The sequence below is a fragment of the Pseudomonas sp. BN606 genome, assembly GCF_029873115.1.
GTDB lineage: Bacteria > Pseudomonadota > Gammaproteobacteria > Pseudomonadales > Pseudomonadaceae > Metapseudomonas.
Genome location: NZ_SSOF01000052.1, coordinates 1 through 112,186, shown reverse-complemented (window position 1 = coordinate 112,186; position 112,186 = coordinate 1). Strand labels below are relative to the sequence as shown.

Annotated in this window: 110 protein-coding genes (1 of these 110 cut by a window edge); 82 read left to right on the top strand and 28 right to left on the bottom strand. The window is 62.8% G+C overall.

Annotated features, from left to right (window positions below; all coding sequences use genetic code 11):
* The 5 genes from fadA to E8E75_RS08170 all read left to right on the top strand — a co-directional run.
* Window positions 1-425, top strand: the 3' portion of a protein-coding gene (gene fadA / locus E8E75_RS08190) for an acetyl-CoA C-acyltransferase FadA (RefSeq protein ID WP_120651659.1). 751 nt of this gene lie to the left of the window's left edge; 425 of the gene's 1,176 nt are visible here — the last part of the coding sequence; its start codon lies beyond the left edge, outside the window; its stop codon occupies window positions 423-425.
* Between the two features lie 162 nt (window positions 426-587).
* Window positions 588-824, top strand: a complete 237-nt coding sequence (locus E8E75_RS08185; protein ID WP_153921091.1) for a DUF1653 domain-containing protein — start codon at window positions 588-590, stop codon at window positions 822-824.
* Window positions 825-941: 117 nt separating this feature from the next.
* Window positions 942-3,548 (top strand): type I DNA topoisomerase, encoded by a 2,607-nt coding sequence (topA, locus tag E8E75_RS08180; protein WP_153921093.1) that lies wholly within the window; start codon window positions 942-944, stop codon window positions 3,546-3,548.
* 66 nt (window positions 3,549-3,614) lie between these two features.
* The gene (locus E8E75_RS08175) at window positions 3,615-4,133 is read left to right on the top strand and encodes a DUF6586 family protein (RefSeq protein WP_153921095.1); all 519 of its coding nucleotides are present in this window, start codon (window positions 3,615-3,617) and stop codon (window positions 4,131-4,133) included.
* Window positions 4,134-4,204: 71 nt separating this feature from the next.
* The gene (locus tag E8E75_RS08170) at window positions 4,205-4,438 is read left to right on the top strand and encodes a hypothetical protein (protein WP_077525348.1); all 234 of its coding nucleotides are present in this window, start codon (window positions 4,205-4,207) and stop codon (window positions 4,436-4,438) included.
* Window positions 4,439-4,520: 82 nt separating this feature from the next.
* On the opposite strand, the gene sulA is transcribed toward E8E75_RS08170, so the two are convergent.
* Both sulA and lexA read right to left on the bottom strand, forming a co-directional pair.
* The gene (gene sulA / locus E8E75_RS08165) at window positions 4,521-4,994 is read right to left on the bottom strand and encodes an SOS-induced cell division inhibitor SulA (protein ID WP_120651655.1); all 474 of its coding nucleotides are present in this window, start codon (window positions 4,992-4,994) and stop codon (window positions 4,521-4,523) included.
* A gap of 10 nt (window positions 4,995-5,004) precedes the next feature.
* Entirely contained in the window at window positions 5,005-5,616 is a 612-nt protein-coding gene (gene lexA, locus E8E75_RS08160) for a transcriptional repressor LexA (protein ID WP_120651654.1), read from the bottom strand.
* A 226-nt stretch (window positions 5,617-5,842) separates the two neighbouring features.
* Here lexA and E8E75_RS08155 point away from each other — a divergent pair, with 226 nt between their 5' ends.
* From E8E75_RS08155 to E8E75_RS08140, 4 genes are read left to right on the top strand one after another with little or no spacing between them, the layout of a single operon-like run.
* Entirely contained in the window at window positions 5,843-6,550 is a 708-nt protein-coding gene (locus E8E75_RS08155) for a TetR/AcrR family transcriptional regulator (protein ID WP_120651653.1), read from the top strand.
* Window positions 6,551-6,594: 44 nt separating this feature from the next.
* Window positions 6,595-7,119 (top strand): L,D-transpeptidase, encoded by a 525-nt coding sequence (locus tag E8E75_RS08150; protein WP_120651652.1) that lies wholly within the window; start codon window positions 6,595-6,597, stop codon window positions 7,117-7,119.
* Between the two features lie 9 nt (window positions 7,120-7,128).
* Window positions 7,129-8,127 (top strand): beta-N-acetylhexosaminidase, encoded by a 999-nt coding sequence (gene nagZ, locus E8E75_RS08145; protein ID WP_153921097.1) that lies wholly within the window; start codon window positions 7,129-7,131, stop codon window positions 8,125-8,127.
* Window positions 8,128-8,136: 9 nt separating this feature from the next.
* Entirely contained in the window at window positions 8,137-8,874 is a 738-nt protein-coding gene (locus E8E75_RS08140) for an S-methyl-5'-thioinosine phosphorylase (RefSeq protein WP_120651650.1), read from the top strand.
* Between the two features lie 55 nt (window positions 8,875-8,929).
* Here the strand turns inward: E8E75_RS08140 and E8E75_RS08135 are convergent, their stop codons facing one another.
* The 3 genes from E8E75_RS08135 to mfd are packed head-to-tail and all read right to left on the bottom strand — an operon-like array spanning window position 8,930 to window position 15,564.
* A complete protein-coding gene (locus tag E8E75_RS08135; protein ID WP_178123552.1) occupies window positions 8,930-11,560 on the bottom strand; it encodes a DEAD/DEAH box helicase in 2,631 nt (876 codons plus the stop codon).
* A 6-nt stretch (window positions 11,561-11,566) separates the two neighbouring features.
* The gene (locus tag E8E75_RS08130; RefSeq protein WP_120651649.1) at window positions 11,567-12,088 is read right to left on the bottom strand and encodes a CsiV family protein; all 522 of its coding nucleotides are present in this window, start codon (window positions 12,086-12,088) and stop codon (window positions 11,567-11,569) included.
* Between the two features lie 35 nt (window positions 12,089-12,123).
* The gene (gene mfd / locus E8E75_RS08125; RefSeq protein ID WP_280358489.1) at window positions 12,124-15,564 is read right to left on the bottom strand and encodes a transcription-repair coupling factor; all 3,441 of its coding nucleotides are present in this window, start codon (window positions 15,562-15,564) and stop codon (window positions 12,124-12,126) included.
* 135 nt (window positions 15,565-15,699) lie between these two features.
* Between mfd and E8E75_RS08120 the strand changes: the two genes are divergently transcribed.
* From E8E75_RS08120 to sthA, 11 genes are all read left to right on the top strand, one after another.
* Window positions 15,700-17,166, top strand: coding sequence for a glyceraldehyde-3-phosphate dehydrogenase (locus E8E75_RS08120; protein ID WP_153921204.1), 1,467 nt, complete (start codon window positions 15,700-15,702; stop codon window positions 17,164-17,166).
* A gap of 93 nt (window positions 17,167-17,259) precedes the next feature.
* The gene (locus E8E75_RS08115; RefSeq protein WP_120651647.1) at window positions 17,260-18,657 is read left to right on the top strand and encodes an amino acid permease; all 1,398 of its coding nucleotides are present in this window, start codon (window positions 17,260-17,262) and stop codon (window positions 18,655-18,657) included.
* A 323-nt stretch (window positions 18,658-18,980) separates the two neighbouring features.
* On the top strand, window positions 18,981-20,318 hold the full coding sequence (locus tag E8E75_RS08110; RefSeq protein ID WP_153921101.1) for a Na(+)-translocating NADH-quinone reductase subunit A: 1,338 nt from the start codon (window positions 18,981-18,983) through the stop codon (window positions 20,316-20,318).
* A 1-nt stretch (window position 20,319) separates the two neighbouring features.
* Window positions 20,320-21,531, top strand: a complete 1,212-nt coding sequence (locus E8E75_RS08105; RefSeq protein WP_120651645.1) for an NADH:ubiquinone reductase (Na(+)-transporting) subunit B — start codon at window positions 20,320-20,322, stop codon at window positions 21,529-21,531.
* Window positions 21,524-22,312 (top strand): Na(+)-translocating NADH-quinone reductase subunit C, encoded by a 789-nt coding sequence (locus E8E75_RS08100; protein ID WP_120651644.1) that lies wholly within the window; start codon window positions 21,524-21,526, stop codon window positions 22,310-22,312. Before E8E75_RS08105 ends, E8E75_RS08100 begins: the two co-directional genes overlap by 8 nt.
* Window positions 22,309-22,983: an NADH:ubiquinone reductase (Na(+)-transporting) subunit D gene (locus E8E75_RS08095; RefSeq protein ID WP_174235579.1), complete on the top strand. Its 675-nt coding sequence runs from the start codon at window positions 22,309-22,311 to the stop codon at window positions 22,981-22,983. The genes E8E75_RS08100 and E8E75_RS08095 overlap by 4 nt, the downstream gene beginning before the upstream one ends.
* On the top strand, window positions 22,983-23,591 hold the full coding sequence (gene nqrE / locus E8E75_RS08090) for an NADH:ubiquinone reductase (Na(+)-transporting) subunit E (protein WP_069083249.1): 609 nt from the start codon (window positions 22,983-22,985) through the stop codon (window positions 23,589-23,591). Before E8E75_RS08095 ends, nqrE begins: the two co-directional genes overlap by 1 nt.
* A gap of 9 nt (window positions 23,592-23,600) precedes the next feature.
* Window positions 23,601-24,827, top strand: a complete 1,227-nt coding sequence (gene nqrF, locus E8E75_RS08085; RefSeq protein ID WP_153921106.1) for an NADH:ubiquinone reductase (Na(+)-transporting) subunit F — start codon at window positions 23,601-23,603, stop codon at window positions 24,825-24,827.
* Window positions 24,811-25,827, top strand: a complete 1,017-nt coding sequence (locus E8E75_RS08080; RefSeq protein ID WP_256673203.1) for an FAD:protein FMN transferase — start codon at window positions 24,811-24,813, stop codon at window positions 25,825-25,827. The genes nqrF and E8E75_RS08080 overlap by 17 nt, the downstream gene beginning before the upstream one ends.
* Before the next feature lie 2 nt (window positions 25,828-25,829).
* Window positions 25,830-26,057, top strand: coding sequence for a (Na+)-NQR maturation NqrM (nqrM, locus tag E8E75_RS08075; protein WP_120651641.1), 228 nt, complete (start codon window positions 25,830-25,832; stop codon window positions 26,055-26,057).
* A gap of 150 nt (window positions 26,058-26,207) precedes the next feature.
* A complete protein-coding gene (sthA, locus tag E8E75_RS08070) occupies window positions 26,208-27,602 on the top strand; it encodes a Si-specific NAD(P)(+) transhydrogenase (protein WP_120651640.1) in 1,395 nt (464 codons plus the stop codon).
* A 328-nt stretch (window positions 27,603-27,930) separates the two neighbouring features.
* On the opposite strand, the gene E8E75_RS08065 is transcribed toward sthA, so the two are convergent.
* From E8E75_RS08065 to E8E75_RS08055, 3 genes are read right to left on the bottom strand one after another with little or no spacing between them, the layout of a single operon-like run.
* A complete protein-coding gene (locus tag E8E75_RS08065; RefSeq protein ID WP_120651639.1) occupies window positions 27,931-28,653 on the bottom strand; it encodes a glycerophosphodiester phosphodiesterase in 723 nt (240 codons plus the stop codon).
* A gap of 2 nt (window positions 28,654-28,655) precedes the next feature.
* On the bottom strand, window positions 28,656-28,946 hold the full coding sequence (locus E8E75_RS08060) for a phosphodiesterase (RefSeq protein ID WP_153921108.1): 291 nt from the start codon (window positions 28,944-28,946) through the stop codon (window positions 28,656-28,658).
* Between the two features lie 9 nt (window positions 28,947-28,955).
* On the bottom strand, window positions 28,956-29,540 hold the full coding sequence (locus tag E8E75_RS08055; RefSeq protein ID WP_153921110.1) for a PilZ domain-containing protein: 585 nt from the start codon (window positions 29,538-29,540) through the stop codon (window positions 28,956-28,958).
* Between the two features lie 166 nt (window positions 29,541-29,706).
* Here E8E75_RS08055 and E8E75_RS08050 point away from each other — a divergent pair, with 166 nt between their 5' ends.
* Genes E8E75_RS08050 through E8E75_RS08040 form a run of 3 tightly spaced genes read left to right on the top strand, consistent with a single transcriptional unit; the run spans window position 29,707 to window position 32,879 of the window.
* Window positions 29,707-30,957 carry a lipoprotein-releasing ABC transporter permease subunit gene (locus E8E75_RS08050; RefSeq protein WP_120651636.1) on the top strand — a complete coding sequence of 417 codons (1,251 nt, stop codon included), beginning with the start codon at window positions 29,707-29,709 and terminating at the stop codon, window positions 30,955-30,957.
* Complete coding sequence (gene lolD / locus E8E75_RS08045; protein ID WP_120651635.1) at window positions 30,950-31,633, top strand: lipoprotein-releasing ABC transporter ATP-binding protein LolD; 684 nt, start codon at window positions 30,950-30,952, stop codon at window positions 31,631-31,633. Before E8E75_RS08050 ends, lolD begins: the two co-directional genes overlap by 8 nt.
* Before the next feature lies 1 nt (window position 31,634).
* Window positions 31,635-32,879 (top strand): lipoprotein-releasing ABC transporter permease subunit, encoded by a 1,245-nt coding sequence (locus E8E75_RS08040; RefSeq protein ID WP_120651634.1) that lies wholly within the window; start codon window positions 31,635-31,637, stop codon window positions 32,877-32,879.
* Between the two features lie 50 nt (window positions 32,880-32,929).
* On the opposite strand, the gene E8E75_RS08035 is transcribed toward E8E75_RS08040, so the two are convergent.
* Window positions 32,930-33,457 (bottom strand): DUF2062 domain-containing protein, encoded by a 528-nt coding sequence (locus tag E8E75_RS08035; protein ID WP_120651633.1) that lies wholly within the window; start codon window positions 33,455-33,457, stop codon window positions 32,930-32,932.
* 173 nt (window positions 33,458-33,630) lie between these two features.
* Between E8E75_RS08035 and E8E75_RS08030 the strand changes: the two genes are divergently transcribed.
* The 8 genes from E8E75_RS08030 to murB all read left to right on the top strand — a co-directional run bounded on the left by E8E75_RS08030 (window position 33,631) and on the right by murB (window position 40,478).
* A complete protein-coding gene (locus E8E75_RS08030; RefSeq protein ID WP_178123563.1) occupies window positions 33,631-35,856 on the top strand; it encodes a DNA internalization-related competence protein ComEC/Rec2 in 2,226 nt (741 codons plus the stop codon).
* A 72-nt stretch (window positions 35,857-35,928) separates the two neighbouring features.
* On the top strand, window positions 35,929-36,564 hold the full coding sequence (locus tag E8E75_RS08025; protein WP_120651631.1) for a MotA/TolQ/ExbB proton channel family protein: 636 nt from the start codon (window positions 35,929-35,931) through the stop codon (window positions 36,562-36,564).
* On the top strand, window positions 36,561-37,007 hold the full coding sequence (locus E8E75_RS08020) for a biopolymer transporter ExbD (protein ID WP_120651630.1): 447 nt from the start codon (window positions 36,561-36,563) through the stop codon (window positions 37,005-37,007). The genes E8E75_RS08025 and E8E75_RS08020 overlap by 4 nt, the downstream gene beginning before the upstream one ends.
* Window positions 37,007-38,011 carry a tetraacyldisaccharide 4'-kinase gene (gene lpxK, locus E8E75_RS08015; RefSeq protein WP_153921114.1) on the top strand — a complete coding sequence of 335 codons (1,005 nt, stop codon included), beginning with the start codon at window positions 37,007-37,009 and terminating at the stop codon, window positions 38,009-38,011. Before E8E75_RS08020 ends, lpxK begins: the two co-directional genes overlap by 1 nt.
* A gap of 40 nt (window positions 38,012-38,051) precedes the next feature.
* Window positions 38,052-38,237: a Trm112 family protein gene (locus tag E8E75_RS08010; protein WP_077525327.1), complete on the top strand. Its 186-nt coding sequence runs from the start codon at window positions 38,052-38,054 to the stop codon at window positions 38,235-38,237.
* Window positions 38,234-38,998, top strand: a complete 765-nt coding sequence (kdsB, locus tag E8E75_RS08005) for a 3-deoxy-manno-octulosonate cytidylyltransferase (protein WP_153921117.1) — start codon at window positions 38,234-38,236, stop codon at window positions 38,996-38,998. Before E8E75_RS08010 ends, kdsB begins: the two co-directional genes overlap by 4 nt.
* Entirely contained in the window at window positions 38,998-39,462 is a 465-nt protein-coding gene (locus E8E75_RS08000) for a low molecular weight protein-tyrosine-phosphatase (protein ID WP_153921119.1), read from the top strand. The genes kdsB and E8E75_RS08000 overlap by 1 nt, the downstream gene beginning before the upstream one ends.
* Complete coding sequence (gene murB / locus E8E75_RS07995) at window positions 39,459-40,478, top strand: UDP-N-acetylmuramate dehydrogenase (RefSeq protein WP_120651626.1); 1,020 nt, start codon at window positions 39,459-39,461, stop codon at window positions 40,476-40,478. The genes E8E75_RS08000 and murB overlap by 4 nt, the downstream gene beginning before the upstream one ends.
* A gap of 78 nt (window positions 40,479-40,556) precedes the next feature.
* Here murB and E8E75_RS07990 read toward each other — a convergent pair whose 3' ends face one another.
* Window positions 40,557-40,838, bottom strand: coding sequence for a pyrimidine/purine nucleoside phosphorylase (locus E8E75_RS07990; protein WP_153921121.1), 282 nt, complete (start codon window positions 40,836-40,838; stop codon window positions 40,557-40,559).
* Between the two features lie 78 nt (window positions 40,839-40,916).
* A complete protein-coding gene (locus E8E75_RS07985) occupies window positions 40,917-41,459 on the bottom strand; it encodes an exonuclease domain-containing protein (RefSeq protein ID WP_120651624.1) in 543 nt (180 codons plus the stop codon).
* A gap of 116 nt (window positions 41,460-41,575) precedes the next feature.
* Here E8E75_RS07985 and E8E75_RS07980 point away from each other — a divergent pair, with 116 nt between their 5' ends.
* Window positions 41,576-42,448 (top strand): NAD(P)-dependent oxidoreductase, encoded by an 873-nt coding sequence (locus tag E8E75_RS07980; protein WP_120651623.1) that lies wholly within the window; start codon window positions 41,576-41,578, stop codon window positions 42,446-42,448.
* 127 nt (window positions 42,449-42,575) lie between these two features.
* On the opposite strand, the gene E8E75_RS07975 is transcribed toward E8E75_RS07980, so the two are convergent.
* Complete coding sequence (locus E8E75_RS07975; RefSeq protein ID WP_077525320.1) at window positions 42,576-42,917, bottom strand: DMT family protein; 342 nt, start codon at window positions 42,915-42,917, stop codon at window positions 42,576-42,578.
* Window positions 42,918-42,955: 38 nt separating this feature from the next.
* On the opposite strand from E8E75_RS07975, the gene E8E75_RS07970 reads away from it, so the two are divergent.
* The 3 genes from E8E75_RS07970 to E8E75_RS07960 are packed head-to-tail and all read left to right on the top strand — an operon-like array spanning window position 42,956 to window position 44,775.
* On the top strand, window positions 42,956-43,822 hold the full coding sequence (locus E8E75_RS07970; RefSeq protein ID WP_256673205.1) for a hypothetical protein: 867 nt from the start codon (window positions 42,956-42,958) through the stop codon (window positions 43,820-43,822).
* Window positions 43,823-43,867: 45 nt separating this feature from the next.
* Window positions 43,868-44,125, top strand: coding sequence for a YkgJ family cysteine cluster protein (locus tag E8E75_RS07965; RefSeq protein ID WP_280358477.1), 258 nt, complete (start codon window positions 43,868-43,870; stop codon window positions 44,123-44,125).
* Window positions 44,126-44,172: 47 nt separating this feature from the next.
* Entirely contained in the window at window positions 44,173-44,775 is a 603-nt protein-coding gene (locus E8E75_RS07960; protein WP_153921122.1) for an START domain-containing protein, read from the top strand.
* A 66-nt stretch (window positions 44,776-44,841) separates the two neighbouring features.
* On the opposite strand, the gene gltA is transcribed toward E8E75_RS07960, so the two are convergent.
* Window positions 44,842-46,128 carry a citrate synthase gene (gltA, locus tag E8E75_RS07955; protein WP_120651619.1) on the bottom strand — a complete coding sequence of 429 codons (1,287 nt, stop codon included), beginning with the start codon at window positions 46,126-46,128 and terminating at the stop codon, window positions 44,842-44,844.
* Window positions 46,129-46,490: 362 nt separating this feature from the next.
* Between gltA and sdhC the strand changes: the two genes are divergently transcribed.
* The 12 genes from sdhC to E8E75_RS07895 all read left to right on the top strand — a co-directional run bounded on the left by sdhC (window position 46,491) and on the right by E8E75_RS07895 (window position 60,714).
* Window positions 46,491-46,865, top strand: coding sequence for a succinate dehydrogenase, cytochrome b556 subunit (gene sdhC / locus E8E75_RS07950; protein ID WP_120651618.1), 375 nt, complete (start codon window positions 46,491-46,493; stop codon window positions 46,863-46,865).
* Window positions 46,859-47,227: a succinate dehydrogenase, hydrophobic membrane anchor protein gene (gene sdhD / locus E8E75_RS07945; RefSeq protein ID WP_153921124.1), complete on the top strand. Its 369-nt coding sequence runs from the start codon at window positions 46,859-46,861 to the stop codon at window positions 47,225-47,227. The genes sdhC and sdhD overlap by 7 nt, the downstream gene beginning before the upstream one ends.
* 3 nt (window positions 47,228-47,230) lie before the next feature.
* Window positions 47,231-49,003 (top strand): succinate dehydrogenase flavoprotein subunit, encoded by a 1,773-nt coding sequence (gene sdhA, locus E8E75_RS07940; RefSeq protein WP_120651617.1) that lies wholly within the window; start codon window positions 47,231-47,233, stop codon window positions 49,001-49,003.
* Window positions 49,004-49,014: 11 nt separating this feature from the next.
* Window positions 49,015-49,731 carry a succinate dehydrogenase iron-sulfur subunit gene (locus E8E75_RS07935; RefSeq protein WP_120651616.1) on the top strand — a complete coding sequence of 239 codons (717 nt, stop codon included), beginning with the start codon at window positions 49,015-49,017 and terminating at the stop codon, window positions 49,729-49,731.
* Window positions 49,732-49,976: 245 nt separating this feature from the next.
* A complete protein-coding gene (locus E8E75_RS07930) occupies window positions 49,977-52,808 on the top strand; it encodes a 2-oxoglutarate dehydrogenase E1 component (protein WP_153921126.1) in 2,832 nt (943 codons plus the stop codon).
* A gap of 44 nt (window positions 52,809-52,852) precedes the next feature.
* A complete protein-coding gene (gene odhB / locus E8E75_RS07925; protein ID WP_120651614.1) occupies window positions 52,853-54,082 on the top strand; it encodes a 2-oxoglutarate dehydrogenase complex dihydrolipoyllysine-residue succinyltransferase in 1,230 nt (409 codons plus the stop codon).
* 69 nt (window positions 54,083-54,151) lie between these two features.
* Window positions 54,152-55,588: a dihydrolipoyl dehydrogenase gene (gene lpdA / locus E8E75_RS07920; RefSeq protein ID WP_120651613.1), complete on the top strand. Its 1,437-nt coding sequence runs from the start codon at window positions 54,152-54,154 to the stop codon at window positions 55,586-55,588.
* A gap of 203 nt (window positions 55,589-55,791) precedes the next feature.
* Complete coding sequence (gene sucC, locus E8E75_RS07915) at window positions 55,792-56,961, top strand: ADP-forming succinate--CoA ligase subunit beta (RefSeq protein WP_153921128.1); 1,170 nt, start codon at window positions 55,792-55,794, stop codon at window positions 56,959-56,961.
* Window positions 56,961-57,848, top strand: a complete 888-nt coding sequence (gene sucD / locus E8E75_RS07910) for a succinate--CoA ligase subunit alpha (RefSeq protein WP_028629428.1) — start codon at window positions 56,961-56,963, stop codon at window positions 57,846-57,848. The genes sucC and sucD overlap by 1 nt, the downstream gene beginning before the upstream one ends.
* Before the next feature lie 309 nt (window positions 57,849-58,157).
* Window positions 58,158-59,471, top strand: coding sequence for a branched-chain amino acid transport system II carrier protein (brnQ, locus tag E8E75_RS07905; protein WP_153921130.1), 1,314 nt, complete (start codon window positions 58,158-58,160; stop codon window positions 59,469-59,471).
* Window positions 59,472-59,593: 122 nt separating this feature from the next.
* Window positions 59,594-60,328: a DUF599 domain-containing protein gene (locus E8E75_RS07900; RefSeq protein ID WP_153921132.1), complete on the top strand. Its 735-nt coding sequence runs from the start codon at window positions 59,594-59,596 to the stop codon at window positions 60,326-60,328.
* Complete coding sequence (locus E8E75_RS07895; protein WP_120651609.1) at window positions 60,325-60,714, top strand: MAPEG family protein; 390 nt, start codon at window positions 60,325-60,327, stop codon at window positions 60,712-60,714. Before E8E75_RS07900 ends, E8E75_RS07895 begins: the two co-directional genes overlap by 4 nt.
* 61 nt (window positions 60,715-60,775) lie before the next feature.
* Here the strand turns inward: E8E75_RS07895 and E8E75_RS07890 are convergent, their stop codons facing one another.
* On the bottom strand, window positions 60,776-61,003 hold the full coding sequence (locus E8E75_RS07890) for a hypothetical protein (protein ID WP_120655224.1): 228 nt from the start codon (window positions 61,001-61,003) through the stop codon (window positions 60,776-60,778).
* Between the two features lie 171 nt (window positions 61,004-61,174).
* On the opposite strand from E8E75_RS07890, the gene E8E75_RS07885 reads away from it, so the two are divergent.
* The 6 genes from E8E75_RS07885 to E8E75_RS07860 all read left to right on the top strand — a co-directional run bounded on the left by E8E75_RS07885 (window position 61,175) and on the right by E8E75_RS07860 (window position 67,242).
* Window positions 61,175-61,630 carry a PaaI family thioesterase gene (locus E8E75_RS07885; protein ID WP_120651608.1) on the top strand — a complete coding sequence of 152 codons (456 nt, stop codon included), beginning with the start codon at window positions 61,175-61,177 and terminating at the stop codon, window positions 61,628-61,630.
* Window positions 61,627-62,070, top strand: a complete 444-nt coding sequence (locus tag E8E75_RS07880; RefSeq protein ID WP_120651607.1) for a PaaI family thioesterase — start codon at window positions 61,627-61,629, stop codon at window positions 62,068-62,070. The genes E8E75_RS07885 and E8E75_RS07880 overlap by 4 nt, the downstream gene beginning before the upstream one ends.
* A gap of 40 nt (window positions 62,071-62,110) precedes the next feature.
* Complete coding sequence (locus E8E75_RS07875) at window positions 62,111-63,358, top strand: MFS transporter (protein ID WP_153921134.1); 1,248 nt, start codon at window positions 62,111-62,113, stop codon at window positions 63,356-63,358.
* A gap of 207 nt (window positions 63,359-63,565) precedes the next feature.
* The gene (htpG, locus tag E8E75_RS07870) at window positions 63,566-65,464 is read left to right on the top strand and encodes a molecular chaperone HtpG (RefSeq protein WP_120651605.1); all 1,899 of its coding nucleotides are present in this window, start codon (window positions 63,566-63,568) and stop codon (window positions 65,462-65,464) included.
* 260 nt (window positions 65,465-65,724) lie between these two features.
* Window positions 65,725-66,513: a dienelactone hydrolase family protein gene (locus E8E75_RS07865; RefSeq protein WP_153921138.1), complete on the top strand. Its 789-nt coding sequence runs from the start codon at window positions 65,725-65,727 to the stop codon at window positions 66,511-66,513.
* Window positions 66,514-66,516: 3 nt separating this feature from the next.
* On the top strand, window positions 66,517-67,242 hold the full coding sequence (locus E8E75_RS07860; protein ID WP_280358470.1) for a dienelactone hydrolase family protein: 726 nt from the start codon (window positions 66,517-66,519) through the stop codon (window positions 67,240-67,242).
* A 33-nt stretch (window positions 67,243-67,275) separates the two neighbouring features.
* On the opposite strand, the gene E8E75_RS07855 is transcribed toward E8E75_RS07860, so the two are convergent.
* Together E8E75_RS07855 and E8E75_RS07850 are read right to left on the bottom strand one after the other, a co-directional pair.
* A complete protein-coding gene (locus E8E75_RS07855; RefSeq protein ID WP_178123554.1) occupies window positions 67,276-68,136 on the bottom strand; it encodes a pirin family protein in 861 nt (286 codons plus the stop codon).
* 20 nt (window positions 68,137-68,156) lie between these two features.
* On the bottom strand, window positions 68,157-68,576 hold the full coding sequence (locus E8E75_RS07850; protein WP_120651602.1) for an OsmC family protein: 420 nt from the start codon (window positions 68,574-68,576) through the stop codon (window positions 68,157-68,159).
* A gap of 188 nt (window positions 68,577-68,764) precedes the next feature.
* Here E8E75_RS07850 and E8E75_RS07845 point away from each other — a divergent pair, with 188 nt between their 5' ends.
* The 5 genes from E8E75_RS07845 (at window position 68,765) to mddA (ending at window position 74,865) form a co-directional block, all read left to right on the top strand.
* Window positions 68,765-69,739, top strand: a complete 975-nt coding sequence (locus tag E8E75_RS07845; RefSeq protein WP_256673221.1) for an amidohydrolase family protein — start codon at window positions 68,765-68,767, stop codon at window positions 69,737-69,739.
* Between the two features lie 63 nt (window positions 69,740-69,802).
* Window positions 69,803-70,267, top strand: coding sequence for a DUF3859 domain-containing protein (locus E8E75_RS07840; protein ID WP_120651600.1), 465 nt, complete (start codon window positions 69,803-69,805; stop codon window positions 70,265-70,267).
* Between the two features lie 65 nt (window positions 70,268-70,332).
* Window positions 70,333-71,052, top strand: a complete 720-nt coding sequence (locus E8E75_RS07835) for a response regulator (RefSeq protein WP_120651599.1) — start codon at window positions 70,333-70,335, stop codon at window positions 71,050-71,052.
* 122 nt (window positions 71,053-71,174) lie between these two features.
* Window positions 71,175-73,997, top strand: a complete 2,823-nt coding sequence (locus E8E75_RS07830; RefSeq protein ID WP_120651598.1) for a PAS domain S-box protein — start codon at window positions 71,175-71,177, stop codon at window positions 73,995-73,997.
* Between the two features lie 94 nt (window positions 73,998-74,091).
* Window positions 74,092-74,865, top strand: a complete 774-nt coding sequence (mddA, locus tag E8E75_RS07825) for a methanethiol S-methyltransferase (protein ID WP_120651597.1) — start codon at window positions 74,092-74,094, stop codon at window positions 74,863-74,865.
* Between the two features lie 49 nt (window positions 74,866-74,914).
* Here mddA and E8E75_RS07820 read toward each other — a convergent pair whose 3' ends face one another.
* From E8E75_RS07820 to E8E75_RS07805, 4 genes are all read right to left on the bottom strand, one after another.
* The gene (locus E8E75_RS07820) at window positions 74,915-75,088 is read right to left on the bottom strand and encodes a hypothetical protein (protein ID WP_153921144.1); all 174 of its coding nucleotides are present in this window, start codon (window positions 75,086-75,088) and stop codon (window positions 74,915-74,917) included.
* Window positions 75,089-75,209: 121 nt separating this feature from the next.
* Window positions 75,210-76,427, bottom strand: a complete 1,218-nt coding sequence (gene fabB / locus E8E75_RS07815) for a beta-ketoacyl-ACP synthase I (protein ID WP_120651596.1) — start codon at window positions 76,425-76,427, stop codon at window positions 75,210-75,212.
* Between the two features lie 11 nt (window positions 76,428-76,438).
* Window positions 76,439-76,954: a 3-hydroxyacyl-[acyl-carrier-protein] dehydratase FabA gene (gene fabA, locus E8E75_RS07810; protein WP_003456128.1), complete on the bottom strand. Its 516-nt coding sequence runs from the start codon at window positions 76,952-76,954 to the stop codon at window positions 76,439-76,441.
* 259 nt (window positions 76,955-77,213) lie between these two features.
* Window positions 77,214-79,121, bottom strand: a complete 1,908-nt coding sequence (locus tag E8E75_RS07805) for an ATP-binding protein (RefSeq protein ID WP_120651595.1) — start codon at window positions 79,119-79,121, stop codon at window positions 77,214-77,216.
* A gap of 325 nt (window positions 79,122-79,446) precedes the next feature.
* On the opposite strand from E8E75_RS07805, the gene E8E75_RS07800 reads away from it, so the two are divergent.
* The 11 genes from E8E75_RS07800 (at window position 79,447) to E8E75_RS07750 (ending at window position 89,248) form a co-directional block, all read left to right on the top strand.
* Window positions 79,447-80,469, top strand: coding sequence for an NAD(P)H-dependent glycerol-3-phosphate dehydrogenase (locus tag E8E75_RS07800; protein WP_120651594.1), 1,023 nt, complete (start codon window positions 79,447-79,449; stop codon window positions 80,467-80,469).
* A 38-nt stretch (window positions 80,470-80,507) separates the two neighbouring features.
* On the top strand, window positions 80,508-80,855 hold the full coding sequence (locus E8E75_RS07795) for a DUF4389 domain-containing protein (RefSeq protein ID WP_120651593.1): 348 nt from the start codon (window positions 80,508-80,510) through the stop codon (window positions 80,853-80,855).
* Window positions 80,852-81,316: a phosphohistidine phosphatase SixA gene (gene sixA / locus E8E75_RS07790; protein WP_120651592.1), complete on the top strand. Its 465-nt coding sequence runs from the start codon at window positions 80,852-80,854 to the stop codon at window positions 81,314-81,316. Before E8E75_RS07795 ends, sixA begins: the two co-directional genes overlap by 4 nt.
* Window positions 81,317-81,420: 104 nt before the next feature.
* On the top strand, window positions 81,421-83,088 hold the full coding sequence (locus tag E8E75_RS07785) for an AMP-binding protein (protein ID WP_280358464.1): 1,668 nt from the start codon (window positions 81,421-81,423) through the stop codon (window positions 83,086-83,088).
* A gap of 49 nt (window positions 83,089-83,137) precedes the next feature.
* Complete coding sequence (locus tag E8E75_RS07780; RefSeq protein WP_153921147.1) at window positions 83,138-83,584, top strand: hotdog fold thioesterase; 447 nt, start codon at window positions 83,138-83,140, stop codon at window positions 83,582-83,584.
* A 272-nt stretch (window positions 83,585-83,856) separates the two neighbouring features.
* Window positions 83,857-84,660 (top strand): AraC family transcriptional regulator, encoded by an 804-nt coding sequence (locus tag E8E75_RS07775; RefSeq protein ID WP_120651589.1) that lies wholly within the window; start codon window positions 83,857-83,859, stop codon window positions 84,658-84,660.
* 45 nt (window positions 84,661-84,705) lie between these two features.
* Window positions 84,706-85,353: a LysE family transporter gene (locus E8E75_RS07770; protein WP_153921149.1), complete on the top strand. Its 648-nt coding sequence runs from the start codon at window positions 84,706-84,708 to the stop codon at window positions 85,351-85,353.
* An 84-nt stretch (window positions 85,354-85,437) separates the two neighbouring features.
* A complete protein-coding gene (locus tag E8E75_RS07765; protein WP_153921151.1) occupies window positions 85,438-86,241 on the top strand; it encodes an alpha/beta hydrolase in 804 nt (267 codons plus the stop codon).
* On the top strand, window positions 86,238-87,101 hold the full coding sequence (locus E8E75_RS07760; RefSeq protein WP_120651586.1) for an alpha/beta fold hydrolase: 864 nt from the start codon (window positions 86,238-86,240) through the stop codon (window positions 87,099-87,101). Before E8E75_RS07765 ends, E8E75_RS07760 begins: the two co-directional genes overlap by 4 nt.
* Before the next feature lie 162 nt (window positions 87,102-87,263).
* Window positions 87,264-88,073 carry a DUF4892 domain-containing protein gene (locus tag E8E75_RS07755; RefSeq protein WP_120651585.1) on the top strand — a complete coding sequence of 270 codons (810 nt, stop codon included), beginning with the start codon at window positions 87,264-87,266 and terminating at the stop codon, window positions 88,071-88,073.
* Window positions 88,074-88,162: 89 nt separating this feature from the next.
* Window positions 88,163-89,248: an AI-2E family transporter gene (locus E8E75_RS07750; protein WP_120651584.1), complete on the top strand. Its 1,086-nt coding sequence runs from the start codon at window positions 88,163-88,165 to the stop codon at window positions 89,246-89,248.
* A 42-nt stretch (window positions 89,249-89,290) separates the two neighbouring features.
* Here E8E75_RS07750 and E8E75_RS07745 read toward each other — a convergent pair whose 3' ends face one another.
* From E8E75_RS07745 to E8E75_RS07735, 3 genes are all read right to left on the bottom strand, one after another.
* Complete coding sequence (locus E8E75_RS07745) at window positions 89,291-90,469, bottom strand: GGDEF domain-containing protein (RefSeq protein ID WP_153921153.1); 1,179 nt, start codon at window positions 90,467-90,469, stop codon at window positions 89,291-89,293.
* 305 nt (window positions 90,470-90,774) lie between these two features.
* Complete coding sequence (locus E8E75_RS07740) at window positions 90,775-91,014, bottom strand: hypothetical protein (RefSeq protein ID WP_120651582.1); 240 nt, start codon at window positions 91,012-91,014, stop codon at window positions 90,775-90,777.
* Between the two features lie 157 nt (window positions 91,015-91,171).
* Window positions 91,172-91,921: an ATP-binding protein gene (locus tag E8E75_RS07735; protein ID WP_153921155.1), complete on the bottom strand. Its 750-nt coding sequence runs from the start codon at window positions 91,919-91,921 to the stop codon at window positions 91,172-91,174.
* 440 nt (window positions 91,922-92,361) lie between these two features.
* On the opposite strand from E8E75_RS07735, the gene kdpF reads away from it, so the two are divergent.
* The 7 genes from kdpF (at window position 92,362) to glsB (ending at window position 101,359) form a co-directional block, all read left to right on the top strand.
* Window positions 92,362-92,451: a K(+)-transporting ATPase subunit F gene (kdpF, locus tag E8E75_RS07730; RefSeq protein WP_036996920.1), complete on the top strand. Its 90-nt coding sequence runs from the start codon at window positions 92,362-92,364 to the stop codon at window positions 92,449-92,451.
* Between the two features lie 8 nt (window positions 92,452-92,459).
* On the top strand, window positions 92,460-94,160 hold the full coding sequence (kdpA, locus tag E8E75_RS07725; protein WP_153921158.1) for a potassium-transporting ATPase subunit KdpA: 1,701 nt from the start codon (window positions 92,460-92,462) through the stop codon (window positions 94,158-94,160).
* An 11-nt stretch (window positions 94,161-94,171) separates the two neighbouring features.
* Window positions 94,172-96,223 carry a potassium-transporting ATPase subunit KdpB gene (kdpB, locus tag E8E75_RS07720; RefSeq protein ID WP_153921160.1) on the top strand — a complete coding sequence of 684 codons (2,052 nt, stop codon included), beginning with the start codon at window positions 94,172-94,174 and terminating at the stop codon, window positions 96,221-96,223.
* Between the two features lie 87 nt (window positions 96,224-96,310).
* Window positions 96,311-96,862 (top strand): potassium-transporting ATPase subunit KdpC, encoded by a 552-nt coding sequence (gene kdpC / locus E8E75_RS07715; protein WP_120651578.1) that lies wholly within the window; start codon window positions 96,311-96,313, stop codon window positions 96,860-96,862.
* Window positions 96,859-99,507, top strand: a complete 2,649-nt coding sequence (locus E8E75_RS07710; protein ID WP_153921162.1) for a sensor histidine kinase KdpD — start codon at window positions 96,859-96,861, stop codon at window positions 99,505-99,507. The genes kdpC and E8E75_RS07710 overlap by 4 nt, the downstream gene beginning before the upstream one ends.
* Before the next feature lie 163 nt (window positions 99,508-99,670).
* The gene (locus tag E8E75_RS07705; protein WP_153921164.1) at window positions 99,671-100,363 is read left to right on the top strand and encodes a response regulator; all 693 of its coding nucleotides are present in this window, start codon (window positions 99,671-99,673) and stop codon (window positions 100,361-100,363) included.
* Window positions 100,364-100,450: 87 nt separating this feature from the next.
* The gene (glsB, locus tag E8E75_RS07700) at window positions 100,451-101,359 is read left to right on the top strand and encodes a glutaminase B (RefSeq protein ID WP_120651575.1); all 909 of its coding nucleotides are present in this window, start codon (window positions 100,451-100,453) and stop codon (window positions 101,357-101,359) included.
* Window positions 101,360-101,436: 77 nt separating this feature from the next.
* Here glsB and E8E75_RS07695 read toward each other — a convergent pair whose 3' ends face one another.
* On the bottom strand, window positions 101,437-102,462 hold the full coding sequence (locus tag E8E75_RS07695) for a patatin-like phospholipase family protein (RefSeq protein WP_120651574.1): 1,026 nt from the start codon (window positions 102,460-102,462) through the stop codon (window positions 101,437-101,439).
* Between the two features lie 151 nt (window positions 102,463-102,613).
* On the opposite strand from E8E75_RS07695, the gene E8E75_RS07690 reads away from it, so the two are divergent.
* The 6 genes from E8E75_RS07690 (at window position 102,614) to E8E75_RS07665 (ending at window position 107,914) form a co-directional block, all read left to right on the top strand.
* A complete protein-coding gene (locus tag E8E75_RS07690; protein WP_120651573.1) occupies window positions 102,614-102,892 on the top strand; it encodes a hypothetical protein in 279 nt (92 codons plus the stop codon).
* 160 nt (window positions 102,893-103,052) lie between these two features.
* Window positions 103,053-104,522, top strand: a complete 1,470-nt coding sequence (locus E8E75_RS07685) for an NAD(P)/FAD-dependent oxidoreductase (RefSeq protein ID WP_153921166.1) — start codon at window positions 103,053-103,055, stop codon at window positions 104,520-104,522.
* Complete coding sequence (locus tag E8E75_RS07680) at window positions 104,506-105,444, top strand: alpha/beta hydrolase (protein ID WP_153921168.1); 939 nt, start codon at window positions 104,506-104,508, stop codon at window positions 105,442-105,444. Before E8E75_RS07685 ends, E8E75_RS07680 begins: the two co-directional genes overlap by 17 nt.
* 1 nt (window position 105,445) lies before the next feature.
* Entirely contained in the window at window positions 105,446-106,207 is a 762-nt protein-coding gene (locus tag E8E75_RS07675) for an SDR family oxidoreductase (RefSeq protein WP_153921170.1), read from the top strand.
* 486 nt (window positions 106,208-106,693) lie between these two features.
* Window positions 106,694-107,035 (top strand): ribonuclease E inhibitor RraB, encoded by a 342-nt coding sequence (locus E8E75_RS07670; protein WP_120651569.1) that lies wholly within the window; start codon window positions 106,694-106,696, stop codon window positions 107,033-107,035.
* A gap of 171 nt (window positions 107,036-107,206) precedes the next feature.
* Window positions 107,207-107,914, top strand: coding sequence for a type 1 glutamine amidotransferase (locus E8E75_RS07665; RefSeq protein WP_153921171.1), 708 nt, complete (start codon window positions 107,207-107,209; stop codon window positions 107,912-107,914).
* Window positions 107,915-108,040: 126 nt separating this feature from the next.
* Here E8E75_RS07665 and E8E75_RS07660 read toward each other — a convergent pair whose 3' ends face one another.
* The 4 genes from E8E75_RS07660 to E8E75_RS07645 form a co-directional block, all read right to left on the bottom strand.
* Complete coding sequence (locus E8E75_RS07660) at window positions 108,041-109,465, bottom strand: gamma-aminobutyraldehyde dehydrogenase (RefSeq protein WP_153921173.1); 1,425 nt, start codon at window positions 109,463-109,465, stop codon at window positions 108,041-108,043.
* A gap of 71 nt (window positions 109,466-109,536) precedes the next feature.
* Entirely contained in the window at window positions 109,537-110,343 is an 807-nt protein-coding gene (locus E8E75_RS07655) for an ABC transporter permease (protein ID WP_120651566.1), read from the bottom strand.
* Window positions 110,333-111,271 (bottom strand): ABC transporter permease, encoded by a 939-nt coding sequence (locus E8E75_RS07650; RefSeq protein WP_120651565.1) that lies wholly within the window; start codon window positions 111,269-111,271, stop codon window positions 110,333-110,335. The genes E8E75_RS07655 and E8E75_RS07650 overlap by 11 nt, the downstream gene beginning before the upstream one ends.
* A gap of 3 nt (window positions 111,272-111,274) precedes the next feature.
* A partial coding sequence (locus tag E8E75_RS07645) for an ABC transporter ATP-binding protein (RefSeq protein ID WP_280358453.1) occupies window positions 111,275-112,186 on the bottom strand: 912 nt, incomplete at its 5' end.

Genomic DNA, 112,186 nt, shown 5'->3' with positions numbered 1-112,186 from the left:
GCATGATCGTGATGAGCGCCCAGCGTGCCCAGGACCTGGGTATTCAGCCGATGGCCGTAGTACGTGCCATGGCGGTTGCCGGCGTAGATCCGGCGATCATGGGTTACGGCCCCGTGCCGTCCACCCAGAAGGCGCTGAAACGCGCTGGCCTGACCATGGACGACATCGACTTCGTCGAACTCAACGAAGCCTTCGCTGCCCAGGCCCTGCCGGTGCTGAAAGACCTCAAGCTCCTCGACAAGATGGAACAGAAGGTCAACCTGCACGGCGGTGCAATTGCCCTGGGTCACCCGTTCGGCTGCTCTGGTGCCCGTATCTCCGGTACCCTGCTGAACGTGATGAAGCAGAACGGCGGTACTCTGGGCGTGTCCACCATGTGCGTGGGTCTCGGCCAGGGCATCACCACCATCTTCGAGCGCGTATAAGCGCACGCAGGATGAGAAAACCGGGGCCCAGTGCCCCGGTTTTTGCTTTCATGTGGAGATACTTCGCAGGAATTTTCGTGTAAGGGCTGGCTTCGAGTCGCATCACGCGGCACCATGCGCAACCTTTGCGGGCTAGCCTGCATTCATCACTGTGAGGCAATCATGAGCCTGCAACCGGGTCTCTATCGTCACTACAAGGGTCAGCAGTACCGTGTCATCGGTATTGCACGACATTCCGAGACGGAGGAAGAACTGGTGGTCTACCAGGCCCTCTATGGCGAATTCGGCCTTTGGGTGCGACCGCTCAGCATGTTCACCGAAACGGTTCAGGTGGACGGCGAGCAGATTGCGCGCTTCGCCTTGATGAGTGCGGAGCCGGACCTATTTCCTCAGCCCTGAGGGGCGGCGAGGACAGCCGGGGCGCGCTTGACCGCTTCGCACTGGCCACTATATATAGCGGTGCCGCGACGGGCGGCACCCGCCTTTTACATTCTTCAATCAGGAACACACCGATCCATGGGCAAATCGCTGGTCATCGTGGAATCCCCGGCCAAGGCCAAGACCATCAACAAGTACCTGGGCAACCAGTACGTGGTGAAGTCGAGCATCGGCCATATCCGTGACCTCCCTACCAGCGGTTCAGCCAGTACCGCCAAGGAGCCGGCCAAGCGCGGCAAGACTGCTGGCGAAGCGCCGGTCCTGTCCGCCAAGGAGAAAGCCAAGCGCCAGTTGGTTGCTCGCATGGGCGTCGACCCAGAGCACGGTTGGAAAGCCAAGTACGAGATCCTGCCCGGCAAGGAGAAGGTGATCGACGAGTTGCGCCGCCTGGCCAAGGATGCCGACACCATCTATCTCGCAACCGACTTGGACCGCGAAGGGGAGGCCATTGCCTGGCACCTGCGGGAATCCATCGGTGGTGATGACAGCCGCTACAAGCGCGTTGTGTTCAACGAGATCACCAAGAAGGCCATTCAGGAAGCCTTCTCCCAGCCCGGCGACCTCGATATCAACCGCGTGAACGCCCAGCAGGCCCGTCGCTTCCTCGACCGCGTCGTGGGCTACATGGTCTCGCCGTTGCTCTGGCAGAAGATTGCTCGTGGCCTGTCTGCCGGTCGCGTGCAATCAGTAGCGGTGAAGCTGGTGGTGGAGCGCGAACGCGAGATCCGCGCATTCGTTCCGGAAGAGTACTGGGAAGTGCACGCTGACCTTGGCACCGCCAAGGGCGCGAAGGTGCGTTTCGAAGTGGCGCGTGAGAACGGCGAGGCCTTCAAGCCGCTGAACGAATCCCAGGCCATGGCGGCGCTGGAGAAGCTCAAGGCTTCCAGTTACTCCGTTGCCAAGCGCGAAGACAAGCCAACCTCCAGTCGCCCCTCCGCGCCGTTTATTACATCCACCTTGCAACAGGCCGCGAGCAATCGCCTGGGCTTCGGGGTGAAGAAAACCATGATGATGGCCCAGCGCCTCTACGAGGCCGGCTACATCACCTATATGCGTACCGACTCGACCAACCTCTCGGCCGATGCCATCACCATGGTGCGTGGCTTCATCGAGGGGGAATTCGGCCAGAAGTACCTACCGTCCAAGCCAAACGTCTATTCCAGCAAGGAAGGCGCTCAGGAAGCGCACGAGGCCATTCGCCCGTCCGACGTCAATCTGCGTCCCACTCAGTTGTCTGGTATGGAGCGTGATGCCGAGCGCCTGTATGACCTGATCTGGCGCCAGTTCGTGGCCTGCCAGATGCCGCCGGCGGAATACCTGTCCACCAGCGTCAGCGTCACTGCCAGCAAGTTTGAGCTGCGTGCAAAGGGGCGCATTCTCAAGTTCGATGGTTACACTCGCGTCCTGCCACAGCAGAGCAAGCCTGGCGAGGATGACGTACTCCCGGAAATGAGCGAGGGCGAACTGCTCAAGCTACTCAACCTCGAGCCCAGCCAGCACTTCACCAAGCCGCCGGCGCGGTACTCCGAGGCCAGCCTGGTGAAGGAACTGGAAAAGCGGGGCATTGGTCGTCCGTCCACCTACGCGGCAATCATCTCCACCATTCAGGAGCGCGGCTACGTAACGGTGCACAACCGTCGTTTCTACGCGGAAAAGATGGGCGACATCGTCACCGAGCGGCTGAACGAAAGCTTCGCCAACCTGATGGACTATGGCTTTACCGCCGGCATGGAAGAGCATCTGGATGACGTAGCCCAGGGCGAGCGTGACTGGAAGCATCTGCTGGACGAGTTCTATGGCGACTTCAGGAAGAAGCTCGAGCTGGCGGAAGGCGCTGACAAGGGCATGCGTGCCAACCAGCCAACCCCGACCGATATTTCCTGCCGTGACTGCGGTCGCCCAATGATGATCCGTACCGCTTCTACCGGCGTGTTCCTTGGTTGCTCGGGCTATAGCCTGCCGCCGAAAGAGCGTTGCAAGGCCACCATCAACCTAGTGCCGGGCGATGAGATTGCCGCGGACGACGAAGGTGAGTCGGAGTCCCGCGTATTACGCGGCAAGCATCGTTGCCCGATCTGCGCCACTGCGATGGACGCCTATCTGCTGGATGAAACCCGCAAGCTGCATATCTGTGGCAACAACCCGGATTGCTCAGGCTATGAGATCGAGCAGGGCCAGTACCGCATCAAGGGGTATGAAGGTCCGAGCCTGGAGTGTGACAAGTGCGGTAGCGAGATGCAGCTCAAGACGGGTCGGTTTGGCAAGTTCTTCGGTTGCACCAACGCGAGCTGCAAGAACACCCGCAAGTTGCTGAAGAGCGGTGAAGCAGCGCCGCCGAAGATCGATCCGATCCGTATGCCGGAATTGAAATGCGAGAAGGTCGATGACATCTACGTGCTGCGTGATGGTGCTTCCGGCCTGTTCCTGGCAGCCAGCCAGTTCCCGAAGAATCGCGAAACGCGCGCCCCCTTGGTTCAGGAGCTGATTCCGCACAAGGACGAGCTGGATGCCAAGTATCACTACCTGCTGGATGCGCCGAAGAAAGACCCGGAGGGGCGCCCGGCGGTGATCCGCTTCAGCCGCAAGACCAAGGAGCAATATGTGCAGACCGAGGTCGAAGGCAAACCAACCGGTTGGCGCGCCTTCTTCGATGGCGGCAAGTGGAAGGTCGAAGACAAGCGCTGACCGCCTCTAGCGCGTCCGTTTACGGGCGCGCATATACTGCCGGGGTCACCTGTGGAGGGCGCCGTCATGGCCCATGAGCTTTATACCCGCACCAACCAGAAAATCTTCTTCGCTGGCCTGTCGCTGGAGTCCTGGAGCAAGGCGGAAGAGGGCAAGGCCATGAATGCCCAGGCGTTGGTGCAATCCGAGCGCGAGGCGGTACTGTTCCACCTCTACGGTGCGCTTCTTGGCCTGTGCCACGAAATTGCCGGTTACTATCGCCTTCCAGAAGCAGGTGCGCCGCGAGTCGAGTTGCTACTGACGCCGGAAGTCCTGGCTGCTGCGCCTAGTCCTGAGCTGGCTGAGTTGGTGGAGTTGGCCCAGCAGCGTGAAACATGGCTGGCTGAGCTGCTCTTTGCTTATCGCGCATTATTCCAGCCACCTCAGGCGCCGAAGCAGGCAAAGATCGACCCGACTCTACCGTTGATCACCGCAGTCAGCATAGATGAGGAAGAAAAGCCGTTGTCGCGTGAAGTCCTGGAATCATGGCGGCAAAATCTGAAATCGCTTGCGTTGCGCTTCCGGGAAACACTCAGCGAGTGCTGATTTGATCGACGGGCTAGGGCGTGCTGGCGGCTGGCTGCTACAATGGCCGCCTTTCGTGGAGATATGAACTTATGCCTACGTCCTTTCTGGAAATAGTCGAACTGCCTGACGGGCGCATCATTCTGCGCCGGGCTGAGGACGAGGAGGCGTTGGTTACGCTGGACTTCTCCGCCGATGCCAAGGCTTTCCTTCAGGGGCATCACCTAGAAGTCGCCAAAGCCATGCTGAATGTCGGTGTTCAGATGGCTGGCCGACTGGCTGAAGGAGAGATGGACCACCAGGATGGTCCGCGCGTCCTGCATTGATCTCTGGGGCCAGATCTTCCGCTGATCCGGTTACCGTCTCGTGTCAGAGGGGCGCTGCGATCATCAGGGGCCCAGAAACCTTTCATCCCAGTAGAACGTTCAGGCTTTGCGCGTCGCCTTGGCGTGCAGCTTGGGCCAGTTGGCGTTTGGCCCGTTGTCCCAACTGAAGCCAGCTCACAACCGTATGGCTGCGGCCTAGGCGCAGGGCTTCGCAAGCCAGCTCAAGAGCACTTTGCTCTCCGCGTGGTTGCAGGATCAGGATGCGTTCGCGGTTGAGGCCGGACTCGCGCAGCCAATCCCGGGAGAGGCCAGCGGGGGCGCCGATCAGTGTCAGCCAGCGTGCGTCTTTCTCTTCACTTAGTTCCCGCAATATCGAGGCGAGCAGGCTGCGGCAATGCCCGGCAGCGCCGCGCAGCGACAGTTCACTGAACGCGTCTGGTTCTTCCTTGCTGGTTTCTTCGACCACATCGGTCAGCAGCGGCGCCACGGGATTGGCCAGGATGGCCTCGTGGAACAGAGGGAGCTGTGACCGACCAAGCGACTGCGGGAACTGCATAGGGCCTCCTTTAACGGCGGATCACGCCGACACTCAAACCTTCGATCACCAGATCCTGTTCATCCAGGTTGACTTCGATTGGGGCGAACTCCGGGTTCTCGGCAATCAGCCAGACCTTTTCGCCTTCACGCTTGAAGCGCTTGACCGTGACTTCTTCGCCCAGGCGAGCTACGACAACCTGGCCATTTCGGGCTTCGCGGGTACTATGGACGGCGAGCAGGTCTCCGTCGTAGATGCCGATATCTTTCATCGACATGCCGCGAACGCGCAGCAGGTAGTCGGCTCGGGGATGGAAGAAGTCGGGATTGATGCGGCAAGATTCCTCGATGTTCTGCTGCGCGAGGATTGGCGCGCCTGCAGCGACGCGGCCAATCACCGGCAGTCCATCATCTTCGCTGTTGCCGGGCTCGAAGCCGGGGATGCGAATGCCGCGGGAAGCACCCGGGGTCATCTCAATCGCACCTTTTCGTGCCAGCGCCTTGAGATGCTCTTCGGCGGCGTTGGGTGACTTGAAGCCAAGTTCCTGAGCTATCTCCGCTCGAGTCGGAGGGAAGCCATTGTCTTCAAGGCAGCGCTTGATGAATGCGAGAATCTCAGCTTGGCGGGGCGTCAGTTTCAGCATGGAGGCGCTCTGTTTTTTTATACAGTTGCTGGGATTATATACAGTGATTTGGGCTTGGCAATGCTTCTTTTTGTGGCGAAGGAAGAAGAGGGAGGAATAATCGAGACACCCCTTTGGCGCACTGCCCGGGAGAATGACCGTTGCGTCAGATAGTGGTGAGGTCGACTTGACAATCTGACCGGATGAAACGTATGTTTCAAACAAGTGTTTGTCAGGCGGAGGAGCCATGGCCCAGTCGGAAACCGTAGAACGCATTCTGGATGCTGCGGAACAGCTGTTCGCGGAGAAGGGCTTCGCCGAGACTTCGTTGCGCCTGATCACCAGCAAAGCTGGGGTCAATCTGGCGGCGGTGAACTATCACTTCGGTTCGAAGAAGGCGTTGATTCAGGCGGTCTTCTCGCGTTTCCTTGGCCCCTTCTGTCAGAGCCTGGAGCGAGAGCTGGATCGTCGCCAGGCCAAGGCCGAAAACAAGGCCAGCCTCGAGGAGTTGCTGGAAATGCTCGTCGAGCAGGCCCTTGCGGTAAAGCCTCGTAGCGGAAATGACCTTTCTATCTTCATGCGCTTGCTCGGTCTCGCATTCAGTCAGAGCCAGGGGCACTTGCGCAAGTATCTGGAAGAGGTTTACGGCAAGGTCTTCCGTCGTTACATGCTGCTGGTAAATGAGTCTGCACCAAGGGTTCCCCCGTTGGAGCTGTTCTGGCGGGTGCACTTCATGCTTGGCGCCGCGGCATTCAGCATGTCTGGGATCAAGGCGTTGCGTGCCATGGCGGAAAACGACTTTGGCGTGAATACCTCGATCGAACAAGTCATGCGACTGATGGTGCCCTTCCTGGCGGCCGGCATGCGTGCCGAGACCGGCGTTACCGACGAGGTGCTGGCGAGCGCAATGCTGAAACCACGGAGCAAGGCCCCGGCAGCCCCCGCCAAGGCTTAAAACCATATGGGCGCGAGCGGGCTGATCGGCTAAGCTTGCGGCCCATGCAATACCTTGATCTCCTGCATATCTCCATCGCTGACCAGCAGCTCTACGGCTTTGCCGACGGGCAGTTGGTGCTGCGCATGTCTGTCTCTACCGCGCTCAACGGTGCGGGTGAGACCAATGGCTCCAATTGCACGCCCCGTGGACTTCACCAGGTTCGCGCGAAGATTGGCGGCGGTCTGCCCTTGGGGGCGGTGCTGCGTGGTCGGCGCTGGACTGGTGAGGTCTGGAATGTCGAGCTGCACGGGCGTTTTCCGGGAAGGGATTGGATACTGAGTCGCATTATGTGGCTCAGCGGTCGAGAGCCAGGTCGCAACCGCCTTGGTAGTGTCGACAGCTTCCGCCGCTATATCTACCTGCATGGCACGCCAGATACCGAGCCAATGGGCGTGCCTCGTTCCCATGGGTGCATTCGTCTGCGCAATACGGATGTGCTGGAACTCTTCGATCGAGTGCCCGTCCACTGTGCGGTACGCATTGACGAAGCGCCCTGCCCGGACTGGGCGGCGGCGCAACTCTCTTAAGGATTATTAATGCAAGGTTCCCTGATGCTGGATATCGGCGGCACTTGGTTGACCGCTGAGGATCGGCAGATCCTCCGACAGCCAGAAGTTGCCGGTCTGATCATCTTCGCCCGCAATATCGAAAGCCCGCGTCAGGTACGCGAGCTTTGTGCGTCCATCCGTGCCGTTCGTCCGGACCTGATTCTTTCCGTCGATCAGGAAGGCGGCCGCGTACAGCGCCTGCGACAGGGTTTCCTGCGCCTTCCCGCGATGCGGGCCCTGGCCGACAACGACAACGCGGAGCAACTGGCTGAACAGTGCGGCTGGTTGATGGCGACCGAAGTACTGGCGGTAGGCTTGGACATCAGCTTTGCCCCGGTGCTGGATCTCGACCACCAGCGCAGCGCTGTGGTGGGGAGTCGTGCGTTCGAAGGCGACCCCGAACGCGCTGCGCGTCTGGCTGGTTCGTTCATCCGTGGGCTGCGTGAGGCCGGCATGGCTGCTACCGGCAAGCACTTCCCTGGACACGGCTGGGCGGAGGCCGATTCTCATGTGGCGATTCCCACGGACGAGCGCAGCCTTGAGCAGATTCGAGCGAGCGACCTGATCCCCTTCGCCCGCCTTGCGTCCGAGCTGGACGGCATGATGCCCGCCCACGTCATCTACCCGAAGGTGGATAACCAGCCGGCTGGTTTCTCCCGGCGTTGGCTGCAGGAAATCCTGCGTGGGGAACTGAAGTTCTCCGGCGTCATCTTCAGCGATGACCTGTCCATGGCCGGTGCCCATGTGGTGGGCGACGCCGCCGAGCGCATCGAGGCAGCCCTGACCGCGGGTTGCGACATGGGGTTGGTGTGCAACGATCGCGCAGCCGCCGAGTTGGCCCTGGAGCGCCTGCAGCGCTTGGGAGCGACGCCGCCGGCCAGCCTCGCGCGCATGCGCCGCCGCGCTTTCCCCGGTACCGAATACCGCCAGGACCCCCGCTGGCTGCAGGCGACTGCAGCATTGCGTGAAGCCCAGTTGATCGATTGAGGAACCGACATGACCGTCTACGCCATCATTGGTGGTACAGGCCTGACCCAGCTCGAAGGCCTGAGCATGAAAGCGCTGCTGCATCCTGACACGCCTTACGGTGCACCCTCGGCCGGTATCGTTCGTGGTGAGTACGCCGGGCACGATGTGTTGTTCCTCGCTCGCCATGGCCACCCGCATCGCATTCCGCCGCACCAGGTGAACTACCGGGCGAACCTCTGGGCCCTCAAGCATGCGGGCGCCCAGGCGGTGATCGCGGTGAACGCGGTGGGCGGCATTCATCCGGCCATGGGCAGCGGCCACCTTGTGGTGCCGCATCAGGTGATCGACTACACCCACGGTCGCGTCGGTACTTTTTTCGAGGGTGACCTGGACCACGTCACCCATATCGATTTCAGCCACCCGTATGACGAAGTGCTACGCGGCCAGTTGCTTTCCGCACTGAATGCCTGCGATTTCCCGCATAGCGATTTCGGCGTCTACGGCTGCACCCAGGGGCCACGCTTGGAGACCGTTGCCGAAATCACCCGCCTTGAGCGCGATGGCTGCGACATTGTCGGCATGACCGGCATGCCCGAAGCTGCGCTGGCTCGTGAGTTGAACCTGCCCTATGCGTGCCTGTCTCTGGTGGTCAATCCGGCTGCCGGAAAGTCCGAAGGCATTATCACCATGGCCGAGATCGAAGCCGCTCTGGCCGCGGGTATCGGCAAGGTTCGCAGCGTCCTGGCCCACGTGCTGAAAGCCTGACGTGTCCTGTCCCGCAGCAGGCATCTCGGTGTGATGCCTGCTGCGGTGCTCCGGTTCAGACAATTCGGGGCAGGGGGGCGAAGAGGGCGTCGATGTCCTCTTCCGCCAATCGCCAGCCTTCCTTCTCGCGGCCGTCGAGAATCTCTCTTGCGAGCGCTGCCTTCTGCGCTTGCAGTTGCTGGATCTTCTCCTCCACGGTCCCGCGCGAAATCATCCGATAGACAAACACCGGCTTGTCCTGGCCAATGCGATAGGCGCGGTCTGTCGCCTGGCGCTCCACCGCCGGGTTCCACCACGGATCGTAGTGGATAACCGTGTCGGCGGCAGTGAGGTTAAGGCCAGTTCCGCCAGCTTTCAGACTGATCAGGAACAGCGGCACTTCACCGTTCTGGAAGCGTTGTACGGGCGTCCGGCGATCACGGGTGTCGCCGGTGATCTGCACATACTCGATCGCGCGTTTGCGCAACTCATCCTCGATCAGCGACAGCATGCTGGTGAACTGCGAGAACAGCAGCACCTTGCGGCCTTCGGCGATCAGTTCTTCGAGCATTTCCATCAGGCTATCCAGCTTGCCCGAGCTGCTGCCTCGCGAGCGAGTGCCACTTTCCTCAATCAGTCGCGCGTCGCAGCACACCTGGCGCAGCTTCAGCAGGGCCTCGAGGATAACGATCTGGCTGCGGGCCAGGCCCTTGCGGTCGATCTCGTCGCGGACCTTGTGATCCATGGCCAGGCGCACTGTTTCATAGAGGTCGCGTTGGCGGTCGCTGAGTTCGACCCACTGGGTGATCTCGCTCTTGGCCGGCAGTTCGGTGGCCACGGCTTCCTTGCTGCGGCGCAACAGGAAAGGCTTGAGGCGGGCATTGAGGTGTGCCAGACGGGTGGCGTCGCCGTGTTTCTCGATGGGCGTCCGGTAGTTGCGTAGGAAGCCCTGGCTGTCGCCCAGCCAGCCGGGCATCAGGAAGTTGAACAGCGACCAGAGTTCGCCCAGGTGATTTTCCAGTGGCGTGCCGGTAAGGCACAGGCGCTGGTGGGCTTGCAGTTGGCGTGCCGCTTGGGCTGCTTTGCTGGCGTGGTTCTTGATGTACTGCGCTTCGTCGAGGATCAGGGCGTGCAACTGCAGTTCAGCGAACTGTTCCAGATCCCGCGGGAGAAGGGCGTAAGTGGTCAGCAACAAGTCATGCTCGGCCATCCGCGCGAAGGCTTTCTTTCGACTGGGGCCATGCAAGGCGAGGACGCGCAGGTCCGGCGCAAAGCGTGCAGCCTCGTCCAGCCAGTTGGGGATCAGGCTGGTGGGCATTACCACCAGGGCCGGGCGGTCGAGGCGGCCGGCTTCCTTTTCCAACAGAAGATGGGCGAGGGTCTGCAGAGTCTTGCCCAGACCCATGTCGTCACCGAGGATGCCGCCGGCTCCGACTTCTCGCAGGGTTTGCAGCCAGGCCAGACCTTCGAGTTGGTAGTGGCGCAGTTCGGCATTCAGGCCCTTTGGCGGGCTGCAGGCGGCCTTGCTGCTGTCGCGTAGTTTGCGCGCCAGATCTCGAAGTTCTTCACCGCCCTGCCAGTGCAGGTCCAGCCCTTCGAGCTGGCTCAGGCGCGCAGCGTCGGGGCGTGCCAGGCGCAGGGTCTGGGACGGGTCCTGGTCGCGTTGGTAGAGCTCGCCCAGCGTTGTCAGAACGGGCTTTAGTCGAGAGAAAGGCAGCATAACCTGCAAGGGGCGCCCGTCCGCCGCGCGGGTGGCATCCAGTTGCAGGCGCAGTTGTTCGTCGTCCTTTCGGCGCTGCAGGTTCTGCGGGTCGAGCAGCTCGGGATTGCGCTGGATCAGGCGCAACAGTACCGGAAGCAGGCTGATTCTGCGGCCTTCGACGACAATGCCCAGTTCCAGGTCGAACCATTCACGGCCGGGCGCTTCTTCCACTTCGGCGTACCAGCCCTCGACCTGGGACAGGTCGAACTGGAAGCCGGGACGAATATCGATATGCCAGCCCTGCTCGCGAAGAGCCGGCAATTGCTCGCGCATGAAATGCAGCCATTGCTCATCGCTGGGTAGCTCGAACATCTCGGCGCTGTTGGCGGGCAGCGCCAGGCTCTGCCGCAGGGCTTCCTTGAAACCGTGCTGGCGTAGAACATCCCGCAAGGCCTGCTCGGCTTTCGGGTGGCGTGAGATGGAAAGGCGTTCGCCATTGGTGCGGTGATGCAAGCGCTCCGGTTTCGCCGTCTTGCCATGGGTGTGGGCGCCGCCGTAATCGAACACCAGTCCGGCGCGGTGCTGCTGGCTGCCGACCATGCGCCCGCTGCGCAGGTCGTACTGGCTCTGCGCATGGCTCCCGAGGATCAGGTGCGGAACGGGTTGGAGGTCATCGATCAGGCGTTCGCTGGGCGGAGTATTGGCTTGCCAGCCGGACGCGGGCTGGGTGAGCAGATGGCTTATGGCGGCAACGCAGTGCTTGCAGTTGAAGCCCACTGGACAGCTGCAACGGCCGACGATGCCCAGTCCCTGGGGGGCTAGGCGGATCAGTTGGGTATAGAAGTGACCTTCGGACCCTTCGCAGCTGGTTTCGATGGCCTTGTCGCTGAGGCTGAGCAGACGGATGCGGTTTTCCGTTGCGTATCTGAGGCCACGGGAAAGAGCGCCTGGATCGAAATCCAGGCGCCAGTCCAGTTGCCTCAGTTGGTCGAGCAGGGCACTCATGGCGCCTTAGAGGGGGCTGATGCGGATCAGGATGCCCAGGTTGCCGTGGTCGAGGTAGGTGAGCTCACCATTCTTCAGGCGGGTGCCCTGGCGCAGGCGCTCGCTGCTGCTGATGAGGCCGCTACTGTCGAACTGGTTGATCCAGAAGTCGGCCTGAGCATCGACGCTGCGATCGAGGGTTAGGGCCAGCGTGCCTTCGACTGGGAAATGCCCCAGCTGTTGCTCGCCGGAAGTGACCGAGACCTTGTTCTCCATGGCCGACAGGTTCTGTGACCATGCCTTGTGCAGCAGGACCTCGTAGCCAGCGTTGGGGTTCAGCTTGGCTGCTTCACCATCCAGTGCGGTGCCGCGCTCGCTGCCGGCGATGGACTGGCTGCCTGTCGCCCAATCGTCCGGAGCCGACTGGCTGGCGGGGATGGGGTCGCCGGCCTGGCGGAAGATGATCATCTCCACCGAATAGAGGCCGTCAGCGAAGGCTGCCGGGGCCAGAAGGGCGAGCAGCAGGGCGAAGTTACGGATGGCACGCATGGGTTGTTCCTTATAGGGGGCAATCATTCCGCAGACTACTGCGGGGTCAGGCGTTCGAACAGGGCTTCAAGGGTGTTGAAGCGTTCTTCCGGGCGCTCCATTGGCACCTGGAACTTGAACAGGGTGGCGCCTTCGAACTTGTAGCGCTTGGGTTGGCCCTGGATCAGCTTGATCAGCACCAGCGGGTCGACGCTGGTGGTGGCGTCGAACTCGATGCGGCCACCTTGCGGGCCTGCATCGACTTTCTTGATGCCGAGCTTTTCCGCCTGCAGCTTGAGTAGGGTCAGGCGCACCAGGTGCTTGGTCGGTTCAGGCAGCAGGCCGAAGCGGTCGATCATCTCCACCTGCAACTCCTTCAGGCCATCTTCGTCGGCCGCCGAGGCGATGCGCTTGTAGAGAATCAGACGAGCATGCACGTCCGGCAGGTAATCCTCGGGGATAAGCGCCGGCACGCGCAGGTTGATTTCCGGTCCGCCGCCCAGAGGTTGCTCCAGGTTCGGCTGCTCACCCTTGCGGATCGCCTTCACCGCACGTTCGAGCATTTCCATGTAGAGGGTGAAACCGACCGCCTGGATCTGTCCGCTCTGGCCATCGCCAAGGAGTTCGCCGGCGCCACGGATTTCCAGGTCGTGAGTCGCGAGGACGAAACCGGCACCCAGGTCCTGGGCGTTCGAGATGGCCTCCAGGCGCTTCTCGGCGTCCGGCGTCATCTGCTTGCGCGGCGGCGTCAGCAGGTAGGCGTATGCCTGGTGGTGGCTACGGCCGACCCGCCCGCGCAGCTGGTGCAGCTGGGCCAGGCCGAACTTGTCGGCGCGCTCGATGACGATGGTATTGGCACTGGGTACGTCGATACCGGTTTCGATGATGGTGGAGGCCACCAGTACGTTGAAACGCTTGTGGTAGAAGTCGCTCATCACCTGCTCGAGCTCGCGCTCGCGCATCTGGCCGTGACCGACTGCAATGCGAGCCTCCGGTACCAGTTCAGCCAGCTCGGCGGCGCATTTTTCGATGGTCGCCACCTCGTTGTGCAGATAGTAGACCTGACCACCGCGTAGCAGCTCGCGAAGCAGGGCTTCCTTGATGGCGGTGTTCTGTCGCTCCATGACGAAGGTGCGTACCGACAGGCGGCGTGCCGGCGGCGTGGCGATGATCGACAGGTCGCGCATGCCCGCGACAGCCATGTTCAGGGTACGCGGGATGGGCGTGGCGGTGAGGGTGAGAATGTCGACTTCGCTACGCAGGGACTTCAGCTGTTCCTTCTGGCGCACGCCGAAGCGGTGTTCCTCGTCGATGATCGCCAGGCCCAGGTTCTTGAAGCGCACATCGTCCTGCAGCAGCTTGTGGGTGCCGATGATGATGTCGATCTTGCCTTCGGCCAGCTGCTGCGCCGCGCCTTCCACTTCCTTGGCGGACTTGAAGCGGCTCATCACTTCCACGGTCACCGGCCAGTCGGCGAAGCGGTCGCGGAAGCTGTTGTAGTGCTGCTGGGCGAGAAGGGTAGTGGGCACCAGCACCGCAACCTGCTTGCCGCTGTGGACGGCGACGAAGGCCGCGCGCATGGCCACTTCGGTCTTGCCGAAGCCGACGTCGCCGCAAACCAGGCGGTCCATGGGCTTGGGAGCCAGCATGTCGGCCAGCACGGCCTCGATGGCGGACTGCTGGTCCGGGGTTTCTTCGAAGGGGAAGCCGGCGGAGAAGGTGGCGTAGTCCACCGTCGGGTCCTTGAACGCATAGCCTTCGCGGGCGGCGCGACGTGCGTAGATGTCCAGCAGTTCGGCGGCAACGTCGCGCACCTGCTCGGCGGCCTTGCGCTTGGCCTTCTGCCAGGCTTCGGAGCCTAGTCTGTGCAGGGGCGCAAGGGCATCGTCGCTGCCGGTGTAGCGGGCGATCAGGTGCAGGCTGGCGACCGGGACGTAGAGCTTGGCTTCCTCGGCGTATTGCAGGGCGAGGAACTCGGCAACCTGGCCGTCGATCTCGAGGGTGATCAGCCCCAGGTAGCGGCCCACGCCGTGATCGATATGCACGACGGGAGCGCCTTCGCGCAGCTCGGCCAGGTTCTTGATCACGTTGTCGCCGGCATCGCCGCGACGTTCGCGACGGCGGCGCTGCATCACGCGCTGGCCAAACAGCGGGCTCTCGGCGATCAGTGCAAGGCCCGGGTCGTCCAGCAGCAGACCTTCATCCAGTGGTGCGATGGTGATGGCCAAGCGCTCGGAGCTGGCGACGAATTCCGGCCACCCCTCGACTTCCAGCGGGCGCAGTTTCAGGCGTGCGAGCATCTCCAGCAGTACTTCGCGGCGACCAGCAGATTCAGCACTGAACAGCACTCTGCCGGGGAATTCGTCGATGAAGCGGCGCAAGGCTGCCAGGGGTTCGGTGGCCTTGGCCTGGATCGCCAGGTCGGGCAAGGCGCGAGCGGAGAAGCGCTCGCGGCCGACGCCGGGCTCGACGTCCTCCTGGCTCAGGATCAGGCGGGGCGAACCCTTCAGGCGGGCGAAGCAGTCTTCCACCGGCAGAAACACTTCGGCGGGCGGTACCAGAGGGCGTTCCGGGTCGACACGGCGTTCTTCGTAGCGGTTGCGTACGTCGCTCCAGAACTGCTCGGCCGCCTGCTCGATACCTGGCAGGGAGAACACCTGAGTGTCCGCTGGCAGGTAATCGAAGAGGGTTGCGGTCTCTTCGAAAAACAGCGGCAGGTAGTACTCGATCCCCGCGGGGGTAATACCGCTGGCCAGATCCTGATAGATCGGGCAACGGCGGAAGTCGACGTCGAAACGCTCGCGGAAGCGGCCGCGGAAGTCAGTGACCGCCTTCTTGTCCAGCGGGAACTCGCGCGCCGGCAGTAGGCGGATGGACTCCACCTTGTCCACCGAACGCTGGGTTTCCGGATCGAAAGTGCGCAGGGTTTCGATCTCGTCATCGAACAGGTCGATCCGGTAGGGCAGGTCGCTGCCCATGGGGAACAGGTCGATCAGCGCGCCACGCACGGCGAACTCGCCATGCTCGTAGACTGTGTCCACGCAGCGATAGCCGGCCGCTTCCAGGCGCAGGCGCATCTGTTCCACATCCAGTTTCTGGCCGACATCCAGTACCAGGCTGGAGCCGAGCAGGAAACGAGTTGGCGCCAGGCGGTGCAGGGCCGTGGTGATGGGGACCACCAGTACGCCGCGCTTGACCCCGGGCAGCCGATAAAGCGTATCGACACGCTGGGAAATGATGTCCTGGTGCGGCGAGAAAAGGTCGTAGGGCAGCGTTTCCCAATCGGGGAAATGCAGGACATCGAGGTCCGGGGCGAAAAAACCCAGTTCCTGCTCAAGTCGCTCGGCCGTTTGGCTGTCAGCGGTCAGCAGCAGGGTGAATCGCTTACCGGCGCTGGCGGCTTCGGCGATGGCCAGGCTCAGTGCGGCACCGGGCAGATTGCCCCAGTGCTGCTTGCCAGCGGCGGAGGGGAGGGGCGGGAGGCGCAATACGGACACGGGCAAGAGGCTCCGGTCGGAAAAAGATCGGCGGATTGTAACTATCCCGACTAGCGGATGTCAGTGTTGGGGCCGCTGCTGATTGCCGGCGCCTGCGTGCGCCGTCATAATGTAGCCCCTTTTTTCATCCCCTACATGTGGAAGGTACTGCCCGTGACTCAGAAGCCCGACCAGTGTCTCGGTGAATGGATCGATCGTGAAGCCCTCGCGGAAGCCATGATTCCGATGATTGGCCAGCTGTATCGCAACAACAATGTTGTGACTTCGATCTATGGCCGTGGCCTGATCAACCGCTCCGTGATTGCCATTCTCAAGGCTCACCGCTTTGCCCGTCACCGCCTGGCGGGGGAAGCTGAGCTGTCGGTTCACGAAACCTTCCCGATCCTCAAGGCCATGAGCGAGCTCAAGCTGGGCAGCGCTTCCGTGGACCTGGGCAAGATGGTTGCCAAGTTCAAGGCTGAAGGCAAAGGCCGCAGTATCGAGCAGTTCACCAAGGACGAGCTGGCCGATGTGGTTGGCAAGCAGAATGGCGGCGCCCGCGAAGGCACCGACGTTGTCCTGTACGGCTTCGGCCGCATTGGTCGCCTGCTGGCCCGCATCCTGATCGAGAAGACCGGTGGTGGCGACGGCCTGCGCCTGCGCGCCATCGTTGTCCGCAAGGGCGCCGAGAACGACCTGGTAAAGCGTGCCAGCCTGCTGCGCCGCGACTCCGTGCATGGCCCGTTCGACGGCACCATCACCATCGATGAGGCCAACAACACCATCACCGCCAACGGCAACCTGATCCAGGTGATCTACTCCAACGACCCGGCGTCGATCGACTACACCCAGTACGGCATCAAGAACGCCCTGCTGGTCGACAACACCGGCAAGTGGCGCGACGCCGAAGGCCTGGGCCAGCACCTGAAGTGCCCCGGCGTCGACCGCGTGATCCTGACCGCTCCGGGCAAGGGTGCGCTGAAGAACATCGTCCACGGCATCAACCATGGCGACATCACCGCTGACGACAAGATCGTTTCGGCCGCTTCCTGCACCACCAACGCCATCGTGCCGGTGCTGAAGGCAGTGAACGACCAGTACGGCATCGTCAACGGCCACGTCGAAACCGTTCACTCGTTCACCAACGACCAGAACCTGATCGACAACTTCCACAAGGGCAGCCGTCGTGGCCGTGCCGCGCCGCTGAACATGGTGATCACCGAGACCGGCGCCGCTACCGCTGCCGCCAAGGCTCTGCCGGTTCTGAAGGGCAAGCTGACCGGTAACGCGATCCGCGTCCCGACGCCGAACGTCTCCATGGCCATCCTGAACCTGAACCTGGAAAAGGCCACCAACCGCGAAGAGATCAACGAGTACCTGCGCCAGATGGCCATGCACTCTGACCTGCAGAAGCAGATCGACTTCGTCGCTTCCCAGGAAGTGGTCTCCACCGACTTCGTCGGCTCCCGCCACGCCGGTGTGGTAGACGCCGAGGCCACCATCTGCAATGACAACCGCGTTGTCCTGTACGTCTGGTACGACAACGAATTCGGTTACAGCTGCCAGGTGGTTCGCGTGATGGAAGACATGGCCGGAGTCAACCCGCCGTCTTTCCCGCGCTAAGCGTTTGAAAATGAAAAACGGGAGCTCTCGGGCTCCCGTTTTTCATTATTGGGTCTGTAATCGGATAACAAGAATCGCTTGGGGATTACCCAGATGGAAGGACATCACCTTCACCAAGGGCCGCTCAAAAGGGGCCTGAAAAACCGCCACATCCAGCTTATCGCGCTGGGCGGAGCTATCGGAACCGGCCTGTTCCTGGGGTCGGCCGGGGTGCTCAAGTCGGCGGGGCCGTCGATGATTCTCGGCTATGCCATTGCCGGATTCTTCGCTTTCCTGATCATGCGCCAGCTGGGCGAGATGATCGTCGAGGAGCCGGTTGCGGGTTCCTTCAGTCACTTCGCCCACAAGTACTGGGGGGGGTACGCGGGGTTTCTCGCCGGCTGGAACTACTGGGTGCTCTATGTCCTGGTGGGCATGGCCGAACTAACGGCGGTGGGCAAGTACATCCAGTTCTGGTGGCCGGAAGTACCGACCTGGGTGTCGGCCGCGGTGTTCTTCGTACTGATCAACCTGATCAACCTCGCCAACGTGAAGGTATTCGGCGAGGCGGAGTTCTGGTTCGCCCTGATCAAGGTGGTGGCCATCATCGGCATGATCATCCTGGGTATCTACCTGCTGGTCAGCGGAGAAGGCGGGCCCCAGGCCGCGGTGGACAATCTCTGGAGCCATGGCGGTTTCTTCCCCAACGGAATCGAAGGTCTGGTGATGGTGTTGGCCATCATCATGTTCTCCTTTGGTGGCCTGGAGCTGGTGGGTATTACCGCCGCCGAGGCCAGCGAGCCGAAGAAGGTGATTCCCAAGGCCATCAATCAGGTGATCTATCGCATCCTGATCTTCTACATCGGCGCGCTCAGCGTGCTGTTGATGCTCTATCCGTGGGACAAGCTGCTGGAAACCCTGGGCGCCGCTGGCGATCCGTATAGCGGTAGCCCCTTCGTGCAGATCTTCTCGTTGATCGGCAGCGATACTGCAGCACACATCCTCAACTTCGTGGTACTGACCGCTGCGCTCTCGGTCTATAACAGTGGCGTCTACTGCAACAGCCGGATGCTCTACGGCCTGGCGGAGCAAGGCGATGCGCCCAAGGCGCTGATGAAGGTGGACGACCGTGGGGTGCCGGTGCTGGCCATCGGGGTTTCCGCCTTGATCACGCTTCTTTGTGTGGTGGTCAACTACCTGGCGCCGCAAAAGGCGCTGGAGCTGCTGATGGCTCTGGTAGTGGCGGCGCTGGTGATCAACTGGGCGATGATCAGCCTGTCGCACCTGAAGTTCCGCAAGTCTCTGCAGTCGCAGGGTATTCAGCCGTTCTTCAAGGCACTCTGGTATCCGGTAGGCAACTACATGTGCCTGGCCTTCGTGGCGCTGATCCTCGGTGTGATGCTGATGATTCCGGGTATCAATGTCTCGGTCTACGCTATTCCGTTCTGGCTGGCGCTGATCGGCGTTTGCTACTACTTCAAGCGCACCGCCGAGCGTGCTGTCGCCCACTGATGCGGAATGCGGAACGAAGAACGGGAGCCAACGGCTCCCGTTTTTCATTGTATCCACGCGCCGATGGGGGGCGTGCGTTACGGCAATGTCCAGTGCGAATGAGATGACCCACGATTCAGTAGTGGACGACCTGTTGCTCGTTGTTTCCTAAGTCTATGAAATGAAAGGGCTCAAGTGGCGACGGTAGGGCTGGCTCTCTATAATCCGCTGCTTAATCGTTCGGGATGTAGTGCGTCCGTACCTGCTCAGGCAGGTGCGACGGTGTTCTATCGGGCTATCGAGCCAAGGCATTTCGAGCAGAATTCCTGTTTCAGGCGAAACCTATGATCAGAATCAAGCGAGGGCTGGACCTGCCAGTGGCGGGTGAGCCGGCTCAACGAATCGAGGCTGGGCGCCCGGTTCGGAGCGTTGCCGTCATCGGCTTCGATTACCACGGCATGAAGCCGACCATGGATGTTCAGGTGGGGGACCGGGTCAAGCTCGGCCAGCCGCTGTTCTCCGACAAGAAAACACCCGGCGTGACCTATACCGCGCCAGGTGCCGGCCTAGTGAGCGCCATCCACCGTGGCGAACAGCGCGTGCTGCAATCGGTGGTGATCGATCTCGACGGCGATGACGAGGTTTGTTTCGAGCATTATTCCGCCGAAAGGCTCGACCAGCTCGACCCACAGCAAGTGCGTCATAACCTGGTTACCTCCGGTCTCTGGACCGCCTTTCGTACTCGGCCCTTCAGCCGCGTGCCAGCTATCGATGCCACGCCCAGTTCCATCTTCGTCACCGCCATGGATACCCATCCCTTGGCCGCCGATCCTGCTGTCGTGATCGCCGGGCATGCCGCGGACTTCGAGCACGGCCTGAAAGTCCTCTCCAGGTTGGCCCGCATCTTTCTCTGCAAGGCAGAAGGCGCTGCACTGCCGGGTGAAGGCCTGGCCAAGGTTCATCGTGAGTCGTTTGCCGGCCCGCACCCCGCCGGGCTGCCAGGAACCCATATCCACTTCCTCGATCCGGTCAGTGTGAGCAAGAGCGTCTGGCACATCGGTTATCAGGACGTGATTGCCATCGGCAAACTGTTCACCACCGGCCGCCTCTGGGTTGAACGCGTGATTTCGCTCGCCGGCCCTGTGGTGGAGAAACCGCGTCTGGTGCGAACACGTCTGGGGGCCAGCCTGGATGAGCTCACCGCTGGCGAGCTGCAATCCGGTGCTAACCGCGTGGTTTCCGGCTCCCTGCTGGGTGGCCGCACATCCCGTGGTGCTTGCGCCTATCTCGGTCGTTACCACTTGCAAGTTTCCTGTCTGCGCGAAGGTAACGACCGCGAGCTATTGCACTACCTGCGTGCCGGGATGAACAAGCATTCGGTGCTGAACATCTTCGTTTCCAGACTGCTGGGCAGTCGCAAGTTCGCATTCAGCACCTCTACCAACGGCAGTCCGCGCGCCATGGTGCCGGTGGGCAACTACGAGGCGGTGATGCCCCTGGACATCCTGCCCACGCAGCTTCTGCGCTACCTGATCGTCGGTGACACCGAAATGGCGCAGAAACTCGGTTGCCTGGAGTTGGATGAAGAAGACCTGGCCCTATGCAGCTACGTCTGCGCCGGCAAGTATGAATACGGCCCCATCCTGCGGGACAACCTCAGCCGTATTGAGAAGGAGGGCTGACATGGGCCTGCGTAAATTCCTCGATCGGATCGAGCACAACTTTGAGCAGGGTGGTCGCTATGAAAAGTGGTACGCACTGTACGAGGCGGTAGACACCTTCTTCTATCGCCCCGCCAATGTGACCCGAACCACCGCCCATGTGCGCGACGGCATCGACCTGAAACGCATGATGATCACCGTCTGGCTCTGCACCTTCCCGGCGATGTTCTTCGGCATGTGGAACGTCGGCTACCAGGCCAACCTGGTGTTCGCGCAAAGCCCAGACCTACTGGCGGCCCAGGAGGGCTTGCGCTTCGCGTTGATCGGAGCCCTGGCCGGGTTCGACCCGAACAGCCTGTGGGACAACTTCGTCCAGGGGGCCGCCTGGTTCCTGCCCATCTACGCCGTGACCTTCATTGTCGGCGGCTTCTGGGAAGTCCTGTTCGCCTCGATCCGTCGCCATGAGGTGAACGAAGGTTTCTTCGTCACCTCCGTGCTCTTTGCCCTGACCCTGCCGCCAAGCATTCCACTTTGGCAGGTCGCGCTGGGTATCAGCTTCGGCGTCGTGCTGGGCAAGGAGGTCTTCGGCGGTACCGGAAAGAACTTCCTAAACCCGGCTCTGGCAGGCCGCGCCTTCCTGTTCTTCGCCTACCCGGCACAGATTTCCGGTGACGCGGTCTGGACCGCTGTGGACGGATTCGCCGGCGCCACTTCGCTGAGCCTCGGTGCCGCGGGCGGCGTCGACAATATCGTCGGCCATGGCATCAGCTGGATGGACGCCTTCCTCGGCACCATCCAGGGCTCCATCGGTGAAACCAGCACCCTGGCCATCCTGATCGGTGGCGGCGTGTTGCTGGTGACCCGCATCGCGGCCTGGCGAATCGTTGCTGGTGTGATGCTGGGCATGATCGCCACCAGTTGGCTGTTCAACGCCATCGGCTCGGACACCAATCCAATGTTCGCCATGCCCTGGTACTGGCATCTGGTTCTGGGTGGATTCGCCTTCGGCATGATGTTCATGGCCACCGACCCGGTGTCTGCCTCCATGACCAACACCGGCAAATGGCTGTTCGGTGCACTGATCGGCCTGATGGTGGTGCTGATCCGTGTGGTCAACCCGGCCTTCCCGGAGGGCATGATGCTGGCGATTCTCTTCGCCAACCTGTTCGCGCCCCTGATCGACCACTTCGTGGTCCAGGCCAATATCAAGCGGAGGCTGGCACGCAATGGCTAACCAGAAGGAATCCACTGTCCGCACCCTGATGGTGGCCCTGGTGGTCTGCCTGGTGTGTTCCGTGTTCGTGGCAGGTGGCGCCATCGCGCTTAAGCCCATCCAGGTGGAAAACCGCGAGTTGGACAAACAGCGCAGCATTCTGACCATCGCGGGTCTGGCGCAGCCGGGCATGTCTGCCGATGAGGTCAAGAAGCTCTACGCCGAGCGCATCTCCGCCAAGGTTGTTGACTTGAACAGTGGTGACTATGCCGCCGATATCCAGGCCGCCGGGTTCGACCCGCTGAAGGCCGCCAAGGATCCGAAGCTGTCCGATGCGCTGTCGGCTGAGCAGGACACCGCCTCTATCAAGCGTCGCGAGCGTTTCTCCACCGTTTACCTGGTGGAGCAGGATGGCAAGTTGCAGACCCTGATCCTGCCCGTGCGTGGCTACGGCCTCTGGTCGACCCTGTACGGCTTCCTGGCGCTCAAGGGTGACCTCGATACCGTGGTCGGCCTGGGTTTCTACCAGCATGGCGAGACCCCGGGTCTGGGTGGCGAAGTGGACAACCCGAAATGGAAGGCGCTGTGGAACGGCAAGAGCCTGTTCGACGAACAGGGCCAACTGGCTGTCCAGATCATCAAGGGCAGTGTCGACGCGCAGTCGCCGAACGCCCGACATCAGGTCGACGGCCTGGCCGGCGCCACGCTGACCAGCAAGGGCGTCAACAATCTGCTGCATTTCTGGCTTGGCAAGAACGGCTTTGGTCCGTTCCTGGCCAGGCTGAGCGACGGGGAGGCATGAGCATGGCGCAACCCACTATCCGGTCGGTCCTGCTGGACCCGATCCTGCACAACAACCCCATCGGCTTGCAGATACTGGGGATCTGCTCGGCGCTGGCGGTCACTTCCAACCTGAAGACCGCGCTGGTGATGTCCATCGCCCTGACCCTGGTGACCGGCTTCTCCAACCTGTTCATCTCGATGATCCGCAGCCAGATCCCCAGCTCGATCCGCATGATCGTGCAGATGGTGATCATCGCCTCGCTGGTGATCGTGGTCGACCAGGTGCTCAAGGCCTACGCCTTCAGCCTCTCCAAGCAGCTGTCGGTGTTCGTCGGCCTGATCATCACCAACTGCATCGTGATGGGCCGCGCGGAAGCGTTTGCCATGGCCAATCCGCCACTGCTGTCCTTCTTCGATGGCATTGGCAACGGCCTGGGCTACAGCGCCATGCTGATCGTCCTCGGTGTCATTCGCGAATTGCTTGGCGCCGGCAAGCTGCTGGGCTACGAGGTCCTGCCGGTGATCAACGACGGTGGTTGGTACCAGCCCAATGGCCTGCTGCTGTTGCCACCCTCAGCCTTCTTCCTGATCGGCTTGATCATCTGGGCGCTGCGTAGCTGGAAGACCGAGCAGAAGGAGGCTCCGTCCTACAGGATCGCGCCCCAGGTATCCAACAAGGAGGCCTACTGATGGAGCACTACCTCAGCCTGTTCGTGAAGGCCGTGTTCGTCGAGAACATGGCGCTGGCCTTCTTCCTTGGCATGTGCACTTTCATCGCCATTTCGAAGAAAGTGGAAACCGCTATTGGCCTGGGTATCGCGGTGATCGTGGTGCAGGCCATCACCGTGCCGGCCAACAACCTGCTTTACAGTCTGCTGCTCAAGGATGGTGCCCTGGCCTGGGCAGGTCTACCGGACGTGGACCTGTCATTCCTTGGCCTGCTCAGCTACATCGGCGTGATCGCCGCCATCGTGCAGATCCTCGAGATGCTGCTCGACAAATATGTGCCCTCGCTCTACAACGCCCTCGGTGTGTTCCTGCCGCTGATCACGGTGAACTGCGCCATCATGGCCGGCTCGCTGTTCATGGTGGAGCGTGATTACAACCTGGGCGAGAGCGTGGTCTACGGCGTCGGCTCCGGCTTCTCCTGGGCCTTGGCTATCGCCTTGCTGGCGGGTATCCGCGAGAAGCTGAAATACAGTGATGTCCCCGAGGGCCTGCAGGGCCTCGGCATCACCTTCATCACCATCGGCCTGATGTCGCTCGGCTTCATGTCGTTTTCCGGTGTGCAGCTCTAAGGAACGGACATGCTGAGTTTCGAAATCTTCCTCGCCATCGGCATGTTCACCGCCATCGTCCTCGGGCTGGTGGTGATCATCCTGGCGGCCCGCGCCAAGCTGGTGTCCAGCGGCGACGTGAATATCGTGATCAACGGCGAGCGGACCATCACTGTGCCCGCCGGCGGCAAGCTGCTGCAGACCCTGGCATCCCATAACATCTTTTTGTCTTCCGCGTGTGGCGGCGGCGGTACTTGTGCCCAGTGCAAGTGCGTCGTCGAGAGCGGCGGTGGGGAAATGCTGCCCACCGAGGAGTCCCACTTCACCCGCCGCCAAGCAAAGGAAGGCTGGCGCCTGTCCTGCCAGACCCCGGTGAAACAGGACATGCATATCGAGGTGCCGGAAGAAGTCTTCGGTGTGAAGAAGTGGGAGTGCACGGTGGAGTCCAACCCCAACGTGGCTACCTTCATCAAGGAGCTGACGCTGCGCCTGCCGGAAGGCGAGAGCGTGGACTTCCGCGCTGGTGGTTACGTACAGCTGGAATGCCCGCCACACCAGGTGGCCTACAAGGACTTCGATATTCAGCCCGAATACCGGGGCGACTGGGACAAGTTCAACCAGTGGAAGTACGTATCCAGAGTCGAGGAGACGGTGATCCGCGCCTACTCCATGGCCAACTACCCGGATGAGAAGGGCATCGTCAAATTCAACATCCGTATCGCCTCGCCCCCGCCAGGCAAGGATCACTTGCCGCCTGGGCAGATGTCTTCCTGGGTCTTCAGTCTCAAGCCAGGCGACAAGGTTACCGTTTATGGCCCCTTCGGCGAGTTCTTCGCCAAGGACAGCGAAGCGGAAATGGTCTTCATCGGTGGTGGTGCGGGCATGGCGCCCATGCGCTCGCACATTTTCGACCAGCTCAAACGCCTGGGTTCAAAGCGCAAGATCAGCTTCTGGTATGGCGCGCGTTCCCTGCGCGAAGCCTTCTATACCGAGGAATACGACCAATTGGCCGCCGAGAATCCGAACTTCCAGTGGCACCTGGCGCTGTCCGACCCGCAGCCGGAGGACAACTGGAGTGGGCTGAAGGGCTTCATCCACAACGTCCTTTATGAGAACTACCTCAAGGACCACCCGGCCCCCGAGGATTGCGAGTTCTACATGTGTGGCCCGCCGATGATGAACGCTGCGGTGATCAAGATGCTCACCGACCTCGGCGTGGAGCGGGACAATATCCTGCTGGATGATTTCGGTGGCTAGGCCGATCGCGCTGATGTTCTCGGCCAGTCTCCTGCTGGCCGGGTGTGGCGATAGCCTGGAGCAGTTCAGCGGCCCCACCATGGGCAGCAGCTACTCGGTGAAGTACGTGCGCAACGCTTCCGGCCCGTCGGTCGAGCGGGTCCGCCACGAGGTGGAAGGCATCCTGAAGGAAATCGACCTGCAGATGTCCACCTACCGCGCCGACTCCGAAGTGGAGCGTTTCAACGCCTTGCCGGCAGGCAGCTGCATGGCACTGCCTGCCCCGATGCTGGAGCTGGTGTCTTTCGCCGGCGACCTGTCAAAGGACAGCAATGGCGCCTTCGACATGACGGTGGAGCCGCTGCTCAACCTCTGGGGGTTCGGCCCTCAGTCACGTGGCGAGCAGGTACCCAGTGCCGTAGCCATTGCTGCCGCGAAGGCCAATGTCGGTCATCAGCACCTGTCGATTCGTGGTCAGGAGCTGTGCAAGGACGCACCGGTGCAACTTGACTTCAACAGCATCGCCGCTGGCTATGCGGTTGATCGCGTGGTGACACATTTGGGTGAGCTGGGTGTCGGCAGTGCGCTGGTGGAAATCACGGGCGAGTTGAAGGCCTTCGGCCGCAAACCCGATGGCTCGCCCTGGCGCATCGCCATCGAAGCACCGCGGGATGATCGGCAGGTAGCGCAGAAGATCATCCAGCTCGATGGGGTCGGCGTTTCCACCTCGGGCGACTATCGCAACTATTTTGAGAAGGGCGGCAAGCGTTACTCCCACACTCTGGATCCGGCAACGGGGTCGCCGATCAGCCACAACCTGGCGGCGGTAACCGTGGTGGATGAGTCGGCGCTGAGGGCGGACGGGTTGTCCACCTTGCTGCTGGTACTGGGGCCGAAGGCGGGGGAGGCCTATGCTGAACGCCATGGCATCGCCGCCTTCTTCGTGATCCGTGAAGGACAGGGCTTCGTCAGCCATGGCAGCAGCCGCTTCCGCGAGCTGCTCGAGCAAGAGGAGAAGTGAAGATGACCTTCGTGCTGGTGTTCCTGATCATGCTGCTGGTGGTGCTGGGCATGGCCGTCGGCGTGATCATGGGTCGCAAGCCCATCGCCGGTTCCTGTGGTGGAATCGCCAACCTGGGCATCGAGAAGGAGTGCTCGATCTGTGGCGGCAATCGCGAGAAATGTGAGGAAGTGCGCCGCGAGGGCGATGTAGTGGATTCAAACCTCGCCTACGACGCGACCAAGCGCTAATGTGCAGCGCCAGGCGCCTGGACTAAGCTGCACGCCAGTTCAGGGTCCCTTCCAGGATCGCCGAAACAGGTTCCGATATCCGCGGTGGCGACTGCCGCGGACCTTGCCGGGGGCGCCAAAGGGCGCCCCGGCCCGTTATGAGGAGTAAGCATGGCTGTCTACAACTACGACGTAGTGGTGCTGGGTTCGGGCCCGGCGGGGGAAGGCGCGGCGATGAACGCCGCCAAGGCAGGGCGCAAGGTGGCGGTGGTAGACAACCGCCCGCTGGTTGGCGGCAACTGCACCCACTTGGGCACGATTCCGTCCAAGGCACTACGTCATTCCGTTCGGCAGATCATGCAGTACAACACCAACCCGCTGTTCCGCCAGATTGGTGAGCCGCGCTGGTTCTCCTTCCCCGACGTGCTGAAGAGTGCCGAGCGGGTTATTTCCAAGCAGGTCGCCTCGCGCACCGGCTTCTATGCGCGCAACCGCGTCGACGTATTCTTCGGTACTGCCAGCTTCCATGACGAGCAGACCGTGGAAGTGGTCTGCGCCAGTGGTGTGGTGGAAAAGCTGGTGGCCAAGCAGGTCATCATCGCCACCGGCTCGCGCCCTTATCGTCCGGCGGATGTCGACTTCAACCACCCGCGCATCTACGACAGCGATACCATCCTCAGCCTGACCCACACGCCGCGTCGAATCATCATCTACGGAGCCGGCGTGATCGGTTCCGAGTACGCCTCGATCTTCAGCGGCCTGGGTGTGCTGGTGGACCTGATCGACAACCGCGACCAGTTGCTCAGCTTCCTTGACGACGAAATCTCCGACGCCCTCAGCTACCACCTGCGCAACAACAATGTGCTGATTCGCCACAATGAAGAGTACGAGCGCATCGAAGGATTGGAGAACGGGGTGATCCTGCACCTCAAGTCCGGCAAGAAGATCAAGGCCGACTGCCTGCTGTGGTGCAACGGTCGTACCGGCAACACCGACAAGCTGGGCCTGGAGAACATCGGGATCAAGGTCAATAGTCGTGGCCAGATCAACGTTGACCAGTACTACCGTACTGAAGTCAGCAACATCTTCGCTGCCGGTGATGTGATCGGCTGGCCAAGCCTGGCAAGTGCTGCCGCGGATCAGGGCCGCTCGGCCGCCGGCAGCGCCGTTGAAAATGACAGCTGGCGCTTCGTCGATGACGTACCGACCGGCATCTACACCATTCCGGAGATCAGCTCGATCGGCAAGAACGAGCGCGAACTCACCCAGGCGAAGATCCCCTACGAAGTGGGCAAGGCTTTCTTCAAGGGCATGGCGCGTGCGCAGATTTCCCACGAGCCGGTGGGCATGCTGAAAATCCTGTTCCACCGCGAGACCCTGGAAATCCTCGGCGTCCACTGCTTCGGCTACCAGGCCTCCGAGATCGTCCACATTGGCCAGGCGATCATGAACCAGAAGGGTGAAGCCAACTCCATCAAGTACTTCATCAACACTACCTTCAACTACCCGACCATGGCCGAAGCCTATCGGGTGGCTGCGTTCGACGGCCTTAACCGGCTTTTTTGAGCGGCACCGGCCGGGCGCCTGAGCCGGCCGGGGAGGACCCTCTCGGCGATACGCACCTATGGCGCTGGCCGAACCGGGAGAGCTTCTGATCAGGTGACGCCTAAACGAAAAAACCGGCCTTTATGGCCGGTTTTTTCATGGGGGACTGCCTGAGCTTGAAGAACCATTCAACCGTAGCACGCCTGCTGTAGGGTGCGCCATGCGCACCGGTTCGGCCTCAGTGGAGCGACAGTCGTGGTCCAGGTGCCGCTGGTGCGCGCGGCGTACCCGACAAACTTGTCGGCATAGTCATTTCAATCGCGAATGAACTCGCTGCAGCCGGGCGGCTTCAGCGTATCCCAATGGAGGTGCTTGCCAGGCCTGGGAAGTCGGTGATGATGCTGTCCACGCCGAAGTCGGCGAGGCGGCGCATCAGCGCTGGTTCGTTCACGGTCCAGACCGAAACGTGCAGACCTTCCTTCTGGGCTTTCAGCAGACGCTCCGGGGTACAAAGCGTCCAGTTCAGGGCCAGCAGGTTGCAGCCGTGGTGCTTGGCCACCTTCAGCGGGTCGAGCCAGGCGTACTCCGCCACGAGCCCGCGAGACAGCTTTGGCGTCAGTCGGTTGAGGGCGCGCAGAACCTCGCGGGAGCTGGAAGTGACCGTCACCTTGTCCACCAGTCCGTGACGCTCAGCCAGCTCCTGGATTGCCAGCACGGTCCGCGCGGCGCGAACCCGCGAAGCGCTCTTCACTTCCAGTTGCCAATGATCGAAATCACAGTGCTCGAACAGGCTCGCCAGGCGCGGGATGGGGCAGGGCTGGTGCCAGCCTGGTCCGCCCAGGCGGGCGTCATAACCTTCCAGCTCTTCGGCGTCATGCTCCGCCACTTTGCCCCGACGGCCGGTGGTGCGCTTCAGGCTGGGGTCGTGGATCACCATCAGCTCGCCGTCTCGGGACAGGTGCAGGTCCAGCTCGCAACGCTTCACGCCGTGTGACAGGCATTGCTTGAAGCTGGCCAGGGTGTTTTCCGGGCATTCGCCCTTTGCGCCTCGATGGCCGTAGATCAGGGTCACGTTTATTCCCTTGGTGCTCTGGGTTGATGGTGTCGAACGCTGTCGATGACTCGTCCGCTTTCGAAATAAACCGAGAACTCGCGGTAGTCCCAGCGACTGATCGGTGGCTTGCCTACTGCGGGGTGTTCTTCGTCAGGAAGGCCGAAGCGCTCCAGTACCGCCCTCTGGCTCTCACCGCGCACAGGCAGCGAGAGGCCCAGGTCGCCTTGCTCGCCGACAGGGATCTCGATGGTTTCCGCGCTAACGGGCAGTGCGAGGAGGAGGCAGGTCAGCAGCAGTCCGGTACGCTTCATGCGCGGGTCTCAGGTGGAAGGAGAGGAACGATCGCGGGCCTGGCGTCGCTGCTGGGCCTGTTTCTGAAGTATGTGGCGCGCCAGCAGCTGGCGCTGGGCGTCGGTAAGGTCATCGAACTCGGTGCCGATATCGAACTGGCCGTCATCGCGGGGCTGGTTGTGGATGACCGTGGCATTCAGCAAGAGGCCAAGGGCCTGGGGCATCAGCACCATCTTGATCGCCAGGTGGGTGCCGGTTTCGATGGGCTGGTCGCTGGTGAAGCCAAGGCCGCCTTCTGACAGGGTCACCTGGCGTGCTGGGCCGATGTCGCGCAACAGGCTCTGCGCAAGGGCCTGGCCAAGCAGGTCAATTCGCTTGTTGATGACCTTGAGGTAATTCGCCAGGGTTCGATCGCGCTCATGGATATGCCGCAGCAAGTGCTGCGATTCGAAGTCCATCAGATGCAATTCGCTAAGCAGTCCGAACAGTTGAGAGCCGCTGTCCGCGCCGCTTTCATCAGCTGTTTCGCCCTGTTTCAGCGGGCGAAATTCCAGTGCGATCGAATCTTCGATGCGGTAGTATTCGCGGCGGTCATCCGCGTCTCGTGTCGACATGGCGAACCCATGGCAGCGGTGGTGGTCGAAGAGCTGTTCCGTTTTGCAAGTCCGTTTGCGTCGCCCGGAGCGCCGCGACAGACCACGAACAGAATTTGAGTGTAAACGCTGCTCGCCAAGCCCCGCCACAAGGACGTCCCTTCTTTCGCCAGCGAACTCCACTTCCATGTTCAGACCGCTGTCCCTGTACATAGGCGCACGCTACACGCGCGCCAAGCGCCGCAACTACTTCGTCTCCTTCATTTCCCTGACCTCCATGATCGGCCTGGCACTCGGTGTGCTGGTAATGATCCTGGTGCTGTCGGTCATGAACGGCTTCGACTATGAAATGCGAACCCGTGTGCTGGGCATGGTGCCCCACGCCACCGTGGAGTCCGCGGTGCCGATCAATGATTGGCGCAAGCTGGCAGAAGGCGTGGCCCGGCATTCCGAAGTGAAGGCCGTTGCGCCTTACACCCAGGTCCAGGGCCTGCTGACTGCCGACGGCAAGGTACAGAAGGTGCTGGTCAACGCCGTGGACCCGCAGGAAGAACCCAAGGTTTCCATCATCGGCAACTTCTTCCGGGAGGGCAGCCTCGGTGCCCTGAAACCGGGCGAGTTCGGCATCGTCATTGGCGATCGTGCGGCCAGCAAGCTTGGCGTCGGTATGGGCGACAAGGTCACTTTCGTGCTCCCGGAAGTTGCCGTGACCCCGGCGGGGGTCTTCCCGCGGATGAAGCGCTTCACCGTGGTCGGCATCTTCCACGTTGGCGCGGGTGAGCTGGATGGCTTCCTGGCCATTGCCAACCTGTCCGATGTCGCCCGCCTCAAGCGTTGGCAGCCGGACCAGGTTCAGGGGCTGCGCCTGAAACTCGATGACCTGTTCCAGGCGCCGCAAGTGGCGTGGCAGATCGCGGGCGAATTGAAGGGCGAAGATTTCTATGCCCGTGACTGGACCCGTACGCACGGCAACCTCTACCAGGCGATCAAGATGGAAAAGGCCATGATCGGCCTGCTGTTGCTGCTGATTGTGGCTGTCGCTGCCTTCAATATCATTTCAACCCTGGTGATGGTGGTGACTGACAAGCGCGGTGACATTGCCATTCTCCGGACATTGGGTGCCACACCCAGGCAGATCATGGGCATCTTCATGGTCCAGGGCACCGTGATCGGTGTTGTCGGCACGCTTATTGGCGGCGTGCTGGGCATTCTCGCGGCATTGAACGTGAGCGATGCCATCGGCCTGCTGGAGCGCCTGCTGGGACACAAGTTCCTCAGTGCCGATGTCTATTTCATCGATTATCTGCCATCCCAACTGATGGCCGAGGACGTGGTGCTGGTCTGCTCGGCTGCGCTGGTCCTGAGTTTCCTCGCCACCCTTTATCCCGCCTGGCGTGCCGCGCGCACCCAGCCAGCAGAGGCTTTGCGCTATGAGTAACAAGGCTGTCCTGAGTTGCCGCAACCTGGGCAAGAGCTACGACGAGGGCCCGCAGTCCGTCGAGGTGCTGTCTGGCGTCCAGCTGGAACTGCATCCGGGAGAGCGGGTGGCCATCGTGGGTAGCTCCGGCTCCGGCAAGAGCACGCTGCTGAACATGCTGGGTGGACTGGATACCCCGAGCAAGGGCAGCGTCTGGTTGGCCGGCGAGGAATTGTCCGCGCTCAGTGAAACTGCCCGCGGCCTGCTGCGCAATCGCGCTCTGGGGTTCGTCTACCAGTTCCACCATCTGCTGCCAGAGTTCACTGCGCTGGAGAACGTCTGCATGCCGTTGCTGATCGGTCGTACTGCAATCGCCGAGGCGCGCCAGCGTGCCACCGCGCTGCTGGAGCGCGTTGGACTGGGCCATCGCCTGTCGCACAAGCCGGCCGAGCTTTCCGGTGGTGAGCGCCAGCGGGTGGCCATTGCCCGCGCCCTGGTCAACAACCCAGGTCTGGTGCTGCTCGACGAGCCCACCGGCAACCTCGACCAGCACACTGCGCATGGCATCCAGGAGCTGATGCTGGAACTGAGCCGCTCCTCGCAGACCGCCTTCCTGGTGGTGACCCACGACCTGCAGCTTGCCCGCCAGATGGATCGGGTGCTGCGCCTTGAAGAAGGCCGACTGGTGGCTGCCTGAGATGTTCAGACCTCTCCCGATCTTTATCGGCACGCGCTATACGCGCGCCAAGCGCCGTAACCACTTCATTTCCTTCATCTCGCTCACGTCGATGATCGGTCTGGCACTGGGCGTGCTGGCCATGATCGTAGTGCTCTCGGTGATGAACGGATTCCAGAAGGAAATGCGCTCGCGCATCCTCGGCATGGTGTCACACGCTACCCTGAGTGCCGATCAGCCCCTGGCCGACTGGCGCCGCGTGTCCGATGCCGCAATGAAGCACCCGGAGGTCGTGGGCGCGGTGCCCTTCGCTGAGCTGGAGGGCATGCTTTCCTACAAGGGAATGATGCAGCCGGTGCAGATCAATGGTGTTGACCCGCAGGAAGAGACCAAGGTTTCCATCATCGGCAAGCACATGGTGCAAGGGAATCTCGATGCCCTGAAGCCGGGCGAGTCCGGCATCGTGGTCGGCGAAATTACTGCGCGGCGTTTCCGCCTCAATGTCGGCGACAAGCTGACCCTGATCGTCCCTGAAGTCAGCAATGCACCAGGCGGTATTACGCCGCGGATGCAGCGCCTCAATGTGGTGGGTGTATTCAAGGTCGGTGCCGAGCTGGACAGCTCCCTGGCGCTGATCAACATCGCCGATGCCTCCACCATCCAGCGTCTGCCGGAAGGGCAGGTGCAAAGTGTGCGCCTTGCCCTGAAGGACCTGTTCCTCGCACCTGAAGTGTCGAAACAGATTGCCGCCGAGCTGGGGCAGGGTTATCGCGCCGATGACTGGACCCATACGCAGGGCAGTCTGTTCAGCGCCATGAAGATGGAGAAGACCATGATCGGCCTGCTCCTTTTGCTGATTGTGGCCGTGGCTGCGTTCAACATCATCGCCACCTTGATCATGGTGGTCGCCGACAAGCGTGCGGATATCGCCATCCTTCGCACGCTGGGAGCGACGCCGCGCCAGATCATGGCGGTGTTCATGGTTCAGGGCAGCGTGATCGGCTTCATCGGCACGCTGATCGGCACCGTGTTGGGCATCATCACGGCGCTCAACGTCAGCCAGTGGATCGCTGCGCTGGAGCGCGCCAGTGGCCGGCAGATATTCAGTTCAGACGTCTACTTCGTCAGTTACCTGCCGTCTGAGCTGCAATTGGGGGATGTTCTGCTGATCTGTGGCGCGGCCCTGATCCTGAGCTTCCTGGCCACCCTCTATCCCGCCTGGCGTGCCGCCCAGACCCAGCCAGCCGAGGCCTTGCGCTACGAGTAGGGGGCGCTCCCCGCAATAGAAAACGCCGCATTCAATGCGGCGTTTTCGTTTTAGCGGCTGTTTTCGCGCCGGGCCTTCTGGCGTTTGCGCCAACTGTGCCCGACCCACCAGCGCCAATAAAGCATGGTCAGCATGTAGGCCAGTGCGCCGATCAGGATGCCGCAGACCACCGATCCTAGGAGGAATGGTTGCCAGACCGAGGAAAGCTCCTGCGTGATCCATTCCCAGGTCAGTTCCTCGGGTAGGGCGCGCGGAGAGATCTGCATGATCCACGCCCCCATCTTGTAGGTGCAGTAGAAAACCGGCGGCATTGTGATGGGATTGGTCAACCACACGAGACCCACCGAGATCGGCAGGTTCGCACGGACCATGATGGCCAGGCCGGCTGCCAGCAGCATCTGCATGGGAATGGGGATGAACGCGGCGAACAGGCCCATGGCCATGGCGCGGGCGACCGAATGGCGATTGAGGTGCCAGAGGTTCGGGTCGTGAATCAGGGTGCCGAGAAAACGCAGGGACTTGTGTTCCCTGATGGTGTCCGGGTTCGGCATGTAGCGTTTGAATATACGACGCGGCATGGGCGGTCTCTGGCCGACGAAAGCGCCGGGTATTATGCACACCCGGAAATGACATCGCCGGGTCAGTTTGTGTCGGCAAGTTTAAACGGAACTGCGCCGCCTGGATCGTGACGTGCAGGGCTGTAGGGGACGTCGCCGCAGTCTCCGTCCCAGGGAAGGGAAGTCGGATGCCCATGGTTTCGGGGTTGGCCACGCTTGCCGTAGGCCTTCTTTTATTGCGCTGGATGCCTGTCTTGCCGCCTGTCTGGTGGCTCCTGCTCCAGTTGATTCTCGGATTCGCGCTGCTGGCGTCGCGTGCCTGGCGCAGCGGGCTGTTCCTGCTTGGTCTCGGTTGGGCTTGCATGAGTGCCCAATGGGCGTTGGACGACCGGTTGGAATCGCGGTTGGACGGCCAGGTGCGCTGGTTGGAAGGAACCGTGGTCGGCCTCCCCAGCACGGCTGATGGGGTGGTGCGCTTCGAGTTGGCGGCGCTCCATTCCTCCCGGGCGCAATTGCCTGGCAGGTTGCGGCTGTCCTGGCATGGCGGCCCGCGTGTGTTTGCCGGCGAACGCTGGCGGCTGGCTGTTCGCCTTAAACGACCGCGTGGTCTCGTGAATCCCGCGACCTTTGACTACGAGGCGTGGCTGCTGGCACGGCGCATAGGGGCAACCGGCTCGGTCAAGGCCGGGGAGCGACTGGAAGCGGCAAGCGGCCCTGTCGCCTGGCGGGACTCCTTGCGTCATCGTTTGCTGCAGGTGGATGCCTGGGGACGGGCCGGTGGGCTCGCCGCCTTGGTGCTGGGCGACGGCTCCGGCTTGCAGGATCGGGACTGGCGCCTGTTACAAGACACGGGGACCACGCACCTGATGGTGATTTCCGGTCAGCACATCACGCTATTCGCGGGTGTCCTTTACGGCCTGGTGGTGGTGCTCGCTCGAAACGGACTCTGGCCTCGGTCGCTGCCCTGGCTACCCTGGGCTTGTGCCATGGCTCTCGCCGGTGGGCTCGGATATGGCGTGCTGGCAGGATTCGATGTGCCGGTGCAGCGAGCTTGCGTGATGCTTGGCGTCGTCTTGCTCTGGCGTTTGCGCTTTCGCCACCTGGGATTCCTCACGCCTTTGCTGGTGGCGCTGTGTGCCGTATTGCTGGCTGAACCATTGGTAGTGCTGCAACCGGGATTCTGGCTTTCCTTTGGTGCTGTGGTCCTGCTGGTGCTGGCCTTTGCCGGGCGGCTGGGGGCATGGCGCTGGTGGGCGACCTGGTGGCGAGCTCAGTGGGTCATGGGTGTGGGGTTGGCGCCTCTGCTGCTGGCCCTGGCCTTGCCCATCAGCCTCAGTGGCCCTCTGGCGAACCTGCTGGCGGTGCCCTGGATCAGCCTGGTGGTGCTGCCGCTGGCGTTGCTAGGCACATTGCTACTTGGCATTCCCCTACTGGGGGATGCATTGCTCTGGTTGGCCGGTGGTGCCCTGGAGTTGCTGTTCCAGATACTGGCCTGGACGGCGACGCAGGTTCCCGCCTGGATTCCTACGCAAGTTCCGTTCTGGGGTTGGATCCTCGGAACGCTGGGTGTACTGCTGCTGATTGCCCCGGCTGGCGTGCCGCTGCGTGCGCTGGGGCTGGCGCTGCTATTGCCCATGCTGTTCCCGCCGCAGGAGCGCCCGGCACGTGGTCAGGCCGAGGTTCGGGTGCTGGACGTGGGGCAGGGCCTTTCGGTGCTGGTCCGCACTCACGAGCATGCGATGCTCTACGACGCCGGTCCGCGCCGGGGCGACTTCGATATCGGCGAGCGTGTGGTAGTTCCGACCCTGCGCGGCCTGGGGTTGTCTCGGCTGGATCTGTTACTGCTCAGTCATGCGGATTCCGATCATTCCGGCGGCGCCCTGGCCGTAAGTCGGGGGTTGGCGGTGGCGCGGGTGCTGACTGGTGAGCTGGAGCGGCTGCCATCCGAACTGGGCGCCGAGGCCTGTCCGGCTGATCTGGCCTGGACTTGGGATGGCGTGAGATTCCGAATCTGGCAGTCGCCACTGACAGGCGATAGCAATGATGGCTCATGTGTGTTGTCGGTCGAGGCCGCTGGTGAGCGCATCCTGTTGAGTGGCGATCTCGGGGCTCGCGGTGAAGCCGCCTGGGTCGCCAGTGGCAAGCCACTTGCGGCGCGCTGGCTGGTGGCGGGCCACCATGGCAGCCGAACGTCCTCCAGTGGCGCGTTCCTGCATGCCGTGGCGCCTGAGAAAGTGCTGATTTCCCGAGGCCACCTGAACCCCTACGGCCATCCCCATCCGTTGGTCGTTTCGCGAATCGGCGCGCTGCCCGCCGAGATCCATGATACGGCGAAGCAGGGTCATTTGCTGCTGCGTCTGGGCGCTGGCGTCGAGCCGGAGAGCGAGCGAGAAAAGTCCGTATTCTGGAGGGAAAAATGAGAACGGCGACGGTCGGCGGAGGCCCGCCCCTATGCTAGAGTGGCGCCACTTTTCCGAAGGGGATTTCCTACCGTGTGGGAGTTGGTCAAAGCCGGCGGCTGGATGATGCTGCCGATCATTCTGTGTTCCATCGCCGCCACCGCGATCGTTGCCGAACGCCTGTGGACCCTGCGCATCAGCCGCGTGTCTCCGCCGCACCTGCTGGGTCAGGTCTGGCGCCAGATCAAGGACAAGCAGCTGAACAGCCAGAAGCTCAAGGAGCTGCGTGCCTCTTCGCCGCTGGGTGAGGTGCTGGCTGCGGGCCTGGCCAACTCCAAACATGGCCGCGAAATCATGAAGGAGTGCATCGAGGAAGCTGCCAGTCGGGTCATCCATGAGCTGGAGCGCTACCTCAATGCCCTTGGCACCATCGCTGCCATGGCGCCGCTACTCGGCCTGCTGGGTACCGTCTTCGGCATGATCGATATATTCGGCGGCTTCATGGAGAACGGCATGGCCAACGCGCCCGTGCTGGCCGGCGGTATCGCCAAGGCGCTGGTGACCACTGCTGCAGGCCTGATCGTCGCCATTCCGGCTGTGTTCTTCCACCGTTACCTGCTGCGTCGTGTTGACGAGCTGGTAGTGGCCATGGAGCAGGAAGCGATCAAGCTGGTGGAAGTGGTCCAAGGCGATCGCGAAGTGGATTTCGCAGAGGAAGCCAAAGCGTGAAATTCCGCCGCAGGGCGGGCAATGTCGCCCGCGAAGAGGTGTTCCTCAACCTCACTTCGTTGATCGACGTGATCTTCGTGCTGCTGCTGTTCTTCGTGGTGACCACCACCTTCAGCAAACCCAATCAGCTGAAAATCGAACTGCCCGAGGCCGTGAGCGGCACGCCTCCCGAGGAAACCGAGCTCAAGACGCTGGAGCTGAGCATCGCTGCGGACGGCCAGTACTCGCTCAACGGCCAGAACCTGGTGAAGAGCGACCTGGCGACCCTGATTGCTGCGCTGGGACGCGAGTCGGAAGGCGACAACAGCCTGCCGCTGGTGATCACCGCTGACGCGCGCACTACCCACCAGTCAGTAGTCACCGCCATGGATGCCGCCGGCAAGCTGGGATTCAGCCAGTTGCGCATGACCACCATCGAGGCCGACGCGGCCAAGAAGCCCTGATGGCCTTCTCTGAGCGCCTGCTAGACGCCTGGTATCGAGGTCATCCGGCACTTGGCTTGCTGAGCCCGCTGGAGTGGCTCTATCGTCGAGTCGCCGAGCGCAAGCGCGCATCCTTCATGGCGGGGCAGGGCAACAGCTATCGCCCGCCTGTTCCGTTGATCGTCGTCGGTAACATCACCGTTGGTGGCACCGGCAAGACCCCGATGATTCTCTGGCTGATCGAGCACTGCCGGGCGCGCGGATTGCGCGTCGGTGTGGTCAGCCGCGGCTATGGGGCCAAGCCGCCGCAAATGCCTTGGCGGGTGCGGGCGGAGCAGGGGGCCGAGCAGGCCGGCGACGAACCGCTGCTGATCGTCCAGCGCAGTGGTGTGCCACTGGTAATCGACCCGGACCGTTCCCGTGCCGTGCGGGCCCTGCTGGAGCAGGAAACCCTCGACCTGATCCTCAGCGACGATGGCCTGCAGCACTACCGCTTGGCGCGCGATCTGGAGTTGGTGCTGATTGACGCAGCCCGTGGGCTCGGCAATCGCCGCTGCCTGCCAGCCGGCCCCCTGCGCGAGCCGCCGGAGCGTCTGGATTCGGTGGATGCGGTCCTGCGCAATGGCGCCGAAAGCGACTCCGCCGAAGGTTTCTCCTTCAAGCTGCAACCGAGCGAACTGGTCAATCTGCAGACTGGAAAGCGTGTCGGACTGGACCATTTCGCGCCTGGGCAGGCCATACATGCGGTGGCCGGCATAGGCAACCCGCAGCGTTTCTTCAGAACCCTGGAGGCGCTAAACTGGCGCCCGATCCCGCACCCATTCGCCGATCATGCTGTCTATAGCGCGCAAGCCCTGGCTTTCACACCGTCGCTGCCGCTGCTGATGACCGAGAAGGATGCTGTGAAGTGCCGGGCCTTTGCCTCCGCCGACTGGTGGTATCTGGCGGTCAATGCCGCGCCTTCGCCGGCATTCGTCGCCTGGTTCGACGGGCAGCTGGCCCGCCTTCTGCCAAGCCGCTTCTAACCCAAGGTAGCCCTTCGGCTGCCGCCTCAAGGATTCACTCATGGACCCGAAACTCCTCGATATCCTCGCCTGCCCCCTGTGCAAGGGCCCGCTGAAGTTGGCCGACGACAAGAGCGAGCTCATCTGCAAGGCCGACGCTCTGGCCTTCCCGGTACGGGATGGCATTCCGGTGATGCTGGAAGGTGAAGCCCGCACTCTCAATGTCGATGAGCGTCTGGACAAATGACCCAGGCCTTCACCGTCGTCATTCCCGCCCGCTTCGCTTCGACACGCCTGCCCGGAAAACCGCTGCAGGACATCGCCGGCAAGCCGATGATCCAGCACGTCTGGGAGCAGGCTCGGCACAGCGCAGCGCAGCGCGTGGTGGTAGCCACTGACGACGCGCGGATCGTCGAAGCCTGTCAGGCCTTCGGTGCCGAAGTGCTACTGACCCGTGCGGACCACAATTCCGGCACGGACCGCCTGGCCGAAGTGGCTAGCCAGCTCGGTCTGGCCAGTGATGCCATCGTGGTGAATGTGCAGGGTGACGAGCCGCTGATCCCGCCAGCCATCATCGACCAGGTGGCTGCCAACCTGGCCGCTCATCCGGAAGCCGGCATCGCCACACTGGCCGAACCCATCCAGGATGTGCAGGCACTGTTCAATCCCAATGTGGTGAAGGTTTCCTCCGATCTCAACGGCCTGGCCCTGACTTTCAGTCGCGCGCCGCTGCCTTGGGCCCGGGACTCTTTCGCTGTCAGTCGCGACCAGTTGCCGGCCGGGGTGCCGTATCGCCGCCATATCGGCATTTATGCCTACCGCGCGGGCTTTCTCCATGACTTTGTCGCCTGGGGCCCGTGCTGGCTGGAAAATACCGAATGCCTGGAGCAGTTGCGCGCGCTCTGGCACGGGGTGCGTATCCATGTCGCTGATGCCCTGGAAGCGCCGCCTGCCGGCGTCGACACGCCGGAAGACCTCGAGCGCGTTCGGCGCTTGCTGGGGGGCTGATGCGCGTTCTCTTCGTTTGCCTCGGTAATATTTGCCGGTCTCCCACTGCCGAAGGCGTGCTGCGCCACAAACTGCGTGAGGCTGGTCTCGCCGAGCGGGTGTGGGTGGACTCCGCCGGCACTGGTGACTGGCATGTGGGCAAGGCGCCGGACGCCCGTACCCGCGTGGCCGCCCAACGCCGTGGCTACGACCTTTCCCAGCAGCGCGCACGTCAGGTTGGCCGGGGGGATTTCGGCGACTTCGACCTGATCCTGGCAATGGACGAGAACAACCTGGCCAATCTGCGCCGACTGTGTCCCGGCGATTCTACGGCCGAGTTGGACCTGTTCCTCCGCCGTTACCAGCTGGAGCTGGATGAGGTGCCTGATCCGTATTACGGCGGAGAGGAGGGCTTCGAGCAGGTGCTTGACCTGGTGGAGCGGGCCTGCGATGCGCTGATCGTTGAAATCAAGGGGCGCCTGTGAGTCTGGTCCTGCACGAAAATCTGTCCTTGAAGCCGTACAACACCTTCGGCGTCGACGTGAAGGCACGGCTTTTCGCCGAGGCGCGCGACGATGCTGGCGTGCGTGAGGCCATCGATCTGGCGGCTCAACGCGGCCTGCCTCTGCTGGTGATCGGTGGCGGCAGCAATCTGCTGCTGACCCGTGACGTGGAGGCGCTGGTGCTGCGTATGGCCAGCCGAGGTATTCGTATCCTGGCCGATGACGGTGTGACTGTACTGCTGGAAGCAGAGGCGGGCGAGCCGTGGCATCCGCTAGTGCTCTGGAGCCTGGAGCAAGGCTTGGGCGGGTTGGAAAATCTCAGTCTGATTCCTGGCACTGTTGGCGCTGCGCCCATGCAGAACATCGGTGCCTATGGCGTCGAGCTGAAAGACGTCTTCGCCGGGCTCACCGCCCTGGATCGGCAAACTGGCGAGTTGCGAGAGTTCGATCTGGATGAGTGTCAGTTCGCCTATCGCGACAGCCTGTTCAAGCGCGAAGCGGGCCGATGGTTGATCTTGCGGGTCCGTTTCAAACTCAGTCGCTCGCCTCTGCTGCATCTGGATTACGGCCCGGTACGTCAGCGCCTGCAGGATGAAGGCATCGGCTCGCCATCGCCCAGCGATGTCAGCCGCGCCATTTGCGCAATTCGTAGCGAAAAACTGCCCGATCCCGCCCTGTTGGGCAACGCCGGCAGCTTCTTCAAGAATCCGTTGGTTGATGCCGAGCTGGCTCAGCGTCTGCGTGGCGAGTATCCCGATCTGGTCGCTTATCCGCAGGCGGATGGGCAGGTGAAGCTGGCCGCTGGCTGGCTTATCGAGCGTGCCGGCTGGAAGGGTTTCCGCGACGGCGATGCCGGTGTGCACCGTCTTCAGGCGTTGGTGCTGGTGAACTACGGCGCCGCCACCGGTCATCAGCTCCATGGGCTGGCCCAGCGCATCCAGGCGGATATCGTGGCGAAGTTTGGCGTAGCGCTGGAGATGGAGCCGAATCTGATATGAAGTTCTGCTCGCACAAATAAAAAAAACCGGCCAACTGGCCGGTTTTTTCATTCTGGGCCTCGGGAGCGAGGCTCCGCCTTAGCGATACTCGCAGAGATAGGCGGTGTCCTGAGCCACTTTCAGCTGGAACTTGCTGTTGGCCGGCACGGTGAACTGACTGCCGGCGGCGAAGGTTTCCCAGTTGTCGCTGCCCGGCAGTTTCACGGTCAGTGCGCCGGCGATGACATGCATCACTTCCAGCTGGCTGGTGCCGAATTCGTACTCGCCTACGGCCATCACTCCGATGGTGGCCGGGCCTTCGGTCATGCCGAAAGCGATGGATTTGACGGTGCCGTCGAAGTATTCGTTGACCTTGAACATGCTGGGCTCCTGGATGGGGTCTGAAAGGGCCCGACAGTATGCCCAACGAGAATTTCAGCGTCACTAGCTCCGGCGCATTCAGGCGGGTAGCACGAGCGGAAGCAGGCGGGCGGTATTACGGGCGTCTTCGAGGGCGCGGTGCTGCTGACCCTGGAAGTGCAGCCCTGCCAACTGCAGGGCCGTGTGCAGGCCAACTGCGTGTTTGAGCTGGCGCGCTTCCGCAAAGCGCTGCTTGAGATTCACGTGAGGAGCCACGGCCAGCAGGCTGTCGAGTCCATGCCGTTGCCATTCTTTCTCCAGCTGGCGGCGGTCATAGTCGCCCCAACTCACCCAACCCACCAGGCGCGGGCTGTGATGGCTGAGCCAGCGCTCGAAGGTCTCCCATACCTGCGGCAGGCTGGCGGCTCCATCCACGTCGGCCTGGCTGATGTGGGTGAGTTGGCGGCAGAACCCAGTCAGGCAGGGGCGGCGTGCAGGTCGTACGAAACGTTGAAAGTGGTCGACCTCATGTCCGTCGGCGCGGACGACGGTCGCTCCGATCTCGATGATCTCCATTTCTTCCAGGGGCCACCCGCCTTCTTCGGTAGTGGCTTCCAGATCGATTACCAGCCAGTGCGGCATGGGGTTCTCCTTGGCAAGGGGCGGTCGGGGCCAGCCTGGAGCGAGTATGGTGGCGCTTTCGCGGGGCGGCAAACTGCGTGTTAGGCTTTTCCGCAGGTCGACGAAGGAGAAGAACAATGGCTGAAGTAGCGTTCATCGGTTTGGGGGTCATGGGTTTCAACATGGCCGGACACCTGGCCTGCGAAGGGCATTCGGTACGGGTCTACAACCGGTCGCCGGGCAGGACCACGCTGTGGTGCGATGAGTTCGGCGGCGATGCCTTCGCCACGCCTCGTGAGGCGGCAGAGGGCGCGGAGTTCGTGATGGTCTGTGTTGGCAATGACGATGATTTGCGCGCTGTCCTGCTTGGGGCGGATGGCGCTTTCGCCGGCATGGCACCCGGCTCTATCCTGGTGGATCACACCACGGCTTCGGCGGATGTCGCGCGTGAAATGGCCACCCTGGCGGCTGAGCGGGAACTGGGTTTCCTCGATGCCCCCGTTTCTGGCGGTCAGGCTGGCGCTGAAGCGGGCATGCTCTCGGTGATGGTGGGTGGCGAGCAGGTGTTCTACGACCGTGCCGCGCCGGTGATCGACAGCTACGCCAAACTGATTCGACGCATGGGGCCCGTGGGCAGCGGACAACTGACCAAAATGGTTAATCAGATTTGCGTCGGCGGTCTGCTGCAAGGGTTGGCCGAGGCGCTGCACTTCGCCCAGTGCGCCGGGCTGGATGCACAGGGCGCCATGGAAGTGGTCAGCAAGGGGGCTGCGCAGTCCTGGCAGCTGGAACACCGACACCAGACCATGCTGGATGGCAAATTCGATTTCGGCTTCGCCGTGGACTGGATGCGCAAGGACCTGTCCATCGTCCTCGACGAGGCGGCTCGCAACGGCGCGCAATTGCCTATTACGGCACTCGTCGACCAGTTCTACGCTGAGGTCCAGGCCATGGGCGGTGGGCGCTGGGATACTTCCAGCCTGATCGCCCGATTGAAGAAACCCGCGTAGTGCTCGAACGCTAGGACGCCGAGCAAAGGTCTGCCTAGGAAGAAATCGGCGAGGACGTGGAGTTAACGACTGTTAATGAGCAGTCTGAGTCGATTTTTGGCGACGCATGGTCGAAGCGCAGGCGAGCCTAGCTGCGGAAAATGAAGTAGACCGCGCCTAGCAGACACAGCCCCGCCCAGAGATAGTCCAGCTTCAGCGGCTGCTGCATGTAGAGCACGCTGAAGGGGACGAAGATCGCCAGGGTAATCACTTCCTGCATGATCTTCAGTTGGCCGACCGAGAGCTCGGTGTAGCCGATGCGATTGGCCGGCACCATGATCAGGTACTCGAACAGCGCGATACCCCAGCTGATCAACGCGGCAATGATCCAGGGCTTGGTATTAAGGGTCTTTAGATGGCCATACCAGGCGAAGGTCATGAAAACGTTGGACAGGGTGAGTAGGGCGGCGGTCTGCATCCATACCGGCATGATCTGGGGCTCTGTGTCGTTGGAAGCGTGCAAGCCTAATGGGTGTTGATATTCAAGGAAAGGGGCGGGCCATGGGGTTTTGGCGTGGGCTGGGTATCTTCGCACTGCTGCTGCTCGCGGTGGCAATTGCAGTTTTGCGTGGTCTCGACGCCTGGCGCACGAAGCCGGTGATTGCGGAGCTGCATCTGCCGCCGGCCTTCATGGTGGCGCGCGACTTCGATTTCGGTCGCTACAGGCTTTCCTGGCGTGGTTCGGGGTTCGGGGTCTACGCGCAAAAACGGCCGGAAAAAACGCTCTGGGCTGCTGAGGGTGGTTTTCTAGCGGCTGGTGTGGGGAGAAAGGCACCGTCCCTGCTGCAGCAAGAGCTACTGTGTCGCGACCAGAGTCTGGAGTCAGTAGAGCGCTTGGGTGGCAGGCTGCTGCTGAAGGGGCATCTGCGCTGTGCAGATGGCAGCCTGAGCGGATACACGTTGTCCCTCGAGGATGATGGCGAGCGCGGGTTGCTGCTGAAGGTGACGCTGGGCGAGCCGAAGCTGAACCGGCTTTACCTGAGCTGGCGGCGGGACTTGGGGGAGCGCGTTTATGGCTTTGGCGAACTCTCCGGTGCGTACGACATGTCCGGTCGACGCCTGGTGGTGCTGTTGAGTGGTGATTCAGATGTAGGGGAGGGTGGTCGGAGCATCATTGCGACCCAGGCGTTTTACCTGACGTCAGGCTTGCGGGCTTTTCATAGCCAATCTGTGGCCTATCAGGTGTTCGACTTGCGAGATCCCCAACGCATAGGACTTGAAGTGCACGAAGGGCAACTGAGCGCACGTATCTACAAGGGCGAAAGTCCACAAGAGCTTCGTGCGCACCAGGCGTCGGTGGTTGGGGTCATGTCCACACCGGCTCCATCCAAGTAAAATGCGCGTTTGTTCCAGCATTCCTGCCGTCCGAGGTCGTTCGCCATGCTCTGCCGCCCAGGCTGCGGTGCTTGTTGCATTGCACCATCCATCAGTTCCCCGATTCCTGGCATGCCTTCGGGAAAGCCAGCCGGAGAGCGTTGTCTGCATTTGTCCGTCGAGAATCTCTGCCAGTTGTTCGGCGATCCTCGCCGTCCGGCTGTCTGTGGTGCTTTTGATGCAGATCCGGAAGTTTGCGGTGATAGCCGCGATGAGGCGATTCGCCTGCTCGGCTGGCTGGAAGAGGCAAGCTCGGCCGCTTGATTTATTCGGCCGGCCCATCGCCGGTACTGTCCGAACAAGGAGAAATCATGAGATTCAAGTTTGTGGCGTTCTGCGCCTTGGGGCTTCTGGCGGTCTCAGGTGCTCGTGCCGAGGACTGGAAGCTGGCTAAGGACGAGGAGGGCATAAAGGTTTTCCTCAGCGAGGTGCCGGGATCCAGGTACAAGGCCTATCGCGGCGTCGTGACCATGAAGACGGATATCGCAACCTTGCGTGCCTTGCAGGAGGATGTCTCTGGATCCTGCGCCTGGATTCATGAGTGCAAGGACCAGAAGCTGCTCAAGAGTGACGGGGCGCAGAGCTGGACTTACACCCGATTCAATACGCCCTGGCCGGTAACTCCGCGGGATTCGGTGTTGCACGTCACTTCTGAGTTTGGGGCAGACGGCAGTGTCACGCGCTTACTGGAAGGCGTGCCCAAGTACCTGCCTGAGACAGATGGTTATGTCCGGGTAACCCAGGTGGATGGTTTCTGGAAGCTTGTGCCTAAAGAAGCGGGGGAGGTGGAGGTGACTTACCAGGTGCATACCGAACCGGGTGGCAGCGTACCTTCCTGGTTGGCCAACAGCTTTGTGGTCGATGCACCGTTCAATACCCTCAAAGCGATGCGCCAGCGGGCGGAAAAGCGCTGAAAGGCTAGACGAAGTCGAAATAAAAAAGGCTGCCCATCGGCAGCCTTTTTTATTATGCGGTCGGCCTTACTTGCGGCCATCCAGCGAGACGAAGTCGCGCTTTTCGTAACCGGTGTACAGCTGGCGCGGACGGCCGATCTTGTACGGGCCGGAGAGCATTTCCTTCCAGTGCGAGATCCAGCCGACGGTGCGAGCCAGGGCGAAGATCACGGTGAACATGCTGGTCGGGATGCCGATGGCCTTCAGGATGATGCCTGAGTAGAAGTCGACGTTCGGGTAGAGGTTGCGCTCCTTGAAGTAAGGATCGTTGCGCGCAATCTCGTCGAGCTTCATTGCCAGCTCCAGCTGCGGGTCGTTGATGCCCAGCTCGGCCAGAACCTCGTCGCAGGTCTGTTTCATGACCTTGGCGCGCGGGTCGAAGTTCTTGTAGACGCGGTGGCCGAAGCCCATCAGTTTGAACGGGTCGTTCTTGTCCTTCGCCTTGGCGATGAACTTGTCGATGTTCGAGACGTCGCCGATCTCGTCCAGCATGCTCAGCACCGCTTCGTTGGCGCCGCCGTGCGCCGGGCCCCAGAGGGCGGCGATACCGGCAGCGATACAGGCGAAGGGGTTGGCGCCGGAGGATCCAGCCAGGCGTACGGTAGAGGTGGAGGCGTTCTGCTCGTGGTCCGCATGCAGGATGAAAATGCGGTCCATTGCCTTGGCCAGTACCGGGCTGATCGGTTTGATCTCGGCCGGGGTGTTGAACATCATGTGCAGGAAGTTTTCCGCGTAGTTCAGGTCGTTACGCGGGTACATCATGGGCTGGCCCATGGAGTACTTGTAGGCCATTGCCGCGATGGTCGGCATCTTGGCCACCAGGCGCATGGCCGAAACTTCGCGGTGCTGCGGGTTATTGATGTCCAGGGAGTCGTGGTAGAAGGCGGAGAGGGCACCGACTACGCCGCACATGATTGCCATGGGGTGGGCATCACGGCGGAAGCCGTTGAAGAAGCTCTTCAACTGCTCATGAACCATGGTGTGGTTCTTGATGGTGCCAACGAACTTGGCCTTCTCTTCAGCGTTCGGCAGTTCGCCGTTCAGCAGCAGGTAGCAGGTTTCCAGGTAGTCGGACTTCTCTGCCAACTGCTCGATCGGATAGCCACGGTGCAGCAGTACGCCCTTGTCGCCGTCGATGTAGGTGATCTTCGACTCGCAAGAGGCGGTCGACATAAAGCCAGGATCAAAGGTGAAGCAGCCCGTGGAGGTCAGGCCCCGCACATCGACTACATCGGGTCCCATGGTTCCGGACAGAACGGGCAGCTCTACGGGGGCTGCGCCCTCGATGATCAACTGCGCTTTTTTGTCAGCCATAGCGGCCTCCTAGTTATGCTTGAAATCATCAGACAGCCCCCCACGCAGGGCCCGGGACACTATAGAGGTATAAATTCGAATGTCAATTTGAAGAAACCCATGCGCCAGTGGGGTTTGCGTGGGTTTTTCGGCGCAAAAAGTGGGGCTATTTACGCCTTTTATATAGGCAGCGCAATCCGCTTTTAGGGGCAGGCGTTTGCATTGTCATTAGTCAGCTAACTGTCTATACTCAGCGCCCGATCGCCAGGGGCCCTGGGCCCATATTCTGGAGGTCGGCACTCCCTTTGGTGAGGGGTACCTGATCAGTGCACTTCCCGACAACTTGCCCTGTTTGTTAGGGGCCTCAGTGTGAAAAAAAAGCCGTGAATAGCCAACGACCTGTAAACCTAGATCTCAGGACCATCAAACTCCCCATCACTGCTTACACGTCCATCCTGCATCGTATCTCTGGCGTCATCCTCTTCTTCGGCATTGCCGTGCTGCTGTTCGCACTCGACAAATCGCTGAGCTCCGAGGAAGGCTTCGAGCAGGTCAAGGCGTGCCTGACCAGTCCGCTGGCCAAGCTGGTGGTTTGGGGCCTCCTGTCCGCGTTGCTTTACCACTTGGTCGCCGGTGTGCGCCATCTGGTAATGGATGTGGGCGTCGGCGAGACGCTCGAGGGCGGCAAGCTGGGCTCGAAAATCGTCATCGTAGTTTCTGCGGTGCTGATCGTGCTGCTGGGGGTGTGGATATGGTAACCAACGTTACGAACTTCTCGCGTTCGGGTCTTTATGACTGGATGGCCCAGCGTGTTTCTGCGGTCGTTCTCGCGGCTTATTTCCTTTTCCTGCTGGGCTGCCTGCTGTTCAATCCGGGTCTGACCTATGCCGAGTGGCACGGTCTGTTCTCCCACACCGCGATGCGCATCTTCAGCTTGCTTGCCCTGGTCGCCTTGAGCGTCCACGCCTGGGTCGGCATGTGGACCATCTCCACCGACTACCTGACGCCGATGGCGCTGGGCAAGGCGGCGACTGTCGTGCGTTTCCTGTTCCAGGCGGTATGCGGCATTGCGATGTTCGCGTTCTTCGTCTGGGGCGTGCAGATTCTCTGGGGTGTGTGATCCATGTCTAGCATTCGTACTCTTTCTTTCGACGCCATCATCGTAGGTGGCGGCGGCGCCGGCATGCGTGCTGCGCTGCAACTGGCCCAAGGTGGTCACAAGACCGCCGTGGTGACCAAGGTCTTCCCGACCCGTTCCCATACCGTGTCCGCCCAGGGCGGCATCACCTGCGCCATCGCTTCGGCCGACCCGAACGACGATTGGCGCTGGCACATGTACGACACCGTCAAGGGTTCCGACTACATCGGTGACCAGGACGCTATCGAGTACATGTGCTCCGTGGGTCCGGAAGCCGTGTTCGAGCTGGAACACATGGGCCTGCCGTTCTCCCGTACCGAGCAAGGCCGCATCTACCAGCGTCCGTTCGGTGGCCAGTCCAAGGACTTCGGCAAGGGTGGCCAGGCTGCCCGTACCTGCGCCGCAGCCGACCGTACCGGTCACGCCCTGCTGCACACCCTGTACCAGGCGAACCTGAAGAGCGGTACCTCGTTCCTCAACGAGTGGTACGCGGTTGATCTGGTGAAGAACCAGGACGGCGCAGTGGTTGGCATCATCGCCATCTGCATCGAGACCGGCGAAACCGTTTACATCCGTTCCAAGGCCGTTGTTCTGGCCACTGGCGGTGCAGGTCGTATCTACGCCTCCACCACCAACGCCCTGATCAATACTGGCGACGGCGTGGGCATGGCCCTGCGTGCTGGTGTGCCGGTCCAGGACATCGAGATGTGGCAGTTCCACCCGACCGGTATCGCCGGTGCAGGCGTGCTCGTGACCGAAGGTTGTCGCGGCGAGGGTGGTTACCTGATCAACGCCCATGGCGAGCGCTTCATGGAGCGTTATGCTCCGAACGCCAAGGACCTGGCTGGCCGCGACGTGGTCGCCCGCTCCATGGTGAAGGAAGTGATCGCCGGCAATGGTGTGGGCCCGAACAAGGACCACGTACTGCTGAAGCTCGACCACCTGGGTGAGGAAGTTCTGCACAGTCGCCTGCCCGGCATCTGCGAGCTTTCCAAGACCTTCGCGCATGTCGATCCGGTCGTCGCACCGATTCCGGTTATCCCGACCTGCCACTACATGATGGGCGGCGTTGCCACCAACATTCATGGCCAGGCCATCACCCAGGACGCCAACGGCAACGACACCATCGTCGAAGGCCTGTTTGCAGTGGGCGAAGTGGCTTGCGTATCGGTACACGGTGCCAACCGTCTGGGCGGTAACTCCCTGCTCGACCTGGTTGTATTCGGCCGTGCTGCTGGTCTGCACCTGGAAAAGGCGCTCAAGGAAGGTATCGAGGCGCGCGGCGCCAGCGAGACCGACATCGAGCAGTCGCTCAAGCGCCTGTCCGGCGTCAACGAGCGTACCAGCGGCGAAGAAGTTGCCCCGCTGAGGCGCGAGCTGCAGCAGTGCATGCAAAACTACTTCGGTGTATTCCGTACCGGCGAATACATGCAGAAGGGTATTGCTCAGCTGGCTGAGCTGCGTGAGCGCATCGCAAACGTCAAGATCAACGACAAGTCTCAGGCCTTCAATACCGCGCGTATCGAAGCTCTGGAGCTGCAGAACCTGCTGGAAGTCGCCGAAGCGACCGCGATCGCTGCGGAAGTCCGTAAAGAGTCCCGTGGCGCCCATGCCCGCGAAGACTTCGAAGACCGCGACGACGAGAACTGGCTGTGCCACACCCTGTACTTCCCGGGTGATAAGCGCGTTACCAAGCGCGCCGTCAACTTCGCGCCGAAGACCGTTCCGGCGTTCGAACCCAAAGTACGTACTTATTAAGGGTGGCCGACATGTCCAAGACTCTTACTGTCAGCGTCTATCGCTACAACCCGGAGCGCGATAGCGCTCCGACCATGCAGGATTTCCAGGTCGACACCGACGGCAAGGACGTAATGGTCCTCGACGTACTGGCGCTGATCAAAGAGCAGGACGAGGGTTTCTCCTACCGTCGTTCCTGCCGTGAAGGCGTCTGCGGTTCCGACGGCATGAACATCAACGGCAAGAACGGCCTGGCGTGCATCACTCCCCTGTCCGCCGCTGGACTGAAGGGCGGCAAGCTGGTGATTCGCCCGCTGCCGGGCCTGCCGGTCATACGTGACCTGGTCGTCGATATGAGCATCTTCTACAAGCAGTACGAGAAGGTGAAACCCTTCCTGCAGAACGACACTCCGGCTCCGGCCATCGAGCGTCTGCAGTCCCCGGAAGAGCGCGAGAAGCTCGACGGTCTGTACGAGTGCATTCTCTGCGCTTGCTGCTCGACCTCTTGCCCGTCCTTCTGGTGGAACCCTGACAAGTTCCTCGGTCCCGCCGCACTGCTGCAAGCCTATCGCTTCCTGGCTGACAGCCGCGACAACAAGACCGAAGAGCGACTGGCTGCGCTGGACGATCCGTTCAGCGTGTTCCGTTGCCGCGGCATCATGAACTGCGTGAACGTTTGCCCGAAGGGACTGAACCCGACCAAGGCGATCGGTCACGTGCGTAACATGCTGCTGCAAAGCGGTACCTGATTCGATTGCTGTACCCGCAACACCTGCGACACCGGCCTGGCCGGTGTCGCAGTAAAACCAGGAACGCAGCTCACAAAGCCGTGTTCCTTATTTGAAAAATATATAGATGACCAGCAGGGGCAACCGGGCTGGTGCCCGGACTATCTGCGGGATCCTTGGTGGCTTTACCGAAGTCGCTGTGCCAGGACTTTTAAGCCCTAGTGGTGTCCATGCCGATGGTGTCCCCTTATCGAGGGTGACAAAGCATGCAAGAAAGCGAAATGCAGCGCATGTGGAACAGTGCCCACCTATCCGGTGGTAACGCTGCATATGTGGAGGAGCTCTATGAGCTCTACCTGCACGATCCCAACGCTGTGCCCGAAGAGTGGCGCACCTACTTCCAGAAGCTGCCGACCGACGGCAATCTTGCCACCGACGTTTCGCACTCCACCATCCGCGATCATTTCGTCCTGCTCGCCAAGAACCAGCGCCGCGCTCAGCCGGTTTCCGCTGGCGCTGTAAGCAGTGAGCACGAGAAGAAGCAGGTAGAAGTCCTGCGCTTGATCCAGGCTTTCCGCATGCGCGGCCACCAGGCATCCAAGCTCGATCCGCTTGGTCTGTGGCAGCGTCCGGTTCCGGCTGACCTGTCGATCCGTCACTACGGACTGACCGATGCCGACCTCGATACCACCTTCCGTACTGGTGAGCTCTACATCGGCAAAGAAGAGGCTACTCTGCGTGAGATTCAGCAGACCCTCAACGAGACGTATTGCCGCACCATCGGTGCCGAGTTCACCCACATCGTCGATTCCGAGCAACGCAAGTGGTTCCAGCAGCGTCTGGAGAGCGTGCGCGGCCGTCCGGCGTTCTCGCCGGAAGTCCAGAGCCATCTGCTCGAGCGTCTGACCGCTGCCGAGGGGCTGGAGAAGTACCTGGGCACCAAGTACCCGGGCACCAAGCGTTTCGGCCTGGAGGGTGGCGAAAGCCTGATCCCTCTGCTGGACGAGATCATCCAACGCTCCGGCTCCTACGGCCTGAAAGAAATCGTCATCGGCATGGCTCACCGCGGCCGTCTGAACGTATTGGTCAACACCTTCGGCAAGAACCCGCGCGACCTGTTCGACGAGTTCGAAGGCAAGAAGACCGAAGGCTTGTCCTCCGGTGACGTGAAGTACCACCAGGGCTTCTCCTCCAACGTCATGACCCCGGGCGGCGAAGTTCACCTGGCGCTAGCGTTCAACCCGTCCCACCTGGAAATCGTTTCCCCGGTGGTCGAGGGTTCCGTTCGTGCCCGCCAGGACCGTCGCCAGGACAAGAGCGGTGACAAGGTTCTGCCGATTTCCATCCACGGCGACGCCGCTTTCGCTGGTCAGGGCGTGGTCATGGAAACCTTCCAGATGTCGCAGACCCGTGGCTACAAGACGGGCGGCACCATTCATCTGGTGATCAACAACCAGGTTGGTTTCACCACCAGCCGTCCGGAAGACTCGCGCTCCACCGAGTACTGCACCGACGTCGCCAAGATGATCCAGGCGCCGATCCTGCACGTAAACGGCGACGATCCGGAAGCCGTACTGTTCGTTACCCAGTTGGCTGTCGATTACCGCATGCAGTTCAAGCGTGACGTGGTCATCGACCTGGTCTGCTATCGCCGTCGTGGTCACAACGAAGCCGACGAACCGAACGGTACCCAGCCGCTGATGTACCAGCAGATCAGCAAGCAGCGCACCACTCGTGAGCTGTACGCCGACGCCCTGAGTTCGTCCCGTGTGCTCGACACCGCCGCCATCCAGGCCAAGGTCGACGAGTACCGCACTGCCTTGGACAACGGCCAGCACGTGGTCAAGAGTCTGGTCAAGGAGCCCAACAAGGAGCTCTTCGTCGACTGGCGTCCGTACCTGGGGCACGCCTGGACCGCGCGCCACGACACCAGCTTCGAGCTGAAGACCCTTCAGGAACTCTCCGCCAAGCTGCTGGAGATTCCGGAAGGTTTCGTGGTCCAGCGCCAGGTCGCCAAGATCCTCGAAGACCGCCAGAAGATGGGCGCCGGTGCGATGCCGATCAACTGGGGCTACGCCGAGACCATGGCCTACGCGACCTTGCTGTTCGAAGGCCATCCGGTCCGTATCACCGGCCAGGACGTCGGTCGCGGCACCTTCTCGCACCGCCATGCGGCGCTGCACAGCCAGAAGGACGCCAGTACCTACCTGCCGCTGCAGCACCTGTTCGCTGACCAGCCGAAGTTCGATCTGTACGACTCCTACCTGTCGGAAGAGGCCGTGCTGGCATTCGAATACGGTTACTCCACCACCACGCCGAACGCGCTGGTGATCTGGGAAGCCCAGTTCGGTGACTTCGCCAACGGCGCCCAGGTTGTGGTTGACCAGTTCATCACCAGCGGCGAGCACAAGTGGGGTCGTCTGTGCGGCCTGACCATGCTGCTGCCGCACGGCTACGAAGGCCAGGGACCGGAGCACTCCTCCGCGCGTCTGGAGCGCTACCTGCAACTGTGCGCCGAGCACAACATCCAGGTTTGCGTACCGACTACCCCGGCGCAGGTCTACCACATGCTGCGTCGCCAGGTGATCCGCCCGCTGCGCAAGCCGCTGGTTGCCCTTACTCCGAAGTCCCTGCTGCGCCACAAGCTGGCCATCTCGACCCTGGAAGATCTGGCGGAAGGCTCGTTCCAGACCGTCATTGGCGAGATTGATGCGATCGAGCCGAAGAAGGTCGACCGCCTGATCCTGTGCAGCGGCAAGGTCTACTACGACCTGCTGGAGAAGCGTCGCGCCGAAGGCCGCGAAGATATCGCCATCGTGCGTATCGAGCAGCTGTATCCGTTCCCCGAGGACGATCTGGCCGAGGTTCTGGCTCCGTACAAGAACCTCAAGCACATCGTCTGGTGCCAGGAAGAGCCGATGAACCAGGGCGCCTGGTACTGCAGCCAGCACCACATGCGTCGCGTCGCGGCAGCCCACAAGAAAGGGCTGTTCCTCGAGTACGCGGGTCGTGAAGGTTCTGCAGCTCCGGCTTGCGGCTACGCCTCCATGCACGCTGAGCAGCAGGAAAAACTGCTGCAAGATGCCTTTACTGTTTAACGCCTTCGCGCTGAAGAAACCGAATTAGATAGGAACCCTGAATAATGGCTATCGAGATCAAAGCCCCCACTTTCCCGGAATCGGTTGCCGACGGCACCGTGGCTACCTGGCACAAGAAGCCGGGCGATGCGGTCAAGCGTGACGAACTGATCGTCGACATCGAAACTGACAAGGTGGTCATGGAAGTCCTCGCTGAAACCGATGGCGTCCTGGCTGAAATCGTCAAGAACGAGGGCGACACCGTGCTCAGCGGCGAGCTGCTCGGCAAGCTGAACGCCGGCGCCGCTGCCGCCGCCCCGGCCGCTGCTGCTCCGGCAGCCGCACCCGCGGCCCAGGCTGCTGCTCCGGCAGCCGCTGCTGCCGACGACGCCATCCTTTCCCCGGCCGCCCGCAAGCTGGCTGAAGAGAACGGCATCGACCCGAACAGCATCGCCGGCACTGGCAAAGGCGGTCGCGTGACCAAGGAAGACGTGGTTGCTGCTGTCGAAGCCAAGAAATCCGCTCCTGCCGCTGCCCCGGCCGCCAAGCCCGCAGCCCCGGCTGCCGAGGCTCCGGTCTTCGCCGCTGGCGACCGCGTCGAGAAGCGCGTACCGATGACCCGCCTGCGTGCCAAGGTCGCCGAGCGTCTGGTCGAAGCCCAGTCCACCATGGCCATGCTGACCACCTTCAACGAAGTCGACATGACCGAAGTCATGGCGCTGCGTTCGAAGTACAAGGACCTGTTCGAGAAGACCCACAACGGCGTGCGCCTGGGCTTCATGTCCTTCTTCGTCAAGGCCTCCGTCGAGGCGCTGAAGCGCTTCCCGGCGGTCAACGCTTCCATCGACGGCAACGACATCGTCTACCACGGCTATCAGGACATCGGCGTAGCCGTTTCCAGCGACCGTGGCCTGGTGGTTCCGGTCCTGCGCAATGCTGAGCTGATGAGCCTGGCCGAAGTCGAGAATGGCATCGCGACCTTCGGCAAGAAGGCTCGTGAGGGCAAGCTGTCCATCGACGAGATGACTGGTGGCACCTTCACCATCACCAACGGCGGCACCTTCGGCTCGATGATGTCGACCCCGATCGTCAACCCGCCGCAGGCCGCCATCCTTGGCATGCACAACATCATCCAGCGCCCGATGGCCATCAACGGTCAGGTTGTTATCCGCCCGATGATGTACCTGGCTCTGTCCTACGACCACCGCCTGATCGATGGCAAGGAAGCTGTAAGCTTCCTGGTGACCATTAAAAACCTGCTGGAAGACCCGGCTCGTCTGCTGCTGGACATCTGATCGGCAGTCTCTCTTTACGGCGGCCCCCCTTACAGGGGCCGTCCGGTTTCATATGAGAAGGAATGAGTTATGACCCAGAAATTCGACGTGGTAGTGATTGGTGCGGGCCCCGGCGGCTACGTTGCCGCTATCAAGGCAGCTCAGCTCGGCCTGAAAACCGCCTGCATCGAGAAGTACCAGGACAAGGAAGGCAAGACCGCACTGGGCGGCACCTGCCTGAACGTCGGCTGCATTCCGTCGAAGGCGCTGCTGGACAGCTCCTACAAGTACCATGAGGCCCACGAGGGCTTCAAAATCCATGGCATCGAAGCCAAGGGCGTCACCATCGACGTTCCTGCCATGGTCGGTCGCAAGAACACCATCGTTAAGAACCTGACCGGCGGCGTCGCTACCCTGTTCAAGGCCAACGGCGTCACCCTGCTGGAAGGCCACGGCAAGCTGCTGGCCAACAAGCAGGTCGAAGTCACTGGTTCCGACGGCAAGGTGCAGATCGTCGAAGCCGAGAACGTGATCCTCGCTTCCGGCTCCAAGCCGGTAGACATCCCGCCGGCCCCGGTTGACCAGGACGTGATCGTCGACTCCACCGGTGCGCTGGACTTCCAGGCCGTTCCGAAGAAGCTGGGCGTTATCGGCGCCGGCGTCATCGGCCTTGAGCTGGGTTCCGTCTGGGCTCGCCTGGGTGCTGAAGTGACCGTCATCGAAGCACTGGACAAGTTCCTCCCGGCCGCTGACGAGCAGGTTTCCAAGGAAGCCCTGAAGGTCCTCACCAAGCAAGGCCTGAAGATTCGTCTGGGTGCCCGCGTGACCGGTTCCGAAGTGAAGAAGAAGCAGGTCACTGTGAACTTCACCGACGCCAACGGCGAGCAGAAGGAAACCTTCGACAAGCTGATCGTGGCCGTGGGCCGTCGCCCGGTAACCACCGATCTGCTGGCTGCCGACAGCGGCGTTACCCTGGACGAGCGCGGCTTCATCTTCGTCGATGACCATTGCAAGACCAGCGTTCCGGGCGTTTACGCCATCGGCGACGTGGTACGTGGCGCCATGCTGGCCCACAAGGCCTCGGAAGAGGGCATCATGGTCGCCGAGCGCATCGCCGGCCATAAAGCCCAGATGAACTACGACCTGATCCCGTCGGTCATCTACACCCACCCGGAAATCGCGTGGGTCGGCAAGACCGAGCAGACCCTGAAGGCCGAAGGCGTTGAAATCAACGTCGGCACCTTCCCGTTCGCCGCCAGCGGTCGTGCCATGGCTGCCAACGACACCGCTGGTTTCGTCAAGGTGATCGCCGATGCCAAGACCGACCGTGTGCTGGGCGTCCACGTAATTGGCCCGAGCGCTGCCGAACTGGTCCAGCAAGGTGCCATCGGCATGGAATTCGGCACCAGTGCCGAAGACCTGGGCATGATGGTCTTCTCGCACCCGACCCTGTCCGAAGCGCTGCACGAAGCGGCCCTCGCTGTGAATGGCCACGCCATCCACATCGCCAACCGCAAGAAGCGCTGAGCAAGACCTCCTGCACAGACCGCGCAAGTGGCCAGTGCAGGATCCGGAACCACGGCGGGTTGCCCGTCGTGAGTTGCGGCCGACAAGGCAGCAGCTCACCGCGGAAAGCCCGCCGGACTGCCTTCAACTGCAGTCACAGGTGGCGCGGCACCACGAATGCAGCGCCGAAATGCGCAATACCTAAACGAAGACGGTAGACAAGCATGAATCTCCACGAGTATCAGGGTAAGCAGCTGTTCGCTGAATACGGCCTGCCCGTATCCAAGGGCTTTGCCGTAGACACCCCGGAAGAAGCCGCAGAAGCCTGCGAAAAAATCGGTGGCAGCGAATGGGTTGTCAAAGCTCAGGTCCACGCTGGCGGCCGCGGTAAAGCGGGCGGCGTGAAGCTGGTCAAGAGCAAGGAAGATGCCAAGGCCTTCGCCGCCAACTGGCTGGGCAAGCGCCTGGTGACCTATCAGACTGACGCCAATGGTCAGCCGGTCAGCAAAATCCTGGTTGAATCCTGCACCGACATCGCCAAGGAACTGTACCTGGGCGCCGTGGTAGATCGTTCCAGCCGCCGTATCGTGTTCATGGCTTCCACCGAAGGTGGCGTGGACATCGAGAAAGTAGCTCACGACACCCCCGAGAAGATCCTCAAGGCCACCATCGACCCGCTGGTCGGTGCTCAGCCGTACCAGGGCCGCGAGCTGGCATTCCAGCTGGGCCTGGAAGGTGACCAGGTCAAGCAGTTCACCCACATCTTCGTTGGCCTGGCCAAGCTGTTCCAGGATTACGACCTAGCCCTGCTGGAAGTGAACCCGCTGGTAATCAAGGCAGACGGCAACCTGCACTGCCTGGACGCCAAGATCAATATCGACAGCAACGCCATGTACCGTCAGCCCAAGCTGCGCGCCATGCACGACCCGTCCCAGGACGACGCTCGTGAAGCCCATGCGCAGAAGTGGGAACTGAACTACGTAGCCCTGGAAGGCAACATTGGCTGCATGGTCAACGGTGCCGGCCTGGCCATGGGTACCATGGACATCGTCAACCTCCACGGCGGCAAGCCGGCCAACTTCCTTGACGTTGGCGGCGGCGCGACCAAAGAGCGCGTGACCGAAGCGTTCAAGATCATCCTCTCCGACAGCAACGTGCAAGCCGTTCTGGTGAACATCTTCGGCGGTATCGTCCGCTGCGACATGATCGCCGAAGGCATCATCGGTGCCGTGAAGGAAGTAGGCGTGAAGGTTCCGGTCGTGGTTCGTCTGGAAGGCAACAACGCTGACCTCGGTGCCAAGGTACTGGCCGAGAGCGGTCTGAACATCATCGCGGCGACCAGCCTGACCGACGCTGCACAGCAAGTCGTCAAGGCCGCGGCGGAGGGCAAGTAATGAGCGTCCTGATCAACAAAGACACCAAAGTCATCTGCCAGGGCTTCACCGGTAGCCAAGGTACTTTCCACTCTGAACAAGCCATCGCCTACGGCACCAAGATGGTTGGCGGCGTGACCCCCGGCAAGGGCGGCACCACTCACCTGGGCCTGCCGGTGTTCAACACCGTCAAGGAAGCGGTTGAAGCCACTGGCGCCGAAGCTTCGGTGATCTACGTTCCGGCTCCCTTCTGCAAGGACTCCATTCTGGAAGCGGCCAACGGCGGCATCAAGCTGATCGTTTGCATCACCGAAGGCATTCCGACCCTCGACATGCTGGACGCCAAGGTCAAGTGTGACGAGCTGGGCGTACGCCTGATCGGCCCGAACTGCCCGGGCGTGATCACTCCCGGCGAGTGCAAGATCGGCATCATGCCGGGTCACATCCACCTGCCGGGCAAGGTAGGCATCGTGTCGCGTTCCGGCACCCTGACCTATGAAGCCGTGAAGCAGACCACCGATGCCGGCTTCGGCCAGTCCACCTGCGTGGGCATCGGCGGTGACCCGATCCCGGGCTCCAACTTCATCGACATCCTGAAGCTGTTCCAGGAAGACCCGCAGACCGAAGCCATCGTCATGATCGGCGAAATCGGCGGTTCCGCTGAAGAAGAAGCTGCTGCCTTCATCAAGGCCAATGTCACCAAGCCGGTGGTGTCCTACATCGCTGGTGTGACTGCACCGCCCGGCAAGCGCATGGGCCACGCCGGCGCCATCATCTCTGGTGGCAAGGGCACCGCGGACGAGAAGTTCGCCGCCCTGCAGGACGCTGGTGTGAAAACCGTGCGTTCCCTGGCCGACATTGGCAAGGCCCTGGCCGAGCTGACCGGCTGGGAAGTCAAGAACGCCTAAGGCGACTTGATGCTCCCAACAAAGGCCACCCTCGGGTGGCCTTTGTCGTTATGGGTGCAACCTTTTCTCGAGAAAGTGCAACCGCCTGTCGGGCAAGCGACAGAAACGGTTGCTACTCCGACAACCTGATCCACGTCAGGCGTTGCACCCGGTAAAATCAGTAGGGTTGCAACCGTGCCGCTCACCATGCTCCACAAGGGCGAAGGTCGGGCACTAGCGATCAATCCCAAACGGATGGATGACGTTTCCCCCGACCCAATCGGGAAACCCCTTCGGTAAACCCTGTTTCAGCGATGTGGTAATTCCCCAATGAAATCCTTGAAAGGCCAGGACATCCTGGCACTTGGCTTTATGACATTCGCCCTGTTCGTCGGGGCCGGCAATATCATCTTCCCTCCTATCGTTGGCCTGCAGTCCGGTCCCCATGTCTGGATGGCGGCCCTGGGCTTCCTGATCACCGCGGTTGGTCTTCCTGTCGTGACGGTGATCGCACTGGCCAAGGTCGGTGGTGCCATGGACTCCCTCAGCAGCCCGATCGGAAAAACGGCCGGCGTATTGCTGGCGGCAGTCTGCTACCTCTCGGTTGGCCCGCTGTTCGCGACTCCGCGTACCGCCACCGTTTCCTTCGAAGTGGGCCTGGCGCCCTTGACCGGCGATACACCGGTGGCTTTGTTCGCCTACAGCCTGGTCTACTTCCTGGTGGTCCTCGCGGTTTCCCTCTACCCGGGCCGCCTGCTGGACACTGTTGGTCGCGTGCTTGCGCCGATGAAGATCATCGCTCTGGCTATCCTCGGCATTGCTGCGTTCATGCTGCCGATGGGTGATATCGGTGATGCCACCCCGGCCTACCAGGCCGCCCCGTTCTCCCAGGGCTTCATCAATGGCTACCTGACCATGGACACCTTGGGTGCACTGGTGTTCGGTATTGTCATCGTCAATGCCATCCGCTCTCGTGGCGTCGAGTCGCCGCGCCTGATTACTCGCTACGCGATCATCGCTGGCCTGATCGCCGGTGTGGGCCTGGCGCTGGTGTACATCAGCCTGTTCCGCCTGGGGGCCAACAGCCATGACATCGCCGGTGAAGCCGCCAACGGTGCAGCGGTGCTGCATGCCTATGTGCAGCACACCTTCGGCAACCTCGGCAGTACCTTCCTTGCACTGCTGATTTCCCTGGCGTGCCTGGTAACGGCGGTCGGTCTGACCTGCGCTTGTGCAGAGTACTTCAGCCGCCTTCTGCCGCTTTCCTACCGCAGCCTGGTAATCATCCTGGCCGTCTTCAGCCTGCTGGTATCTAACCTCGGCTTGACCAAGCTGATCCAGGTTTCGGTGCCGGTGCTCACGGCGATCTATCCGCCGTGCATCGTGTTGGTCGCGCTTAGTTTCTGCTGGGGCCTGTGGCACTCGCCGGGTCGCGTGGTGGCGCCGGTGATGCTGGTGTCGCTGCTGTTCGGCCTGATCGACGCGCTCAAGGGTGCTGAGCTGGCCGGCTGGATGCCGCAGTGGCTGTCCCATCTGCCGCTGTCCGAGCAAGGCCTTGCGTGGTTGCTGCCCGCTGTCGCCGCATTGGCCGTGGCCAGCTTCTGTGATCGCCTTCTGGGTAAGCCGGTGGAAGTGGCCGCCTGAAACCGTCTCCGCGAGAAAGGCCGCCTCAGGGCGGCCTTTTTGTTGCCATAAGCATCCATTAGAAGCTGCAGGGACGTGCTTGCGGGTCGCTATAATCGGTCGTGTTCTTAAAAGGAATTCGCATGTCCACGATCCTGCGCAATTGGCCTCACTTGGTGGCCATCCTCTGGTTCATCACCTGTTGGGTGGGATACACCCGTTACGCCATATGGAAGGGGAGGGATACCGCCTGCCTGGCGTCGGTCCTTCACCTTTATCGAGAGGACTGGATGCGCCGTCTGCTGCTACGTGACAACCGCATCGCCGATGCCAGTGTGATTGGCAACCTGGAGCGCAACGCGTCTTTCTTCGCCTCCAGCACCTTGATCATCCTGGCCGGCATCCTTACCGTGCTGGGATCCACAGACCGTGCTGTATCGGTGCTGGCCGACCTTCCGTTCGTGCAGCCCGCCAGCCGCGGCATCTCCGAACTCAAGCTGCTGGGCCTGGCAGTGGTTTTCGTCTATGCCTTCTTCACCTTCAGTTGGTGCATGCGTCAGTACAACTTTGCCGCCATCCTCGTGGGATCGGCGCCGATGATTGGTGAGAAGCATGTCAGCGAACAGGAAAGAAAGGCCTTTGCAGAGCGAACTGCCCGTGTCATTTCGCTGGCGGCAAACCAGTTCAACTTCGGCCTGCGCAGCTACTATTTCGGCCTGGCTATGCTGGCGTGGTTCATCAATCCCTGGTTCTTCGTGATTGTGACCACCGGCGTTGTACTGGTGCTGTACCGGCGCGAATTCCATTCCGATGTGCTGGATGTGATGGTCTATACGCCGACCCAGGCGCTGGAAGCGCCCAAGGAGAAAGTCGAATGAGTATTCCGTTCTGGTGCCTGTTCTTTGCCGCCTTGCTCATCTACCTGGCGAAGATTCCTGTGGCCAAAGCCATGCGGGAGGAGGGCAGGGGCTACGACAATCATCACCCGCGCGCGCAGCAGGCACGGCTTACGGGTTTTGGCGCACGAGCGGTGGCGGCGCATCAGAACAGCATCGAGATGTTCCCGCTGTTCGCCGCGGGTGTGCTCATGGCGCACGTCACCCAGACCCACGGTTGGTTCGTCGACCTGCTGGCGATCATCTTCATCGTCTCGCGGGTCCTGTACCTGTTCCTCTACTGGAATGACAATGCCAGCCCGCGCAGCCTGGTCTGGGCCGTCGGCCTGATTTGCTGCCTGTTGCTGATGCTCAGCCCCGCGCTTTGATACCCTTGGATACGACAAGGCCCGCACAAATGCGGGCCTTGTGGTTTCTGCTGCCGGGAGCTTACTGGCTCTTTTCCTCGGTCGGCGCGGTGTCCGGAGCGGCCGGAGCAGGTTCGCTGGGAGCCGGTGCGGCCTCGGGAGCCGGTGCCGGAGTCGGCGCGGTTGCCGGTGCGCTCGGCTGGGATTCGGTTGCCGGGGCAGCCGGTGCCTGAGCCTCTTCCTTCTTGTCGCAGGCGGCGAGACCAAGGCTTGCAGCCAGGAGCAGGGCGAGAGACAGGGTTTTCTTCATCATTGAGCCTCCATGTGTGGCTTTTCCTCATCGATAGCCGTTGGAGTTTATGACCGGTTTCTAAGTTCCGCACTAATTGCAAAAAGCATGACTGGGCGGTCTCCCACGGCGGAAGCAGGTGGGGCAGGGTATGATTCGCCTCCTTGCTCATATTCCGCCAAGGTTGCAGTCATGACGGACAACACCCTCATCGAACGGGCGCAGCGCTTTCTTGCCGTGCTGCGCCATTGCCAGGTGCTCGGTCTCAGCGTGCACGAAGCCACTCCCCAGGGCCTGACCCTGCGCCTACCCTACAGCGCGCAGATCATAGGCAATCCGGAAACGGGCGTGATCCATGGTGGCGCTATTACCACTCTTATGGACACCACCTGCGGCATTTCGACCGTTTGCGTGCTGCCGGAGTTCGAGATCTGTCCGACCCTGGACCTGCGCATCGACTACATGCATCCGGCCGAGCCGCACAAAGATGTCTTTGGCTTTGCCGAGTGCTACCGGGTTACTCCCAACATCATCTTCACCCGAGGCTATGCCTACCAGGACGACCCGACCCAGCCCATCGCCCACGTGGTGGGCGCATTCATGCGGATGGGTAAGCCCGGACAGCTGAAGCAGGGAGGTGCGGCATGAGCCTCGATCTGAATGCCCTGGTGCGCGAAGCCCACGAGAAGAACGATTACGACTCGCTGGTGTGCCTTATTCCCTACGCCAAGCTGATCGGCATGGAATGCCTGCGCCTGGGGGATGACATGGTGTTCCGCCTGCCGGCGAACAAGGACAACATCGGCAATCCGACCCTGCCAGCTATCCATGGCGGTGTGATCGCCGGCTTCATGGAGCACGCCGCGATGCTCCATCTGCTGATGTTCATGGGCACGCCACATATGCCCAAAATCATCGACTTCTCGATAGATTACCTACGCGCCGGGCACTATCGTGACACCTACGTCCAATGCCAGGTCTGGCGACAAGGCCGCCGTGTCGCCAACGTCGCCATTACTGCCTGGCAAACCACCCAGACCGAACCCATCGCCACCGCGCGCGCCCACTTCAAGGTCGACGAATCCTGAGGCGTGCCAGGCGCGTCCGGTCGCTTACAAGGAAAGCCCGATGGTTGCGTTACTCATACTTGGTGGCCTGCTGCTGATCATCATCGGCCTCGTCTGGCTGGTGATGCTCGCGTTCGGTACCAGCCTCTTCTGGGGCTTCGGTAGCCTGCTGCCGCCGGTGACGGTGGCCTACGTGCTCTACCATTGGCGAACCGCGCGAAAGGCCGTGGCCTTCGGGGCCATGGGCTTCATACCGTTTGTGGTGGGCCTGACCATGCTCGCCGCGCAGGACCCGGAGCGACTGCAGGCGATCTTCAGCTTGCGCTGGCTGGCTGACGAGCAGCAGACGGTTTCCGAGCTGGATATCCGCATCAAAGGCGAACTCAACGGGCAGCGCTTCGCTCCGCTTCAAGCCGAACTGGTGGATGGAGTTCTCAGCCTGCGTGAGGGCCAGGACTTCTACGCCCGTCGCGAGCTCACCATCCGTGTGGGCAACCAGCCGCAGGGGGCTCTGCGCCTGGATGTGCTGCCCAAAGATGCCGGCCCGCAGCCGGAAGTGGAAATCAGTTGGCTGCTGCCAGAGCAGGAACTGCCCGAAGCCCGGCGCATCCCCCGCGGCTACACGCTGCACCTCGATCTTCAGCCGGTCGCACCGAATCGCTTGGCGGGTGACTTCCACCTGGTGCTACCACCGAAATTCGCGACCACGCTTTCCGGCCACCTTGAAGTCTTCACCGACCGCCTGCGCTACCGCGACGGCCTGGTGGATACGACCTTCGACTCGCGCGATACGCTGGCCTATGTGATCCGCGATTACTTGCAACGTCGATTCGTCACCCGCGATGTCGAACTGGCCCAGCTGCCATCCGTCAGCCTGCCGGCACGTGAGTTGGACGTCGAGGTGGAAGCTCGTGTCGACGGCCAGAGCCAGCACCTGTCACTTCAGCTGGTAAAGAGCGAGAGCCGGGGCTGGCGCGTGGGTCGTGACAGTTTCCCGCCGTTGGCAGTGTCCAGCGCAGACGCCCAGGCGTCGGGCGAGGCGCAGGAGCCTGCGCCACAGGCGGACAGCGCGGGTCCGTTGGATCGCCGCCTGCGCTTCTCCCTGCAACGCTTGCTGAGCGACCCCGGCGAGTACCAGGAGCTCAGCATGCGCGTGTACACGGTACGCGGTAGCACCGCCGAAGGCCGCTTCGCCGGCCTGGATCGTGACGGCCGCGTCCTGATTCGTCGCAACCTCGGTGGGGCAGGGGCTGCCAGCTTCAGCTTCGAGCTCGACGAGGTATCCCACGTCGAGCTGCTCGAACCCTGAGTCCGGACGGAAGCGCCGCTCTGGCGAGCATCGCTGGCCAGGCTGGGCACCGCTTGCGGGCATGCCGAGTGACACCCAGCCTGTGATGTATCGAGAGCGAGGTTCCTTCCGCTTTCGCTAAGCACTTGAAATCCTTGTCTAAGGCCCCATCTGGATGTGATCCGCCGCTGTAAGCGGCTCTAGCCATCCACGTGGAGTAAGACGACCATGAGTGTGGAAACTCAAAAAGAAACCCTGGGCTTCCAGACCGAGGTGAAGCAACTGCTTCACCTGATGATCCATTCCCTGTATTCCAACAAGGAAATCTTCCTCCGCGAGTTGATTTCCAACGCCTCCGACGCAGCCGACAAGCTGCGCTTCGAAGCGCTGGCAACGCCCGCGCTGCTGGAAGGGGGCGCCGAGCTGAAGATCCGAGTCAGCTTCGACAAGGAGGCTCGCACCGTCACCCTAGAGGACAACGGCATCGGCATGAGCCGTGACGAGGTGATCGCGCACCTGGGCACCATCGCCAAGTCCGGGACTGCCGACTTCCTGAAGAACCTCTCCGGCGACCAGAAGAAGGATTCCCACCTTATCGGCCAGTTCGGCGTGGGCTTCTATTCCGCGTTCATCGTTGCCGACAAGGTCGACGTGTTCACCCGTCGCGCCGGCCTGGCTGCCACCGAAGGTGTTCACTGGTCGTCTCAAGGCGAAGGCGAGTTCGACATCGCCACCATCGACAAGGCCGAACGCGGCACCCGTATCGTCCTGCACCTGAAGAGCGGCGAAGAAGAGTTTGCCGACGGCTGGCGCCTGCGCAACGTCATCAAGAAATACTCGGACCACATCGCCCTGCCCATCGAGTTGCCGAAGGAGCATCACGGTGAGGATGCGCCGGCCGAGCAGGAGTGGGAAACCGTCAACCGCGCCAGTGCGCTCTGGACCCGTCCGCGCACCGACGTGAAGGACGAGGAGTACCAGGAGTTCTACAAGCACGTCGCCCACGACTTCGAGAATCCGCTGTCCTGGAGCCACAACAAGGTTGAGGGCAAGCTGGAATACACTTCGCTGCTCTACGTCCCGGCCCGTGCACCGTTCGACCTCTATCACCGCGAGGCGCCGCGTGGTCTGAAGCTCTACGTGCAACGCGTGTTCATCATGGACCAGGCTGACCAGTTCCTGCCGCTCTACCTGCGCTTCATCAAGGGCGTGGTGGACTCCAACGACCTGTCGCTGAACGTTTCCCGCGAAATCCTGCAGTCCGGTCCGGTGATCGACTCCATGAAGTCGGCGCTGACCAAGCGTGTGCTGGACATGCTGGAGAAGCTGGCGAAGAACGAACCCGAGCAATACAAGGGCTTCTGGAAGAACTTCGGCCAGGTGCTGAAGGAAGGTCCGGCGGAGGATTTCGCCAACAAGGAGAAGATCGCCGGCCTGCTGCGTTTCGCTGCCACCAGCGACGATTCGGGCGAGCAGAGCGTTTCCCTGGCCGACTATATCGGTCGCATGAAGGAAGGCCAGGACAAGATCTACTACCTCACTGGCGAGAGCTATTCGCAGGTGAAGAACAGCCCGCACCTGGAAGTCTTCCGTAAGAAAGGCATCGAAGTGCTGCTGCTCACCGACCGCATCGACGAATGGCTGATGAGCTACCTCTCCGACTTCGACGGCAAGGGCTTCGTTGACGTCGCACGTGGCGATCTCGACCTCGGCAAGCTGGACTCGGAAGAGGACAAGAAGGCCCAGGAAGAAGTCGCCAAGACCAAGGAGGGGCTCATCGAGCGTCTCAAGACCGCGCTGGGTGAAGAAGTCTCGGAAGTGCGCGTGTCGCACCGCCTGACCGACTCTCCGGCGATCCTCGCCATCGGCGAACAGGACCTGGGCCTGCAGATGCGCCAGATCCTCGAAGCCAGCGGCCAGAAAGTACCGGACTCCAAGCCGATATTCGAGATCAACCCGGCCCACCCGCTTATCGAGAAGCTCGATGGCGAGCAGGACGAGGACCGCTTCGGCGAGCTGTCGCACATCCTCTTCGACCAGGCTGCCCTGGCCGCAGGCGACAGCCTGAAGGACCCGGCTGCCTACGTGCGTCGCCTGAACAAGCTGCTGGTGGAGCTCTCCGCCTGACTGTTGGAAGGTAAGGAAAAGGCCCGCAAATGCGGGCCTTTTCTTTGTCCGGGATTAACGCCGGCTCTTCTTGGGTCGAGTTCACTCGCCAACCGGATCGCAGGTACGACAAGCAGCGTCTTGGTGTAGCTGCGTCGCCCTTGGCGAATGAATGCCACACATCGGGCCAGGCTGAAATTCCAGGCAATGAAAGCGGTAGGACGGTTTGCGCCACAGGACTGTCTAACCTTGGTCATTTCCCCAGGAAAGGAGAGCACTCCATGAACCGTTTGCTGCTTTCTTCGCTGTTGTTCGCATTCACCGGCCCCGCCTGGGCGGCTATGGTCACCCAGGCGGTTCCCTATGAGATCGATGGCAAGGCCTTCGAGGGCACGCTGGTCTACGACGATACCGTGAAGACACCGCGCCCCGGCTTGATGATGGTGCCCAACTGGCTTGGAGTGACGCCGGCTGCAGCTGAACAGGCCAAGGAGATTGCCGGACAACGCTATGTGATCTTCATCGCCGACATGTACGGCAAGGGCATCCGACCGAGCAATCCGGAAGAGGCAAAGGCTGCGGCTACTGCCGTGCGTGGCGATCGTCCATTGATGCGCAAGCGCGCCCAGGCCGGTGTGGAGGTACTCCGCAAGCAGGGCGAGAAAGTGCCGCTGGACGTGGCGAGCCTCGGTGCGATCGGGTTCTGCTTCGGTGGTGGCAGCGTGCTTGAACTGGCGCGTTCAGGGGCTCCGCTGAAGGGCTTCGTATCCTTCCATGGCAACCTCGATACCCCCAATCCGGCCGATGCCCGCAATATTCGCGCACCGGTGCTGGTGCTGCATGGCGCCGACGATCCAGCGGTACCCAAGGATCAGGTGGATGCCTTCAGCGCCGAAATGACGGCCGCGAAGGCAGACTGGCAATTGGTCAGCTACGGCGGTGCGGTGCATTCCTTTACCGATCGCGAGGCCAATGTGCCGGGTCGCAATGAATACAATCCCAAGGTCGCCGCACGGGCCTACCAGGCCATGAACGACCTGTTCGATGAAGTCTTTACCGGAGCAAGGTAATCCATGACGCAAATCCAGTCCCGGTCGCTTGGCTATACCGTCGATGGCCTGGCATTCGAAGGCTGCCTATTGTTCGACGCGGCTGACATGGCCCCGCGTCCCGGGCTGTTGATGGCGCCCAATTGGTTCGGTGTCAGCGATGGTGCGCGCGAGCTGGCCAGCCAGGTGGCCGGCCGGGGTTTTCGCGTGTTGCTGGTCGATATTTATGGGGCGACGGTGAGGCCGGCGAGTACCGCGGAGGCCAGCGCCGCCATGCTGCCGCTCAAGCAGGATCGCGCGTTGCTGCGTCGACGCCTGCTAGTGGCCCTTGACGCTTTGCGCAGCCAGGAATTGGCGCCGGCGGATGGCACACGGCTGGCGGCTTTCGGTTTCTGCTTTGGCGGCACCTGTGCGCTGGAGCTGGCCCGGGCTGGAGCGCCGCTCAAGGCTGCCGTGTCATTTCATGGCGCACTGGATACCCCGAACCCCGATGATGCCCGCAATATCCAGGGCGCCGTGCTGGTGCTGGATGGCGCCCAAGACCCGCTGGTACCCCGTGAGCAACTGCCGACGTTTGCCAGGGAGATGGGGGAGGCGGGCGTGGATTGGCAATTACTGAGCTTTGGCGGCGCGGTGCATTCGTTCACCGATCCTGCCGCCAACAACCCGGGAACCGCGCAGTACAACGAAAAGGTATCGCGGCGCGCATTCACCGCAATGTATGCGCTGCTGGACGAGGTCTTCGTTTAGGGGCGAGGCCCAAACAGGTGCAGGGCGAGCCGATCAGCGCGGCAGTTCGATGCGGCTGGTCTCGCCCGGCACGGTCGGCCAGTCGCCGGCTGCCCAACGGCTGCGCGCGTTTTCGATCAGCTCGGGGCTGCTGGATACGAAGTTCCAGTTCATCCTCCTCGGACCATCCAGCGGAGCACCACCGATCATCACCAGTTGGCAGCTGCTACATGCGGCAAGCACAAACTCCTCGCCTTCGGGCAAAACCACCAGGCTGCGTGGCTCCAGCGTCTGCTCGTCCAGCAAGGCTTCACCCTCCAGCAGGTACAGCGCGCGCTGGGGATGTTCGCAAGGGATGGTCAGCGTGGCGCCGGCTTCCAGTTGCAGATCGGCGTAGAGGGTAGGGGAGAGCACCGGTACGGGTGATTCCAGGCAGAAGCCCGTTCCGGCGATCAGGCGTATACGCGCGCCGAGTGCTTCCTGTTGAGGCAGGCTGGATGCCGGGTGATGGCTGTAGCTGGGTTCGCAGTCCTCGGAGGCCTTGGGCAGGGCCAGCCATACTTGAAGGCCATGGGCACGGGAGCCGCTGGCCAGCAGGTTCGCCGGCGTGCGCTCGACATGGGCGACGCCGCGGCCGGCCGTCATCCAGCTGACATCGCCCGGTTTCACCAACTGGTCAGACCCCAGGCTGTCCTTGTGTTGTAGTTCGCCTTCGAACAGGTAGGTGAGGGTGGACAGGCCGATATGCGGATGCTGGCGCACATCCATACCCGTCCCCGGCGCATAGTCGGCCTCCAGCATGTGATCGAAGAACACGAAGGGTCCGACGCTACGGCACTGGGCCGAAGGTAACGGACGGAGGATGGGTTGCCCGGCGACTTCTTCGGCGCGGGGTCGGATGATGAGGATGCTCATGCTCAGGATTCCTACAGGGTTTACTGACTGAAGTCGCCTTCGGCAAGGCGCGTTGCGATGCTTACTTCCACCTGGGTCATCAGCTTGTGTACCGGGCACTTGTCAGCGATACGCAGCAGGGTGGCGCGCTGCTCATCGGTGAGGGCGCCGCGCAGGGTCAACTTCACATCCAGCCGATAGTGGCCCTTGCGTTCTTCGCTGTCGTCGCGGGTAACGTCGACGTCCACCCCCGTCAGCGGGATGCCGTTCTTCTGGGCGTAGTAGGTCACGGTCAGCGCCTTGCAGCTGCCCAGGGCTGCATCGAAGTAGTCATGCGGCTCAGGGTCTGCACCTGCGCCACCCAGCTCGGTCGGCAGGTCGGTGAACAGAGGTGCCTTGCCGTCCAGTTCGATGCGCTGGCGGGTGCCGATGGCGGAATCACGGGTGAGACGGATAGTCATGGAGGGCCTCCTGGCCGATGGACGGATCGAGTCCCGGCTAGGCTAACGCAAAGGGCGGCGGCCGGCAGCAGGGCGCGCGCGTTGAACGCACGCGCACCGAAGCCGGTCTACAGTCGCTCAGCTTTTCCGGAGGAAGTGTCTTGTACCGACTGAGGACCAGTCTTGCCGCGCTGCTGCTGGCGGTCACCATGCCGGGCGAAGCGCGTGAGTATCGCTTCAGCGATGCCCATCTCCATTACGTGGATTTCTTCCAGGAAAGCGATGGAATGAAGTCATTGGTGAAGGCGATGGACAAGGCAAACATCGACCATGTGATGATTTCCGGCATTCCGGTGGCCAAGAAGTGGCACGAGGACGAGCCCAAGCGGCCGCGTTACTACGCCGGGGACGATGCCGGTGCCTACTGGTACAGCGCCACGGATGTGCAAGTGGCCGCTGCGGTGAAGCAACTGCCCGCCGAGCAGCGCAAGCGCTTCCACCCTTTCCTGAGTGGCTTCAACCCCAACGACAAGAATTCCGATGCGCACATTCGCCGAATGCTGGAGCTGGACCCAGGGCTCTGGCAGGGCATCGGTGAAGTGTTCACCCGACACGACGACCTCACGGCCCTGATCGATGGCGACACGCCACGCGCCAACAATGAGGCCATGACCCGCATCTATCATCTGGCGGCCGAGTACGACCTGCCGGTGCTGCTGCACTCGAATATCACCTCCAAGCGCGAGCGCAACCCGCTCTACTTGCAGGAAGTGGAGGAGCCACTGCGCAATCATCCCCATGTGCGCTTCATCTGGGCCCATGCAGGCTCCAGCATGGAAATACACCGTCACCAGACGAAGATGGAGTTCCTCCTGCCCGCTCTGGACCGGCTTCTCGGGGCCTATCCAAACCTCTACATCGACTTGTCGTGGAGCGTGCTGAAACCCTATCTGCTGGACACCGACGGCAAGCCGGTTCGCCGTTGGCTAAAGCTGGTGGAACGGTATCCGGACCGCTTCATGCTGGGCTCGGACGTGGTGGGGCGTTTCGACGGGCTGGGTGACTACCTGACGGCCTACGATGTCTTTCTCGACGCCTTGCCAGAGGCGGTGGCGCGCAAGGTGGCGCGGGACAATTTCCTCGCCGTACTACCAGCCAGGCACCGGAGCGATCGCACGCAGTGAGCCTGTCACAAGGATGTCATGGGCACGTCATAACCTCGCGCCACCGCAAACAAGGAGCGCGACATGATCCCCTTTCGAATGACAGCACTCGTGGCCCTCGGCCTGGCCTCCGGCGTTGCCCTGGCTGATGTGCGAGTGGATGGCCCGGTGGAGTACGGCATCTTCGAATCCCAGTACCAGGACTACCAGCCGGGCGAGCGCGTGCTGACTCGCAGCAACCAGACCATCGAGCAGACCGACGAAATCCCGGCCAAGCTCGGTACCAAGTTCGGCATGCGCTACACACTGCTTGGCAAGCAGGAAAAGGACGCACCGCTGACCCTGCTCTACCTCACCCCCGGCGTGGTCACGCCGGATGGCAAGCGCCACGACAAGTTCGTGGTGGAGCAGAAGATGGCACCTGGCGCACCCACTGACGTGATGGCCTTCGAGTTCACCGAGCATTATGAAGTGGTGCCGGGTGAGTGGCGCTTCATGGTCTTCCAGGCGGACCGCCTGCTGGCCGAACAGAGCTTCACCGTCCGCTGATTCCGCGTGCGTCGCCGTGGCGCGCTATAGTCGCTGGGTCTGAAGCAGGCGCGAGGCGCGGGCCCATGGCCGAACAGATCAGCATTCTGGTGGTGGATGACGACGAGGCGATCCGCGAGTTGTTGCTGGATTACCTCGGCGGCCAGGGCTACCAGGTCCACGCCGTGGCCGACAGCCGCCAGATGCGTGCGCGGCTGGCCGAGGCGCTACCCGACCTGGTGCTACTGGATGTCGGGCTGCCCGGCGAGGATGGCCTCAGCCTTGCGCGCTACCTGCGCGAGCATCACGACTTACCGGTGATCATGGTGTCCGGTGCAGGCACGCCGCTGGATCGCATCGTCGGCCTGGAAGTGGGCGCTGACGACTACGTGGCCAAACCCTTCGACCCGAGGGAGCTGCTGGCACGGCTCAAGACCGTGCTACGGCGCTATCGCCGTGCCCCTGCACCTGCGGCCATGCCCGCCACGGAAAGCGACAATCCCTGCCTGCAACTCGGCCTCTGCCGTCTCGACCTGCAGAGCCGTCAGCTATTCAATGCGGCGGGCGAGGAAATTCCCCTGACCGCCATGGAGTTCGACCTGCTCCAGGCCTTCGCCCAGCGGCCCAACCGTCCGCTTTCCCGCGACCAGTTGCTGAATCTGACTCAGCATCGCGACTGGAACCCCTTCGACCGCTCCATCGATATTCGCATTGCGCGCCTTCGCCGTAAGCTGGAAGCGGACCCGGACAAGCCGCAGATCATCCGCACCGTACGTGGCGTGGGGTACATGTTCGTGCCGGGCTAAAACCACAATTCGCCCCCACGTCAGCGCTTTGTTTCAATTGTTTCAATGGTCCCGGATGCCCTCCGGAGAAGGGCAGGCTGTCTCTATACTCAGGCAGTCCGCTTCCCCCGGAGGGCCCACCGGTGAGCCAGCCATTGACCCGTCACTTCACCATCAGTGCCGAAGAGCATCACCTGCGACAGATCGTCGATAACAGCAGCGCGGTGATCTATGTAAAGGACCTGGACGGCCGTCTGGTGCTGGTCAACCGGTCGTTCGAGCGCCTGTTCAAGGTGCGTGCCGAACGCGTGCTGGGGCACACCGATCACGAATTCTTCCCCAAGGAAATTGCCGACGTTCTACGGGCCAACGACCTGCGGGTGATCCAGCTTGGCCATGAGCTCGAGTTCGAAGAGCAAGTGCCAATGGGCGGCAGCATTCGTACTTACCTGTCGAACAAGTTCCCGCTGTTCGATAGCGAGGGGCGGGTCAGCGCCATCTGCGGCATTTCCACCGACATCAGCTCGCGCAAGAGCCTGGAGGAAGTCCTGCGCTTCGTTGCCCTGGGTGTGTCCGCCGCGACCGGTAATGAGGTGTTCGAGGCGATCGCGCGCTACATGGTGCGCTCGCTGAATGCCGACTTCGCCTTCGTCAGCCGCATCAGCGACGAGGGACCGCATCGCCTTACCACGCTCGCGCTCTACTACGAGGGCAAGCTGCACCAGAACGCGACCTATGACTTGAAGAGCACGCCCTGCGCCGAGGTATTCGGCCGCAGTTTCCATTTCGTGCCCCGCGACTTGCGCAGCTCCTACCCCGGCGATGAAGTACTGGCCTCTTTCGGCGTCGACAGCTACGCCGGCTTCCCGCTTTTTGCCAGTGATGGCCGCCCGCTGGGGTTGATTGCCGCGGGGCGCACGGGACCGATGAGCGACCGCGACAAGGTGGAGTCGGTGCTGCGCATCTTCTCGGTACGGGCTGCGGCAGAGATAGAGCGCCTGGAGGCCGAGGCCAGCTACCGGGCGATCTTCGATACCTCGGAGGACGCCATCTTCGTCCACGATATCGAGAGTGGCGGCCTGGTGGACGTAAACCCCAAGGCATGCCGTGCCTATGGCTACAGCTACGAGGAAATGCTCAAGCTGGAGATCGACGCGTTCAGCGCCGGCTATTCGCCCTATACCGGCAAGGAAGCGGCCGGCTACCTGGCCCGTGCCGCTGCCGGCCAGATGCAGCGTTTCGAATGGCACCGGCGCAATCGCGACGGCAGCCTGCACTGGGATGAAGTGCTGCTCAAGCGCGTGGCCATCGGCGGCATAGACCGCATCCTTGGCATCACCCGCGAAATCACCCAGCGCAAGGAGGCCGAGCAGGCCTTGCGGGCCAGCGAAATTCAGTATCGGGCCATTACCAATACCGCCCTGGACTGCTTCATCAGCATGGACGAGGCCGGTCGGGTGCTGGCCTTCAACCCGGCGGCCGAGCAGTGCTTCGGCATCAGCCGCGAACAGGCGCTGGGCCACTCGCTGCTGAAACTGATCATCCCGCCACGTTTCCGCGAAGCCTACGAGCACGCTCTGGAACACTACCTGCAGACCGGGCACGGTGCCTTCCTCGGCAAACGTATGGAAGTGATGGCCCAGCGTGCCGATGGCCGTGAGTTCGCCGCTGAACTGGCTCTGACCCAGGTGCCAGGAGATGAGGGACCACGTTTCATCTGCTATCTGCGCGACATCACTGAACGCACCCAGGCCGAAGAAGAGCGCGCCCGGCTGGAACAGCAGTTGCGCCAGGCCCAGCGCATGGAGGCCATTGGGCACCTCACGGGAGGTATTGCCCACGACTTCAACAATCTGCTGACCAGCATGCTCGGCTATACCGTGATGGCCCAGGAGTTGGCGGAGCAGGGCGGCGACGAGCGACTCGGCAAATACCTGTCGCGGGTGCAGCGCTCGGCGGAAAAGGCTCGCGACCTGATTCAGCAGATGCTCACTTTCAGCCGTGGCAGCCGCGGCAAGCCGCAGGTGGTGGCGTTGGACCTCCTGCTGGGGAATTTCATTCGTCTGGTGGAGTCGACCTTGCCGGCGACCGTCGAGCTGGAGGTGAAACTGGACCACGACCTGCCGCAGGTGTTGGCGGACCCGGTGCAGCTGGAGCAGGTGCTGATGAATCTCTGCATCAACGCCCGGGATGCCATGGGCAGTGTCGGCCAATTGCGGGTGAGCCTGTGCCAGCAGGAGCTGGAGGGCACCTGCGCTTCCTGTCAGCAACGAATCAAGGGTCCCTACGTTGCGCTCACCGTGAGCGACAGCGGGCCGGGAATCGATCCGGCGTTGCGGGCGCAGATATTCGAGCCGTTCTTCTCGACCAAGGCCAGTGGGCAGGGTAGCGGCATGGGGCTGTCCATGGTGCATGGCATCGTCCATGAGTACGGTGGCCATATCCATCTGGACAGCGCACCTGGGCAGGGCGCCACCTTCAGGGTGCTGATGCCAGCCCACGGCCCAGCCGTCGCCGCGGACACGACGAGTGCGCCGACAACTGAGCGCCCGCTGTTGCGGTCGGCTCTGAGCGGACGCGTGGCGGTGGTAGACGACGACGCCACGGTGGCCGAGTTCATGGGAGAGCTGCTGGAGGGCTGGGGGCTGGAGACAAGTATCTTCTGTGACGCCGAGCAAGCCAGCCAGCTGCTCTGCGCCGACCCCTACGCCTGGGACTTCGCCATCCTCGACCAGAGCATGCCGCGCCTTTCCGGCCTGCAGCTCGCAAGGCGCCTGCTGGCGTCCCGCGCGGACCTGCCCATCGTGCTCTATACGGGGTTCAGCGACTCGTTGCTGGAGAGCGAGGTGCAGCAGCAAGGGGTCAAGGCATTGCTGACCAAGCCCCTGAACCAGCAGCGCTTGCATCAACTGTTGCATGCCTGGCTGGGAAACCCGGGGAGCGGATACAAAGCGGAAACAAACTGAGCGCTGTCAGCCATAGGGCTGATACAGGCCGGGCCCAAGCTGGTTTCCAAGGCGGAGAGTTGTCGCCGACCAGAACCCCAGGCAGGAGCGCATCATGTTCACCTACTTCAAGCGCGTTTCGATTTTCTTCTACGGCCTGATCAGTTACCTGATCTTCTTCGCCACCTTCGTCTACTCCATCGGCTTCGTTGCCAACTTGCCATTTGCTCCGCGCACCCTGGATGGTGATCCGCGCTTGCCGTTCTGGGCCGCCCTTGGAATCGACGTACTGCTGCTGGCCATCTTCGCCGTCCAACACAGTCTGATGGCCCGCCCGGCCTTCAAGGCCTGGTGGACCCAGTGGATTCCGCCTGCAGCCGAGCGCAGCACCTACGTACTGTTTTCCAGCCTGGCGCTGATCATGCTGTACAGCTATTGGCAGCCCCTGGGTGGCGAGATCTGGAACATCGAGAACCGCTCCGGTCGTCTGGTGCTGGGCGCCACCTTCGGTTTCGGCTGGGCGTTGGTGTTCTACGCTACCTTGCTGATCAACCACTTCGATCTGTTCGGACTGCGCCAGGTCTGGCTGAACCTGCTGGGCAAGCCCTACACGGCGCTGGAGTTCAAGATGCCTGGTGCCTACAAGCTGGTGCGGCATCCGCTGTACCTGGGATGGTTCCTGTGCTTCTGGGCGACGCCGACCATGACTGCGACCCATCTGCTGTTCGCGGTAGTGACCAGCATCTACATACTGGCCGCCATCCAACTGGAAGAGCGCGACCTGCTGCGCGAGCATCCCGAGTACGCCGACTACCGGCAGAAGGTGCCCATGTTGCTGCCGCGCGTCGGTAGCCGTGACAAAGCGAGCGACGGCCGCGAGGCGGCCTGATCACAGGGAAATGAAAAGGGCGCCTTCGGGCGCCCTTGTGGTGTCCGGCTCAGACTACGAATTTCCCGATCATGCCGTTGAAGTCCAGCGCCAGGCGAGAGAGCTCCTGGCTGGCCGCGGAAGTCTGCTGCAGCGCCTGCATCAGTTGGGCGGACTCCTCGCGACCACGGGTGTCAATGTCGCCTGTAAGGTCCCCACAGGCCACCATCCCGGCATTGAGCACGGCATCGTCGAACTTAGCTACGCGAGTGTGTAGGCGATGGTGCTGTTCAACGGTGGGGCGGACAGAAAGGAAAAGGCCCGTATCCGGTGGGATACGGGCCTTTTCGGTACCGCAGGAGCCGTCAGCCGTTGAAGCGGCGCAGCACCAGGGTGGCGTTGGTGCCGCCGAAGCCGAAGCTGTTGGACATGACGGTGTCGATCTGAACGTTCTCGCGGGTCTCACGCAGGATCGGCAGATCGGCCACTTCCGGGTCGAGCTCGTCGATGTTGGCGGAACCGGCCATGAACTTGCCTTCCATCATCAGCAGGCAGTAGATCGCTTCCTGTACGCCTGCTGCGCCCAGGGAGTGGCCGGAGAGGCTCTTGGTGGAGCTGATGGCAGGGGCCTTGTCACCGAACACAGCGCGTACGCCGCGGATTTCGGCAACGTCGCCCACCGGAGTGGAAGTGCCGTGGGTGTTCAGGTAGTCGATCGGCGTGTCGACGGTGGACAGCGCCAGCTGCATGCAGCGGATGGCGCCTTCGCCACTCGGGGCAACCATGTCGTAGCCGTCGGAAGTCGCGCCGTAGCCGACGATTTCCGCGTAGATCTTGGCGCCACGCTTGAGGGCGTGTTCCAGCTCCTCGACCACCACCATGCCGCCGCCGCCGGCGATGACGAAACCGTCACGCTTGGCGTCGTAGGCGCGGGAGGCCTTCTCGGGAGTCTCGTTGTACTGGGTGGACAGGGCGCCCATGGCGTCGAACAGGCAGCTCTGGCTCCAATGTTCTTCTTCACCGCCGCCGGCGAAGACCATGTCCTGCTTGCCCAGCTGGATCTGCTCCATGGCCTGGCCGATGCAGTGTGCGCTGGTGGCGCAAGCCGAGGAGATGGAGAAGTTCACGCCCTTGATCTGGAAGGGAGTGGCCAGGCACGCCGAAACAGTGCTGCCCATGGTGCGGGTCACACGGTATGGGCCGATGCGCTTGACGCCCTTTTCGCGCAGGGTGTCGATGGCTTCCATCTGGTTGACGGTGGAAGCGCCGCCGGAGCCGGCGATCAGGCCCACGCGCGGATTGGAGATCTGCTCGGCGGTCAGGCCGGCGTCTTCGATGGCCTGCTGCATGGCCAGGTAGGCATAGGCAGCGGCATCACCCATGAAACGGAAGAGCTTGCGATCGATCAGCTCTTCCAGGTTCAGGTTGACTGAGCCGGACACCTGGCTGCGCAGTCCCATCTCGGCATAGGACGGGTTGTGGCGAATACCGGCCTTGCCGGCGCGCAGGTTGGCGGAAACAGTGGCTTTGTCATTACCCAGGCAGGAAACGATGCCCAGGCCAGTGATCACGACGCGACGCATGCGGATGTCCTTCAGAAGCTGTCGGTAGAGGTGAACAGGCCAACGCGCAGGCCTTCGGCGCTGTAGATCTCGCGGCCGTCGACGGCAACGGTGCCATCGGCGATGCCGAGGATCAGCGAACGATTAATAGTGCGCTTGATGTGAATGTTGTAGGTGATCTTTTTCGCGGACGGCAGCACCTGGCCGAAGAACTTGACTTCGCCGGAGCCCAGGGCACGGCCACGGCCGGGGTTACCCTGCCAGCCGAGGTAGAAACCAACCAGCTGCCACATGGCGTCGAGGCCGAGGCAACCGGGCATGACCGGGTCGCCTTCGAAATGGCAGGCGAAGAACCACAGGTCCGGGTTGATATCGAGCTCGGCGACGATCTCGCCTTTGCCGTACTTCCCGCCGGTTTCGCTGATATGCACGATGCGATCGATCATCAGCATGTTGGGGGCGGGCAGTTGCGCATTACCAGGGCCGAACAGCTCGCCGCGACTGCAGCGCAGGAGGTCTTCCCGGGTATAGGCGTTTTGTTTGGTCATGCGAGCTCCTCAATGGTCCCCGTCTGGCACAGGGCTTTGCATTCATCCTTCTGCCGTGGCCTTTGTTGGGGGCGTCGGACGACAGACTAGTCATAGACTGTTGCGTTGCGGTGAAAGTCACAGAGTGGCGAGCACAGTCGTGCACCTGAGTGACAAAGGCCTGCCGCAAGGGCGTGCCAGGGACATCCCGCTCGCAAATCGTGGAGCACTTTAACATCCCGGAACACTCGACGAATGTCTGGAAACGGCACCAACCGTTTTAGTCCGACGGCCTGCTCAGCCAGCGCTGCATTACTCGCAACAGATCAGCGCGCTTGAAGGGCTTGGCCAGGTAGTCGTTCATGCCCGCCGCCAGGCAGGCTTCGCGGTCGCCCTGTAGGGCGTTGGCTGTCAGGGCGATAATTGGCAGCGTTGCGCCACCATTCATCTGGCGAATCTGGCGTGTAGCTTCGTAGCCGTCGAGCACAGGTAGGCGGCAGTCCATGAGAATCGCCGAATAGTGGTGACGTGAAGCCTGGTGCACTGCCTGGGCGCCATCGCCAACCAGGCTGACCTGATAGCCCAGGCTGCGCAGCATGGCCTCGATCACCGTCTGGTTCACCGGGTTGTCTTCCACCAGCAGGACGTGCTGACCAGTGCCTTCGCCATGCTCCTGCGTCTGATTGGTCAGGGCTTCCGCGCCCTGGGGGCGGAATGGCAGGGGAATTTCCAGGGTGAAGGTCGACCCTGAACCTTCGTGGCTTTCGGCCCTCAAGGTGCCGCCCATGCGCTCGGCAAGGGTACGTGCGATGGGCAGGCCGAGCCCCGTGCCGCCATAGCGACGGGAAATCGAGTGATCGGCTTGTTGGAAGGCGTCGAACATATGCTCCAGGCGATCCGGCGGGATGCCGATACCGCTGTCGTGCACCGCGCAGGTGAGCCAGAGCACTTCGCTGTCCAGTGCCTGCCAGCGTGTTTCCACCCTGATGCCGCCTTCTTCCGTGAACTTGAGGGCATTACCTACCAGGTTGACGAGAATCTGCCGCAGTCGCGTCGGGTCGCCGTGGGCTTCGACACGCTCCAGACCGTCCTGGGTGTCGAGGGTCAGGGTCAGCCCGCGCTGCTGCGCACTGTGTTGGAACACCTGTACTGATCCCAGGATCAGATCCAGCAGGTTGAACGGGATGCGCTCCAGTTCAAGTGCGCCGCGTTCTATGCGAGAGAAGTCGAGGATGTCGTTGATCACCTTCAACAGGTGCTCCGTGGACTCCGTGGCCAATGCCGCGTACTCGGCCTGCTCCTCGGTCATCTCGGTGGTTTCCAGTAACTGCAGCATGCCCAGGACACCATTCATGGGAGTGCGCAGTTCGTGGCTCATCATCGCCAGAAAGTCGGATTTGGCGCGGTTCGCCATCTCCGCCTCTTCGTGCGCCTTGATCAGTTGGCCCATGGCCTGTTGCTGTTCCTGGCTGGCCTTTTCAAGGCCGCTGGCCAGATTGTTGATATGCCGACTGAGGTCGCCCAGTTCGCTGTCATCCACTACGGGCAGGCTGGCGTTGTAGTTACCCTCCTGAATGGCCTTGACCGCGTCCCCCATCGCACTGATGGGCTGCGACAGGCGTGTGGCCAGTCGGCGCGCTAGAAGGAAGGTGAGCAGGAGAGCGATCAGGGCCAGCACCGTCGCTTTGAGGAGGATTTCCTGCTGGCGACTGCTGAAGGCGTCGTTGGACATACCGACGACGACACGGCCCAGGTAATTGCCGTCATTGCTACGGCCGTCTCCATTGGCCAGGGTGCGCCGGGCCTGAAGGTGCATCTGCTGCTGGAGGATGGGCGCGTGGAACACTTCCACCTGGGAGCCGGTCTTTTCCAAGCTGTCCTGTTGTTCCAGGTACACCAGGATGTTGTCGGCGCGGTCGCGCACTTCGAGGAAGCGCACATGGGGCGTACCCAGGCTGGCCTGGAGAAGGCCTTCCAGGACCTCCAGGTTCCCTGTGACAACGCCGTACTCCGCCGCCGGGGCGAGCTGGCTGGCGATTAGTTGGCCGGTGTGGTTCAGCTCCTGGCGCAGGTCCTGGAGGCGAGCGAAGGTGAAGAAGCCGGTGAGCAGCAGGGTCAGCAGCAGGGCCGGTCCGAGGCTGATCAACTGGGTGCGGGTATGGATGTCCCAGCGGCGCCGCAAGGTCATAGGCGCGACTCTCCGTCGGCGGCAGGAGAGTTCGGGAGTCTGGGGGAGGGTCGGCACATCTTCCTTTTGCCTCGATGCGGGGTCGTCCATGAAGCGGAACTATGCAGGAACTTTAGTCCCGATATGCCCCAATGCTGGGGGAAATTTAGATATCCGGAGGATGCCAGGGAACGAATAGGGTTCCCTTGACGCCAAAAAAACTGCGGCATCTTAACCGAGGACGATTGCTTTGCCAGTGCAATGGCTCTGGATAGAGGCTGGCTGGGCGGCGGCGCCTCCGTATAATGCGTGAATTCGCCACTCCAATGGCCTACATGGATCCGTTATGACTGAACAGCAACCCGTCGCGGTGCTAGGCGGCGGCAGCTTCGGCACCGCCATTGCCAATCTGCTGGCCGAAAATGGCCAGCGCGTGCGCCACTGGATGCGCGACCCGGATCAGGCCGAGGCGATCCGTACACAGCGCGAAAACCCGCGCTATCTCAAGGGCGTGAAAATCCTGCCCGGCGTTGAGCCGGATACGGACCTGTCCGCGGTCCTCGCCGATTGCGAGCTGGTCTTCGTTGCCTTACCGTCCAGCGCGCTGCGCAAGGCTCTGGAGCCGGTGGCCGGCCAACTGGCCGGCAAGCTGCTGGTCAGCACCACCAAGGGCATCGAGGCGCAGAGCTTCAAGCTGATGAGCCAGATTCTCGAAGAGGTGGCCCCGGATGCACGCATCGGCGTGATCTCGGGTCCCAACCTGGCCAAGGAAATCGCCGACCATGCGCTGACCGCCACCGTGGTCGCCAGTGAGGACACCGAGCTGTGCAAGCGGGTGCAGTCCGCGTTGCATGGCCGTACTTTCCGCGTCTACGCCAGCCAGGATCGCTTCGGCGTCGAGCTGGGCGGTGCGCTGAAGAACGTCTACGCCATCATTGCCGGCATGGCCGCCGCGTTGGATATGGGTGAGAACACCAAGAGCATGCTGATCACCCGCGCCCTGGCGGAGATGACCCGCTTCGCCGTCAAGCTGGGTGCCAATCCCATGACCTTCCTCGGCCTTGCCGGCGTCGGCGACCTGATCGTCACCTGCTCCTCGCCCAAGAGCCGCAACTACCAGGTCGGCTATGCGCTGGGCGAGGGCCTTTCCCTGGAAGACGCTGTCGCGCGCCTTGGCGAGGTCGCCGAAGGCGTCAACACGCTCAAGGTACTCAAGACCCGTGCAGAGGAGCTGCAGGTCTACATGCCGCTGGTCGCTGGCCTGCATGCCATCCTTTTCGAGGGGCGTACGCTGGCTCAGGTGATCGAGTTGCTGATGCGCGGCGAGCCCAAGACGGACGTAGATTTCATCCCAACCTCGGGCTTCTAGGCCCAGGACCATCACCGCTTCGGACAAGGAGATTCCCCATGAGTGAAGAGCGCGAAGACCTGCAACGCGAGCACATCCTGCTGCGCGTTCTGTGGATGCTGATCTTCGTCATCGTCTGGCAACTGGCCGAGATCGTGCTGGGCGCCGTGGTTCTGCTGCAACTTGGCTACCGTGCCTTCTACGGGGCGCCCAATGCGGGGCTGCTGTCCTTTGGCGATAGCCTGAGCCAGTACCTGGCGCAGATTGGCCGCTTCGGCACTTTCAATACCGAAGAAAAGCCCTGGCCCTTCGGCGACTGGCCCGCGGCTCGTGCTCCCGAGGGCGAGACGCCGCACGCGGTACCGCCCGCGGCCCATCCGGTACGTGACGAAGAGCCCAGGCTATGAGGCTCTGGCTCCTGCGTCATGGCGAGGCCGAACCCCGTGCCCGAACCGATGCGGAGCGCGAACTCACACGCCACGGCCGCAAGGACGTGCTGCACAGCGCCGCCCAGCTTGCCGGGCGACCGCTGAGCGCGATTCTCGCCAGCCCTTATGTGAGGGCGCAGCAAACCGCCGAACTGGTTCGTGATGCGCTGGGATTCAGCGGTGCCGTTGGCACCGCACCCTGGCTCACACCCGATAGCGATCCGCGCGAGGCGCTGAATTTCCTCGCTGAACGCAGCGAGCAGGATCTCCTGCTGGTCACCCACAATCCCTTTGTCAGCGACCTGGCGGGCTTGCTGATCCACGGCCATCGCCAGGAGCCCTTGCCCATGGGAACGGCCAGCCTTGCCGAGCTGGAGGGTGATCTCCTCATCCCCGGACTGATGTCACTGCGCACCATCCATCACGTTCGCCATCACTGACGATTCGCAACATTTCTTAACTTGCGCCTCCTCCGGGTGCGTGGAATAGTCGCCCAAGCAAGTGCTTGGTTGTCCCCCACAAAAAGAACAAAGGAGGAGGCCCTGTGGCTGATGCAGTCCGTTTGCCGCTTGAAGTTTTTTTTGAGCGTGAAGCTCGTCATCCGAACAAACGCTATCTGGTCCAGCCACTTGGTGGCGGCAGGATCGAGGAGCTGACCTGGGCCGAAGTGGGCGAACAAGCCCGCCGGGCCGCCAGTTGGCTCCGCGGTCGCGACCTGCCCCAGGGCAGCCGCATTGCGATCATCTCCAAGAATTGCGCTCACTGGATCGTCGCCGACTTCGCCATCTGGATGGCTGGCCACGTATCCGTTCCTCTGTATCCCAACCTCACAGCCGAATCGGTCCACCAGGTGCTGGAGCATTCCGAGTCGGCGCTGGCCTTCATCGGCAAGCTCGACGATTGGCCAGCCATGGCCGGTGGTGTGCCCGAAGGCGTGCCGACCGTTGCATTGCCGATCCACCCCGAAGGCACCTTCGATTTCAGCTGGGCCGACCTGCAGGCCGTCAACCCGATCCAGGACAGCCCCAAGGGTTCTGCAGACCAACTCGCCACCATCATCTATACCTCCGGCACCACGGGTACGCCCAAGGGGGTGATGCACAATTTCAGCAACTTCGCTTTCGCCGCCAACCATGGAATGAACCTGTTTCAGACCGGCGAGGAAGACCGATTGCTGTCCTACCTGCCGCTATGCCATGTGGCAGAGCGCATGTTCGTCGAGATGGGGTCGCTCTACGCCGGGCAGACGGTATTCTTCGCCGAAAGTCTGGAAACCTTCCTTGAGGACCTGCGTCGCGCACGGCCTACGGCCATTTTCGGCGTGCCGCGGATCTGGACCAAGTTCCAGATGGGTGTCTATTCGAAGATGTCGGCACAAAAACTCGATCGCTTGCTCAGGCTCCCCGTCATTGGTCGTATCGTCGGACGCAAGGTCCTCACTGGCCTCGGTCTTGATGCCGTGCGAAACGCCCTGTGCGGAGCCGCACCGGTGCCCGGTGCGCTGCTGAACTGGTACCAGCGCCTAGGCCTGGAAGTGCTGGAGGTCTACGGCATGACCGAGAACTGCGGTTACTCCCACCTGTGCCGCAAAGGTGAGGTGATGCCCGGTTGGATTGGCCGCAACAGTCCCGGCGTGGAAGTGCGCATCAGCGAAGACGGTGAAGTGCAGGTGCGCAGCGGTGCCACGATGCAGGGCTATTTCAAGGACCCCGCGAAAACTGCCGAAACCATTACCGAGGACGGCTACCTGCGCACCGGAGACAAGGGTGAGCAGGACGCCAAGGGCAACCTGCGCCTGACTGGCCGCATCAAGGAAATCTTCAAGACCAGCAAGGGCAAGTACGTGGCCCCGGCACCCATCGAGAACCGCCTGGCGGTGCATCCGCGTATCGAGCAGGTCTGTGTGGTGGGCGATGGGTTGCCCCAACCCATGGCGCTCTGCGTACTGTCCGAAGTAGGGCGGCAGGAGGCGGCCAACAGCGCCCGCTCAGAACTGGAGCTCAGCCTGCGCAGCCTGCTGGAAGAGGTCAACGGCGATCTCGACAAGCATGAGCGCCTGCATGGGCTGGTGCTGGTCAAGGACATCTGGGCGGTAGACAACGGTTTCCTGACTCCGACGCTGAAGATCAAGCGCAATATCGTTGAAGACGCTTATGGCAAGCGCTTCCCGGAATGGCTGGAACGCCAGGAAGCGGTGGTCTGGCACGAATGATCAAGTTTGGCCGGGACACCGCTCCCGGCCCTCCACAAGGAGCGACCCAATGGGCCTGTGGCGACAATTCCCCGATCTTGCACACCTCAACGAATCCCTGAAGAACACCATTGGCGAAGGCCTGGACATCCGTTTCGAGTCCTTCGACGACGAATCCTTGACCGCCAGCATGGTGGTCGATCAGCGCACCCACCAGCCATATGGCCTGCTGCATGGCGGCGCGTCGGTGGTGCTGGCGGAAACCCTCGGTTCCACTGCCAGCTTCCTGTGCATCGACGCCAGCCGCTACTACTGCGTCGGCCTGGAGGTCAACGCCAACCACTTGCGTGGCCTGCGCAGCGGCCGGGTCACCGCGGTGGCCCGGCCGGTGCATCTCGGTCGTACTACCCATGTCTGGGATATCCGACTGGCTGGCGAGGACGGCAAGCCCAGCTGCATTTCCCGCCTGACAATGGCCATCGTTCCCCTCGGCTCCGAGCCGCCGCGGCGCGGCTGACATGTAGGAGCGAGCTTGCTCGCGAAAGTTCGTGCTCGGGCTGTTCGCGAGCAAGCTCGCTCCTAAAGAAAGTCCGGCTTCATGCAGCTAGTCGGTGCATTTCAATCGTCACTGCTACAAGGGTGGATGACGCTCTATTCATCCACCATCGGAGCATGGGCGGGCATCGGACGGTGGAAATGAAAAGCGATTTCTACCCTATGGCATTTCGGGCCAATACTTCCGCAATTTTGTCCAAGAAGCTCACGGCGCCACGGAGTAAAGTGGCGCCCATGGACCAGACCAACCACATCCCCAGCTGCCTGCCGGGCGTCCGACTGATCGACGCCCAGTACCAGCACTTCGCCTTTCCCCGGCACTTCCATCTGGAGTACCACCTGGGACTGGTCGTGCGCGGTCGGCAACGCTACCTGCACCAGGGTGAAAGCCATCAGGCCGACACCGGGGACGTGTTGTTGATGGCGCCGGAGCAGATCCACGATGGCGCCGGCGTCGATGGCCAGAGCTATCAGATCCGTGTGCTGGCTTTCGATCCGCAATGGCTGGACGACGCCAGCCGCAGTCTCAGCGATGAGCGCCAGGGTGCGCCGCGCCTGACCACCAGCATCCTCCGGGACGCCAACTTGCGTGGCCAGTTGCAGGACCTGCACGGCGCGTTGCTGCAAGGGTCACGACTGGAGCAGGAAGGCCACCTCTGGCCAGCCTTGGCCAACCTGCTGGGACAGGGCTCCACCCTGCGAGTCCGTGAGCCGGAACATGGCTTTGATACCCGCACCTGGTCGCGCTTGAGGGAGTGGCTGGAGTCGCGCCTCGATTCACCGCCCTCTCTGGAAGAGCTGGCCCTGTTCTGTGGACTCAGCCCCTGGCAGGCATTGCGCCGCTTCAATCGCCAGTGCGGCCTGCCGCCTCACCAGTGGTTGACCCAATTGCGCCTGGAACGTGCGCTGCCTCGGGTCCTGCGTGGCGAGAGCCTGAGCGAGGTGGCCCTGGATCTGGGTTTCTACGACCAGGCGCATTTCTCGCGATTGTTCCGCCGCAACTACGGCGTACCACCGGCGAAGCTGCGCAGCCGCTGATCCACCGCCCCCGCTGAATTCCCCCAATATCCTGGAGAATCATCCATGCAGGAGACTTCCGTCTTGCTGTCGCTGGCGGCCGTGTTCGCCGTCGCCCTGGTCAGCCCCGGCCCCGATGTGGCCCTGGTGGTGCGTACCGCCATGCATGAGGGGCGTCGCGCCGGCCTCCTGAGCGCCCTGGGCCTGGCCTGCGGCATCCTCGTCCACGGCATGTTGGTGCTGACTGGCGTTGCCCTGCTGGTGAGCCGCTCGCCGATGCTCTTCGACCTGCTGCAGCTGATCGGCGCGAGCTATCTCGGCTGGCTTGGCATCGGGGCAGTGCGCGCCTGGTTCCGACGCGGACAGGGCGGCGGGAGCTTCGAGGGCGCGTTGTCACCTTCGGCTCTGGGCCCCTGGTTGCGCGGGCTGGCCACCAACCTGTTCAACCCCAAGGCGCTGGTGTTTTTCCTGGCAATGCTGTCCGGGCTTATTCCGGCGGATATGTCCTTCGCCGGCAAGGTCGGGGCGGCCGCGATTCTCTTCGGCATGGGGCTGGCCTGGTTCAGTGGCCTTGGCCTGGCACTCACCCGCGGTAGCAACCAGCAACTGCTGCTGCGCGCAGCGCCCGCCATCGATCTGGCCTGTGGCCTGGTCTTCCTGCTGGTGGCCCTGGGGTTGGCGGGCAGGCTGTTGGCACCGGGTCTTTGGCAATAGCGCCATCATCACTGGCGGTTACAGTCATTGCCGAGCGAGCGGGGCTGCCGGAAAATCCCGGCATTCTCCGACGAGCCGGATGCCATGCACACCATCTTCTTCGCCCATGCCAACGGCTTTCCTTCGGCCACCTACGGCAAGCTCTTCGCCGCCCTGGCGCCGGACTTCCGCGTTGAACACCTGGAACAACACGGCCATGACCCAAGATTCCCGGTGAACGACAACTGGGAAAACCTGGTGGACGAACTCATCCATCACCTGGAAGCGCGCGGCGAGCCGGTCTGGGGCCTGGGGCATTCCCTGGGCGGCGTGTTGCACTTTCACGCGGCCCTGCGTCGGCCGGAGCTCTACCGCGGCGTGGTGATGCTCGATTCCCCAGTGCTGACCCTGGCTGACCGCATCGTCATCCGCGCGGCCAAGCGCTTCGGCTTCATCGACCGCATCACCCCGGCGGGCCGCACCCTTGGTCGCCGCGAGGAGTTCGGCGACTTCAGCGAGGCGCGCGACTACTTCGCCGGCAAGAACCTGTTCCGCCGCTTCGATCCGGATTGCCTGGATGCCTACGTCCAGCATGGCCTGGCTCGGCAGGGCGAGTCGCTGCGGCTGAAGTTCGACGCCGCCACCGAGATCAGCATTTACCGCAGCGTGCCTCACCGCACGCCCGGCCGTCCGCAACAGCTCAAGGTGCCCGTGGCACTGGTACGTGGGCGTCACAGCAAGGTGGTGATGCCGCACCATGCGCGACTGGTGAAGCGGGTGCCGCAAGGCGAATACCTGTCGCTGCCCGGCGGGCACATGTTCCCGCTGGAGCGACCCCAGGAAACCGCCGACCTTCTCAAATCCGTATTCGGCCGCTGGGACGGTCGTTGCCAGGAGGCCAGTGCATGACTGCCCAGGTCGAAGAAATCCGCCTCAACCTGCCCCATATCGAGCTGGCCGCTCACCTCTATGGCCCGGAGGACGGCCAGCCGGTGATCGCGCTGCATGGCTGGTTGGACAACGCCAACACCTTCGCCCGACTGGCGCCGCGTCTGCAGGGGCTGCGCATAGTCGCGCTCGATTTTGCCGGTCACGGGCTGTCGGCCCACCGGGGGCCGGGGGCGAGCTACCTGTTGTGGGATTACGCCGCTGACGTGCTGCTGGTGGCCGAGCAGCTGGGTTGGGAGAAATTTTCCCTGCTCGGGCACTCCATGGGCGCCATCGTTTCGGTGATGCTGGCCGGCGCCATTCCCGAGCGGATCAAGCACCTGGCCCTGATCGATGGCCTGATGCCCTACACGGGCGAAGCCGAACAGGCGCCGGCCAAGCTGGGCGAGGCGCTACGCGCGCAACTGGCGCTGGTAGGCAAGCGCAAACCGGTCTACGCCGCGATAGACCGTGCCGTCGAGGCGCGCATGCGCGGTACGGGCGGTGTCAGCCGCGAGGCCGCCGAACTGCTTGCTGAGCGGGGCCTGATGCCGGTACCAGGCGGCTACACCTGGCGCACCGACAGCCGCCTGACCCTGCCGTCTCCGCTGCGCCTGACCCGTGCCCATGCATTGGCCTTCGCCCAGGCGGTGAAGTGTCCAACCATGCTGGTGCTGGCAGAGCAGGGCCTGCTGCATGTGGAGCCGAAGTTCGCCAGCCTTCTGGAGCAACTGCCCTTTGCGGTGCATTGCCTACCCGGCAAGCATCACCTGCACTTGGATGACGAGGCTGGCGCCCAGGCCGTAGCAGACTGTTTCAATCCCTTCTTCGCCATTCCTTGACTTGCACCGGCCAAGCGGGAAGGCTGGCCGCTTTTGGTCAGGGAGCAGTGGGATGGTCGATCGGCCTGGAACCACAGTGCGGCGCGGCATGATCCGTGGCGAGCGGCAGGAAAAGGTCGGGAAGCTGGTCCAGACTGCTCACTCCGGGACATATCGATAAGGATGCGCATGCGCCTCACCCTAATTGCCGGTCTTCTACTGGCAGCATCCGTGCAGGCAGCCGACCTGCCTGAAAGCCACGACCTGGCGGCATTGCCGCGTTTCCCCCATGCCGAGATCACCGACTTCCGCGAGAACCCGGACCAGGAGCGAACCTATCCGCAGAGCTCCATCCGCCGCATCAGCAACCAATTACGCATGGAGCGCAAGATCGATGCGGAGGGCCGCCAGACTTCTGTAACCTACCGCCTGCCCACTGACCACAGCTCCTTCGATGCTTTCGACCGCGCCCGCCGCGACCTGCTCGCTGGCGGTGCCGAGTTGCTCTATTGGTGCCAGGGTCGCGATTGTGGCTCCAGCAGCCTCTGGGCCAACGCCATCTTCGGCAACTCCAAGCTGTATGGCCCGGACGAGCAGCAGGCCTACCTGTTGCTGCGCCTGGCTGAGCCGCATCAGGACAGCCTGCTTGCTCTCTACGGCATCACCCGGGGCAATCGCCGGGCCTACCTGCACGCCGAGCAGCTGGACGCCAACGCCCCCTTGGGTGAGTTGCTGCCAACCCCCGATACCCTGATGCGTGAACTGAAAAGCAGCGGTGAGCTGCACCTTGCGCGTCTGCCTGAGCAACCCTCGGATGCCTGGGCGACCCTGCTTTCGCGCTGCCTGAACCTTGATAGCACCCTTCGCATCAGTCTGGCTGGTGCGGGTGCCGAGGCCTGGCGCGAGGCGTTGGTGGGGCAGGGTGTACGCGCCGCGCGCCTGGAGCTGGGCGAGGGCAAGGGACCCGGTCTGCATCTGAATCTCCTGCGCTGAGTATCTGTCTCTATGCTTGTTCCTGCCGGCCGCGAGATGCGTGACGGCAGGCACGGCCTTTCCTTTCTGTTCGCCGGAGTGATTCAGGGATGTTGAACAACGATCGCCTATTGGTGCAGATCCTCCTGCTCGCTTTGCTTGGTGCCAGCCTCTGGGTGCTTGCCCCCTTTGTTTCTGCGCTGTTCTGGGCCGCCGTGCTGGCCTTTGCCAGCTGGCCGCTGATGCGCCTCTTGAGCAACCTGCTGAAAGGACGCGAGTCCGCGGCTGCCGCCTTACTCACCGCAGGTTGGGTGCTGTTGGTGGCGCTGCCGCTGGCGTGGCTGGTGGGCAACCTGGCCGAACATGTGCGCGATGCTACGGAGCTGGTGAAGAACGTCCAGGTGGAAGGCTTGCCGCCGCCACCGGACTGGTTGCAACAGGTGCCGTTGGTGGGTGAGCGCCTGGTTCGGGCCTGGCGCTCCATCGACGCCCAGGGCGCGGCCTTCTTTGCCAGCCTCAGGCCTTACATGGGGCAGGCCGGCAACTGGATTCTCGCGCGCACTGCTCAGATCGGCGGCGGCATGGTGGAACTGGTACTGAGTCTGGTGCTGGTGTTCTTCTTCTACCGCGATGGCCCGCGCATGGCGCTGTTCGTCGAGCGGGGCCTGGAGCGATTGATTGGTGATCGCGCTGAACACTATCTCGCACTGGTGGCCGGCACCGTGCAACGCGTGGTCAACGGCGTGATCGGTACCGCCGCCGCCCAGGCTGTGCTGGCGCTGATCGGTTTCTGGATCGCTGGTGTACCCGGTGCGCTGGTGCTGGGCATCGTCACCTTCGCCCTCAGCCTGATCCCCATGGGCCCGCCGCTTGTCTGGGTACCCGCAACGGCCTGGCTGGCCTGGCACGGTGACTATGGCTATGCGGTGTTCCTCGGCATCTGGGGCATGTTCGTCATCAGCGGCGTGGACAACGTGCTGAAACCCTACCTCATCAGCCGTGGTGGCAACCTGCCGTTGGTGGTGGTGTTGCTGGGCGTGTTCGGCGGAATCCTGGCCTTCGGCTTCATGGGGCTGTTCCTCGGCCCAACGCTGCTGGCGGTGGCCTACAGCCTGATCTCCGACTGGATCGGCGATGCGCAACCGCAGGTGGTGGTTTCCGCAGAGGCCCAGGAAAAGGAAAACCGGCCCTCCTGAGGAGCGGGGCGGCTCGCTGCGCGTTGAGCAATCCGCGGTGAGTCAGTCTGTCCGCAGCCCTTCGCCGCCCATGAAGGATCGATCCACCAGGCGAATGCTGTCTCGTCCGCCGCGTTTGGATTCGTAGAGCGCGGCATCGCCTTGCTCGATCAATGCCGCCAGGCTGGTCGGTGGCTGGTCGAACAGGCTGGCGCCGATGCTCAGGGTTACTGCCTCGGGTGTGTCGAAGTTCCGCGAGGCTGTCGCGTGGAACTGCTCCCGCAGTCGGTTGCCCAGCTCGACGATGCGTTCACGTGAGGCACGGCTCAGCAGGACGACGAATTCGTCGCCGCCCAGCCGCGCGGCAAGCGCTCGTTCGGGCAGTAGCGAGCGGATTATCTCGCTGAGCGCCACCAGCAACCGGTCTCCCGCACCATGGCCGTACAGGTCGTTGACCAGTTTGAAATTATCGATATCGATCAGTAGCAATGCACCCGGCTGAGTGCCGCTGACCTCTTCAAGCAGGCGCGGTGCGCGCGCTTCAAGGGCGCGGCGGTTGTAGAGGGCGGTCAGCGGGTCGCGTGCGGCCAGCCGTGCTATCCGTTTCTCTCGCCGATGACGTTCGGTGCCGGTCATCGACAGGGCGATCAGCATGATCGCCATCGCGCCTTCGACCAGCGAGATCTGGATGATCTCGCCACGGAAGGCGGCGAGATCCACCAGCGTGCCAGGAACCACGGCCGTCAGAGACTTGGCCAGGTAGAAAATGCCATGGGCCAGCAACACGTAGCGCAGCTGCACCGCGCCTACGCTCAGCGACTTGCCGTGGGGACGCAGGAGTGCGCTGGCCCTGAGCGCCAGCAGGGCGACCAGCAGCGAGTTGGCCAGGAACATGATCTTCGACCACAGCGGCCCATCCGGCAGCAGCAATAGGGCCGCCCAGGTGACGAAGATCAGGTACCAGGCCCGGGACAGCCGCGTCCCGGTGAAGCGCGCAACCCCCAGCAGGAACAGCCAGTGGGCGATCACCAGCAGACCGTTGGCGAACCAGATGCCGATGAACAGGAGACCGTTCCCGCGCAGCAGGGCCAGTGTCGAGCCAATGGTGATGGTGGCGAAGCCGGCGCTCCAGAACAACAGAGTGGGTTCACGAACGCTGCCCCATTCGACCGCCAGGTACAGGGCGGCGGCAGCTGCAAGGGCGATTGAAAGGGTCAGCATCGTGGGCGGATCGAGCGGCATATCCGAAGTGGGCTGTATGGCGGTTTAAGCCCACGATTGTAAGCGCTCGGTGTGACCTTTCGCAGCGTCCTCCCGGCTTTTCCGGACGAGGATGAGGTCGGGTCAATCATTAGCCCGGGGTTCCCGTCGGATGGGGCGGGTGAGCCGGCCACCCTGAAGGTGGCCGGCACCTTTCAGGCCGACAGACTCAACTGGCTGCCGACGCGGCTACTGCTGTAGCCGGAGCCGGCTTCGTACTGCTTGAGCAGTGCCGCCACCAGGCGGCCGTAGTCCGGGTCGTCAGTGCTTGCCGTCGACCCCTCCGACTAATCGAACTGCATGCCCTCCGATCCCCGGCCCTGCGGTCGAGGCGACGGTGCGAGGAAGGCGGTTTCCTCCTGGCTGAGGCTGCCGTCACCGTTGGCGTCCAGCAGGCTGGAGAGTTTTTCCTGGGCCTTGTTCTGTCCCGAAGCGCCGCAGTCTTGCGAGCGCGCCGAGGATGAGGTCGAACTGGTGGCGTAGTTGTAGCTGCCGTAGTTCGAGTAACTGCCGACTCCACTGATCATGGGGTTACTCCTGTGCAGGTTGGCGGAACCGGAAGGGGGCTTCCGGTTCTGGCTGTCTCGGCGGGCCAGTTGTCCAGGCGATGTGCGTGTTGTATCGGAGACTGACAAAGGCACATGGGTGCGCTGCGCGCTCTGGTGCGCATGGTGTTCCTGCCGGTCAGCGGAGGGGCAAGGTCAATCTCGCCAGCAGTCCGCCGGCTTCAGGCGCCAGCAACTCCAGGTCGCCACCCTGGCGCCGTGCAGCATCGCGGGCGATGGTCAGGCCCAGGCCGATGCCTCCGGAATTGCGATTGCGCGAGCCTTCCACGCGGTAGAAGGGCTCGAACACCGCTTCGCGCAGCTCGGCGGGAATACCCGGGCCGTGGTCGCACACGTCGATACGTACCTGTTTCTGGCCATCCTCCAGCCGGAGATGGGCGTGGCCTGCGAAGCGCAGCGGGTTGTCCAGGCGCCAGGCGTCGAAGCGGATGCTATTGCGGCTTTCGGTGCGCGGCGCGTCGCGATCGTCGCGCACACGTCGAAGGATGGTCTGGATGCGCGCCACCAGTTCGCGCGGTTCGAACGGTTTGGCCATGTAGTCGGCGGCACCCATTTCCAGCCCGATGATTCGATCCGCCGGTTCGCAGCGGGCGGTGAGCATCAGGATCAGAATGTCCGACTCCGCCCGTAGCCAACGGCAAAACGAGAGGCCGTCCTCGCCGGGCTGCATCAGGTCCACGTCGAAGCGTTCCTCGGCCAGGGCCTGGCGCATGCCCTGGCCATCGTCCACGCCTATCGCCTCGATGTTGAAGCGCGCCAGGTAGCCACAGAGCAGCTCACGAATGGGCGCGTCATCGTCCACGATCACCGCGCGGACGCTCCAGCGGTTCCGGGTGAAGGGCGTGCCCGAGGCGGAAGTCGATTGCATGGTGAAGCTCATGGCGAGGAGAGGGTGGGCAAGTGCCAGCCCGGGAATCACAAGGGAGGCTGCTAACGCGAGCGGGGCACGCTAGCCATCGGTGGGCAAGGTGGCGCAGCAGGGTATCGGGGGCGTGTCGGGTTTGTATCGGGGTGGATACAAAGTGGTATGCAGACCCCTCACATCCAGCGAGATGCGGCTTCCCTCACCCCATCCTCTCCCAGTGGGAGAGGGGTTGTTCGTGCAGGTGGTTGGCCTGGCGTCACCCCTCGCCCTTCGGGAGAGGGGCCGGGGCCGGGGGCGAGGCCTGCCGATCTCATGCACGGTTCTCAACAGAACTTCTTTACGCATTCTTGATGCCCCGCAGTCCTCCCCGGACTCGTTCCTTTACGCCCCCCCTTCCGACAATGGCTCCACGGCGGCAAAGACCGCATCTAGGAGTACAGGCAATGAGCATTCTCGACGGGGTGTCCCTGGTCTTGGCCATGGGACTTTTCATCTATCTGCTGGTGGCGCTGCTGCGCGCCGAGCGCGGCTAGGAGGCCACATGCAACTTCAGGACATCGGCCTCATCCTGGCCTTCTTCATGCTGGTGCTGGTACCGGCACCTTTCCTTGGGCGCTTCTACTACCGGGTGATGGAAGGGCAGCGTACCTTCCTGACTCCGGTGTTCGCGCCCGTGGAGCGTTTCTGCTACCGCATTGCCGGCGTCGACGCCGAGCGTGAACAGGACTGGAAGGGCTACTGCGTGGCCCTGCTGGCCTTCAATCTGGCGGGGTTCGTGCTGCTGTTCGCCATCCTCATGCTGCAAGGCGCGCTGCCGCTCAACCCGCAGAAGCTTCCCGGCCTGGAGTGGAGCCTGGCGTTCAACACGGCAGTGAGCTTCGTCACCAATACCAACTGGCAGGCCTACAGTGGCGAGGCGGCACTGAGCTACTTCAGCCAGATGGTCGGCCTGGGCGTGCAGAACTTCGTCAGTGCCGCCGTGGGGCTCTGCGTGCTGGTGGTGTTCGCCCGTGGCATCAGCCGCCGCAGCACCGATCGCCTGGGCAACTTCTGGGTGGATCTGACCCGCGGCGCCCTCTACGGCTTGTTGCCGCTGTGCCTGGTGCTGGCGCTGTTCCTGGTCTGGCAGGGTGTTCCGCAGACTTTCCTCGACTATGCCCATGCGGTGACCCTGCAGGGCGCCGACCAGACCATCCCGCTGGGCCCGGCGGCCAGCCAGATCGCAATCAAGCAATTGGGTACCAATGGCGGCGGCTTCTTCGGCGTCAATTCGGCGCACCCGTTCGAGAACCCCACCGCCTGGAGCAACCTGCTGGAGATGGCTTCCATCATCCTGATCCCGGCGGCCCTGGTGTTCACCTTCGGCTACTACGTGAAAGACCTGCGTCAGAGCCGTGCGCTGCTGGCCAGCATGCTGGTGCTGTTCGTCATCGGCCTGGGCGTGACCCTCTACAGCGAATACCAACCGAACCCGGCCCTGGCCGCGCTGCCCATTGAGCAGACCGGTTCCCTGGAAGGCAAGGAAAGCCGCTTCGGCATTGCCGCGTCGGCGCTCTGGGCGGTCACCACCACGGCTGCGTCCAACGGTTCGGTGAACGCGATGCATGACAGCTTCAGCGCGCTGGGCGGGATGGTCCCGATGTTCAACATGATGCTCGGCGAGATCGTCTTCGGCGGTGTCGGTGCAGGCCTCTACGGCATGCTGCTGTTCGTATTGATCGCCGTGTTCCTCGCCGGCCTGATGATCGGCCGCACGCCCGAATACCTCGGCAAGAAGCTGGAAGCCCGCGAAGTGCGCCTGCTGGTGGCAACCCTGCTGGTGATGCCGGTGGGCGTGCTGGTGTTCTGCGGCCTGGCCATCAGCCTCGCCGGCCCGGCGGCGTCCATCACCAACCCGGGCGCCCATGGCTTCAGCCAGGCCCTATATGCCTACACCTCGGGTACCGCCAACAACGGTTCGGCCTTCGCCGGTTTCGGTGCCAACACGCCGTTCCACAATGTGCTGATCGGCCTGGCGATGATCCTCGGTCGCTTCGGCTACATCCTCCCGGTACTGGCCATCGCCGGCAGCCTGGCGATGAAGAAACGCGCACCGCTGGGAGCCAACAGCTTCCCCACCCATGGTCCGCTGTTCGTCACCCTGCTGACTCTGACCATCCTGCTGGTGGGTGGCCTGACCTTCCTGCCGGCTCTGGCCCTCGGGCCGATCGCTGAACACCTTGCGCTGATCCAGGGCTTCTAACGGAGAAAATCATGAATGCCCCCATCCAGGCGCTCAAAGGCGCCAAGCAGCAACCCAGGACTTCCTTCGCCGCGCTGTGGAAACCCGCGCTGCGCCAGGCCTTCGTCAAGCTCGATCCGCGCCAGCTGGTGCGTTCCCCGGTGATCCTGGTGGTCGAGCTCACCGCTGTGCTGACCACCATCCTGTGCCTGATCCCCACTCCGGCGGTGAGCACTGGCCTGGCTGTACAGATCGCGCTCTGGCTGTGGTTCACCGTGCTCTTCGCCAACTTCGCCGAAGCGCTGGCGGAGGGCCGTGGCAAGGCCCGTGCCGACAGTCTGCGCGCCGGCAGCCAGGGCCTGACCGCGCGCCGCCGGAAAAGCAATGGCCAGCTCGAGACCGTGTCGGCGGCCAGCCTGCGTCGTGGTGATATCGTGCGCGTTGAAGCCGGTGAGCTGATACCGGGCGATGGCGAGGTGATCGAGGGGATTGCCGCGGTCAACGAAGCGGCCATCACTGGCGAATCGGCTCCAGTGATCCGTGAGTCTGGCGGCGACCGTTCCGCCGTCACCGGCAACACCCGCATCGTTTCCGACTGGCTGTTGGTGAAAATTACCGCTAACCCGGGCGAGTCGACCCTGGACCGGATGATCGCCCTGGTAGAGGGCGCCAAGCGCCAGAAGACCCCTAACGAAGTGGCTCTGGACATCCTGCTTATCGGCCTGACCCTGATCTTCCTGCTGGTGGTGGCCACCCTGCAGCCGTTTGCCCGATTCGCCGGTGGCGACCTGCCGCTGGTCTACCTGGTGGCGCTGCTAGTGACGCTGATCCCCACCACCATTGGTGGCCTGCTGTCGGCTGTCGGCATTGCCGGCATGGACCGCCTGGTGCGCCTGAACGTGATCGCCAAGTCCGGCCGTGCGGTGGAAGCCGCCGGCGACGTGCATGTGCTGCTGCTGGACAAGACCGGCACCATCACCTTCGGCAACCGCCGTTGCAGCGCGATGATCAAGGCCCCGGGCGTCGGCGGCAAGGAACTCTCCGATGCCGCGCTGCTGGCTTCCCTGGCTGACGAAACCCCGGAAGGCAAGTCCATCGTGGAATACCTGCGCGCGCTGCACTCCATGCAGGAGCCGGCCCGCGAGGAAATCCAGGTCATCCCATTCACCGCCGAGACCCGACTCTCTGGTGCCGACTGGGCCGGCCGCAGCTACCGCAAGGGCGCGGTGGATGCGGTGCTCGCCTGGGTAGGCATAGGCCGTGAAGAGGTGCCGGCCCCGTTGGCTCGCGAGATCGAGAAGATCGCCCAGAGCGGCGGTACGCCTCTGCTGGTGGCGGCCGACGGCAAGCTGCTGGGCGCCATTCACCTCAAGGACGTGGTCAAGCCTGGCATCCGCGATCGCTTCGCCGAGTTGCGGCAGATGGGCATCCGCACCGTGATGGTGACCGGCGACAACCCGCTGACCGCCGCTGCCATCGCCGCGGAAGCCGGTGTGGACGACGTGATCGCCGAAGCGACGCCGGAGAAGAAGCTGGCGCGCATTCGCCAGGAGCAGGGCGAGGGCAAGATGGTCGCCATGTGCGGCGACGGCGCCAACGACGCGCCAGCACTGGCCCAGGCCGACGTTGGCCTGGCCATGAACGATGGCACCCAGGCCGCCCGCGAGGCCGCCAACCTGGTGGACCTGGATTCCGACCCGACCAAGCTGCTCGACGTGGTGCAGGTGGGCAAGGAACTGCTGGTCACCCGTGGCGCCCTGACCACCTTCTCGGTGGCCAACGACGTGGCCAAGTACTTCGCCATCCTTCCCGCGCTGTTCGCCGGAATCTACCCGCAGCTCGGGGTGCTCAACGTGATGCAGTTGGCCAGTCCGCAGAGTGCGATCCTCTCGGCCATCGTGTTCAACGCGCTGATCATCATCGGCCTCATCCCCCTGGCCCTGCGTGGGGTTCGGGTGCAGGCCAGCGATGCTGCCAGCCTGTTGCGCCGCAACCTGCTGATCTATGGCCTGGGTGGCATCGTCGCACCCTTCGTCGGCATCAAGGTGATCGACGTCCTGCTCAATGCAGTAGGACTGGTTTGAACATCCCCCTCTCCCTCCGGGAGAGGGGCCGGGGGTGAGGACTTCTCGCCCCCCAGCAAGACTTAGATTTCCTGCGAGGAACTGAATATGCTTAGCCAACTCCGCCCCGCCCTGAGCCTTCTGGCCCTGATGACCCTGATTACTGGCGTCGCCTATCCCCTGACTGTCACCGGTATTGCCCAGTTGGCCTTCCCCGAGCAGGCCAATGGCAGCCTGGTGCGCGATGCCAAGGGCGAGGTACGCGGCAGCAGCCTGCTGGCGCAGAACTTCGAAGGCCCGCAGTGGTTCCAGCCGCGACCCTCGGCCGCCGGCTTCGCCACCGTGGCCAGCGGCGCCAGCAACCTGGCACCGAGCAACCCGGCCCTGGCCGAGCGCATCAACAAGGAGGCGCACCGCCTGGCCACCGAGGGCCATGGCAAGGTGCCCATGGCCCTGGTGACCACCTCCGGCAGCGGCCTGGACCCGCACCTTCCGCCGAATGCCGCGCGCTTCCAGATTCCGCGCATCGCTGCCGAACGCGGCCTGCCGACAGATATGCTGGAACGCCTGGTGGAACAGAACACCGAACGGTCCCTCGTGGGCCCTGAAGTGGTCAACGTGCTGGCCCTGAACACTGCGTTGAATGAGATGACTCGATGAGTGATGCCCAGCGCGCCGACGCGCTTCTGGCCGAAATGCCCCGTGGCGGGCGTGGTCGCCTGAAGGTTTTCCTCGGCGCAGCACCCGGCGTGGGCAAAACATACGCGATGCTCCAGGCCGCCCAGGCGCAATTGCGCCAGGGCGTCGACCTGCGCGCGGGCGTGGTGGAAACCCACGGCCGCGCGGAAACCGAAGCCATGCTCGCCGGGCTGCCGCAACAACCGCTGCGGCACTTCGACTATCGCGGCGTGACGCTCACCGAGATGGACCTCGATGGCATCCTCGCGCAACCACCGCGTCTGGTTCTGGTGGACGAACTGGCCCACACCAACGCGCCTGGCAGCCGCCACGCCAAGCGCTGGCAGGATGTGCAAGAGCTGCTCGACGCCGGCATCGACGTCTACACCACGGTCAACGTCCAGCATCTGGAGGCCCTCAACGACCAGGTGCATGACATCACTGGCGTGCATGTCCGCGAGACATTGCCGGACTGGGTATTGCAAGAGGCCGACGAAATACTCCTGATCGACCTGCCGCCGCGCGAGCTGCTGGAGCGCCTGCGCGAAGGCAAGGTCTACGTGCCTGAGCAGGCCCGAGCCGCCATTGACGCCTTCTTCTCCCAGACCAACCTCACCGCGCTGCGCGAACTGGCCATGCAGACCGCCGCCGCACGGGTGGATGCCGACCTCAACCGGCGTTACCGCCAGCGCGGCCTGGAAGCGCCCGCCGTGCGCGGCCGCTTGCTGGTGGGTATCGACGGCGACCACCAGGCCGAACGCCTGGTGCGCCACGCCAGCCGGGTTGCCGAGCGGCGTCACCTGCCCTGGTCGGTGGTGTATGTGGATACCGGCGGCGCCCGTTCCGAAGAGGTGCGGGCGCGCCTGCAGGGTGCCCAGCAACTGGCCGAGCGCCTGGGTGGCGAAGTGGTGACCTTGCGCGCCGAGTCTGTTGCCAAGGCCTTGGTGCAACACGCTGACGAGCGTCGTGCCAGCCTGCTGCTGGTAGCGCGCAGCCGTCGGCGCCTGCGCCGTCGCCTGCTCGGTCGCGGTCTGGCGGAACGCCTGCTGAGTCTCGCCGAGGGGCTGGAAGTCAGCGTGCTGGACACCGAGGCCGACCGCCGTCCGTCCAGTCCGCGTGCCAGTCATCCCTCCCGCCTGCTGGACTACGGCCTGGCGGTGCTGGCTGCAGCCACAGCCAGCGCGTTGGCCTGGGCGGTGTCCCATACCCTTGAGCTGCCGAACATTTCCCTGGTGTTCCTTGCCGCCGTACTGCTGGTGGCGGTGCGCAGCAGCCTGGGGCCTGCGTTGGTATGTGCCGGGCTGTCCTTCCTGGCCTATGACTTCCTGTTCATTCCGCCGACCTTTTCGTTGACCATCGCCCGCCAGGAAGACGTCCTGACCTTACTGTTTTTCCTGCTGATGGCCGGGGTGACGGGCAACCTGGCCTCGCGCCAGCGCCGCCAGCTCGATGCACTGCGCGATACCCAGTCGGAAACCACTGCGCTGCTCGACCTCTCACGCAAACTCACCGCCGCCACTGATCGCCAGGCCGTGCTGAACGTAGCCGTGCAGCAATTCGGTGCCTGGACCGACGTAGAGGTCTGCCTGCTGTCGCGGGGCCGCGATGGTGTCTGGAAGGTGGAGGCCGGCGCCCACCGCCTGCTGGGCGACCAGGAGCGTGCCGCAGCCGAGTGGTCCTGGCAGCACGACCAGCCGGCAGGCCCCGGTACTGACACCCTGCCCGGCGGGCGCTGGTGGTGGCTGCCGCTGTCGGGAGAGGAAGGGCCGCTGGTGCTGCTTGGTATCAGCCCGCGCGACGAAGTGCCGCTGCCGGCGGGCAGGCGTCGGCTGATCGCCGCCCTCGGCCAGCCCCTGGCCCAGGCCCTGGCCCGTGCACAGCTGGCCGAAGAGTTGGAGGCCGCGCGCCTGCACGGCGAAACCGAACAGTTGCGTAGTGCCTTGCTGGCGTCGGTTTCCCATGACCTGCGCACACCGCTCACGGCCATGCGTGGTTCCATCGACAGCCTGCTGGCCCTGGGTGAAGCCATTCCCATGGCCGATCGCCGGGAGTTGCTGGAGGGTACCCGCGACGAAGCCGAGCGCCTCGATCGCTACATCCAGAACCTGCTGGACATGACCCGCCTGGGGCACGGTGGTCTCAAGCTCGCACGCGACTGGGTGGCTCCGGTGGACATTGTCGCCAGCGCGTTGCAGCGTCTGCGCCCGGTTCTGGCACCGTTGCAGGTGGAGACCCGGGTGCCGGAGCAGTTGCCGTTGCTGTATGTACATGCGGCCCTGATCGAGCAGGCGCTGGTCAACGTGTTGGAGAACGCGGCGCGTTTCTCGCCCAGTCAGGGGCAGCTGCGGATCGCCGTCGAGGCCGACGACGCCGAGTTGCGCTTCTCCGTCAGCGACCAGGGGCCGGGCATTCCGCCGGACGAACGCGACAGGATCTTCGATATGTTCTATACCGCTGCCCGAGGTGACCGGGGCGGACAGGGCACAGGCCTCGGCCTGGCGATCTGCCAGGGCATGGTCGGCGCCCACGGCGGCCGTGTAAGCGTAGGCGAAGGCCTGGACGGCCGCGGCGCGACCCTGACCCTGCACCTGCCGCTGCATCCGCAGCCGCAGTTGGAGGAAGAATGATCCCCGCTCGATACCAATCCCGTAGGAGCGAATTCATTCGCGAAGCGGGCCGCAGGACCATCTTGCGGGGCTGGGAATCACGGACAGCGGTGCTGTGCTTCGCGAATGAATTTGCTCCCACGGAAAAGCAGTCCGCAATTGCAATGGAAACTACGAACGCGTCATGACAACCAACCAGCCGACCATTCTGGTCATCGATGACGAAGCGCAGATCCGCAAGTTCCTGCGCATCAGCCTGGCCGCGCAGGGCTACCGGGTGCTGGAAGGCGCCAATGGCCGCGCAGGATTGGAGCAGGCGGCGCTGGCCAGGCCGGACCTGGTGGTGCTCGACCTGGGCCTGCCGGATATGGACGGCCAGGACGTGCTGCGTGAGCTGCGCGAATGGTCCCAGGTGCCGGTGCTGGTGCTTTCGGTGCGCGCCAGCGAGGGGGAAAAGGTGCTGGCCCTGGACGGCGGCGCCAATGACTACGTAACCAAGCCCTTCGGTATTCAGGAGTTTCTTGCCCGCGTGCGCGTGCTCCTGCGCCAGGCAGGGCCGGGCGAACAACCGGAGGCCAGCGTTGCCAGCGGCCCGTTGCAGCTGGACTTCGCCTATCGCCGGGTGACCCTCGAAGGCGAAGAGGTGGGGCTGACGCGCAAGGAGTACGCGGTGCTCGCGCAGCTGGCACGCCACCTCGGTCGGGTGGTCACCCAGCAGCAACTGCTCAAGGACATCTGGGGCCCGACTCACGTGGAGGACACCCATTACCTGCGGGTGGTCGTCGGCCATCTGCGGCAGAAGCTCGGCGATGACCCGGCCAACCCGAGATTCATCGTCACCGAAGCCGGTGTCGGCTATCGCTTGAGGGAAGCCTGAACAGCCTCCTTCACTGTGTCGTCCTGGCCACGGCGTGCGTCCAGAGCTGCATGAGCGCGCTGGCGCTCCCCCATTGGAAGGATCGGAATGCAGCAGCTGTTGAACGAAATCCTCGACGAAGTCCGTCCCCTGATCGGCCAGGGCAAGGTCGCCAGTTACATCCCTGCGCTTTCCTGCGTCAGCGCGGACCAGCTCGGCATCGCCGTCTACAGTAACGAAGGCGAGCTGTTCTACGCCGGTGATGGCCTGACACCGTTTTCCATCCAGAGCATCTCCAAGGTCTTCAGCCTGGTGCAGGCGATCCAGCATTCCGGGGAGGGCATCTGGCAGCGCCTTGGACATGAACCTTCCGGGCAACCATTCAATTCCCTGGTACAGCTGGAATTCGAACGCGGCGTACCGCGCAACCCTTTCATCAACGCCGGTGCCCTGGTGATCTGCGATATCAATGAATCGCGCTTCGCGGCGCCGTCGTTGTCGATGCGCGATTTCGTCCGGCGGCTGTCCGGCAACCCCCGCGTGGTGTCAGACGAAGTGGTGGCGCGATCCGAGTACCAGCACCGCGCGCGCAACGCCGCGATGGCCTACCTGATGCAGTCCTTTGGCAACTTCCACAATGACGTGGAGGCTGTGTTGCACAGCTACTTCCACCATTGCGCCATTCGCATGAGCTGCGCCGACCTGGCACTGGCCTTCAGCTTTCTTGCCAATAACGGCGTCAGCCCCCACAGCGGCGAGCAGGTGGTCAGTCCGCGCCAGGCCAAGCAGTTGAACGCCATCATGGCCACCAGCGGTCTCTACGACGAAGCCGGCAACTTCGCCTATCGCGTTGGCCTGCCGGGCAAGAGCGGAGTAGGGGGCGGGATCGTCGCGGTGGTGCCGGGGCGCTTCACCGTCTGCGTCTGGTCGCCGGAACTGAACGAAGCCGGCAACTCCCTGGTGGGTATGGCGGCGCTGGAGAAACTGTCCGAGCGAATCGGCTGGTCGATTTTCTAGCGGGGCGGAGGGGGCGGGTAGATATCTGCAGGGGCGAATGAATTCGCCCCTGCAGAAGAGCAGATCGAGCTTCCCGATCAATTCCCCTGCTCGTACCGTTCCAGTGTTTCTCGGGCGATCTGCCTGCCTAGCTGGATCAGCTCCGGCGCCTTGTAGAACTCGAAGAAACGGCACACCCGCTTGGGCACGTTGATCAGGATGTCCGGCGGGTAGCCGGCGATCTTGTATTGCGCGAGCGACGTCTGCATCACCTCGAAGCTCTGGTTCACCAGGTCCAGCAGGGAGGCGGGGCCGACGCTGGCGATCACATGTGAGCCGCTGGCGGATCTGGGGGCGCCTTCGGCCTCCGGTGCGGCCGCTGGCTGCTGCATTTGCGGTGCGGCGCTCTCCAGCCAGGGATTACCGCCGGGCAGGCTCTCCGGGTCGAGCACGCCGTGTGCCTCAGGACCGGTGCGCTTGAAGAAGGACAGGCGTGAGCTGACGGATTCCATCAGCAGGTCGATGCGGCCCTTGATCGCCGGGGGGCGCTCGATTACCGGCAGTTGGTACTCGCGCTGGGTGGTGGCGTTGAGGTTGACGGCGATGATCAGGTCGCAGTGACTGGACACCACCGGAACGATCGGCAGGGGATTGAGCAGCCCGCCGTCCACCAGCATGCGACTACCCTGGACTACCGGGGTGAACAGGCTGGGAATGGCCGCCGAGGCACGCATGGCCTGGTGAAGGCAGCCTTCCTGGAACCAGATTTCCTGCTGGTTGGTGAGGTCGGTGGCGACTGCCGTGTAGGGAATCGACAGGTCTTCGATGTTGATCTCGCCGACGATCTCGCGAATACGGCCGAAGACCTTTTCGCCGCGAATGGCGCCCAGACGGAAACTCACATCGAGCAGACGCAGCACGTCCAGGTAATCGAGGCTTTCGGTCCAGTCACGATAGTGATGCAACTTGCCGGCGGCATATATGCCACCCACCACGGCGCCCATGGAGCAACCGGCGATGCAGGCGATCTCGTAGCCGCGTGCCTCTATCTCCTCGATCACGCCGATGTGCGCATAGCCGCGCGCACCCCCCGAACCCAGCACCAATGCCACGCGCTTGCTCATGCATAACTCCCCCGACAACAGTGCTTTGACGATACGCCGGTGGCAAGGCCGTCGCCACCTGCCGATCAGTCCACGGAGTTGAATCTTCCGGGTACCTAACTGCCTTTCGACCCACTAGAATTTGTCGATCTTCACCATTGGAGTTTTATCCATGAAAGCTTGGATCAGCGTGCCTTTGATCGCTTTGTTGCTCGTCGGTTGTGCCGGTAAGACGGCCCATCGCAGCAGTTGTGCATCGGAGCTCGACGCGGCCTGGAAGGAACTGGACCTGGCCAAGGCCGAAGGGTTCTCCGGCACCGTGAGTTACTCCAAGGCGCTGAGCCTGCTTACCGCCGCCAAGACCCAGCAGCAGTTCGAGGCGTTCGAGGGCTGCACCAACAAGGCCGAGAAGGCACGCTTCTACATCCAGGAGTCGCGCGCCGGCCGCTGAGTCGGTCTGGACTCCACCCCGCCGAAAAGTCATTGCCGACCGGACGATTGCGATCGGCAATGGTACATCTGTCCCAATTTCCCACTTCCACGGCTCGTGATGCCATTCCCGTACGGGCAAAGGCGGACTAGCATCTCCCGGCACGAAACGGGAGATAACAATGCACAACAATTCCCAGCGGTCGGCACCCTTGCATGTGCTGATCATCGGCGCCGGTTTTGGTGGCCTGGGCCTGGCTATCCAGTTGCAGAAGGCAGGCTTCAACGACTTCCTGATCCTGGAGAAGGGCAGCGAGGTTGGCGGCACCTGGCGTGACAACAGCTACCCCGGCGCGGCCTGCGATGTGCCTTCGCACCTCTATTCCTTTTCTTTCGAGCCCAAGTCCGACTGGTCGCGCAAGTTCGCCCCGCAGGCGGAAATCTTCGCCTATCAGCGCCATTGCGCCGACAAGTACGGCCTGCGCCAGCACATCCGCTTCAATTGCGAGGTGGAAGGCGCCGAGTTCGATGTATCAAGCGGCACCTGGCAGGTACGGACCCGCAATGGCGAAAGCTTTCGTGCCAGGGCGCTGGTCAGTGCCTGTGGCCAGTTGAACCGGCCGGCATGGCCACGCATTGCAGGGCTGGATGGCTTCAAGGGCGAGTTGTTCCATTCCGCCCGCTGGAACCATGACTATCCGCTGGAGGGTAAGCGGGTAGCGGTGATCGGTACGGGCGCCAGTGCCATCCAGTTCATCCCGCAGATCGCTCCCAAGGTGGCGCGCCTGTCGCTGTTCCAGCGCTCGGCGGCCTATGTGATACCCAAGCCGGACCGTGCCTACCGTTCCTGGGAACTGGCACTGATGCGACGCTTGCCATGGCTGCAGAAGTTCGACCGGATGCTCAAGTACATCCAGCACGAATCGCGGGTGCTGGCGTTCTCGGTGTTCCCGCCGCTGATGAAACTGATGCAATTTCGCTTCCGCCAGCATCTGAAACGCGGTATCGCTGACCCGGCCTTGCGCCAGCGACTGGTGCCGGACTATCCGCTGGGCTGCAAGCGCATTCTGATTTCCAACGACTTCTACCCGACCCTGGCACGGCCGAACGTGGACGTGATCGATTGCGGCATCCGCGAAGTGACGGCAGACGCCGTGGTGAGCAGCGATGGCCAGCGCCATGAGGTGGACGCCATCATCCTCGGCACCGGTTTCACCGCGACCGACTTCCTTGCGCCGATGAGCATTCGCGGGCTGGGCGGACGTGACCTGAACGAGGCGTGGCGGAAGGGCGCGGAGGCCTATCTCGGCGTCAGCGTCAGCGGCTTCCCGAACTTGTTCATTCTCTACGGACCCAATACCAACCTGGGCCACAACTCCATCATCTACATGCTGGAAAGCCAGTTCCCCTATGTGCTGGACGGCATACGGGCGCTGGGCGATCTCCGCTACCTGGACCTCAAGCCCGAGGTGCAGCGCCATTTCAATCAGCGCCTGCAACAGGACGTGCGCCACACCGTCTGGGAGCAGGGCTGCAACAGCTGGTACAAGACCGCTGACGGCCGCAATACCAACAACTGGCCGGGCTTCACCTTCAGCTACCGCCAACAGACCCGTCGCCTGGAGTTGGATCTCTATGAATGCACCCGTTGAATTCACCGCCCCCGAGCCTGGCCAGCCGCTGCTGCGCGCGACCTTGCGCGGTGCTCTGCGCCTGCTGTTCCGTGGTCTGATGCGGCCGCCGTTGCCCGTACAGATGCAGCGGCTGGTGCTGCGCCTGCTCACCGCGAGCACCCTGGCGCCGCGGGGGGTACTGCGCGAGGCCGGGCTGTTGGGGGGCCGGCCCTGCGAATGGCACCGGCCCAAGGGCGGCAGCCATGTGGTGCTGCTCTACCTGCATGGCGGTGCGTTCATTACCGGTTCGCCCGCGACCCATCGCGCCATCACCGCGAGCCTCGCCAGGCGCGCGGGTGTTGCTGTGTGCGCGCAGGATTACCGACTGGCGCCGGAGCATCCGTTTCCTGCCGCCAGGGAAGACGCCGTGGCTGCTTACCGCGAGCTGCTGGAAGCCGGCTATCCGGCTTCGCGCATCATCATCGGCGGCGATTCGGCAGGCGGTAACCTGACCCTGCTCACCGCATTGGAAATTCGTCGCCAGGGCTTGCCTCGACCGGCGGGGTTGATCTGCTTTTCTCCGGTCACCGACCTCAGCGGTACGGCCCAGCACAATCCGCCGGCGGGCGATCCCCTGATCCACCCGGCCTGGGTGGAGCAGGCGATGGACCTCTATTGCCCGCCGGGGCTGGATCGCCGTGATCCGGCCCTGTCGCCACTGTTCGCCGATCTAGCCGGGCTGCCACCGATGCTGGTGCAAGTGGCCGAGGACGAAGTCCTGCGCGATGACAGCCTGCGGCTGGCCGAACGGGTACGGGCGGCGGGTGGCTGGGTGCGGCTGGAGCGCTATCCGGGGCTCTGGCATGTGTTCCAGGCCCATACCGGGGTGCTGCGTACCGCCGACCAGGCGCTGGCCAGTGCCGCCGACTTCATCTGCAAGCATGTGGAAGAGGAGGCCTGAGATGGACAACATCCTGATTACCGGCGCCGCCTCCGGTATCGGCGCGGCGACCGCCCGTCTGTTTCACGAGCGCGGCTGGCAGGTCGGTCTGATCGACCGCGATGCCGATGCCCTGGCCACCCAGGCGGCGGCATTGGGCGGCGTCTGGCACCAGACCCTGGACGTGACCGACCTGGTTGCTGTGAAGAGTGCCCTGGCTGACTTCTGCGGCCGCCACGACGGCCAGTTGCGCCTGCTCTTCAACTGCGCGGGCGTACTGCGCTTCGGGCATTTCGAGGAGATCGACATGGCTGAGCACGCGCGCATCCTCGACATCAACGTGCTGGGGCTGGTGCAAGTCACCCACGCGGCCTTTCCCTACCTCAAGGCAACCCGTGGTGCGCAGGTGATCAGCATGGGCTCTGCCTCCGGGGTGTACGGCACGCCGCACATGGCCAGTTACTCGGCCTCCAAGTTCGCGGTACGCGGCTTCACCGAAGCGCTGGAGCTCGAATGGCGCCGCCATGGCATTCGGGTCGGCGACCTCATGCCGCCTTTCGTGCGCACGCCCATGGTCAGCAGCCAGCGCTTCGAACCGCCGGTGCTGCGTCGCCTGGGGGTGAACCTGAATGCCGAGGACATCGCCCAGGCCGCCTGGCAGCAAGCCCAGGGCGCGACGGTGCATCGGCCGGTGAGCTGGCTGTTCCGCCTGATGTACGGCGCGGGACAGGTTTCGCCGGCCTGGGTGAACCGGGGGATCATGAAGCTGCTGAGCGGGGCTTGAGCGAGCGGAGTGGCCGTGGGAGCGAGCTCCGCTCGCGAATAGCTCTAGCGCGATGTTTCGCGAGCAGAGCTCGCTCCTACAGTCTCATTGCCACCCCGAATCGAGGATGCACGTCATCACCCCCGTCTTTGCCGGCTGGGCGAGCACTTCATTGCAATCCGGGCATTGGGCAGTCTTGCAGAGCGAATGGCCAATTTGTTGGCGGATAAGGCCTGAACGCCGCCTGTCGCCACTTTTGTGACAATTTGTCCAGCTTTCCGGCAGACCGGGCGCGGTGGCGCTACCCTGCAAAATGAAAGCTGAAAAGATCACTCCACGAGTGAGTCAGTGGCCGGGTCCGCGCGGGGCCTGGTCAGGGCTTGGCGCTGTGTCTGCAGAGTCGACCCGGGGGCGGCACCGCATGGTGTCGCGAAGCCCATTCCAGCGGCTTCTCGAAAAAAGCGGTAAGAGCGGAACACTCATCCATCGCTAAGAGGAGGTCGTTTCATGAGCACAGCCTTCCACGATGATGTCAGCACCAGTCTGTTGCGCCGCATGAAAGAGGGCGGATTCGACTTCGCCCGTGTTCATCCGATTGAGTTCTACGCCATTTTCCCCGACGAGGACCGGGCGCGAACGGCAGCGAAGAATTTCCGTGGTGAGTCCTTGAATGCCCAGGTAACTGTGCGCGCCGATGGCGCCTGGCACCTGCAGGTGAGCAAGGTGATGTACGCCACCCACGCGGGAATTGGCGATTTCGAGCACGACCTGGAGGCCCTGGTGGTCCCACTTGGAGGTGTGCTCGATGGTTGGGGCGTGACTCAGGAAGTCAACGTCAACCAACCTTGAAACCAACCCGGTTCGTGGCGGCGCGCCTGCTGCGAACCGGGCATTCCGGACAATTTTCCGGCTGGTTTTACTTCCCCCCTCTGGCTCGGGTATTTCCAGCAAAAACATAGACTTCCTTTACTCGACCGCGGCATGGCCTTTGCCTCAGACTCCGTCAACGGAGGGGACCCCATGACCGACATCCTGATTCTTACCCACGCGGATTTTTGCCCACCCGGCCACCTGGCCACTGTCCTGGACCGTGAGCAACGCGACTTCACCTTATTGCGCACGGACCTGGGCGAATTGGATGGCTACGACCTTGATCGACCCAAGGCGGTCGCGATCATGGGCGGGCCCATGAGCGTCAACGACCCGCTGCCCTGGATCGGGGCGGAAATCGCAGCCTTGCAGCACTTCATTGCCCGCGATGTGCCCATGATCGGCCATTGCCTGGGTGGCCAGTTGCTGGCTCGTGCCCTGGGCGCATCGGTCCATCGCATGCCGTACACCGAGATCGGCTGGCAACCGCTGGAAAAACGCACCCTGGCCAGCGAAAGCCCCTGGCTGGAGCATCTGCCGCGGGAGTTTTCGATCTACCAGTGGCACAGCGACACGTTCGACCTGCCCGAAGGTGCTCAGTGGCTGATGGACAGCCCCTGGTGCCCGAATCAGGGCTTCTCTTGGGGTAACAAGGTCCTGGCGTTGCAAGGCCATCCGGAGATGACCGAGGACCTGGTGCGGGGCTGGTTGACCGACTGGGCGCATCTGCTCGACGAAACCCAGGCCAGCCAGCAACCCAGGACGCGCATGCTCGATGACCTTCCAACCAAGGTGGCGACGCTCAATCAGGTAGCCGAAGGGTTCTATCGCCGCTGGTTGAACCTGGCGTTCGGCTAGGACGCCGTGCTTGCTTTGGTGCGAGCGAATACATTCGCGATCCGAGCCGTAGGCTCAAATTTGATAGGGGCAGCTTCGCTGCCTTTCGCGAATGAGTTCGCCCCCACAGGGTGTTCCTGCATTCGATCAGTGCCGAATCATCACATGCCGCACCACGGTGTAGTCCTCCAGTCCGTACATGGACAGATCCTTGCCATAGCCGGACTGCTTGAAGCCTCCGTGGGGCATTTCGTTGGTGAGCATGAAGTGCGTGTTGATCCAGGTGCAGCCGTACTGCAGCCGCGAAGCGACGGCGGCGGCGCGGCCCACGTCGCGGGTCCAGATCGATGAAGCCAGCCCGTAATCGGAGTCGTTTGCCCAGCGCACCGCCTCGTCCACGTCGCTGAAGGGCGTGACCGTCACCACCGGGCCGAACACCTCACGCCGGACAATCTCGTCATCCTGCTTCGCGTGGGCGACCACCGTGGGTTCGTAGAAAAAGCCGCTGCCGGCGACCGGTTTGCCACCCGTGGCGATCTGGATGTGGGGCAGGGTGCTGGCACGCTCGACGAAGCCGGCCACGCGCTCGCGCTGGCTCTGGGTGATCAGCGGGCCGAGTTCGGTTGCCGGGTCGTTCTGCAGGCCGGTCTTCAGGCTGGAGACGGCGTTGGCCAGGTCGGCCACGAAGTTGTCGTAGATCTTCCTGCCGGCGTAGATGCGACAGGCCGCGGTGCAGTCCTGGCCGGCATTGTAGAAGCCGAAGGTACGGATGCCCTCGACCACATCGGCGATGTCCGCGTCGTCGAAGACGATCACCGGTGCCTTGCCACCCAGTTCCATATGGGTGCGCTTCACGCTGTCGGCGGCGCTCTTGATGATCGCCTTGCCAGTGCCCACCGAACCGGTCAGCGACACCATGCGTACCAGTGGGTGCGACACCAGCGGGCTGCCCACACTGGGGCCGCGGCCGAGGACGATGTTCACCACGCCCGCGGGCAGCAGTTCAGCGATGAATTCGGCCAGGCGCAGGGCGGTCAGAGGCGTCTGTTCCGAGGGTTTGAGCACCACGGTGTTGCCGGCTGCCAGCGCCGGTCCCAATTTCCAGGCGGCCATCATCAACGGGTAGTTCCAGGGCGCGATGGAGGCGATCACGCCCACCGGGTCGCGTCGGATCATCGAGGTGAAGCCCGGCAGGTACTCGCCCGCCGCCGATCCGGTCAGGCAGCGGCTGGCGCCGGCGAAGAAGCGGAACACATCGGCTACCGCCGGGATCTCGTCGTTCAGCGCGGCGGTGTAGGGTTTGCCACAGTTGTCCGACTCCAGCTTCGCCAGCTCTTCGGCATGGCCCTCGATCTTGTCTGCCAGCTTCAACAGAAGGGTGGCGCGGTCGCGCGGCGAGGTCCGCGCCCAGCCTTCGAAAGCCGCGTCGGCGGCACGGACGGCCGCATCGACCTGGGCTTCGCTGGCCTCGGGAATCTTCACCAGTACGGCACCCGTGGCGGGATTCAGAACATCCAGCGCTTCGCCTTCGCCGGCGGCGAACTGGCCGTTGATCAGCAGTTTGGTTTGCATGGTGGGGCCTCGTTCGGTCTAACCCCTCTCCCTCTGGAAGAGGAGGTGGGAAGAGGGGAGAAAAAGTCGTATCACTTTCCACCCCCGGCCACCGCCTCGGTTCCCCGTGTCAGGTAATAGGCACCGAGGATGGGCAGCATGGTGGCGAGCATCACCAGCAGGGCGACCGCGTTGGTGACCGGAACATCGCGGGGGCGGCTGAGCTGGCTGAGCAGCCAGAGGGGCAGGGTCTGTTCGTGACCGGCGGTGAAGGTGGTGACGATGATCTCGTCGAAGGACAGCGCAAAGGCCAGCATGCCGCCGGCCAGCAAGGCGGTAGCGATGTTTGGCAGGATGATGTAGCGGAAGGTCTGCCAGCCGTCGGCGCCCAGGTCCATAGAAGCCTCGATCAGGCTGTGGGAGGTGCGGCGGAAACGCGCGATTACGTTGTTGTAGACGATTACCACGCAGAAGGTGGCGTGGCCGACGACGATGGTGAAGATGCCAGGTTCGATGCCAAGGGTCTTGAAGGCCGAAAGCAGCGCGATGCCGGTGATGATGCCGGGCAGGGCGATGGGCAGGATGAGCATCAGGGTGATGCTCTCCTTGCCGAAGAAGTCGCGGCGATAGAGCGCAGCGGCGGCCAGGGTGCCGAGAATCATGGCCAGGGCGGTGGCCAGGCAGGCGACCTTCAGGGACAGGACGATGGCCTGCAGCACATCCTCGCGACCGCCCACCACGGCAAACCATTCCAGGGTGAAGCCCTGCAACGGGAAGCTGTAGGACGACTCCTCGGTGTTGAAGGCGTAGAGCAGGATCACCAGGATCGGGAAATGCAGGAATACCAGCCCGCCCCAAGCGGCCAGGCGCAAGCCCCAGGACGCTTTTTCAGAGTGCATCGAAGGCTCCCAGCCGTTTGGCGATGGAAAGGTAGATGGCGATCAGCACGATCGGCACCAGGGTGAAGGCCGCCGCCAGCGGGATATTGCCCACCGAGCCCTGTTGCACGTAGACCATGGTGCCGATGAACAGGCCGCTCGGCCCTACCAGCTGCGGAATGATGAAGTCGCCCAGGGTCAGGCTGAAGGTGAAGATCGAACCGGCCACCACGCCGGGGAAGGCCAGCGGCAGGATCACCTGGGCGAAGGTTTGCCGGGGCCTGGCACCGAGATCCGCCGAGGCCTGCAACAATGATGGCGGCAGGCGCTCCAGGGACGCCTGGATCGGCAGGATCATGAACGGCAGCCAGATGTAGGTGAACACCAGGAAGCGCCCCAGGTGCGAAGTGGACAGCGTGTTGCCACCCACTCCGGGCACGGTGAGCAGGCTGCCCAGCAAGGTTTCCAGATGGAGTTGCTGGATCAGCCAGTAGAAGATGCCGCCCTTGGCCAGGATCACAGTCCAGGCGTACGCCTTGACGATGTAGCTGGCCCACATGGGCAGCATCACGGCGATGTAGAAGAAGGCTTTCTCTTTCGGCGAGGCGAAGCGTGCCATGTAGTAGGCGATGGGAAACGCGAGTACCGCGCTGGCCAGGCTCACGGCGATGGCCATGGTCAGGGTACGCAGGATGATGTCGTAGTTCGCCGGATTGAACAGGGCTACGTAGTTGGCCAGCGTCAGGTCCGGCGTCACCGCCATGGTGAAGTCGTCGAAGGTGTAGAAGCTCTGCCAGAGCAGCGCGAACAGCGAGCCAATGTAGATCACGCCGAACCACAGCAGGGGCGGGGTCAGGAGTAGCAGCAGGTACAGTGTGGAGCGGCGGTAGAGCAGGTTGGAGATGCCCCGCAACGGTCCGCTTCGATGGTTGGCGATGACAGCGCTCATGGCCTACTCGCTGAGCGCGACCATCGCGCTGCGGGGCCAGCAGGCCTGCACTTGCTGGCCGGGCTGAGGGCGGTTGATGTCCGACTCCTCGCCGTTGGGCAGACTGACGGCCAGGCGTCCACCGCCGTCCAGGTTGAGTTCGTAACGGCTGCTGGCACCGAGGTATTGCACGTCATGCACGGTACCGCTGACTTGCAGCTCGCCATTGCTGGCATTGCCGAAGCGCACATGCTCGGGCCGCAGGGAGAAGGCACCGGCATCGCCGGTCAGGCGTTGCGCCAGGTCGCCATGGAGCACATTGGCGGTGCCGACGAACTCGGCGACGAAGCGGGTGAGTGGTTTGCGATAAAGGTTCTGCGGGCTGTCCACCTGCTCGATGCGGCCCTTGTTGAACACCGCCACGCGGTCGGACATGGACAGCGCCTCGCCCTGGTCGTGGGTGACGAAGATAAAGGTGATGCCGAGCTGGCGCTGCAACTTCTTCAACTCGCTCTGCATCTGCTCGCGCAGCTTCAGGTCCAATGCGCCGAGGGGTTCGTCAAGCAGCAGCACGCGCGGGCGATTGACCAATGCGCGAGCAAGGGCCACGCGCTGGCGCTGGCCGCCGGAAAGCTGCGCGGGCTTGCGGTCGCCGTAGCCGGCCAGGGCGACCATTCCGAGCGCTTCTTCGGCACGTGCCAGGCGCTCGGCGCGAGCTACGCCCTTCACCTTGAGGCCATAGGCGACGTTGTCGCGCACGTTCATGTGCGGGAACAGGGCGTAGTCCTGGAACACGGTGTTCACGTCGCGCTCGTAGGGCGGCAGGCCGGCGGCCTCTTCACCGTGGATGCGAATGGAACCCGAGGTGGGTTGCTCGAAGCCGGCGATCAGGCGCAGGCAGGTGGTCTTGCCCGAGCCCGAGGGGCCGAGCATGGA

Bases quoted from the DNA above. Each gene is read 5' to 3' on its own strand.
- E8E75_RS07780 (WP_153921147.1), top strand. From the start codon at position 83,138: ATGGGCCTGTGGCGACAATTCCCCGATCTTGCACACCTCAACGAATCC.
- sucD (WP_028629428.1), top strand. From the start codon at position 56,961: ATGAGCGTCCTGATCAACAAAGACACCAAAGTCATCTGCCAGGGCTTC.
- E8E75_RS07900 (WP_153921132.1), top strand. From the start codon at position 59,594: ATGTCCACGATCCTGCGCAATTGGCCTCACTTGGTGGCCATCCTCTGG.
- sdhA (WP_120651617.1), top strand. From the start codon at position 47,231: ATGTCTAGCATTCGTACTCTTTCTTTCGACGCCATCATCGTAGGTGGC.
- E8E75_RS07665 (WP_153921171.1), top strand. From the start codon at position 107,207: ATGACCGACATCCTGATTCTTACCCACGCGGATTTTTGCCCACCCGGC.
- E8E75_RS07655 (WP_120651566.1), bottom strand. From the start codon at position 110,343: ATGCACTCTGAAAAAGCGTCCTGGGGCTTGCGCCTGGCCGCTTGGGGC.
- E8E75_RS08185 (WP_153921091.1), top strand. From the start codon at position 588: ATGAGCCTGCAACCGGGTCTCTATCGTCACTACAAGGGTCAGCAGTAC.
- E8E75_RS08095 (WP_174235579.1), top strand. From the start codon at position 22,309: ATGAGCATGGCGCAACCCACTATCCGGTCGGTCCTGCTGGACCCGATC.
- E8E75_RS07860 (WP_280358470.1), top strand. From the start codon at position 66,517: ATGACGCAAATCCAGTCCCGGTCGCTTGGCTATACCGTCGATGGCCTG.
- E8E75_RS07735 (WP_153921155.1), bottom strand. From the start codon at position 91,921: ATGCAATCGACTTCCGCCTCGGGCACGCCCTTCACCCGGAACCGCTGG.
- E8E75_RS07885 (WP_120651608.1), top strand. From the start codon at position 61,175: ATGACGGACAACACCCTCATCGAACGGGCGCAGCGCTTTCTTGCCGTG.
- E8E75_RS08140 (WP_120651650.1), top strand. From the start codon at position 8,137: ATGACCGTCTACGCCATCATTGGTGGTACAGGCCTGACCCAGCTCGAA.
- kdpA (WP_153921158.1), top strand. From the start codon at position 92,460: ATGCAACTTCAGGACATCGGCCTCATCCTGGCCTTCTTCATGCTGGTG.
- E8E75_RS07660 (WP_153921173.1), bottom strand. From the start codon at position 109,465: ATGCAAACCAAACTGCTGATCAACGGCCAGTTCGCCGCCGGCGAAGGC.
- E8E75_RS07675 (WP_153921170.1), top strand. From the start codon at position 105,446: ATGGACAACATCCTGATTACCGGCGCCGCCTCCGGTATCGGCGCGGCG.
- E8E75_RS07980 (WP_120651623.1), top strand. From the start codon at position 41,576: ATGGCTGAAGTAGCGTTCATCGGTTTGGGGGTCATGGGTTTCAACATG.
- E8E75_RS07680 (WP_153921168.1), top strand. From the start codon at position 104,506: ATGAATGCACCCGTTGAATTCACCGCCCCCGAGCCTGGCCAGCCGCTG.
- E8E75_RS07935 (WP_120651616.1), top strand. From the start codon at position 49,015: ATGTCCAAGACTCTTACTGTCAGCGTCTATCGCTACAACCCGGAGCGC.
- E8E75_RS07975 (WP_077525320.1), bottom strand. From the start codon at position 42,917: ATGCCGGTATGGATGCAGACCGCCGCCCTACTCACCCTGTCCAACGTT.
- E8E75_RS07965 (WP_280358477.1), top strand. From the start codon at position 43,868: ATGCTCTGCCGCCCAGGCTGCGGTGCTTGTTGCATTGCACCATCCATC.
- E8E75_RS08000 (WP_153921119.1), top strand. From the start codon at position 38,998: ATGCGCGTTCTCTTCGTTTGCCTCGGTAATATTTGCCGGTCTCCCACT.
- mddA (WP_120651597.1), top strand. From the start codon at position 74,092: ATGTTCACCTACTTCAAGCGCGTTTCGATTTTCTTCTACGGCCTGATC.
- E8E75_RS08010 (WP_077525327.1), top strand. From the start codon at position 38,052: ATGGACCCGAAACTCCTCGATATCCTCGCCTGCCCCCTGTGCAAGGGC.
- E8E75_RS08030 (WP_178123563.1), top strand. From the start codon at position 33,631: ATGGTTTCGGGGTTGGCCACGCTTGCCGTAGGCCTTCTTTTATTGCGC.
- lexA (WP_120651654.1), bottom strand. From the start codon at position 5,616: ATGCTGAAACTGACGCCCCGCCAAGCTGAGATTCTCGCATTCATCAAG.
- E8E75_RS07760 (WP_120651586.1), top strand. From the start codon at position 86,238: ATGACTGCCCAGGTCGAAGAAATCCGCCTCAACCTGCCCCATATCGAG.
- htpG (WP_120651605.1), top strand. From the start codon at position 63,566: ATGAGTGTGGAAACTCAAAAAGAAACCCTGGGCTTCCAGACCGAGGTG.
- nagZ (WP_153921097.1), top strand. From the start codon at position 7,129: ATGCAAGGTTCCCTGATGCTGGATATCGGCGGCACTTGGTTGACCGCT.
- E8E75_RS07690 (WP_120651573.1), top strand. From the start codon at position 102,614: ATGAAAGCTTGGATCAGCGTGCCTTTGATCGCTTTGTTGCTCGTCGGT.
- kdpB (WP_153921160.1), top strand. From the start codon at position 94,172: ATGAATGCCCCCATCCAGGCGCTCAAAGGCGCCAAGCAGCAACCCAGG.
- E8E75_RS07755 (WP_120651585.1), top strand. From the start codon at position 87,264: ATGCGCATGCGCCTCACCCTAATTGCCGGTCTTCTACTGGCAGCATCC.
- nqrF (WP_153921106.1), top strand. From the start codon at position 23,601: ATGCTGAGTTTCGAAATCTTCCTCGCCATCGGCATGTTCACCGCCATC.
- nqrE (WP_069083249.1), top strand. From the start codon at position 22,983: ATGGAGCACTACCTCAGCCTGTTCGTGAAGGCCGTGTTCGTCGAGAAC.
- lpdA (WP_120651613.1), top strand. From the start codon at position 54,152: ATGACCCAGAAATTCGACGTGGTAGTGATTGGTGCGGGCCCCGGCGGC.
- gltA (WP_120651619.1), bottom strand. From the start codon at position 46,128: ATGGCTGACAAAAAAGCGCAGTTGATCATCGAGGGCGCAGCCCCCGTA.
- E8E75_RS07990 (WP_153921121.1), bottom strand. From the start codon at position 40,838: ATGTTCAAGGTCAACGAATACTTCGACGGCACCGTCAAATCCATCGCT.
- E8E75_RS07775 (WP_120651589.1), top strand. From the start codon at position 83,857: ATGGACCAGACCAACCACATCCCCAGCTGCCTGCCGGGCGTCCGACTG.
- E8E75_RS07795 (WP_120651593.1), top strand. From the start codon at position 80,508: ATGAGTGAAGAGCGCGAAGACCTGCAACGCGAGCACATCCTGCTGCGC.
- E8E75_RS07875 (WP_153921134.1), top strand. From the start codon at position 62,111: ATGGTTGCGTTACTCATACTTGGTGGCCTGCTGCTGATCATCATCGGC.
- E8E75_RS07970 (WP_256673205.1), top strand. From the start codon at position 42,956: ATGGGTGTTGATATTCAAGGAAAGGGGCGGGCCATGGGGTTTTGGCGT.
- E8E75_RS07750 (WP_120651584.1), top strand. From the start codon at position 88,163: ATGTTGAACAACGATCGCCTATTGGTGCAGATCCTCCTGCTCGCTTTG.
- sucC (WP_153921128.1), top strand. From the start codon at position 55,792: ATGAATCTCCACGAGTATCAGGGTAAGCAGCTGTTCGCTGAATACGGC.
- E8E75_RS07740 (WP_120651582.1), bottom strand. From the start codon at position 91,014: ATGATCAGTGGAGTCGGCAGTTACTCGAACTACGGCAGCTACAACTAC.
- glsB (WP_120651575.1), top strand. From the start codon at position 100,451: ATGCAGCAGCTGTTGAACGAAATCCTCGACGAAGTCCGTCCCCTGATC.
- E8E75_RS08060 (WP_153921108.1), bottom strand. From the start codon at position 28,946: ATGAAGCGTACCGGACTGCTGCTGACCTGCCTCCTCCTCGCACTGCCC.
- E8E75_RS08100 (WP_120651644.1), top strand. From the start codon at position 21,524: ATGGCTAACCAGAAGGAATCCACTGTCCGCACCCTGATGGTGGCCCTG.
- E8E75_RS07855 (WP_178123554.1), bottom strand. From the start codon at position 68,136: ATGAGCATCCTCATCATCCGACCCCGCGCCGAAGAAGTCGCCGGGCAA.
- kdpC (WP_120651578.1), top strand. From the start codon at position 96,311: ATGCTTAGCCAACTCCGCCCCGCCCTGAGCCTTCTGGCCCTGATGACC.
- E8E75_RS07745 (WP_153921153.1), bottom strand. From the start codon at position 90,469: ATGCCGCTCGATCCGCCCACGATGCTGACCCTTTCAATCGCCCTTGCA.
- E8E75_RS08110 (WP_153921101.1), top strand. From the start codon at position 18,981: ATGATCAGAATCAAGCGAGGGCTGGACCTGCCAGTGGCGGGTGAGCCG.
- E8E75_RS08080 (WP_256673203.1), top strand. From the start codon at position 24,811: ATGATTTCGGTGGCTAGGCCGATCGCGCTGATGTTCTCGGCCAGTCTC.
- E8E75_RS07960 (WP_153921122.1), top strand. From the start codon at position 44,173: ATGAGATTCAAGTTTGTGGCGTTCTGCGCCTTGGGGCTTCTGGCGGTC.
- E8E75_RS08130 (WP_120651649.1), bottom strand. From the start codon at position 12,088: ATGCGTGCCATCCGTAACTTCGCCCTGCTGCTCGCCCTTCTGGCCCCG.
- E8E75_RS08040 (WP_120651634.1), top strand. From the start codon at position 31,635: ATGTTCAGACCTCTCCCGATCTTTATCGGCACGCGCTATACGCGCGCC.
- E8E75_RS08055 (WP_153921110.1), bottom strand. From the start codon at position 29,540: ATGTCGACACGAGACGCGGATGACCGCCGCGAATACTACCGCATCGAA.
- lpxK (WP_153921114.1), top strand. From the start codon at position 37,007: ATGGCCTTCTCTGAGCGCCTGCTAGACGCCTGGTATCGAGGTCATCCG.
- E8E75_RS08120 (WP_153921204.1), top strand. From the start codon at position 15,700: ATGTGGAAGGTACTGCCCGTGACTCAGAAGCCCGACCAGTGTCTCGGT.
- E8E75_RS07930 (WP_153921126.1), top strand. From the start codon at position 49,977: ATGCAAGAAAGCGAAATGCAGCGCATGTGGAACAGTGCCCACCTATCC.
- E8E75_RS07800 (WP_120651594.1), top strand. From the start codon at position 79,447: ATGACTGAACAGCAACCCGTCGCGGTGCTAGGCGGCGGCAGCTTCGGC.
- E8E75_RS08115 (WP_120651647.1), top strand. From the start codon at position 17,260: ATGGAAGGACATCACCTTCACCAAGGGCCGCTCAAAAGGGGCCTGAAA.
- E8E75_RS07850 (WP_120651602.1), bottom strand. From the start codon at position 68,576: ATGACTATCCGTCTCACCCGTGATTCCGCCATCGGCACCCGCCAGCGC.
- sulA (WP_120651655.1), bottom strand. From the start codon at position 4,994: ATGCAGTTCCCGCAGTCGCTTGGTCGGTCACAGCTCCCTCTGTTCCAC.
- E8E75_RS07805 (WP_120651595.1), bottom strand. From the start codon at position 79,121: ATGACCTTGCGGCGCCGCTGGGACATCCATACCCGCACCCAGTTGATC.
- E8E75_RS07765 (WP_153921151.1), top strand. From the start codon at position 85,438: ATGCACACCATCTTCTTCGCCCATGCCAACGGCTTTCCTTCGGCCACC.
- topA (WP_153921093.1), top strand. From the start codon at position 942: ATGGGCAAATCGCTGGTCATCGTGGAATCCCCGGCCAAGGCCAAGACC.
- kdpF (WP_036996920.1), top strand. From the start codon at position 92,362: ATGAGCATTCTCGACGGGGTGTCCCTGGTCTTGGCCATGGGACTTTTC.
- E8E75_RS08105 (WP_120651645.1), top strand. From the start codon at position 20,320: ATGGGCCTGCGTAAATTCCTCGATCGGATCGAGCACAACTTTGAGCAG.
- E8E75_RS07685 (WP_153921166.1), top strand. From the start codon at position 103,053: ATGCACAACAATTCCCAGCGGTCGGCACCCTTGCATGTGCTGATCATC.
- odhB (WP_120651614.1), top strand. From the start codon at position 52,853: ATGGCTATCGAGATCAAAGCCCCCACTTTCCCGGAATCGGTTGCCGAC.
- E8E75_RS07865 (WP_153921138.1), top strand. From the start codon at position 65,725: ATGAACCGTTTGCTGCTTTCTTCGCTGTTGTTCGCATTCACCGGCCCC.
- E8E75_RS07845 (WP_256673221.1), top strand. From the start codon at position 68,765: ATGCCGGGCGAAGCGCGTGAGTATCGCTTCAGCGATGCCCATCTCCAT.
- fabA (WP_003456128.1), bottom strand. From the start codon at position 76,954: ATGACCAAACAAAACGCCTATACCCGGGAAGACCTCCTGCGCTGCAGT.
- E8E75_RS07890 (WP_120655224.1), bottom strand. From the start codon at position 61,003: ATGAAGAAAACCCTGTCTCTCGCCCTGCTCCTGGCTGCAAGCCTTGGT.
- E8E75_RS08135 (WP_178123552.1), bottom strand. From the start codon at position 11,560: ATGAGTGCCCTGCTCGACCAACTGAGGCAACTGGACTGGCGCCTGGAT.
- lolD (WP_120651635.1), top strand. From the start codon at position 30,950: ATGAGTAACAAGGCTGTCCTGAGTTGCCGCAACCTGGGCAAGAGCTAC.
- E8E75_RS07695 (WP_120651574.1), bottom strand. From the start codon at position 102,462: ATGAGCAAGCGCGTGGCATTGGTGCTGGGTTCGGGGGGTGCGCGCGGC.
- sixA (WP_120651592.1), top strand. From the start codon at position 80,852: ATGAGGCTCTGGCTCCTGCGTCATGGCGAGGCCGAACCCCGTGCCCGA.
- E8E75_RS08035 (WP_120651633.1), bottom strand. From the start codon at position 33,457: ATGCCGCGTCGTATATTCAAACGCTACATGCCGAACCCGGACACCATC.
- E8E75_RS07770 (WP_153921149.1), top strand. From the start codon at position 84,706: ATGCAGGAGACTTCCGTCTTGCTGTCGCTGGCGGCCGTGTTCGCCGTC.
- brnQ (WP_153921130.1), top strand. From the start codon at position 58,158: ATGAAATCCTTGAAAGGCCAGGACATCCTGGCACTTGGCTTTATGACA.
- E8E75_RS08050 (WP_120651636.1), top strand. From the start codon at position 29,707: ATGTTCAGACCGCTGTCCCTGTACATAGGCGCACGCTACACGCGCGCC.
- E8E75_RS08150 (WP_120651652.1), top strand. From the start codon at position 6,595: ATGCAATACCTTGATCTCCTGCATATCTCCATCGCTGACCAGCAGCTC.
- sthA (WP_120651640.1), top strand. From the start codon at position 26,208: ATGGCTGTCTACAACTACGACGTAGTGGTGCTGGGTTCGGGCCCGGCG.
- E8E75_RS07710 (WP_153921162.1), top strand. From the start codon at position 96,859: ATGAGTGATGCCCAGCGCGCCGACGCGCTTCTGGCCGAAATGCCCCGT.
- E8E75_RS07895 (WP_120651609.1), top strand. From the start codon at position 60,325: ATGAGTATTCCGTTCTGGTGCCTGTTCTTTGCCGCCTTGCTCATCTAC.
- E8E75_RS07840 (WP_120651600.1), top strand. From the start codon at position 69,803: ATGATCCCCTTTCGAATGACAGCACTCGTGGCCCTCGGCCTGGCCTCC.
- kdsB (WP_153921117.1), top strand. From the start codon at position 38,234: ATGACCCAGGCCTTCACCGTCGTCATTCCCGCCCGCTTCGCTTCGACA.
- E8E75_RS07650 (WP_120651565.1), bottom strand. From the start codon at position 111,271: ATGAGCGCTGTCATCGCCAACCATCGAAGCGGACCGTTGCGGGGCATC.
- E8E75_RS08155 (WP_120651653.1), top strand. From the start codon at position 5,843: ATGGCCCAGTCGGAAACCGTAGAACGCATTCTGGATGCTGCGGAACAG.
- E8E75_RS08170 (WP_077525348.1), top strand. From the start codon at position 4,205: ATGCCTACGTCCTTTCTGGAAATAGTCGAACTGCCTGACGGGCGCATC.
- E8E75_RS08175 (WP_153921095.1), top strand. From the start codon at position 3,615: ATGGCCCATGAGCTTTATACCCGCACCAACCAGAAAATCTTCTTCGCT.
- E8E75_RS07880 (WP_120651607.1), top strand. From the start codon at position 61,627: ATGAGCCTCGATCTGAATGCCCTGGTGCGCGAAGCCCACGAGAAGAAC.
- E8E75_RS07670 (WP_120651569.1), top strand. From the start codon at position 106,694: ATGAGCACAGCCTTCCACGATGATGTCAGCACCAGTCTGTTGCGCCGC.
- sdhD (WP_153921124.1), top strand. From the start codon at position 46,859: ATGGTAACCAACGTTACGAACTTCTCGCGTTCGGGTCTTTATGACTGG.
- E8E75_RS07985 (WP_120651624.1), bottom strand. From the start codon at position 41,459: ATGCCGCACTGGCTGGTAATCGATCTGGAAGCCACTACCGAAGAAGGC.
- E8E75_RS07705 (WP_153921164.1), top strand. From the start codon at position 99,671: ATGACAACCAACCAGCCGACCATTCTGGTCATCGATGACGAAGCGCAG.
- E8E75_RS07835 (WP_120651599.1), top strand. From the start codon at position 70,333: ATGGCCGAACAGATCAGCATTCTGGTGGTGGATGACGACGAGGCGATC.
- fabB (WP_120651596.1), bottom strand. From the start codon at position 76,427: ATGCGTCGCGTCGTGATCACTGGCCTGGGCATCGTTTCCTGCCTGGGT.
- nqrM (WP_120651641.1), top strand. From the start codon at position 25,830: ATGACCTTCGTGCTGGTGTTCCTGATCATGCTGCTGGTGGTGCTGGGC.